Source organism: Phytohabitans sp. LJ34 (assembly GCF_052068095.1).
Taxonomy (GTDB): Bacteria; Actinomycetota; Actinomycetes; order Mycobacteriales; family Micromonosporaceae; genus Phytohabitans.
Window position 1 is genome coordinate 1 of the sequence record NZ_JBQHDG010000006.1, and the last position, 114,043, is coordinate 114,043.

Below are 114,043 nucleotides of genomic sequence, written 5' to 3' on the forward strand. Positions count from 1 at the left end.
GCGGGCGCAGAAGTTCACCTGGAACGCGGACGGCACGCCCAACTTCGGCACCCCGGTCAACAGCGGCGTGGCCATCCAGGCCCCGTCCGGCGAACCCGCTTCCTGATCCGACACTCAAGTGCCGTGGCGCGCGACCCAGCGCGCGCCACGGCGTCGGGACGGCCTACGGCTCGGTGGGCGTGCCGAGGTCGGTCATCGTGCCGCGGTACCAGAAGAACGCGTGGCTGGACGCGTTGCCCGGAAGGCTCGCGGAGCCCACGACGGCGCCGCGGTCGTTGACCCCGTACGCCGTGGAGTAGGGCCCGCCGAGGGTGCCGAGATCGGTCATGGCGCCGTCGGCCCAGAGGTAGGCGTGGCTTTCGACGCCGCCGGTCAGGCCGCTGGAGCCGACGGCCTCGCCGCGCTCGTTGACGTCCCACACATCCGTGACCGCGCCGCCGAGGGTGCCCAGGTCGTGCTCCTCGTACCCGCCGTCCGAGGGTGTCCACAGTGTACCCTTCGACCACGCGGTCGAGCCCGGCTGGGTGGCGACGATCTCGCCCGCGTCGTTGAGGTCGCCGAGGCGGTCGGCCCCGGTGAAGGGCTGGCTCCCCAGCAGGGTGCCCTGGCGGCAGGCGTCCGCGCCGTGCCCCACGCGCAGGTAGCCGAAGCTGTTCACACAGGTGGCCAGCACGTCGCCGCGGTCGTTGACGGCGTGGGCCTCGCCGTCCCCGAGGTCGAGTACCCGCCCACGCGACCACAGGACCGCACGGTGGTGGTAGCCGGGCGGGGTGTTGCAGTATCCCACCGCCTCGCCCCGGTCGTTGACGTCCACCGCGACGCACTCGGTCGTGCCCGGCAGCACGCCCAGGTCGGTCATGCCGCCATCGCCGGACCACCGGAACGCGTGCCGCGAGCCGTCCGGTGTGTCGCTGACGCCGACGACCTCGCCGAGATCGTTGACGCCGAGCGCCGCGCTGTGTTTGCCGCCGAGGGTCCCCAGGTCGCGCGCGTAGTGCTCGCGGTCCCAGAAGACCGCGTGCCGCTGGCCGGAGCTCGTCGTCGACTCGCCCGCCACCTCACCCCGGTTGTTCACCGCCCAGGCGACGCTCCGCGCGGCGGCGGTGACGGCCGCGCCGGCGCTTCGCGGGTGAGCCACCACCGTGCCGGCCGCGGCGACCAGCATCACGAGGAATATCCGTTGTAGACGCACGACGGCGAAGGTGCCACACGCCGGTTTCAAAAAGCCTTCACGGCGCTGACACCGACGGGATCAGGCCTGCGGGCGCGGGCCGGTAGAGTCGCGGACCACGAGCCGGCACGGCTGCCGCACCACCCCGGAGGCGGGCTCGCCGTCGAGCGCCGCGAACAGGTGCTTGACGGCCGTCTCGCCGAGCTGCTGAAGGTTGAGGTCCACAGTGGTCAGCGGCGGCTGGCAGTCGGACGCGAACTCGTGCCAGTTGTCGTAGCCCACGATGGAGATGTCGTCGGGTACGCGGCGGCCGAGCTCGCGGACCGCGCCGGCGACCCCGGCGGCGATCTGGTCGTTGCCGCAGAAGATGGCGTCGATCTCGGGGTTGGCCGACAGCAGGATCCGGGCGGCGTTTCGGCCCCAGCGCTGCGACCACTCGCCGTAGAGCGGGTCGCCGCCGGCCAGGGCGAGGCCGGCGCTGGCGAGCACCTTGCGCACGCTGGTCACGCGGTCGCGGGCGGCGCGGTAGCTCTCCGGGCCGGTGATGTGCGCGATGGTGCGGCGGCCCAGCGACACGAGGTGCTCGGTGGCGAGGCGGGCGCCGTGCTCGTCGTCGGCGAGGACGGACAGGTCGTGGGGATTGTCCGATTCGCCGTACACGTAGACGACCGGGACCGGGATCTGGCGGGTGAGCGACGGGCGCAGGTCGTTGGAGTCGCCGAGTACGACGAAGCCGTCGACCTGGCGGGCGATCAGCGTGCGGATGTAGTGCTGGCGCCGGATCGCGTCGCCGCGGGCGTCGCAGAGCAGCACGGACATCTGGCCGTTGGCCAGGGCGTTTTCCACGCCGAGCAGGATCGGGATGGAAAACCGGTGGGCGAGCTCGTCGGTGAGCAGCCCGATCGTGCGCGTGTTGCCGGTCAGCAGGCCGCGGGCCAGGACGTTGGGCTGGAACGACAGCTCCTCGGCCGCCTCCAGCACCCGCCGCCGGGTCTCCGGGGCGACCTCGTCGCGCGCGTTGAGCGCCTTCGACGCCGTGGCCACCGACACGCCGGCGAGACGCGCGACATCGGTCAACGTGACCGTCCGGGATCGCTGCCTGCCCACCGAAATCCTTTCGAAAAAGCTTTCGGGGCGAAAGCCTACATCATCGAAATAGGCAAACTCCTCTCTTGACGTGTGCGTAATATCGCCGCTACATTGCCGAAAAGGTTTTCGGCCACCGGGCGGCCAGCGGTCCCGAAGGGGTGACCATGATCGGACCGGTGCGTCCATCGGCGGGTGCGCTGCGCCCGCTAGGCCTCGACGCCGTGCGTATCACCGGCGGCTTCTGGGGTGAGCGGCAGGAGCGCAACGCCAAGGCTTCCATCCCGCACGCCCATCACTGGTTGGAGGAGACCGGCTGGTTGGGCAACTTCCGCTTGGCGGCGACGGATGACCTGGTGCCGCATCGTCGGCGAGGTCGGGAGTTTTCCGATTCTGAGGTGTTCAAGCTGGCGGAGGCGATGGCGTGGGAGTGTGCGCGTGGTGGTGACGTGTCGGTGGGTGAGTTGTCCACTGTGGTCGCGGCGGCGCAGGAGCCGGGTGGCTATCTGAATACGATGTTCGGTCGGCCGGGTCAGCAGCCGCGTTACTCCGATCTGACCTGGGGTCACGAGCTGTACTGCTACGGGCATCTGATCCAGGCCGGTGTGGCCCGGCTGCGCGGCGGCGTCAAGGACGCCCTAGCCACGACCGCGATCCGGGCCGCCGACCACGTGTGTGTCGAGTTCGGTCCGACCGGGCGGCAGGCGTTGTGCGGTCATCCGGGGATCGAGATGGCTTTGGTGGAGTTGTTTCGGGCTACCGGGACGGCCCGTTATCTGGATCAGGCGCGGTTGTTCGTGGATCGGCGTGGTCAGGCGTCGTTGCCGGATGTCGAGTTGGGTCGGGCGTATTTCCAGGACGATGTTCCGGTCCGGGAGCGGGTGGTGTTCGCGGGGCATGCCGTGCGTGCGTTGTATCTGGCGTGCGGTGCGGTGGATGTGGCGGTGGAGACCGGTGACGACAAGTTGTTGGCGGCGGTGGTGCGCCAGTGGGAGCGGACGGTCGCGGCTCGTACGTATGTGACTGGTGGGATGGGTTCGCGGCACGAGGGGGAGGCGTTCGGAGAGGATTTCGAGTTGCCGGCTGATCGTGCGTATGTGGAGACGTGCGCGGCGGTGGCGTCGGTGATGTTGTGTTGGCGGTTGTTGCTGGCTACGGGTGAGGCGCGGTTCGCGGATTTGGCGGAGCGGACCTTGTTCAACGTGGTGGCGGCGTCGACGTCGTTGGATGGGCGGGCGTTTTTCTACACCAATCCGTTGCGGCAGCGGGTGGCGGGTGAGGTGTTGGATCGGTCGCGGCCGTGGCCGCGTGCGTCGTCGGGCGAGCGGGCGCCGTGGCGGGATGTGTCGTGTTGCCCGACGAATGTCGCTCGTACGCTGGCGTCGTTGGGTGGGTATGTGGCTACGGTCGACGACGGTGGCGTGCAGGTTCACCAGTACGCGGCCGGCACGGTGGCCAGCGGTGACATCGCGCTCACCGTGGCGACCGGCTACCCGTGGGACGGCGGTGTGGAGGTGCGGGTCGACCGCACGAGCCAGCGGCCGTGGCGGCTGTCGCTGCGCGTGCCCGCCTGGGCCGGCGAGGCCACGCTCGTTACCCCCGAAGGCACCCAACGGGTCACGCCGGGATACGCGGTCGTGTCCCGCACCTGGCGATCCGGCGACACCGTGCGGCTCGAACTGCCACTTACTCCACGGTGGACCGCACCCGACCCGCGCATCGACGCGGTACGCGGCTGCGTCGCCGTCGAACGCGGCCCGCTCGTCTACTGCGCCGAGTCGGTCGACCACGACCCGGCCACGGCGCTGGACGCGGTCAACGTCGACCGCTCCGCACCGCTCACCGAGCGGCCGCTGCCGGCGCTCGGCCGGGACGTCGTCGCGCTGGCGGTCCCGGCCTCGGCGACGTCCGATCCGAGGAGCGAAGCGACGAGGACGGACGAAGCCGACGACCGGGACCCGAGCGAGCCAGCAGGCGGAGTCCCGGCACGCACCACCCCCGCTGCCGGCGACGGCTGGCCGTACGGATCGATCAGCACCGCGGAAGCAGAGCCGGGCAACCTCACCCTCGTTCCGTACCACCTGTGGGCCAACCGCGGTCCGGCGACCATGCGGGTCTGGCTCCCGGTGGCCTCGTCCACACAGGACAGGAGGTAACCCGTGTCCCTCTCCCGCCGCACCGTGCTGCGCGCCTCCGCCGCCGGGGCCGTCGCGGCCGCCGGTGTCACCGCATCGCGCACGACGCCCGCCGTCGCCGCCCGCCCGGACACCGGGGTTTCCGTCTACCCCTTCCCGCTCTCCGCCGTCTCCCTGCTCGCCGGGCCGTTCCAGGCCAATACCGGACGCACTCACAGCTACCTCGGCTTCCTCGACGCCGACCGGCTTTTGCACATGTTCCGGGTCAACGTCGGGCTGCCCTCGTCGGCCACGGCGATGGGCGGCTGGGAGTCGCCCACGACCGAGCTGCGCGGCCACTCCATGGGGCACGTGCTCACCGCGCTCGCCCAGGGCTACGCGAACGGCGGCCCGGCCGCGTTCAAGACCAAGGGCGACTACCTCGTCGCCGAGCTCGCCAAATGCCAGGACAGGGCCACGACCGCCGGGTTCAACACCGGCTACCTCTCCGCCTACCCGGAAAGTTTCATCGACCGGGTCGAGGCGCGGCAGTCGGTGTGGGCGCCGTACTACACGCTCCACAAGATCATGGCCGGGCTGCTCGACACGCACCTGCTCGCCGGCAACGCACAGGCGCTAACCGTGCTGACCCGGATGGCGGGCTGGACGAAGTTTCGCAACGACCGGCTCACGCTCACCCAGCGGCAGAACATGCTGGACACCGAGTTCGGCGGGATGAACGAGACGCTCACCAACCTCTACCAGCTCACCGCCGACCCCAACCACCTGACCACGGCGCAGTACTTCGACCACGCCGAGATCTTCGACCCGCTCGCGTCCAACGTGGACAACCTGAACAACTACCACGCCAACACGCAGATCCCGAAGGTGCTGGGCGCGATCCGCGAATACCACGCCACCGGCACCACGCGGTACCGCGACATCGCCGTCAACTTCTGGGACATCGTGACCAGCCGCCACTCGTACGCGATCGGCGGCAACTCCAACGGCGAGTACTTCAAGGCGCCCAACCGGATCGCCGGCGAGCTGTCCGACACCACGGCCGAGTGCTGCAACACGTACAACATGCTCAAGCTGAGCCGGCAGCTGTTCTTCACCAACCCGGCCCGCGCCGACTACATGGACTACTACGAGAAGGCGCTCTACAACCACATCCTCGGCGCGCAGAACCCCAGCTCCAGCCACGGCTTCCACTGCTACTACGTGCCGCTGCGGCCCGGCGGCATCAAGACGTACAGCAACGACTACAACGACTGGACGTGCTGCCACGGCACCGGCATGGAGAGCAACACCAAGTACGTCGACAGCATCTACTTCCACGACGGCGGCGACACCCTGTACGTCAACCTCTTCATCGCCTCGGTGCTCAGCTGGCCCGGCCGGGGCATCACCGTACGGCAGGAGACCACCTACCCGGAGACGCCCTCGACCCGGCTCACCGTCACCGGCTCCGGCACTTTCACTCTCCGGTTGCGTATCCCGTCGTGGACCAGCGGAGCGCAGATCCTCGTCAACGGCACCGCCGCGGGCGTGACGGTCACCCCCGGCACCTACGCGACGATCACCCGCGCGTGGACGTCGGGCGACGTCGTCGACGTGACCCTGCCGATGGCGCTGACCCGCGAGTCCACACCGGACAACGCTGCGGTGCAGGCGGTGAAGTACGGGCCGATCGTGCTGGCCGGCGCCTACGGCACGAACAACCTCTCCACCATGCCGGCGCTCAACGCGTCGACGCTCGCCCCGACGTCGACGCCGCTCCAGTTCACCGCGACGGCCAGCACCGGGGCGGTGACGCTGCTGCCGTTCTACAAGATGCACGGCCAGCGGTACACCGTCTACTGGAACGTCGACAACACGCCGCCGCCGGCCCCGTTCGTCGCGCACTACCGCTTCGACGAGACCTCCGGCACGAGCGCGGCGGACGCCACCGGAAACGGCCGCACCGCCACCCTGGCCGGCGGCGCCGGCTGGACCGCCGGCCGCACCGGGGGAGCGGTCAACCTCAGCGGCACCAACGCGTACGTCGCGCTGCCGCCGGGGATCCTGGCCGGCGCCACCGCCTGCACGGTCGCCACCTGGGTCCGCCTCGACACCATCGCCAACTGGACCCGGCTGTTCGACTTCGGCTCGGGCTCCTCGACCAGCATGTTCCTGACGCCGCGCGGCAGCGGCGGCACCGCCCGCTTCGCCATCACGACCTCCGGATCCGGCGGCGAGCAACGCATCAACGCCCCGGCCGCGCTGCCGACCGGCGTGTGGACGCACGTCGCGGTCACGCTCTCCGGCGCGGTCGGCGTCCTGTACGTCGACGGCGCCGAGGTCGCCCGCAACGCGGCACTGACCCGCCGCCCGGCCGACCTCGGCAACACCACACAGAACTGGATCGGCCGCTCCCAGTACGGCGCCGACCCGTACCTGGACGGTGCCGTGGACGGTTTCCGCCTCTACAGCCGCGTGCTCACCGCGGCCGAGGTGGCCGACCTCCACGCCACCGGCCAGTAACCCACAGACCCCGGCTGGGGGTCCGACCTGCGCCCGGCTCGTCGGACCGCCAGCCGGCCATCCGTAGCCCCCACGGCCCCCCGCCCTGTCCCCCAAGAGGGCAGCCCTGTCACTGTCTGGGCGGGTATACGGGAGCCCTGTTGGGACTTCACGCCCAAGAGGGCTGCCCTCTTGGGGGACAGGGCTTGGGGCGCGGAGCTGGCAGCGGGGGCCGGGGGTTTCGGCGAGCCCTGGCGAGCCGCCGGGTCCCGCGGTCTCCGGCGGGAGCGGCGGTCCGCCGCTGACGCGGACCCGGGTAATGCAACAAAGGAGCTAAAGGGGGAACCCTCCCAGCATCTCGTCCGGGACCTCTTCGAAGACGAGTTGGGTTTGGGTGTTGCGGACGCCGGGGATCGACTGGATCTCGTCGAGGACGAGCGCGCGCAAATGCGCCTGGTCGGGCACGCGGACCAGCGCGATGATGTCGAACGCGCCGCCGGTCAGCGCGAAGTGCTGGATCGCGGGCAGGCGGATGAGGCGCTCGCGGACGTCGCGCCAGGCGTTCTGCTCGATCCGCATCGTGACGTAGACGGCGGTGGTGAGGCCGACCTGGGCCGGGTCGAGGCGTACCGAGAAGCCGCGGATCACGCGGTCGCGGACCAGCCGGGCGAGCCGGCTGTAGGCGTTGGCGCGGGAGATGTGCAGCCGCTCGGCCAGGGTGCGCACCGCGATCCGGCCGTCCTTGACGAGCTCGGCGACCATCCGCCGGTCGACGTCGTCGAGGGTTGCCGCCGGTTGTCTCGCCGGCGGCGCGGGTGTCCCTGATGGCGTGCCCGTTTGTCTTTCCACCGTGCCCCCCGGTGCGCATCTGTCTTGAAGATGTCCCAGTATATGGACAGATCTTCGAGGGCGGCCGCATGGTACGGAGATGGACCTGCTTCCCACGGCCGAGCCGGTGCGGCTGATCGAGGCGGACGGCACGCCGGTGGCCGGGCGCGCGCTGCCCGGCGGCACGGCGCTGCGGGCGGCGTACCGGGCGCTGGTGGTCGGGCGGCGCTTCGAGCAGCAGGCGACCGCCCTGGTCAAGCAAGGGCAGCTCGCGGTCTACCCGTCGGCGCGCGGCCAGGAGGCGGCCGAGGTCGGCGCGGTCCTCGCCCTGCGGCCCACCGACTGGATCTTCCCGACGTACCGGGACAGCGTCGCGCTGCTCACCCGCGGCGTCGACCCGGTCGAGATCCTCACGTTGCTGCGCGGGGAGTGGCACTGCGGCTACGACCCGTACGCGCACGGCGCGGCGCCGCAGTGCACGCCCCTGGCCACCCAGGCGCCGCACGCGGTCGGGCTCGCCTTCGCCGCGCAGGCCCGGGGTGAGGACACGGTGGCGCTCGCGTTCGTCGGTGACGGCGCGACTTCCGAAGGAGACTTTCACGAGGCGCTCAACTTCGCCGCGGTCTTCCACCTGCCGGTCGTATTTTTCGTGCAGAACAACCAGTACGCCATCTCCGTGCCGGTGAGCCGGCAGACGAGCGCGCCGTCGCTGGCGCACAAGGCCGTCGGCTACGGCATGCCGGGTGTGCTCGTCGACGGCAACGACGTCGCGGCCGTGCTGACGGTGGTGGGCGAGGCGGCGCGGCGGGCCCGCGAGGGCGAGGGGCCGACGCTGGTCGAGGCGATGACGTACCGGGTCGACGCGCACACCAACGCCGACGACGCCACCCGCTACCGGCCCGACGAGGAGGTCGCCGGGTGGCTGGCCCGCGACCCGCTGGACCGGCTGTCCGCGTACCTGACCAACTCCGGCCAGCTGAACGTCGACGTCGAGGCGGCCGTCGCGGCCGAGGCCGAGGAGCTCGCCGCCGACCTGCGCGCCCGCCTCGTCGCCGAGGTGCCGCCGGCGCCGGAGGAGCTTTTCGCGCACGTGTACCACCGACCCACGCAGCGGCTGCGCGCCCAGGCCGCGCTGCTGCGGGCCGAATCCGCCCCGTCGCGGGCCGAGTCCGACGGGAGCTGAGCGGCGTGGCGGTCTCGATGGCACAGGCGATCAACCAGGCGCTCGCCGACTGCCTGGCGGAGGACGAGCGGGTGTTCGTGTTCGGCGAGGACGTCGGCACGCTCGGCGGCGTCTTCCGGATCACCGACGGCCTGGCCGCCAAGTACGGCGAGCGGCGCTGCTTCGACACCCCGCTGGCCGAGTCGGGCATCGTCGGCATGGCGGTCGGCATGGCGATGCACGGCATGCGCCCGGTGGTGGAGATGCAGTTCGACGCGTTCGCCTACCCCGCGTTCGAGCAGATCGTCAGCCACGTCGCGAAGATGCGCAACCGCACCCGCGGGAAGGTGAGCCTGCCGATGGTGATCCGCGCGCCGTACGGCGGCGGCATCGGCGGGGTGGAGCACCACAGCGACTCCTCCGAGGCGTACTACGCGCACACGCCGGGGCTGACCGTCGTCGCGCCGGCGACGGTCGCGGACGCGTACAGCCTGCTGCGCGCGGCGGTCGCCTGGCCCGACCCGGTCGTCTTCCTGGAACCCAAGCGGCTCTACTGGAGCAAGGACGAGGTCACGCTGCCGGTCCAGGGCGAGCCGATCGGGCGCGCCGCGGTCCGGCGGTCGGGTGCCGACGCCACGCTCGTCGCGTACGGGCCCAGCGTGCCGGTCGCCCTCGCCGCCGCCGACGCGGCCCGCGACGAGGGCTGGGACCTCGAGGTGGTCGACGTGCGGAGCATCGTTCCGCTCGACGAGGAGACGCTCGTCGCCAGCGTCCGCAAGACCGGCCGCGCGGTCGTCGTCGCCGAGGCGGCCGGGTTCGCCAGCGTGGCCGCCGAGATCGCGGCCCTGCTCTCCGAACGCTGCTTCCACGCCCTCGAAGCTCCGGTGCGGCGGGTCACCGGCTTCGACATTCCCTACCCTTCACCGAAACTCGAACACCACCACCTGCCCGACGTGGAACGGATTCTGGACGCCGTCGCCACCTTGCAGTGGGAGGACGCGTGACCGCCCAGCAGTTTCGCCTGCCCGACCTCGGCGAAGGGCTGACCGAGGCGGAGGTGCTGCGCTGGCTCGTGAAGGTCGGCGACACCGTGGCCGTCGATCAGCCTGTGGTCGAGGTGGAGACCGCGAAGGCGAGCGTCGAGGTGCCGACGCCGTTCGGCGGTGTGGTGGCAGAGCTGCACGCGGCCGAGGGTGCGACGGTCTCGGTGGGTGCCCCGCTCATCTCGGTCGCCTCGGCCGAGGGCTCGGGCAACGTGCTCGTGGGCTACGGCACCACGCAGTCGCGGCGGGCCCGGCGCCGCCGGCCGGCCGCCGGCCCGCGACCCCTCGTCATCTCGCCGATTGTGCGCAAGCTGGCCCGCGACCACGACGTGGACCTGTCGGCGCTGACCGGCACCGCTCCCGGTGGCGTGATCGCCCGCCGCGACGTGGAGGGTGCGATAGCCGCGTCGGCGTCGCCGGCGCGTGGGCCGGTGGCTCCCGTCGATCCGCTGCCCGTGCGCGAACGGGTGCCGCTGACCGGCGTGCGGCGGTCGATGGCCGAGCGGCTCACCCGCAGCCGCCGGGAGATCCCGGACGCCACCACGTGGGTCGACGTCGACGTGACCGCGCTCGTCGAGACCCGCCGCCAGATGCTGGCCCGCGATCCCGGCAACCCGGTGGGCTTCCTGGCGTTCGTCGCCAGGTTCGTGGTCGCCGGGCTGGCCCGCTATCCCGACCTGAACAGCCGCGTCGACCTCGACGCCGGCGACATCGTGCACCTCGACGGCGTCAACCTCGGCATCGCCGCGCAGGGCGAGCGGGGGCTGCTCGTGCCTGTCGTCCACGACGCACACCGGCGCAACGTGCGCGAGCTGCACGCCGAGATCGCCCGCCTGGCCTCGGCCGCCCGCGCCGGCGAGCTCGGTGTCGGCGACCTGACCGGCGGCACGTTCACGCTCAACAACTACGGCGTGTTCAATGTGGACGGTGCGACGCCGATCGTCAACCACCCGGAGGCCGCGCTCCTCGGCGTGGGCCGGATCCTCGACCGGCCGTGGGTCGTCGACGGCGCGGTGGTGCCGCGCAAGATAGCCCAGTTCTCGCTGACGTTCGACCACCGGGTCTGCGACGGGGGCACGGCGGCCGGCTTCCTCCGCTTCGTCGTCGACTGTGTCGAGCACCCGGCCGAGGCGCTCGCCCGGATCTGACTCTCCGGGTGATGTCGGGGTTGCCCCGGATGGCTTCTCGCCGCCGCGGCGATCGACGATGGACGTCGTGACCTTTCGTGGTATCGCCGCCGCTGTCGCCCTCGTCCTCACCGGGACACTCGTCGCCGCCGCGCCGGCGCGGGCGTCCCGGCCGACCCTGGCGTGGGGCACGTGCGCGGACGACCTGCCCGGCGTGCCGATGGATCCCGTGGTGGGATGCGCGACGCTGCGGCTGCCGGTCGACTGGGCCGAGCCGCGCGGCGCCACGTTCGCGCTGTCGGTGGCCCGGCGCCCGGCGCGCGAGCCCGGGCGGCGGGTGGGCACGCTCGTCTTCGGCCCCGGCGGGCCGGGCGACTCCGGCGTCGAGCGGATCCGCAAGGGCGACCGCTTCAGCGACGAGCTGCTCGACCGCTTCGACATCGTCAGCTTCGACCCGCGCGGCGTCGCCCGTAGCGCCGCACCCCGCTGCGCGCCCGACCCGACCCTCCCCAAACCGCCGGTGCCGCTGGCCGGCCAGGCCGACCTCGACGCCATGGCCGCGTACAACCGTGAGCTGTGGGCGCGCTGCCGGCCGACCAGCCCGGTCTTCGACCACGCCGACACCCTGAGCCAGGTGTACGACCTGGAAGCGCTGCGCCGGGCGCTCGGTGAGCCGCGCCTGACGTTCCACGGCAGCTCCTACGGCACGCTGCTCGGCCAGCAGTACGCCGAACGGTTTCCCGGCCGGGTCCGGGCGATCGTCCTGGAAGGAGTCTTCGACCACAGTCTCGACCCGCGCGCGTTCGTCCGCACCCAGGCGGCGACGCTCCAGGACTCGTTCGACGAGTTCGTGTCCTGGTGCGACCGCTCGACCGAGTGCGTGCTGCACGGCACGGACGTGCGCGCCACCTGGACGTCGGTGCTCGCCCGCGCCGACCGGGGCGAGTACGCGCCGAGTACCGCTTTCGACGTCGCCGCGCTGCCGCTCGGCATGCTCAACGGTCCGAACTGGACAGGCTTCGCCCGGACCGTCGAAGGGCTGGCCGCGGGCGTGGCACCGCCGCCCCGCGCGCTTCCGCTCACGACGGCGGTCTTCTGCGCGGACTTCCCGGTGCCGCTCCGAAGCTACGCCGAGTACGCCGCGCTCGTGCGGGTGGCCGCGGCCGCCGCGCCCGACGTGCGGTACGGCGGCGGGCTGATGGCGCTGCACGCCTGCCTCGGCTGGCCGAACCCGGTGCGCAACCCTCCACATCGGACGAAGGTGACCGGCGACGCGCGGCTCCTGCTCGTCAACGGGCTGCACGACCCGCGCACCGGCTACGAGTGGGCCACGAGCGTCGCGGCGCAGCTGGGCCGGCACGGCCGGCTGCTCACCTACGAGGGCTGGGGGCACGGCGCGTACGAGCGCACGCCGTGCACGGTCGACGCGGTCGACCGCTACCTGGTCGACCGCGTCCTTCCCGCGCCCGGCGCGCGGTGCGCCGCGCCCTAGCCCTCGGCTGTCAGGCCACGGTGAACGTGTACGACCCGGACGGCAGCGCGTAGCCGGCGGCGCCGGCGGCGTAGCCCTGCGGCACCGCCTCCGGTGGCGCGGTGACCGCCGCCGCGGAGGGCGCCGGCACCTGGACGGTGGCGGTGGTGTTCGGTGGCACCACCACCCGCAGGGTCAGCCCGGTGCCGTTCCGCGTCCACTCGGTGCGCGCCGGCCCGTACCGCGTCACCAGTGAGGTGGCCGCGGCTGTGAGCGAGCCGCCGGGCTTCGGCGCGACCAGCAGGCGCTGGTATCCGGGCGCGGCCGGGCCGAGGCCGCCGACTGTCCGGTAGAGCCAGTCGCCGACCGAGCCGAGGCCGTAGTGGTTGAAGGAGTTCATGCCGGCGTCCTGGAGTGAGCCGTCGGTGCGGATGCCGTCCCAGCGCTCCCAGATCGTGGTGGCGCCGCGCGCGTTCATGTAGCCCCAGCCGGGGTAGTCGGGCTGCTGGAGGATACGGTAGGCGGTGTCGAGGTGCCCGTGCTCGGCCAGTACGGGCAGGAGATTCTCCACGCCCATGAAGCCGACCGACAGGTGTCCGTTTCGGGACGCCACCTTCGCGGCCAGCCGGTCCGCGACCGCCTGTGTCCGCTGTGGAGGGACGAGGCCGAACGCCAGCGCGAGCACGTAGCCGGTCTGGCTGCCGTTGCCGACGGTGCCGTCCGCGGCGACGAACCGGTTGGCGAACGCGGCCGCGATCTGGTCGGCGAGCGTACTGTAGGCGGCCGCCCGGTCCGGACGCCCCGTGGCCGCGGCCATCCGCGCGACGAGCCGCGCCGACCACCCGAAGAACGCGGTGCTGGTGAGGTCGTTGGCGGTGGGATCGTCCACGTTGAGCCAGTCGCCGTAGGTGTCCTGGTCGCGGACGAGGTCCGCACCCGAGGTGGCGCGCAGGTAGTCGACCCACCGCGCCATCGCGTCGAAGTGCCGGTCGGCCGCGGACAGGTCGCCGTAGCGCTGCCACAGCACGTACGGGACGATGACGCCCGCGTCGCCCCAGCCGGCCTTGCCGGCCCAGCCGAGCACGTCCGGTGCCACGTCGGTGAACGCCCCGTCGGCGCGCTGGGCGTCCACCAGGTCGTCGGCGTACTTGGCGAGCAGCCCGTGCGTGTCGAAGTTGAACGCGGACGTCGCGCCGAAGGCCGCGATGTCGCCGGTCCAGCCCAGCCGCTCGTCCCGCTGTGGACAGTCGGTCGGGATGGAGAGCAGGTTGGAGCGGGCACCCCACAGGATGTTGTGCTGGAGCTGGTTGACCAGCGGGTCGGAGGTGGTGAAGGTGCCGGTCTCCGCGCCCGCCGTCCACGCCGCCAGCCCGGTCAGGCTGTCCACTGTGGGCGTACCAGGAAAGCCGGTCAGCTCCACGTACCGGTAGCCGTGCACGGTGAACGACGGTTCGAAGGTCTCCACGCCCTGCCCGGCGAGCGTGTACGTGTCGGTCGCCTGCGCGGCGCGGAGGTTGGCGGTGTAGAGCGTGCCGTCCGCGTTCAGGATCTCGCCGTGCCGCATCGTCACGGTCGTGCCGGCCGGGCCGCTGACCCGCAGCCGGTTCCACCCGGCGAAGTTCTGGCCGAGGTCGGCTATCCACACGCCGGGCCTGGGCTGGGTGAGGCGCACCGGCCGCAGCTCCCGCTGCACGGTCACGCCGGGGTCGACCTGCGCGACGAGGCGCGGCTTCGGTCCGGTGTGGACGGTCACCGGCTGGGCCGGTCCGCCCGCCACCCGGGCGTCCCGGTCCTCGCCGTGGTAGAGGTCGTCGGAGACGATCGGGCTGCTCGTCCACGTCCACGACCCGTCGGTGCGCACGTCCGCCCGCGTCCCGTCGGTGTACTCGACGACCAGCTGCGCCGAGTACCAGGGGGACGTGCCGTAGTAGCGGCTGCCGGCGAAGCCGACGCTCCCGGAGTACCACCCGTTGCCGAGCAGCGCGGAGAGTGTGTTGCCGCCCTGCCGGAGCGTGGCCGTCACGTCGTACGCGCGGTACTGGAGCCGCGTGGTGTAGTCCGTCCAGCCGGGCGCGAGGCGTTCCGGGGTGACCTTCTCGCCGTTGAGGTACGTCTCGTGCAGGCCGAGCGCGGTCGCGAAGAGCCGGGCTCGGGCCACCGGCTTGCCGATGGTGAAGGTCTTGCCGAGCCGGGGCGCCGGGCTCGGCACCGTGACCTGGTTGCCCCACGGGCCACTCTGGTACGCCGCGGCCACCCGGGCCGCCGGCCAGCCACTGTCGTCATAGGACGGTTGCTCCCAGCCGGCCGGCCCGCTCTGGGACGCCTTCCAGGCGGCGTCGGTCGGGACGGTGACCGCGCCATGCAGCTTGGCGATGGCGGCGGCCGGGCCGGGTGAGGTGTTCTGCGCGGCGACCGCGACGGTGTTGCGGCCGGTGCGCAGGTGCGCGGTCACGTCGATCGTCGTGGCGCGCTTCCACGAGTCGGTCACCCGTCTCGACGCCGCCACCTTGACCCCGTTGACCCACGCGTCGGCGGTGTCGTCGCCGGTCACCACGAGCGTCGTGCGGCCCGGCGTCGCCACGTCGAAGGCGCGGCGGAAGTAGCGCGTCGCGACCGGGGCGTCCACTGTGGGATCCCCTTCCGGATACCAGATCCACGAGGCGCCGGCGAGGTCGGCCGTGCCGGGCGCGCCGATGAAGTCCGCCGTCCAGCTCGCCAGTGCGGTGTCGAAGCGGGCGGGCGCGCTCCAGCCGCTCGCCCGGCCCTGCGCGTCCCAGACCCGCACCCGCCAGTGGTACGTGCGGTTGGCGGCGAGGGCCGGCCCGCCGTACGGGACGTCGACGGACTGCCGAGACGCGACCTGCCCGCTGTCCCAGACGTCCGCCGCACCCGGGCCGGTGCCGACCGTGACCTGGTACCTGCCCTGGAGTTGGCCGGTCGCTGCGGTGGCGAGCTGCCAGCCGAAGCGGGGCCGCGGCGCGTCGACACCGACCGGGTTGGCGCGCCGCTCGGTGGTGAGGCCGGTGACCGAGACGGGCGAGGACCCGCCGGGGACCGGGACCTGGACGTCCGACCGCCACGGGCCGGTGCCGTACGCGCCCAGGTCCTGCGCGGCCACCCAGGCCTGCGGCACCGCGTTCGCGGCCTGCCAGGCCCCGTCGGTGGCGAGGCTGACGGTGCCGCCGGTCGCGGCGACGGTGAGCTGGCCGGCGACCCCGGCCGGGCCCTGGCTGGTGTTGCGGGCGGCGACCAGGAGGGTGTTGGCGCCGGGTCTGAGCGCGGCCGTGAGGTCCACGTAGACGCCCTGGCGCCACGAGTCGGCGACCCGCGGCGAGGCGGCGAGCCAGGTGTCGTTGAGCCAGACGTCGACGGTGTCGTCGCCGGTGACGACGAGGTGCGCGTCGGTGTACGGCCCGGACGGCGCCGTGAACGTCCGCCTCAGGTAGCGGGTCGCGGCGGGTGCCGCAACGGCGGGATCACCCTCGGGAAACCAGATCCAGTGTGCGTTCGTCAACGTTTCAACACGCTTGTGCCTCGGGGCGGCGGTGGCCGTGGACGCGGGCATCATGGTCGCGACGGCCAGGACGGAGGCCATGGCGAACCGGAGTGTTGCGGACATGCGGGCTCTCCTCGGTGGGCGGAGAAGGCACGGTAGCCAATCAACGATTTAAACGGTTCAATGCCATGGCCTCATGAGGATAGGCCGATACCGGTGCTTTATTCAAGAGTCTTAATTGAACGGGGCGGCGGACCCCGGCATGCGGCTGGTTGGATACCCGCCATGCAGCAGATGGTGGAGCGGCCGTGGGGTGTGTCGGCGTACGGGGCGGCCAGCGTGAAGGCGATGCCCGACCTGGTGCGGATCCGGTTCCAGGTGGTGCGGTCGGAGCAGGTGCCGGCGGAGTCGTTCGCCGGGGCCAACGAGGCCGTGCGGGCGGTCCGGCAGGCGCTGCGCGAGCACGGCGTGGCGGACAGCGGGGTGGAGCGCTCGCGGCTCGACCTGAGGTCCCGGTGGGACTACGGCAACAAGCGCACGTTCCTCGGCTACGAGTGCAAGGCGTCGTTCACCGTCGACTCGACCGACCTGGACGGCGTGGAGCGGCTGTTGGTCGACCTGGTGGCGGCGGGTGCCAACGAGATCGAGGACGTCGAGTTCGACGTGCGGGCCAAGCCCGACCTGCGGGCCGAGGCGCGCCGCGAGGCGGTGGCCGCCGCCCGGCGCAAGGCCGCGCTGTACGCCGAGGCGGCCGGGGTGCGGCTGGGCGCGGTCCTGCACATCGAGGACGTCGACCCGGAACGCGTCGGCGCGGAGCGCTACCGCGGTCACGGCTCGGCCGGCGCGGCGTCTCCGCAGGACCTGGCACCCGGCCACGTGGTGGTATCCGCCGCGGTGATCCTCGGCTTCGCCGTCGCGGCGGGTTGAGCTTTGTGGTCGGCTTCTCGCGGTGGGATCGAGCTTTAGGGCTTCGCGGTGGGGTGAGTCGCGGTGGTGGGGTTGAGCTTCAGGGGGTGAGCTTTCGCGGTGGGGCTGAGCTTCTGGGGTGAGCTTTCGCGGTGGGGTGCTGGGGCGCCAGGTCAGGATGGGAGGTCGACGATCGTGCCGGTGGTGCGGGCCCGCTCGGCGGCCCAGACGACGCGGTGGCTGAGCAGGCTCGACGCGGCGTCGGAGGGGAGCAGCGACGGGTCGCCCTCGGCGACGGCGGCCAGGAACGCGTCGGTGATCGCCGCGTCGCCGCCGTGGTGACCGTCGGCGGCGGTGTGCCCGCCGGGCGGGCCGGTGTCGATCGTCTGCCGCTCGCCGGTGCGAAAGTCGGTGTGGTGCAGCAGCGTGCCGTCGCCGTCGAGGTAGCCGTGCGTGCCGAACAGCCGCGTCTTGCGGTCTTCCATCGGGGTGAACGCGGTCAGCGTGAACGCACACGTCGCACCGTCCGCGAAGGACATCGAGACGACCTGGTGGTCGACCACGTCGTTGGCGCTCGCGTAGACGCACCGCCCGTACGGCCCGGTGCGCAGCGCCGCCTCGACACCCTCGGGCGTGTGGTCGGCGGTGACGGCGGAGAGCGGCCAGAACTCGCGGTCCGGGTCGCCGACGCAGGGGAGGTAGAGCTTGGGCGCCGAGTAAGGGCAGGTCGGCTCGACCGGGCAGGTGAGGCAGGTGTCGGTGGCGCCTTCCGGCCGCTGGTCGGGCCGAAAGTGGCTGAGCCCGCCGAAGGAGCTGACCCGGGTGGGCGCGGCGCCGAACAGGTACAGCAGCCAGTCGATGTCGTGGCAGGACTTGGTGAGCAGCAGCGGGGCGGACGTGTCGCTGCTGTTCCAGTTTCCGCGGACGAAGGAGTGGGCGTAGTGCCACCACCCGATCGGCTCGAGGTGCTGCACGCTGACGAGCCGCCCGATCGCCCCGCCGTCGAGCAGCCGCTTGAGCGCGTTCGTATACGGCGTGTACCGCATGACGTGGCAGACACCGAAGATGACGCCGGCCTTCTCGACGGCGGCGGCGATGCGCAGCGCGTCGTCCTCGGTGGTGGCCATCGGCTTTTCCAGGAGGATGTGGTAACCCAGCTCGGCAAAGGCCACCGTGGGGTCGGCGTGCATCTGGTCCTGGGTGGCGACCACGATCGCGTCGCCGACGCGGCCGGCGGCGGCCAGGTCGCGCCAGTCCGCGAACACCAGGTCGGCCGGGACGCCGAACTCGGCGGCGAACCGCGCCCGGCGCACCGGATCCGGCTCGGCGACCGCGACCACCCGGGCGCGCCCGGAAGCGGTGGCGCGGCGGGCGTAGCCGAGCCCGCGCAGCCCCGCGCCCGCCACGACCAGCCGCACCCCACCTAAAGTCATTTCACGTGCCTTCCGCCGGAGCTACTTTTTAAACTATCCATCATTAGTGGGCGGGCAAGACCCGGACGTCAAGGGGTGCGCACGTGACCGGACAGTTCGCCGGCGGAGACCTCTCCCGGCTGCGACAGCTCAACACGCTCGCGGTCGTGCACGCCCTGCGCCGCCAGCCGCCGCGGACGCTGACCGAGGTCGCCCGCGCCGCCGGCCTGTCCCGCCCCGCCACCGAAGACGTCGTGCGCGAGCTCGAAACGCAGGGCTGGGTCGAGCAGGTCGACCCGGCGGCCGGCACGATGGGGCGGCCGGCGCGGCGCTACAGGTTCCGCGCCGACGCGGGCTGGGTGCTCGGCGTCGACATCGGCGGCCACACGGTGCGGGCGATCATCACCGACCTCGACGGCAGCACCCAGTTCGGCACGCGCCAGCCGGTCTCGCCCGAGGCCGGGCGGGTCGACCGGCTCGCGGTCGTCGACAAGGTGGTGGCCGAGTGCCTGGCCGGCGCCGGCCGCAAGGGCTCGGAGATGTGGGCCACCACGGTCGCCACCAGCGGACTCGTCGACGCCGCCGGCCGGGTGGCGCTGTCCGTCGCGCTGCCCGAGTGGACCGGCCTGCACCTGGCCGACCACCTGCGCCGGCAGGTGTCCGGGCCGGTGCTGGTGGAAAACGACAGCCGGCTCGCCGCGCTGGCCGAGACCTGGCGCGGCGTCGCCCGCTACGCGCGCGACGTCGTCTACGTGCTCGCCGGCCTGCGCACCGGCGCCGGCCTGATCATCGACGGGCGGCCACACCGCGGGTTCGGCGGCGCGGCCGGCGAGATCGGTGTGCTGCCGGAGATGGGCTGGATCCGCGCGCAGGACCACCTGCGCGACTGGTCCGGCGCGCCGGACGGCACCGACCCCGACGACATGGCGGGCTTCGTCTTCGCGGCCGCGCGCGAAGGCGACCGCCAGGCGCTCGCGATCGTCCGGCGGTACGTGAAGGACCTGGCCCTCGGCACGTCGGCGCTGGTGCTCGCGCTCGACCCGCAGCTTGTGGTCGTCGGCGGGGGCTTCTCCCGGTCGGCCGACGTGCTCCTCGAGCCGTTTCGCCGCGAGCTCGACAAGCGGTGCGTCCGCACGCCCGAGGTGCTCCAGTCGGCGCTCGGCGAGGACGCGGTGGCGCTCGGCGCGGTGAAGCACGCCCTCGACCACCTGGAGCGCCACATCTTCGACCCCGGCAGCGGCCTCGCGGCCCCGGAGGCGCCGGCACGCTGAGGGTTCCGCCGTCGATCAGAGACCCGGCGGAGCGGCGCGCCCCGCGACTCACCCACGAAACCCTGACCGCCAGCGGGCGCGCGCCGCGACGGCTGCGCGCCGACCGCGCCGCGGGACGGCTGCGCACGCCACGGGCCGACCGCGCCGCGGGACGGCTCCGCGCGTCGCGGGCCGACACGCCGCGCGACGGCTGCGCACGCCGCGGGCCGACCACGCCGCGGGCCGAGGGCGCACGCCGCGCGGCGCGACGGCGGCTGCCGCGTCGAGCGAGTCGCGCGACGGGCGGTGTGGCGGGCAGCGGCGGCCGTGCTGAGCGAGTCGCGTGACCGCTGGCGGCGAATCGCGCAACCCACGGTCTGGGAGCCGGCCACCGGCTTCAACACCTGCTGCACACGGTGACCGTCGGCTGACTCTATCCACAACAGACCTTCGGAAATCAGCAAATCTCCGGTCGGCCGCAACGTTTCCCCCATCCGCGTCCTCTTTATAGATGGCGGCGCGCCTTTCGTCTCTGGCGAGGAGTGGTGCGGGCGTGGCCGTCATGGTCTCTGGTGGGTCCTCGCTGCCCGGATTCGACGCGCGTTCGCGCCGCCGCGTCGACCGGGCCGCGTGGGCCGCCACCGTTTGTGTCCTGCTGGGCGGGGCTTTCCGGCTGGTGCTGGTCCTGACCGGCATGCCGCCGACCAGCAGCGACGAGGCGACGATGGCGCTGGCCGCCCTGCACATCGCGGAGGGCCGGCACTTCCCGGCGTACTTCTACGGGCAGCACTACATGGGCACGCTCGAGGCCTTCCTGGCGGCGCCGGTCTTCGCCGTGGCCGGGCCCTCCCTCGTAGCGCTGCGGCTGCCGCTCGTGCCGATGTACCTGCTGTTCGGCTGGCTCATGTACCAGCTGACCCGCCGCCTCTACACGCGGTGGTTCGCGGTCGCGGTGGTGGCCCTGCTCGCGCTCGGCTCGCACAGCGTCGTGCAGGGGCAGGTGTTCGCCGGCGGCGGCTACCCGGAGATCCGGCCGCTCGGCGCCGGCGTCCTGCTGCTCGCCCTCCTGCTCGCCTCCGGGTGCCGGTGGCGGCTCGCCGCGTTCGCCGGGTTCGGGCTCCTCGCCGGCCTGGCGGTGTGGGACGACTGGCTGATCCTGCCGTACGTCGCGGCGGCCGGCCTGCTGCTCGCCGCCGGCTGCGGCCGCGAGCTGCTCGGCCGGTCCGGTGCCGTGCTGCTCGCCGGTGTGCTGGTCGGCGCCGCGCCGGCCGTCGTGCACCACGTGGCCCTGGGCGTGACCGGCACCAGCCTCTCGGCGATGCTGCACCTCGCGGAGGGCGAGCCGGCGCCGCTCGCCGACCGCCTGTACGGCGCGGTGCTGCTCGGCGTCCCGCTGGGCGGCGGGCTCTGCGCTCCCGGCTCGTGCGAGGGCTGGCCGCTGCTGCTCGGCGCGCTCTACCCGTTCGCGCTGCTGGCCGCCGGTGGGGGCGCGGCGGTGGCGCTGCGGCGGGCGGCCGCGCGTCCGGAGAGGATCCGCCAGATGGGCCGCCTGGCGCTCGCCGTCGCGGCCGCGGTGACCCTCGTGGCGTACGCCCGCAGCGGCGCCGCCGGCCACACCCCGGGCGCCAGCGTGCGCTACCTGACCCCGCTGCTCATCTCGCTGCCGGCCGTGCTCTGGCCACTGTGGACCGCGGCAGCCCGGCTGCGGCGGCAATCCCTCGGTCTATTGTGGATAGTACCGGGACGGGCGGTGGCCGCCACCCTGCTGCTCGTCACGATCGTGGCCGGGATGCTCCTCCCGACCGTCGCGCTCGCCCGCGACCTGCCGCGCGGCGCCGCCGAGGCGGCCCGCGAGCGCGCCCTCGTCACCTCCCTGGAGCGCTCCGGCGTCACCCACCTCTACACCGTGTACTGGACCTGCAACCGGCTCGCCTTCGCCAGCCGCGAGCGGCTCGTCTGCGCCGTGCTCGAGAACGACCTGCGCCCCGGCCTGGACCGCTACCGGCCGTACCGGGACGCGGTCGCCGTCCACCCCAACCCGGCGTACGTGTTCCCGATCGGCTCGCCGGCCGACCGGGCCTTCGCGGCGCGGTTGGCGGCCACCGGCGTCCCCGCCCGGATCGAGGAGGTGGGCGGCTACCGCGTCTACCATCCCGCGTGGCGGCCGATGTAGCCGGCGCCGTTACGCGTGCGGGGGCTCGCGCGTTGAGCGTGCGGGTGGACCTGGAGGTGAACGGTGGGGGGATGCCGTGCGCAAGGGCCGCTGGCCGTAGACGTCGTGGCGGCGTTGGCGGCGGCGGAGGCACCACTCAGCCCGGCCGAGGTGCAGGCGGCACTCGGGTCGGGGCTGGCGTACGACACGGTGCGGACGAGCCTGGTCCGGCTGTGGGAGAAGGGGGTGGTGGCGCGCCGGCTGGCTGGGCGCGACCACGTGTACTGGCCGTTGCGGGCGGCCGCCGCGGACGCCGCCGGGCGGATGCGGGCGGCGCGCCTCGGACGGCACCGCCGGCCGGCGGTACGTCGCCGCGCTGATTGAGGGTGCCGGCGCGGTCTTCACGGCCACGCCGGCACAACCCTCAAACAGCACTTCAATGAAACACTTGAAGCATGCGTGCCAGTGAGATGAGGCGGTACATCAGCGCGGAGTTCGACGGGGTCCGCGTCGCCGAGGCTTCGGGCGACAGCTTCTTCCTCTACGACCCCGACGGCGACCTACCGCCCGCGCGGCAGATGCCGTTCGCGACGATCGTGACCGGCGACCACTACGACGACGTGTCCAAACTGGACGGACGCGACGCATACCGGCTCAACATCGGCCTGACCAAGGCCACGTACACGGCGTCGTTCGGCGACCCGCCCACCGACTACGCGGCCGAGGACACCCTCATGCCGCACCCGACCTACGCGTCGCAGTACTGGGTGTGCGTGGTGAACCCAGGCGAGGCGACGCTGCCCACGGTGCGCGCGCTGCTCGCCGAGGCGCACGGCTACGCGGCCCGCAAGTACGCCAACTATCGCCGCCGGGCGGCCGCGGACGGGTGAGCCCACTTCTTCGATAGATCATCTCAACCTGCGCTCGCACCGCCTGTGCGACCGTTCCGGTGCGAGTCGGTCCACGATGGAGGTAGGGCCGGTCCACTCGATTCCGACGGCCCGACGACGACCGGCGGCACGGGCGAAATATCACATACGACACCCTCGCCCGGCTTCGCCGAGATCCAGCAGCGGGGGGCGGGATGGCCGTTCAGGAGGAAGAGCCGGCGGATCCGGACGGCGAGGACGCGGCGGGGTTCGACTTTCCGTTCGTCCTCGGGCCGCCCAACCGCGGCCGCCACCGTGACCCCACTCCGATCGCGCACGGCTTCGGGCGGCGGGGGACCAGCGCCGCGCGGCACGGACGCCGCCCGAACAACGACCGCGCCTGACGCCTCCCGGCGCGCCTCGCGCCACCTCGTCCCTGGAAACGCGCGGGTGGCGGCCCGGTGAGGTGGATCATGCGGGCTAGCCAAAACCGGCGGGCATAGTTAGCCTAACCTAACCCTGAGCACCAACGTCCCCCGAGAACGGAAGATCCTCCATGCGCGCATGGCGTCCGATATTGGCCCTGGTGGCGCTCAGCGCCCTGCTCGCGGGCTGCGGCGACGACTCCACCACCGGCGGCGAGGCCGCCGCCGCCCCGGCCGGACCCTGGCAGTTCACCGACGGCTCGGGTCAGGTCGTGAAGGCCGACAAGACCCCGACGCGGATCATCGCGCACGCCGGTGAGGCGGCCGCGCTGATGTCGTTCGGCATCAAGCCCGTCGGCATCTACGCCGACGAGTCGGTGAAGACCGACCCCAACCTGAAGAACCTCGACCTCACCGGCATCGAGATCCTCGGTCAGGAGTGGGGCAAGATCGACGTGGAGAAGGCGGCCGCCCTGCGGCCCGACCTCATCGTCGGCGACTGGTGGCCGGCCGAGAAAGCGCACAGCGGCATGGAGGAAGGCGTCGACGAGAAAAGCAAGAAGCTTGCCGAACTCGCGCCCGTCGTCGGCGTGTCGCAGGGCAAGTCGATCGTGGCGCTGGCCGACGGGTACGAGAGCCTCGCCAAGAGCCTCGGCGCCGACGTGAGCAAGCCGGAGATCGCCGCCAACAAGCAGCGCTTCGAGCAGGCGGTCGCCGCGTTCAAGGAGGCGGTCGCGGCCAAGCCGGGCCTCACGGTCGCGGCGATGTCCCCCGCCGACGACAAGGTGTACGTGGCCAACCCGCCCTACGCGCCGGAGCTGCTCGACCTGAAGAGCTGGGGCCTGGACGTGCTCACCCCGGCCAGCCCCGACCCCGGCTTCCCGTACTGGGAGAACCTCAGCTGGGAGAACGCCGACAAGTACCAGCCCGACCTGATCCTGTGGGACGGCCGCTCCTTCACCGCCACCGCCAACGCGGAGTGGGGCAAGAAGCAGCCCACCTGGTTCAAGATCAAGGCGGCGAAGGCCGGCGCGACGGTCTCCTGGCCGGCGTTCTGGCTGCACACCTACGGCGACTTCGCCACCGAGCTGGACAAGCTGACCGCGGCGGTCAAGGCCGCCGACCCGAATGTCGGCGACTAGCGCCTACGCGACGCGCACCGCGCCTCGCAAAGCACGGCGGGCTGTGGCTCTCGGGCCAGGGCTCGCCGTGCTCTGTGCGGTCCTCGTGCTCGTGGCGTTCCTCAGCGTGACGATGGGGTCGCGGTCGCTCGGGCTGTGGGACGTGCTGCGCGCCCTCGTCAGCCTCGACGACGACGGGTCGATCACCAGCACGGTCACCCTGGAGATGCGGGTGCCGCGCACCCTGCTCGGCATCCTGGTCGGCGCGGCGCTCGGCGTCGCCGGGGCGGTGCTCCAGGGCGTCACCCGCAACCCGCTCGCCGACGCCGGCATCATGGGCATCAACTCCGGTGCGGCCGCCTGCGTCGTCTTCGCCATCACCGTGCTCGGCGTGCGCGGCGTCGGCGTCTACATCTGGTTCGCGTTCGCCGGCGCGATCGGGGCGCTCGTGCTCGTGTACGCGATCGCCTCGATGGGCCGCGAGGGCGCCACCCCGGTCAAGCTGGCGCTGGCCGGCGTGGCCGTGACCGCCGGCCTCGCCTCGGTCACCAGCGGCATCGTGATGACCAATGTGGACGCCCTCAACGAGCTGCGCTTCTGGCAGGTCGGCTCGCTCGCCGGCCGGTACACGCCGATCCTCACCGGCGTCGCGCCGTTCATCCTGGTCGGCCTCGCCGTCTCGATGTTCTTCGGCCGCGCGCTCAACGGGCTGGCGCTCGGCGAGGACATGGCCCGCGGCCTGGGCCAGCACGTCACCCGGACGAGGGCCGCCGCGTTCGCGGTGGTGGCCGTGCTCGCCGGCGCGGCGACCGCGGCGTGCGGGCCGATCGTCTTCGTCGGACTCGTCGTGCCGCACCTCGCGCGCTTCATCTGCGGGCCCGACTACCGGTGGATCCTGCCGTACTCGATGCTGCTGGCACCGATCGTGCTGCTGCTCGCCGACGTGCTCGGCCGCGTCGCCCTGGCACCGGACGAGCTCCAGGTCGGTGTCGTGCTCGGCGTGCTCGGCGCGCCCACGTTCGTCGCCATCGTCCGCTACGCCCGCCTGTCGGAGGTGTGACCGTGACCGCCACGATGGCCGCACCGACCGCACTGCGCCTGACCCGCCGGCGCCGCGCCACCCGCTCGGTCGCCGTGACCGGTGCGCTCGCCGTCGTCGTCGCCGCCCTCTTCGTGTTCACGATGATGGTCGGCAGCTTCCGGCTCAGCGCGACCGAGGTGATCGCCTCGGTCCTGCACCTGCGCGACGACCCCAGCGTCGACTTCGTCGTGCGCGGCCTGCGGCTGCCGACCGCCGCCTCCGCGCTGACCGTCGGGCTCGCGCTCGGCGCCTCCGGCACGATTTTCCAACAACTCCTGCGAAACCCCCTCGCCTCACCCGACCTCGTCGGCATCGCCAACGGAGCCGGGCTCGCGGCGGTCGTCGGCATCGTGGTCCTGGAGGTCGGCGGGCTCTTGGTCAGCGGGCTGGCCCTCGGCGGGGCGATCGTCGCCGGGCTGCTGATGTACTTGCTCGCTTGGCGCGGCGGCGTCACCGGCTACCGCTTCATCCTCATCGGTATCGGGATGGCGGCCTTCTTCGACGGCGTCGTCGGATACGTGCTGGCCAAGGCCAAGCTGTTCGAGGCCCGGCAGGCCATGCACTGGCTGACCGGCTCGGTCGGGCAGGCCAGCACCGACGAGCTGTGGCTGCTCACCGGCGCCCTGGTCGTGCTGCTGCCCACCGCGCTGCTGCTCCAGCGTCCACTTCGGGCACTCGAGCTCGGCGACGACGCCGCCCGCGCGCTGGGCACCCGTACCGAGCTCGGCCGCGCCGGCCTGCTCGCCACCGCGGTCGTGCTCGTCGCGCTCGCCGTCGCGGTGGCCGGGCCGATCGCGTTCGTCGCGCTCGTCGCCGGGCCGATCGCCAACCGGCTGCTCGGCCCGGCCACCGGCGGGATCCTCGCCGCCGCGTTCGTCGGCGCCGCGCTGCTGCTCAGCGCCGACCTCGTCGCCGTACACGTGCTGCCCACCCCGCTGCCCACGGGCGTGGTGACCGGCGCGGTCGGCGCACCTTATCTGTTGTGGCTGCTGGCCACCACGAACCGGCAAGGAGCGGGTGGATGAGTGAGCGTGGAGGGCGGCGGCCGACCACGACGACGCTGAGCGAGCGATCAGAGGTGGCACCGTGACCCGGTTGCGCGCGGAGGGGCTGACCCTCGGGTACGACGGCCGGACCGTCGTACCCAACCTCGACGTCACGGTGCTCGACCGCAAGATGACCGCGATCGTCGGTGCCAACGCCTGCGGCAAGTCCACTTTGCTGCGTGGACTGGCCCGGCTGCTGCCGCCCAAGGACGGCGCGGTCTACCTCGACGGCAGGTCGCTGGCCGACCTGAGCACGCTCGACGTCGCCAAGGTGCTCGGGCTGCTCCCGCAGACCCCGGTCGCGCCGGACGGCATCACCGTCGCCGACCTCGTGTCTCGCGGGCGGTACCCGCACCAGGGCTGGTTTCGCCGGTGGACCGCGGGCGACCACGACGCGGTCGCCCGCGCGCTGGAGGCCACCGGCACCGCGGACCTCGTCGACCGCCCGATCCGCGAGCTGTCCGGCGGGCAGCGGCAGCGGGTGTGGGTCGCCATGGCGCTGGCCCAGGACACCGACCTGCTGCTGCTCGACGAACCCACGACGTTCCTGGACATCAACCACCAGGTCGAGCTGCTGCGGCTGCTGCGCGCGCTCAACGCCGAGTCCGGCAAGACCATCGTCGCGGTGCTCCACGACCTCAACCTCGCCTGCCGCTTCTGCGACCACATCATCGCGATGGCGGACGGCGCGATCGTGGCCGAGGGACCGCCCGCCGAGGTGGTCACCGCGGCGCTCGTGGAGAAGGTCTTCGGCATGGCCTGCCTGATCGTGCCGGATCCGGTCGCCGGCACGCCGATGGTCGTGCCAGCCTGAGCCGTCGGTCGGAAACCCGACCGCGCGTGCCGGCCGGGAGCACTAGCGTGAGCCGATGGCGGACAGCTTCCTACCGTCGCGGCACGGCTTCGCGTTCGACAACTCCTGGCCGTCCCAGCCGGCCGTGGTCCTGCCGACCCTGTTCGGCGACATCCGGGTCGGCGACGCCGCCGACGGCCTCTGCGGCGGCATGACCTTCGCCGCGCTCGACTACTGGCGCTCCGGCGCCGCGCCGCCCGACGACCGGCCGGCGGCGGGCCAGCCGCTCTACCGGTACATCGTGGACAGACTGATCGCGTCGTGGCACGTGCCGGCCGGCGTCGCCCAGTACTACCAATGGATGAACCTCCCCGACGGCGACGCCACCTTCCGCGTCTTCGGCCGCCGGGTCCTCACCGAGCGGGGACTCAGCTGGCGCACGATCCGGATCCAGTGGCCCCAGGTCCGAAAGGACCTCGACCGTGGCTTGCCGGTGCCCATCGGGGTGGTGACGGTCAGCTCCAAACGCCCGCAGGACCTCGGCCTCAACCATCAGGTGCTGGCGTACGGCTACAGCGGCACCGGCAGCCGGGTGACCCTGCGCGTCTACGACCCCAACCGCGGCCGCCGCGACGACGTCTACATCGGATTCGACACGGCGGCACCGGCGAAGCCCACCCCCTTCGCGCATAACCTCGGCCTCGGCCAGCGCCGCGTCCGCGGTTTCTTCCGCGCCGCCTACTCACCCGGCGACACCCCGGCTGAACTTCTTTCGCCCACGTCCGCGTCACCTGCGGACCGCATGCTCCCGCGGGCACCGCTCCGGCCGGCGGCGAGCTGACGCTCGCCGAGATCCCCGGCCTCCACTGCCAGGTCCGCGGGCCAAGCCCACCGTTCACCTCCGGGTCGTGCTCCGGGAGGCTTGCGGTGCTCGCCGCCTCGTTCGTCGGGATGATGCTGCCGCGCGGTGCGGGCATGCGCGCCAGGTCGACCCGCACGCGCAGACGGGGCAGCTCGACAGCAGGCCGTAGGGCGCCGCCTATCGACGTGAAGACGCCGGGGGAGGAAGCGGTCCGAGGCCATGCGGGCGATAGGCGGCGGCTCCGATCCGCGGCCGCGCATCACCTCGCGGCCACGCCGACCAACACCAATCGGAAACAGGGGGCGGACCGCGCGTTCGGGCTACCGCCGCACGTTTGGTCGGACGCCGTCTTCGCGAGACCATTGGATAATGGCTCGCTATTCTCGGCGCGATTTCAATCGCAAAGTTGGTCGGCCGGTGGTCCGGCCGCGGTGGACGCGGTGTGGAACGCGGTCCAGGTCGGAGGGCAGCGCCAGTCCGGCTGGGAACGGGCGATGACGGGTGCACCGGTGATCTCTCTGGCGGACGTTTTGCCGGCGCGGGTGTAGGCGGATGAGACGGCTCCGTGTGGTCGCGGCTGTTGCCCGGCCGAGCGGGCTGACCTTTCCTGGCCAGGTGTTTCGGGTGTCGCTGCTGCTCAAGCCGCGTAGGCGCCGAGGGCACGGGTCGAGTCGGGTCTGGTGGGCGAGTCTCGCGCGGGCCCGCCGCTGGAGTGGCACGCGCGCTCTTGCGCAGGCGGCGCATGCGCTCGCCATGGCGCTGGACCAGACCCCAGGCGCGATGGCGCTCGTGCGCGCGACGAAACTCCTCGCGCGCGGGAGAATAGTTGCGCGACTTGGTGCGGTCACGCATTTCGGCGAGTGCGGCCGACGTGAATAATTGAAGTTGCCGCATGCGCCAATTATCCTATGATCGCCCGGAAATTGGTGCCCCGAACGGTGATCGATCATCCCCAATTTGTGGATGGGTCGCAGGGCTTACGACATGCCAATACTTCGAATACGCCGATGATGTGAATTCGAGCCAGCAAAAGGCAACCTTGGAGCCGTGCGGGGCGGCGAGCGGGGCGATGGGTGCCGAGGTGCTGCGCAGATCCAGCCAGAGAGTGACTATCATCGATCTGTGAAGCGAGCGGTGGTCGTCCTGGTGGCGTTGGTGGGGTCGCTCTTCGTGGTGCCGGGGGCGGCCGGTGCCCATGACCGCCCGCCCGCGACAGGGACCGTGGTCGCCGTGCGGCCGCTCCCCGCCGAGTTGCGGCTCGCCGGCACCGGCGCGGCGTGGCGGGTCTGGTACGTCTCCACGTCGTGGAACGGGCGGCGGACGGTGGTCAGCGGCACGGTCACCGTGCCGGCCGGTCGGGCGCCCACCGGCGGTTGGCGGGTGGTCGGCTTCGGGCCGGGCTTCAACGGCACGCCCGACGCGTGCGCGGCGTCGCGGGCCGGCACGCCGCCGTTCGTGCGGCCCCTCGGCGAGGCGCTGCTGGCCGCCGGGTACGCGGTGGCGGTCACCGACTACGAGGGGATAGGCACGCCGGGCGAGGGTTCCGGGGTGAACGGGCGGGCCGAGGCGGCGGCGCTGATCGACGCGGTGCGGGCGGCGCGGCGGATCGCGCCGGTGTCGCGCGCGTGGGCGGCGGTCGGCTACTCGCTGGGCGGGCACGCGGCGCTGTGGGCCGGCGCGGTGGCCGCGTCGTACGCGCCGGAGCTGCGGCACCTCGGCACGGTGGCGGTGGCGCCGACCACGCAGTGGGGGCTCCAGTCGGCCGCCGCCGGTGTGCCCGCCGCGCCGCTCAACCCGGCCGTGCCCTACCTGGGGCGGACGCTGCCGGTGACCGACCGGGGCGCGTTCCGGGCCGAGGACGTGTTCACGCCGCGCGGGCTGGAGCTCGTCGCGGCCGCCGGTCGGCTGTGCGTGGCCGACCTGGCCGCCACCGCGGCGGGCGTCACCAACGGAGACGCGTTCCTCGACCCGCCGGCCGCGGGCGCGGTGTTCGCGTCGCTGCTCGCCGACGACGAGGTGCCGGTGGCGCGGTACGACCGGCCGGTGCGGCTGGCACACGGCACGGCCGACGCCCTGCCGGCCGCGCTGACCGAGCTGACCGCCGGCCAGCTCGCGGCCGCCGGCACCGACGTCGGGTACGTGCCGGTCGCCGGCGCCGACCACTTCACCGTGCTGGCGGCGGTGGCGCCGCGGGTGGTGGGGTGGCTGTGCGAGATGTTCAGCTCGTGAAGAGCTTCGCGGCGGTGATGACGGTCTGCGTCACGCCGTAGCCGAGCAGCGCCGCGACCAGCAGCCACGACACCCACAGCCGGGTCGTCTGGTTCATCGGGTGGGACTCCCTTCCGCCGCGACGGTCTCGGTCGGCGGCGGCCCGGCGGCGGGCTCGTGGTGGTGGTCGGGGACCGGCCGGATCAGCAGGTTCGCGACGAAGCCGACGGCCAGCACACCGACCATCGTGAACAGTGCCGGCCGGTACGCCGCGGCGGTCAGCGTGCCGGGCTTGCCCTGCGCGTCGAGGAAGCCGTTGACGATGAGTGGCCCGGCGATGCCGGCGGCTGACCAGGCGGTCAGCAGGCGGCCGTGGATCGCGCCGACCTGGAAAGTGCCGAACAGGTCGCGCAGGTACGCCGGAACCGTCGCGAAGCCGCCCCCGTAGAACGACAGGATGACGCCGGCGAGCAGCACGAACAGCCCGGTCGCGGCGTGCCCCACGGCGGCGAGCAGCGCGTACAGCACCATGCCCACGCCGAGGTACACCATGTAGATGGGCTTGCGGCCGATCAGGTCCGATGTGGACGACCAGGCGAACCGGCCGGCCATGTTGAACAGCGACAGCAGCCCGACGAAGCCGCCCGCCGCCGCCACGGTCACGCTCGACGTGCCGCCGTCCCGGAAGAAGTCCTGGATCATCGGGCTGGCCTGCTCCAGGATGCCGATGCCGGCGGTCACGTTGCAGAAGAGCACCACCCACAGCAGCCAGAAGGAGCGGGTGCGGATCGCGTTCGAGGCGGAGACGTTCGCGGTGGTGACCAGCGGTTTGGCGGCGACGGTCGCCGGGTCGAAGCCGGCCGGCCGCCAACCCGGTGGCGGGACGCGGACGTTGACCACGCCGAACATCATGATCACGAAGTATCCGGCGCCCAGTGTCAGGAACAGCCCGACCAGCGCGCCGCTGGAGGCCACCGAGCCGGCGACACCCGAGTCGTAGCCGGAGTCGTAGAGCTCCAGCAGCTGGCGGGAGAGCGGGCTGGCGACCAGCGCGCCGCCGCCGAAGCCCATGATGGCCAGCCCGGTGGCCAGGCCCGGCCGGTCGGGAAACCACTTGATGAGCGTGGAGACGGGGGAGATGTAGCCGATCCCGAGCCCGATACCGCCGAGGAACCCGTATCCCAGGTACACGAGCCACAGCTGCTTCGTGGCGATACCCAGGGCTCCTACGACAAAGCCGCTGGCCCAGAACGAGGCGGAGACGAACATCGCCTTGCGCGGCCCGTTCGCCTCCACCCAGGTGCCGCCGACCGCCGCCGACAGGCCGAGCATCACGATGGCGATGCTGAAGATGACGCCGATCGCGGTCTGGCTCGCGTCGAAGTGCGCGATGAGCGAGTTCTTGTAGACGCTGGTCGCGTACGCCTGCCCGATGCACAGGTGCACCGACAGTGCCGCGGGCGGGATCAGCCAGCGGCTGTATCCCGCCGGGGCGACGGTGTGCTGGTGGTCCAGCGCTGACAGCAGACGCACGGTGCCTCCCGCCCTCCGCGAACGAAGCTCCTCTATCGCTCGGAACCTAATGCGCAAGTCGGGCGATGCGCGCCCAGTGGTCTATTCCACGCGCCCGGTGGCACCCGAAATGAGCCGAATGGTCAGCGTGGCCCACTCGCCGTGGCGGGCGCGGCCGTCCACTGTGAGCAGTGCGGTGGCCAGGGCCTAGCGGGCCACACACCGGCCCGGCGCCAGGCCGGCCTGGTTGCCGAACTCGACGTGCTGCCCGGCGCCACCGCTGCCGGCTCCGGCCCGGGCGGGGGCGGTGAAAGGCGGCGGCGGACAGCACCAGGATCACGGCGAGAGTCTTCCCCAGGCCCGTAACGTGCACCCGCGTCTCATGGACGAGGACCGATGTGTCGCGCACCTGACGGCTTCCCGGCCACGGCGTACACGACGTTGGTCTCCACCTCGCGGATCGCCCGTGCCTCGACGCGCGCGACGGTCGCCGCCCGCACCCGTGCCACCGCCTCGGGGTCGAGCCGCGCGACGGTCGCCCGGTAGCCGGTGCCGAGCACGACCGTCCACCAGTCGCCGGGGTCAGCCAGCGGGTGCGTGCCCGCCTCGGCCACCACGGCCGGCGCCGCCGCGCCCGCCCGCGTGAAGAGGTCGGCGAGGGCGGCCGGCTCGGTCACCCGCGTCCACGGGTGGAAGCCGCCCACCAGGTCGGGACGCTCCGCACCGACCGCGGCCCAGAACTCCCCGGTCGCCGGCTCGAACAGCCGCGGCCCCCAGACCGTGACCGCCAGCCGCCCGCCGGGGCGGACCAGCCGCCACAGCCGGCGGACGCCGGCGACCATGTCGGGCAGGAAGAAGACGCCGAACACGCACACCACCGCGTCGAAGTGCTCTGGCGCGAGGTCGACCCGCTCGACGTCGGCGACGCGGAACTCCACGTTGGACAGACCGCGCTCGCGCGCCTTGGCACGGGCCAGCGCCAGCGCCGGCTCGCTGAGGTCGACGCCGAGGACGGTGCCGTGCGGGCCGACCCGCCGAGCGGCCGGCAGCGCGGAGGCGCCGGTGCCGCAGCAGGCGTCGAGCACCCGCTCGCCGGGCCGCAGGCCGAGCCGGTCGACCGTCCGCCGGCCGAACCGCTCCCAGAACGGCAGCGCGTCGAAGTGGTCGGCCGCCGCCGCGTACGCCGCGGCCGCGGCGGCCTTGATGTCCTCCGCCACGCCCCTCAGTATCGCCCCGCCATCGCCCGGCGATAGGAACGTTCCGGTATAGCCGATTGGATTGAAAGATGTCCCTAAATGGATAGCGTGTGGGCGGGGTCACCCCCCACGACGTCCAGGAGGTCATCAATGGTCCTAAGAAGACTGTCGGTCGCGGCGCTCGGCGCCGTGATGGTCGCGGCGCTGAATGTCGCCGGCGCGGCACCGGCCGGCGCGGCGCCACAGTTCTACGGAAGCGCCGCCGCCACCGATCCCGGCGGCACCGTCACGCCGATGATCGTCGGCGGCCGGCCGGCCTCGGAGAACTACTCGTTCCTCGTGTACACGTCCGGCTGCACCGGCTCGCTCATCAAGGCGAACTGGGTCGTCACCGCACGGCACTGCCCGACGCCGTCGTCGGTTCGGGTCGGCAGCATCAACCGCACCAGCGGCGGGACCGTGGTCGCCGTCAACGGCGCGGTCAGCCACTCGCGGGCCGACGTCAAGCTGCTGCGGCTGGCCAGCTCGGTGACGCAGGCGCCGGCGCCGATCCCGACCACCTCGGGCGCGGTCGGCACCGCCACCCGGATCATCGGGTGGGGCCTGACCTGCCCGACCCGCGGCTGCGGCTCCACGCCGACGATCGCCAACGAGCTCGACACCTCGATCGTCGCGGACAGCCGCTGCCTCGGCATCGACGGCCCGGTCGAGATCTGCACCAACAACACCAACGGCAACTCGGGCGCCTGCTACGGCGACTCGGGCGGCCCGGAGGTGCGCCTGGTGAACGGCCGCTGGAACCTCATCGGCGCGACCAGCCGGTCCGGCAACGGCAGCGCGGTCTGCGCGACCGGCCCGTCCATCTACGGTGACCTCCCGGCGATCCGGGCGTGGATCAACACCCAGGTGGGCGGCCTGCCCAGCTGAGCGCGCACCATCCGGCGGCGGGGCGGCGAACGGCCACCCCGCCGCTCTCAGCTCGAGCGGCGGCGCGCGCCGGTGTCGGCCATCGCCGCGATCAGGTCGTCGCGGGCCCGGGCCACCCGGGAGCGGATCGTGCCGACCGGGCAGTCGCAGACCTGGGCCGCCTCCGCGTACGAGAGCCCGAGCACCTGCGTGGCGACCAGCGCGTCCCGCCGCTCGGGCGCCAGCCCGTCGAGCAGCCGCCGCAGCACGACGCCGTCCTCGACCGGAAACACCCGCGTTTCGGCCACGGCCGGAAAGTCGTCCAGCGCGGCGGTCCGGGGCCGGGCCGCGGCGGTGCGCCGGTGGTCGACGACGACCCGGCGCGCGATCACGAAAAGCCAGGTGAGCGCCGACGAGCGGGCGGCGAACCCGGGCAGGCTGCGCAGCGCCCGCGCGTAGGTCTCCTGGGTCAGGTCGTCCGCCTCGCCCGGCCCGGCCAGGTGGGCGACGAACCGCCACACCCGTTGCTGGGTCGCCCGGACGAACGCGGCCGCCGCGACCCGGTCACCCTGCCCGGCGGCGAGCGCCAGCTCCGTCTCGTCGTCCACGCACGGATAGTCGGCGGGCGCGGCGCTCTGGTTCCCCGCGGTGCGGTGAAATTCATGATGTTTTATTTGGGCTGCCGCGATGTCCGTCGTGGTCGCCCTCCGTCGCTCCCGCGGCCTCACCCGTCCGCCGCTGGTCGCGGTCACCCCACGGGGGCCTGCGGCCCGGGCGCGCCCCGGACCGTCGGGATGGCACCGGCGGGTGGCGTCTGATCCCTTGATCGACGGGCGACCTTGTAGATCGTGGTCATCCGAACCCCCTCCAGGGGGCCTGAACGACCACGATCACCAGGCTGCCGCCCACTCTCGTCGCCGATCAAGGCCCGCGGCAACACGCCGGCCACCAAACCGTATGCTCCCGCGGGCACCGTTCCCGGCCGGCGGCTCGCGGGGCGAGCCGAGTTCCCCGGCCGTCCACTGCCGGGTCCGCGGGACAAGCCCCGGGTTCGTTCGCTGGGCGGCCGCGGCCCTCTCTACCTGCCGCATCCTGACGTAGCGTCAGCAGCGTCGGGGGTCGGGCTTTGAGATCTAGGAGACTTAGGGTTGATATGGCGCCCTAACTCTCCAAGATCTGGCATTGGATGCCGTCACGCCCGCTACGGCGGTTACTCCTGGTGACGGTGCCTCTGTCCGGGTCTGTTGCGGTCGCCTCGGTAAGGGGCATTGTGGACAAACGAGCCGTGCGCGGTGCGCCCCGCCCCCGCATCGTCACGCCGACGCGGGTCGAGGTCCTGGCGCGGTGCCCGGCCGGCCGCGGGGTGGGCGTGACCCGCGGCGGACGGGTGAGGCCGCGGGAGCGACGGTCTGGACCACGACGGGCGTCGCGGTAGCTCAAATCTTCGAGATCGGGGTCTCGGTTCGCCGGCGTGGCGTTGAGAACGGTCACAAGGCGCGGGCGGGGGTGCGGAGGCCGGCCGGGCACGGTGGGTGGTCGTGGGTGCCGTTATCGCTTTGTTATGCGGAGGGTGACGGGGCCGACCTGCCAAGATCAGAACAATACGGTCACGCGGGGATCGGGCCGCTGGTGGTGCGGCTGATCGATACGTCGGGTGATCTCGTTACGCGACCGTGACTGGTGGATGTCCTGGGCACACCTTGACGGCGCGAATGTGAGCGCTAACAATGTGGCTCAACCTGATCTTCGGGCCTGCATGACACGTGATCCCGGAGGGGAGAGATTTGTGAACAGGAAACTTCTGGCCGCTCTGGGCGGCGCGGTGCTGGCGTTCAGCCTCGCGGCCTGTGGTGGAGAGGGTGCCGGTGGGGATACCGATACCGCGGCTCAGGACCCTAAGGACCTGACGATCGGCGTCTCGATGCCGACGCAGACCTCGGAGCGGTGGATCGCCGACGGCAACTCGGTCAAGGAAAAGCTGGAGGCCAAGGGCTACAAGGTCGACCTCCAGTACGCGAACGACGACATCCCGACGCAGTCGCAGCAGGTCGACCAGATGATCACGCAGGGTGCCGACGTCCTGGTGATCGCGGCGATCGACGGCACGGCGCTCAGCGGCCAGCTCCAGGCCGCCGCGGACAAGAAGATCCCGGTGATCGCCTACGACCGGCTGATCCGCGACAGCAAGAACGTCGACTTCTACGTCAGCTTCGACAACTACAAGGTCGGCGTCGCGCAGGCCAACGCGCTGCTGGTCGGGCTCGGGCTCCAGACGAAGGAGGGCGCGAAGGGCACCAAGACCGGGCCGTTCAACGTCGAGCTGTTCGCCGGGTCGCTGGACGACAACAACGCCCACTTCTTCTTCGACGGCGCGATGGACACGCTCAAGCCGTTCGTCGACAGCAAGGCGCTGGTGGTCAAGTCGGGCCAGACCGCCATCGAGAAGGTGGCGATCCTGCGGTGGCAGCAGGAGACCGCGCAGAAGCGCATGGAGGACCTGCTGACCTCCTCGTACAACGACGGCTCGAAGGTCAACGGTGTGCTGTCCCCCTACGACGGCCTGTCCCGCGGCATCATCACCGCCCTCCAGAACGCCGGCTACGGCAAGGGCGCCAACCCGATGCCGGTCGTGACCGGTCAGGACGCGGAGATCGCCTCGGTCAAGCTCATCAACGACGGCGTGCAGAGCTCGACGATCTTCAAGGACACCCGGCTCCTGGCCGAGCAGGCCGTCATCGGCGCCGAGGCGTTCCTCCAGAAGAAGACGCCGACCGCCAACGACACCAAGACGTACGACAATGGCGTGAAGGTCGTGCCCTCGTACCTGCTGCCGGTGGTGACCGTCTACAAGGACGACATCAAGAAGGAGCTCATCGACTCCGGCTACTTCACGGCGGAGGAAGTCGCCGCCGGCCAGGCCAAGTAGACGCGCGGTCGGGCTCGGCGGTGGCGGCCGCCGAGCCCGACCCCGTGGCCGGCGTGCGGACGATGAACGGAGGATGCGGGATGGGCGACGACGTACTACTCGAGATGCGCGGCATCACCAAACGGTTTCCCGGTGTGACGGCGCTCGCCGACGTGTCGCTCGCCGTCCGGCGCGGGGAGATCCACGCGATCTGCGGGGAGAACGGCGCCGGCAAGTCCACCCTCATGAAGGTGCTGTCCGGCGTGTACCCGACCGGCAGCTACGACGGCGAGATCATGTTCGACGGCCAGCCGGTGCACTTCGGCGGCATCCGCGACAGCGAGGCCGTCGGCATCGTGATCATCCACCAGGAGCTCGCGCTGGTGCCGTACCTGTCGATCGCGGAGAACATCTTCCTCGGCAACGAGCGCCGTGGCCGCGGCGGCTTCATCGACTGGAACCGCACGAACGCCGACGCGGCCGCGCTGCTGGCCTCGGTGGGGCTGGACGAAAACCCGGTCAACGCGGTCATCCAGCTCGGCGTCGGCAAGCAGCAGCTGGTCGAGATCGCCAAGGCACTGTCCAAAGAGGTGCGTCTGCTGATCCTCGACGAGCCGACCGCCGCGCTCAACGACATCGACTCCGCGCACCTGCTCGACCTGCTGCGGCGGCTGCGCGACCAGGGCATCACCTGCATCATGATCTCGCACAAGCTCAACGAGATCACCGCCATCGCCGACTCCACCACCGTGATCCGCGACGGGCGCACGGTCGAGACGCTCGACATGCGGTCCGGCGACGTGACCCAGGAGCGCATCATCCGCGGCATGGTGGGGCGCGACCTCGACAGCTTCTACCCCGACCGGGTCTCCGCGCCGGGGGAGGAGGTGCTCCGGATCGAAGACTGGACCGTGTGGCATCCGGTCCAGCCGCGCAAGGTGGTCGACGGGGCCAGCCTCAACGTGCGAGCCGGCGAGGTCGTCGGCATCGCCGGGCTGATGGGCGCCGGCCGCACCGAGTTGGCGATGAGCGTGTTCGGCCGCTCGTACGGGCGGGACATCACCGGCCGGCTCTTCATGCACGGCAAGCAGGTGCGCGCGCGCACCGTGGCCGAGGCGATCGACAACGGCATCGCGTACGCGACCGAGGACCGCAAGCGCTACGGCCTCAACCTCATCGCCGACGTGCGGGCCAACGTCTCCGCCGCGGCGCTCGGCAAGCTCGCCCGCGGCGGCTGGGTCAACGGCAACGAGGAGATCAAGGTCGCCGAGGAGAGCCGCCGCGACCTGAACATCCGGACCCGCACCGTGATGGACCAGGTGGGCACCCTCTCCGGCGGCAACCAGCAGAAGGTCGTGCTGTCGAAGTGGCTCTTCACCGACCCGGACGTGCTGATCCTGGACGAGCCGACGCGGGGCATCGACGTCGGCGCGAAGACCGAGATATACGCGATCATCAACAAACTCGTGGCGCGGGGGAAGGCCGTCATCGTGATCTCGTCGGAGCTGCCCGAGCTGCTGGGGATGTGCGACCGGATCTACACGCTCTCGGCCGGGCGGATCACCGGTGAGATGCCGGTCGCCCAGGCCACCCAGGAAAACCTCATGGCGCTCATGACGAAGGAGAAGGAGCTCGCCGGATGACCAGCACCAAGCCCACTGAGAAGGCGGAGCTCGCCCCGTCCGGGAGCGCCCCGTCCGTGGCGCTGCACGCCGGCACCAGCGACCCGCGCACGCTCATCATGCGCAACCTCCAGCAGAGCGGCATCTACGTCGCGTTCGTCGCCCTCGTGCTGCTGTTCGCGTTCCTGACCGACGGCGTCCTGCTCAGCCCGGACAACATCACCAACATCGTGCTCCAGTACTCGCACATCCTGGTGCTCGCGATCGGCATGGTGATCCTGATCGTCGCCGGCCACATCGACCTGTCGGTGGGGTCGGTGGTCGCGCTCACCGGGGCGGTCTCGGCCGTCGTCGTGATCCAGCAGGACTACCCGTGGTGGCTGGGCGTCGTCGCGGCCATCGCCGTCGGCGTCGCGACCGGCGCCTGGCACGGCTTCTGGGTGGCGTACGTCGGCATGCCCGCGTTCATCGTCACGCTGGCCGGCATGCTGCTGTTCCGCGGCCTGACGCTCCAGGTGCTCGACAACATCTCGCTCTCCCCGTTCCCGAGCCAGTACAACGACATCGCCATCGGCTTCCTCAACGGCCTGCTCGGCGGGCAGGGCTACGACGCGTTCACCCTCCTGATCGCCGCGATCGCCGTCGTCGGGTACGCGGTGAGCGTGTTCCGCACCCGGCTCGCGCGGATCCGCTACCAGCAGTCCGTGGAGTCGTTCCCGCTGTTCGTGGCGCGGGTGCTGCTGGTCGGCGCGGTGGTCATGTACTTCGCCTGGCAGCTCGCGCACTCGCGCGGCCTGCCGATCGTCCTGCTCATCCTGGCCGTCCTGGTGATCGCCTACGGCCTGATGACCCAGAACACCGTCTTCGGCCGCCAGGTCTACGCGATCGGCGGCAACCTGTCCGCCGCGACGCTCTCCGGCGTGAAGGTCCGCAAGGTCAACTTCTGGATCTTCGTGAACATGGGGCTGCTGGCCGGCATCGCCGGTGTCATCTACTCCGCCCGCACCAGCGGGGCGCAGCCGGGCGCCGGCAACATGTTCGAGCTCGACGCGATCGCCGCGGCGTTCATCGGCGGAGCGGCCGTCGCCGGCGGCGTCGGCAAGGTCACCGGCGCGATCGTCGGCGGCCTGTTCATGGCGGTCATGAGTAACGGCATGCAGCTCGAGGGCATCGACCAGTCCACGCAGTCGGTGGTCAAGGGTCTGGTCCTGCTGCTGGCCGTCGCGTTCGACATCTACAACAAGCGGCGGGCCGGGGCAACCCGCTGACACCCCGCACCGCGCGTGCACGAACAGAAGGGAAGGCCGTGACCGAGGACTCCTACCCGGGCAAAGAAGTCTGGTTCCTGACCGGGAGCCAGGGACTGTACGGCGAGGAGACGCTGCGCCAGGTCGCCGAGCAGTCCCAGCGCGTGGCCGCCGCCCTGGAGGCGGCCGCCGGCGTGCCGGTCCGGGTCTCCTGGCAGCCGGTGCTGACCAGCGGCGACGCCATCCGCCAGGTGATGGGCCGGGCCAACGAGTCCCCGGCCTGCATCGGCGTGATCGCGTGGATGCACACGTTCTCCCCGGCCAAGATGTGGATCTCGGGCCTGGACACGCTCCGCAAGCCGCTGCTGCACCTGCACACCCAGGCCGACGCCGCCCTGCCCTGGGCGACGATCGACATGGACTTCATGAACCTCAACCAGGCCGCGCACGGCGACCGCGAGTTCGGGTTCGCGCTGACCCGGCTGCGGGTCGCCCGCACCACGGTCGCCGGGCACGTGAGCGACCCGGCGGTGGCCGCGCGGATCGGCTCGTGGACCCGCGCGGCGGCCGGCGTGGCGGAGGCGCGGTCGCTGCGGCTGGCCCGCTTCGGCGACAACATGCGCGACGTCGCGGTCACCGAGGGAGACAAGGTCGAGGCGGAGCTGCGGGTCGGCGTCTCGGTCAACACCTGGGGCGTCAACGACCTCGTCCGGATCGTCGACGGGGTCAAGGACACCGCCGTCGACGCGCTGATCGAGGAGTACCTGGAGACCTACGAGCTGGACGCCGACGTACGCCCCGGCGGCGCGCGGCACGACAGCGTCCGCTACCAGGCCCGCGTGGAGGCGGCGCTGCGGCAGTTCCTGGAGGAGGGCGGGTTCCGGGCGTTCACCACCAACTTCGAGGACCTCGGCGGCCTGCGACAGCTGCCCGGCCTCGCGGTGCAGCGGCTGATGGCGGCCGGCTACGGCTTCGGCGGCGAGGGCGACTGGAAGACCGCGGCGCTGACCCGCGTCCTCAAGGTGGTCGGCGGCGACCGGCCGGGCGGCACCTCGTTCATGGAGGACTACACGTACCACCTGGCGCCCGGCACCCCGAAGGTGCTCGGCGCGCACATGCTGGAGGTCTGCCCGACGATCGCCGGGGAGCGCCCGCGCATCGAGGTACACCCGCTCTCCATCGGCGGCCGGGAGGACCCGGCCCGCCTGGTGTTCACGGCGGCGAGCGGCCCGGGCGTCGTGGTCGGCTGGGCCGACCTCGGGGACCGCTTCCGCTGGGTGGCCAACGACATCGACGTCGTACCGCCGGACGAGCCGCTGCCCCACCTGCCGGTCGCCCGCGCGGTGTGGGAGCCGCGCCCCGACTTCTCCACCGCCACCGAGGGCTGGCTCACCGCCGGCGGGCCGCACCACACGGTGCTGTCGACCGCGGTCGAGGCGGACGAGGTGCACATCGTGGCGGAGCACCTGGGCATCGAGCTGGTGCACATCGACGCCGGCACCACCCGCCGCGGCCTCGCCAAGGAGCTGCGCTGGAGCGCCGCCTACCACCGGCTCGCCCAGGGCCTGTAATCCGCGCGCCTTCTCGTGGTCAGAGCTCATCTCCGCTTTGAGAGGAGCTCTGACCGCGTCCGGGCGATCGCGAACGCCGCCGGCCGCACGCCCGGCGTGGCCCGTGGTGGCGTTTCCGCGGGCCCACTGTAGTGCGGTGGCCCGGGTATCGCGGAGCTTTGGGAAGCGGGCGGGTCGCGTGACCGGACTGACGTCGCGCGTTGAATCGGCGTGATGTCGATCGCAAATTCGGTTGGGCGGTGAATGGGCCGTAGTCGGCGCGTGACGCACCGCGGTTTGGTCGTGTGGAAAAGGGCGGTCCTACCCGATGTGGGCGATGGTCAATCTCGCCGGCGCGGGCTTGTCCAGTTTGGACACCGGCCCGGAGACGGCTCGGCGTGGCCGCGACTGTCGTCCGGCCAGGGTGTGCGCGCCGACCTTGACCGGCCGGTCACGCATTTGGGCGAGCGCGGCCGAGGTGAACAATTGAAGCTGCCGCATGCCTAATTGTCTCGCGGTCGCCGGGAAATCGCCGCCCCTGACCGATGGTCGATCATCCCAGGTATTTGTATACGCACGATAGTGGCTGTTGGTGCCAGGCCCGCGCAGGGCCAAATGGCAAATTCACCACGTGCGCGGGCGGGGGCAATGGCTCAGGAGGAGGCGGCCAGCTCGGCGTGGACGGCGAAGTGGTCGGAGGGCCAGACGCCGTCCACCGGGCGGTCGGCGGCGCGGCGTGCCGAGCGGACGTGGCCGAGGCCGCCGGGGCCGGGCCGGCCGACGTGGATGTAGTCGATGCGGGCGGGCGGCTCGTGGGTCGGGGCGACGTAGGGGTTGGCCGGGTCGAAGGTGGTGGCGGGCGCGGCCGGGTCGGCGTACGCCCAGGCGTCGATCAGCACCTGGCCGGGGACGGCGGGGGCGGTCTTGTAGCCGCCCAGTAGGCGGATCTCGTCCGAGTCGGGCAGCGCGTTGAGGTCGCCGGTCACGACGGCGGGGTGGGACGAGTCGGGCTGGCGGTCGGCGACGAACCGGGCCAGCGCGGTGACCTGGGCGCAGCGCACCGCGGAGTCGTGCCCCGCCGAGTTGAGGTGGGTGGTGAAGAACGGGATCGGGTGGCCGGGGGCGTCCACCAGGGCGTAGAGCGCCTGGTGTCCGTCGTCGCGGCCGCCCGCGGTGGGGAGCCGCAGCGTGGCGCGGTCGAGGATCGGCCAGCGGCTGAGGACGGCGACGCCGACGTCGGCCGTCGCGTCGCCGGCGCGCTCGTGCCACCGGCCGGGCTGGTCCGAGGCGGCCCAGGTCCAGTGCATGCCGAGCTCGTCGGCGAGTCTCCCGGCCAGGTGGTCGCGGCCGTCGGCCCAGACCTCCTGGAGGCCGACGAGGTCGCAGTCGAGGTCACGCAGGGTGGCCGTGATCGCGTCGCGGCGGGCCTGCCAGGGACCGAAGCGCCACCAGAGGTTCCAGGTCAGCACGCGGGTCACGGAGTGGTCCATCGTGCCGCATCCTACGGCCGCGGGCGATGTCCGGACGGCTGGGTCTCAGTATGAAAACGAATGAGTGCAATCGTATGCGCACGCGAGTATGGTCCGGTCAGGCCGGGCGAACCCAGATGTGAGGGGGCGAGGGATGAGGACGCGTCTCAGGTGGCCCGCCCTGGCGGCCGCGGCGATGTTGCTCGCCGGGGGGTGCGGCTCGGGCGGCGACGAGTCCAGCGACGAGCAGAACGCGCCGGCGGCCACCACCGGGTGTGCCAGCAAGGGCGAGTTGACGATGTGGGAGCGCTCGGGCGGCAACAAGGCGATGGTCGACATGCTCGTCGAGGCATGGAACGCCAAGAACCCCGACTGCCGGATCAAGCTCACGTACATCCCGCACACGGAGATGGTTGGCAAGATCGCTCAAGGGATCGCGTCCGGTGAGGTGCCCGACCTGATGGGCATGGACCTCATCTACGCGCCGCAGTTCGAGAAGGCACAGCAGCTCGTCGACCTCACCGACCGGATCAAGGACTGGCCGGAGCTGAAGACCGCGAGCAAAGGGCACATGGCGGTCGCGACTTACGAAGAGAAGTTGTACGGGGTGCCGCTCTACGCCGACGTGTCGGCGCTCTTCTACAACAAGGATCTTTTCGAACGCGCGGGCCTCGACCCGGAGAAGCCGCCGACCAGCCTGCCGGAGCTGCGCCAGTACGCCGACAAGATCACCGCGCTGGGCGGCGACGTCAAGGGGTACTACCTGCCCGGCAACTGCGCCGGCTGCAACATCTTCACGGTCGGGCCGCTGATGTGGGCCTCGGGCGCGACGATCGAGGCGAAGGACAAGGGCGACGAGCCGCTGGTCGGCGACGGCGTCAAGCAGGTGCTCCAGTTCACCCGCGACATGGTCCAGGCGGGCAACGTCCACGAGGGCGACCGCACGGAGAACGGGGAGACGTTCCACCTCCAGTTCGGGTCCGGCAAGGTCGGCATGATGGGCACCGGCAACTTCAACATCACCCTCGCCCGCGAGCAGAACCCGAAGATGAAGTTCGGCGTCGCGCTGCTGCCCGGGATGACGCCCGGCTCGTCGGCCTCGTTCATCGGCGGCGACCTCGTCGTCGTGCCGCGCGGCAGCGAGCGGGTGGCCGACGCGGTCAACGTGATGAAGTTCCTGCTCTCCGACGAGGTGCAGGTCGAGGTGTACGCGAAGGCGCTCAACCTCACCACCCGCGGCGACATGGTCGACAACAAGTACTTCCAGGCCGAGCCGCTCGTACAGGACGTGGCGAAGGCGCTCGAGGTGGGGCGGACGCCGTACACCCTGACGTTCTTCGAGCAGATCAACTCGCCGCAGGGGCCGTGGCTGAAGATGCTCCAGCGGGCGTACTACTCCGACGACCCCATCGACACGATCATCGCGGACGCCAAGAAGGCGATGAAGGACATCGCCGGCCAGTCCTGAAGCACGTGGCCGCGCCCACCGGATCCCCGCCCCGGTGGGCGCGGTCGCCAAGCCCGCGGAGGATCGCCGTGTACCGCAGCAGACGCGCCGGGCTGGTCGGGTTGGCCTACCTGGCGCCCGCCCTCGCCTTCGTCCTCGTCTTCACCGTCTACCCGCTCGGCCGCATGATGTGGATGTCCCTGCACAACTGGTCGCTGCTCACGCCGCCGGTGTTCGTCGGGTTCGACAACTACGAGCGGCTGTTCGGCGACCGCCAGTTCTGGGTGTCGTTCCTGTTCACGCTGAAGTACACGGCGCTGATCACACCCGTGCTGATCATTGGCGGATACCTGCTCGCCATGCTGACCGCGCAGAACACCCCACTGCGCAAGGTCACCCGCACCGTCGTGTTCGTCCCGGTGGTCATCGGGCTCGGCGTGTCGAGCCTGCTCTGGTACTGGCTCTTCAGCGCCGACTTCGGCCTGGTCAACCGGGCGCTCATGGACCTCGGCGTGGTCTCCGGGCCGGTGCTGTGGCTGGGCGTCGACGCCGACACCTCCAACGTCGCGATCAGCGCCTCCGTGGTCTGGAAGGTGATCGGCTTCGGGATGATCCTCTTCGTCGGCGCGATCCAGGCGGTGCCGACCGAGATCAACGAGGCGACGCTCGTCGACGGCGCCGGCTACTGGCAGCGGGTCACCCGGGTGATCCTGCCGCTGACCCTGCGCACGGTGCTGCTCGTGACGCTGCTGAGCGTCATCGGCTCGCTGCTCGCCTTCGACCAGTTCTACATCATGACCGCCGGCCAGCCGCAGAACGAGACGGCCACGTCGGTCTTCTACGTGTACCTGAACTCGTTCCCGTACCTGAAGCTGGGCTACGGCGCCGCGCTGTCGATGGTGCTCGCCGTGACCATCCTGGCGTTCACGGTCGTGCAGCTCCTCCTCGCCCGCCGGAGCGAGGTGTGAGGGGCCGCCGCGGCTACCTGGTCGGCGCGGTCTGCCTCGCCATCTGCACGGTCGTGCTGATGCCGCTGGTCATGTCGGTGCTCGCCTCGGTGAAACCCACCGCCGAGGCGGCCGCGTCACCGCCGACCTACCTGCCGCACGACGTGAGCCTCGACAGCTACCAGCGGCTCTGGTCGTACCAGCAGGGCCTGCCGACCTACCTGTGGAACAGCCTCGGCACCGCGCTGCTGACGATCGCCCTCACGCTGCTGCTCACCGTGCCCGCCGCGTACGCGCTGGCCCGCTTTCCCGTCCCCGGCAAGGAAGTCATCTTCGTCGTGCTGCTGCTCGCGCTGATCGTTCCCTACCAGGCGATGCTGACGCCGATGTTCCTGATGTTCGCCGACCTCGGGCTGACCAACTCGCTCTTCGGCCTGGCCATCCTGCACACCGCGATCCAGCTTCCGTTCAGCCTGTACATCCTGCGCAACAGCTTCGGCGCGGTGCCGCGCGAGCTGGCCGAGGCGGCCATTGTGGACGGTGCCTCGTCCGGGCAGGCGCTGATGCGGATCTTCCTGCCGTCGACGGTGCCGGCGATCGTGACGGTCGCGCTCTTCGCGTTCATCATGTCCTGGAACGAGTTTCTCGGCGCCCTGGTGATGATGAGCAAGGGCTCGAAGTTCACCCTGCCGCTGATCCTGGCCGCGGCCCGCACCGAGACCAGCCTGGGCGGCACCGACTGGGGCATGCTCCAGGCCGGCATCACCATCTCGATCGTCCCGTGCGTGCTCGTCTACCTGCTGCTACAGCGGTACTACGTCTCGGGCCTCATGAGCGGAGCGACGAAATGAAGGTACGGATCACGGACGGCTTCTGGGCGGACCGGCAGCGGCTCAACCGGATCCGCACCATCCCGCACGGGTTCGAGCAGCTGCACCGCTCCGGCGTCCTCGACAACCTGCGGATGGCGGCCGGCGCGGAGGGGTGCTACCAGGCGTACTCCGACAGCGCCGGCACCGGCCTGCGGTTTCTGGACTCCGATGTGTACAAGTGGCTGGAGGCGGTCGGGTGGGAGCTCGGCCGCGCGCCCGACCCGGGCCTGGCGGCGGCCGCCGACGAGGCGATCGGCGTGGTGGCCGCGGCGCAGCGCGACGACGGCTACGTCAACAGCTACGTGCAGGTGCTCGACGGCGGCAAGCCGCACCAGAACCTGGCCTGGGGTCACGAGTTCTACTGCGTCGGCCACCTGATCCAGGCCGGGATCGCCTGGCACCGCGCGCTCGGCGACGACCGTCTACTGTCGATCGCCCGGCGGGCCGCCGACCGGGTCCACGTCGAGTTCGGGCCGGGCGGCCGGGACGGCGTCGACGGGCATCCGGGCATCGAGATGGCCCTCGTCGAGCTGACCCGGGAGACCGGTGAGCGGCGCTACCTCGACCTCGCCGCCCGGCTGCTCGACCTGCGCGGGCGCGGGCTACTCGGCGCGGAACGCTTCGGCGCCGCGTACTGGCAGGACCACGAGCCGGTGCGCCAGGCCGCGACCGTCGCCGGCCACGCGGTGCGCCAGCTCTACCTCGACTGCGGCGCCGTGGACGTGGCGGTGGAGCTCGGCGACGCCACGCTGCTGGCCGCCGTCCGCCGCCGGTGGGACGACCTGATCCGCACCCGCACCTACCTCACCGGCGGGATGGGCAGCCGGCACCGCGACGAGGCGTTCGGCGACCCGTTCGAGCTGCCGCCGGACCGCGCGTACGCGGAGACCTGCGCGGCGATCGCGAGCGTCATGCTGGCCTGGCGGCTGCTGCGGGCGACCGGCGAAGCGTCCTATGGGGACGCCATCGAGCGGGCCATGTTCAACGGCGTGCTCTCCGGGCTGTCGCTGGCCGGCACCGCCTTCCACTACACCAACCCGTTGCAGCGCCGCACCTCCCGGACCTACGAGCCGCCCGGGTACGGGGAACGCGCGTCGTGGTACCCGTGCGCCTGCTGCCCGCCCAACCTGATGCGGCTGCTGAGCTCGTGGGAGCAGTACCAGGCGACGAGCGACGGGGCGGGGGTGCGCATCCACCAGTACGCGACGTCGGACATCGAGACCGGCGACATCGGACTGTCGGTGCGCACCGACTACCCGTGGCGCGGCCGCGTCACCGTCCACATCGGCCGGACGCACGACGAACCGTGGACCCTCGCCCTGCGCGTGCCGGTGTGGTGCCGCTCGGCGACGGTCACCGACCCGGACGGCACGCGGGTGGTCGACCCCGGCGCGGTCGCGTTGACCCGGCGCTGGCGGCCGGGCGACACGGTCGTGCTCGACCTGGACATGCCGGTGCGCATCACCGAGCCGGCCCCGCGCGTCGACGCGGTACGCGGCTGCGTCGCCGTCGAGCGCGGCCCCATCGTCTACTGTGTAGAGTCGGACGACCTGCCGCTGGCGACCGAGCTGGAGGAGCTGAGCTGGGACTCGGGACGCCAGGCGGTCGCGGTGCCCCGCCCCGACGTCGGCGCCGACATCGTCGGCGTGCGGGTGCCGATGACCGCCCCCGGCCACGGCGACCACCTGACGGCGGGCGCCATCCCGTACTACGCCTGGGGAAACCGTGGCGTCTCCGGCATGCGCGTGTGGATCCCGCGCTGATCCCGCGAGACGCAACGTCATGGCCCGGGCGTGAGGGTCCGCCCGCACCGTGACCAAAAGCGAAGGGTGAGGCCGCGGGAGCAACGGTCGAGACCACGACGGACGTCGCGGTAGCCCAATCAAGGAATGGCGGGCCAGGGTGGGGCGGTGGAGTCGCGGACGACCAGGGCAGGGTCGAAGACGTCGAGGTGCGGTGTGCGGGCGGCTTCGGGGTCGCGGGCCAGCGTGACCGCCTGGCGCACCGCGTGCGCGACGACCTCGGCGATGGGCATCCGCAGCGTGGTGAGGGCGGGCACCGTGTGGCTCACGATCAGGATGTCGTCGAAGCCGACGACCGACAGGCGCTCGGGGACGGTGGCGCCGAGGCTGTGCGCGGCGTGCAGCACGCCGATGGCGACAAGGTCGGTCGAGGTGGCGACCGCGGTCGGTGGCTCGGGCAGGGCCAGCAGGCGGCGGAGGGCGGAGTCGCCGCCGGCGAGGGTGTTGGGGCAGCGCTCCAGGTAGCCGGCCGGGACGGTGCCGAACCGCTCGCGCATGAAGTCGAGGTAGGCGTGCTCGCGGACCCGGTAGTCGTTGGGGAGCTCGGCGTTGACGAACGCGATGCGCCGGTGGCCCAGCGACGTCAAATGGGCGAGGCCGGTCTGGATGCCGGCGCGGTCGTTGGCGTCGACCGTCGGAAATTCCAGCGGGCTGGTGCCCTGCCACAGCGCGACGACGGGCACGCGGGAGGCGCGGAGGTCGGCGAGCAGCTGGGGCTGGGCGCCCATGTCGCCGAGCAGGATGATCGCGTCGGTGTGGCGGGTCTCGAGCACGGAGGTCAGGGAGGCGGCCGCGTCGAGGTGGTCGTGCACGTGGCCGATCACCACGTTGTAGCCGTGGGCCATCGCCTCTTTCACGAGTGCCTCGACGGCGCCGGCGTAGAAGGGGTCGCTGAAGTCGCGCACCACCGCGCCGATCAGGTTGGTGGAGGCGCCGCGCAGGCCTCGGGCCAAGGGGTTTGGCCGGTAGCCGAGCCGCCGCGAGGCCTGGATCACGCGCTCGCGGGTCTCTTCGCCGATGCGGACCTTGGTGGGCACGCCGCTGAGCACCCGGGAGACCGTGCTCTGCGAGACGGCGGCCGCGGCCGCGATGTCGCGCATCGTGACGGCGGCACGGGGACCCGCGGACGGCGCTGGCGGCTGACCCGCCTCGGGCGCCTCGTCCGGGGTCGACCGTGGACCGTTCGCGAGGTGCGACATCGCGGCCAGGTTACCACGAATACGATTGCACTCAGGGATTCTGCCTCCGAGGCAGATGTCACCGGCACCGCACCGGCTCAGAAGACCGTGCCGGCGTCGTTCGCCACGATGTGGGCCATGCAGCGTTCGGCGAGCGCGGCCACGGTGAGCGCGGGGTTGCAGGCGCCGGTCGAGCCGGGGATCAGCGCGCTGTCGACGACGTACAGGCCGCGGTAGCCGCCGAGCCGGCCGTAGCCGTCGCAGGCCTGGCCGAGGACGGCGCCGCCGAGCGGGTGGAACGTGTACGCCTCCAGCCCGTTCATGTCCAGCAGCCCGTACGGCGCCGCGGCGGCGAGGGCGAGGAGCGGGTCGGACGGCAGCGGCACCGGCGGCACCTGGGGCCAGCCCGTCGCGGTGACGAGCTGACGCAGCGTGGCCAGGATCGCCTCGCGCGCGGCCCGGTCGCCGTCGGCGGACCAGACGAGCTCCACGTCGCCGGTCGCCGGGCGGTACTCGAAGCGGCCGACCGGCGTGCAGAGGCCGATGCCGGGCAGCGGCATCGCGTGGGTCTCGACCGGGAACGGGGCCGGGCCGAACTCGACGGTGACCGGGTCGGGGCCGTCCCACCGCATGATGGCGACGCTGGTCGGGCCGCCCTGCTGGGCGCCGGTCGGCTCGGGTACGAGGGCGCGCAGGTAGAGGCGCAGGCCGTTGTTTCCCCAGTGGCGGCCGACCTGCGCGTCGAGCAGTGGCAGGGCACCGGTGTCGCGGGCGTGCACGAGCATCCGGCTGGTGCCCATCGAGCCGGCGGCGAAGAACACGGCGTCGGCGGTGAGCGCCACGCGTTCCAGCACGGCGCCGTCGGTGTCGATGTGGTCGGCGCGCACGACGTAGCCGCCGCGCGGGTCGGTGGTCACGCCGGTGACGACGTGCAGCGGCCGCACGCGGGTCAGGCCGGTCGCCTCGGCGCGGGCCAGGTAGTTGCGGTCGACGGAGGTGCGGGCGCCGCTGTTGACGCCGGTCAGGTACTCGCCGATCGAGGCGGACGGCACCGCGGCGCCGGCCAGCTCGGCGCGGACGACGTCCCAGTCGCAGGCCTCGTCGAGACGTTTCCGGCCGGACGGTGCGACCGGACGAACGCGACCCGAAGCGGCGGTGAACTCAGGCCGCCGCGACGGGGGTGGGGCGCAGGCGGGCGCGCACGTCGTCGGCGCTCGGATGGCCCAGGTCGTCGAGGATCTCCAGCGCCCGGCGCCAGGTCTCGCGGGCGCCGTCCGGCTGGCCGGCCTCGCCCTGCGTGTCGCCGAGGCGGGTGAGGGTGCGCGCCTCGTTGAGGCGGTCGGCGACCTCGTGGAACATGTCGACCGCGCGCCGGTACGCGTCCGCCGCCCGCGCGTGGTCGCCGCGGTGCTGGTGGACGTAGCCGACGCTGTCCCAGGTGACCGCCTCGCCGAACCGGTCGCCCAGCGACTGGAGCAGCGCGAGTGCCTGCTCGCAGTGCGCGAGGGCCGCGTCGTGGTCGCCGAGCAGGGCGTGCTGCCAGCCGACGGTGTTGAGCGCGTTGGCCTGCATGGCCTTGTCGCCGGCGGCCCGGTAGAGGTCGAGCGCGCGCCCCGCGTGGGTCAGCGCGTCGGCGTACCGGCCACGCTGCTCCAGTACCCAGGACAGGTTGCCGTGTGCGTGTGCCTGGCCGACAGTGTCGCCGCACGCGCGGTAGCGGTCGAGTGCCCGTTCCAGATGGACCTGGGCCTCGTCGAAGCGGGCCAGCCGGCCGAACGCGCGGCCGAGGTTGCGGTGGGTGTGTGCCTGTCCCCGGGTGTCGCCGAGGCGGCGGGTGGCGTCGAGCGCGACGCGGTGCGCGGCCACGTAGTCCTGCCAGTGGCCCTGCCGGTCGAAGAACGTGGCGAGGGTCCACGCGAGCTGCCAGGTGTGCGTGTCCTGCCCGGCCGGCACCCGCTGGATCAGCGCGGCGAGGTTGCGGTGCTCGGCCTGGAACCAGGCGAGCGCGCGTCGCTGGTCGGGCAGCTCCTCGGGCGTGACGCCGGGGTGCGCGGGGGCGAGCTCGATCGGGTCGCGTTGCGGGATGAGCAGCCGGTCGGCCGCCCACGCGGTGTGCAGGTAGTGGTCGAGGGTGCGGCGCAGCGCCGCCTGGCGTTCGGCCGCGGGCTCGTCGCGCTCGGCCAGCTCGGCCGCGTAGCCGCGGAGCAGGTCGTGGCTGGTGTACCGGCCGGGGCTCGGCTCGGCGAGCAGGTGGGCGCGGGTCAGCTCGGCGACGGCCCGGCGGGCGGCGCGCACCGGGATCCCGGCGACGCTGGCGACCGTGGCGGCGGACACGTCCGGGCCGGGGTGCAGGCCGAGCAGCCGGAACACGCGCGCGGTGTCCGGGCCGAGCATGCGGTACGAGGACGCGAACACCGTGCGTACGCCGTCGAAGTCGTCGAGCTCGCGCAGTTCGCCGGCGATCGCGGCGAGCGGGAACGTGGGGTGGGTGGCGGCGCGGGCGGCGACGATGGCCAGCGCGAGCGGCAGCCGGGCGGAGGCGGCGACGATCTCGTCGACCGCGCCGGGCTCGGCGGCCACCCGGTCGGCGCCGAGCCGGCGGGCCAGCATCTCGCGGGCCTCGCCGTCGCTGAGCAGCTCCAGCCGCAGCGGCGCCGCGCCTTCGGCGACGAGGCCGGTGAGGTCGGCGCGGCTGGTCACCAGCGCGAGGCAGCCGCCCGTGCCGGGCAGCAGCGGCCGGACCTGGTCGCAGTCGCGGGCGTTGTCTAGCACCACCAGCATCCGCCGGTCGGCGAGCAGGCTGCGGTACAGCCCGGCCCGTTCTTCGAGCCCGGTGGGGATTCGTTCGGCCGGCACGGCGAGGGCGTCCAGCAGCCCGCGTACGGCGTCGGCCGGGTCGACCGCGGTACCGGCGGGCTCGAAGCCGCGCAGGTTGACGTAGAGCTGGCCGTCCGGAAACTCGGCGCGGGCCCGGTGCGCCCACCGCACGGCCAGGGAGGTCTTGCCCACGCCGGCCGTGCCGACGATCGCGGCGACGCGCGCGCCCGGTCCGCGCAGACCGTCCAGGTCGGACAGCTCGGCGGCGCGGCCGACGAACGTGGCCAGGTCGGCCGGGAGCTGCCGGGGGACGTCCGGCCCGGCGGGTGGCTCGTCGCCGCGCAGGATGCGGCCCTGCGCCTCGCGCAGCAGCCGGCCGGGCTCGACGCCGAGCTCGGCGATGAGGCGGTCGTGCGCGCTCGCGTACATCTCCAGGGCTTCCGCCGTGCGCCCGCACCGGTGCAGGGCGAGCATCGACTGGGCGTGCAGCCGCTCGCGAAACGGGTGCTCGCGCGCGGCTTCGAGCAGCTCGCCGAGGATCCCGGCGTGGTGGCCGGCGTCCAGCTCCGCCTCGAACAGCTCCTCCAGCACGACCAGCCGCCGCTCCCGCAGCGCCGGGCCCTCGTGCGCGAGCAGCGGCTCGGTCACGCCGCCGAGGACCGGGCCGGTCCACAGCGCCAGCGCCGCCCGCAGGCCCGGCGCCGCGTCCCGCGCCCGGCCCCGCGCCGCGTCGGCCCGGGCCCGTGCGAGGGCGTCGTCCGCCGCGTCGAGGTCCAGCTCCCCGGGTTGTACCGCGATGAGGTAACCGGGCGGGCGGCGGGCGATGACGTCCGCGCCGAGGAGCTTGCGCAATGTGGACACGTGGGTGTGTAGCTGGCCGCGCACGGACGGCGGTGGGTCGTCGCCCCACACCATCGCGACGAGGCGCCGCTCGGACACCACCCGTCCGGCGTTGAGCAGCAGCGCGGCCAACACGGTACGCGGCTTCGGGCCGCCGAGTGGCACGCCGCCTCCGTCGCGGTGCACGCCGACGGGGCCCAGGACGTGGTATCGCACCGGGTTCCTCCCCAGACATCGGTGCCGATCATGCCAGGGGCGGCCGCGGAGCGGGAGGCCTAGGCCCAGGGGCGGTCGAAGCCGGCGGCGGTGTAGATCGCGTCGATGAGCGCCATGTTGGCGATCGGGTCGTCGCCCTCGGTGGGCATCGGCTCGCCGGTGCGCAGGGCGTCCAGCACGGCCTCCAGCTGGTGGTCGTACGTCGTCCGGCCGGCCACTGTGGACACGCGTGGGACGCCGTCGAGCTCCAGGTGGATGCTGTGGCCGGAGGAGGGGAAGACGATGTTTTCCACCAGGAGGCGGCCGCGCTCGGCCTCCAGCGCCAGCGCGGACCGCACCGGGACGCCCTCGACCATGTCGGCCCGGACGGTCGCCGTCACGCCGCCCTCGAAAGCGAGCTCGGCCTCCATGCGCAGGTCGGCGCCGGCCGGGTTGACGGCCGTGGCCTCGGCGCGGACGACCGCCGGCGGGCCCGGAAACAGCGAGCGGAGCCAGTGCACCGGGTAGCAGCCCAGGTCCATGAGCGCGCCGCCGCCCAGCGCCGGCTCGTGGCGCAGCGTGCCGGGGGCGAACGGGTTGGACCCGGTGAACACCGCTTCGGCGCGGTGGATCCGGCCGAGCGCGCCGGACTCCACAGTGGAGCGGATCCACGCGCTCAGCGGGTGGTAGTGGTCGTGGAACGCTTCGACGACCCGCCGGCCCGTCTCGGCGGCCGCCGCCACCACGCGGGTCGCCTCGGCGGCGCTCATCGTGAACGGCTTTTCGCACAGCACGTGCTTGCCGGCGCGCAGCGCGGCGATCGTCCACTCGGCGTGCATCGACGGCGGGAGTGCGTTGTAGACCAGGTCGACGCCGGGGTCGGCGAGCAGCGCCTCGTAGGTGTCGTAGGCGCGCTCGATGCCGTGCCGCCCGGCGAACTCCGTCGCCGCCGTCCGGGAGGCGACGGCTCCGATGTGGACGTCGTCGCGGCGGCGGACGGGCCAGACGACCGCGTTGGTCGCGATGGCGGCCGCGCCGAGCAGGCCGATCATCACCATGGAGGTGACGATACCCGGCGCCCTACTCTGGTCACCGTGACCAGTCAGGTGAACATGGGCCACCGCATCGGCAGAGCCACCCTCACCCTGCGTGGGCCCGACGGGCGGCCGCTCGCCGACCGCGCGGTCACCGTCGCCCAGCGGCGGCACGCCTTCGCGTTCGGCAACATCGGCTTCGATTTCGTGCCGCTCGTCGGTGGGCCCGAACCGGCGCCGGAGGGCGAGCTCGACCGCCTGGGCGGTCTGTGGCTCAACCTCTTCAACACCGTGACGCTGCCGTTCTACTGGGGCGGCTACGAGCCGCGGCGCGGTGCCACCGACGTGGCGCGGCTGACGGCGACGGCGCGATGGTTCGCCGAGCGGGGCGTCACGGTCAAGGGCCACCCGCTGGTGTGGCACACCGTGCAGCCGGAGTGGCTGCTCGCCCTCGACCTCGACGAGGTGGAGCGGCTCCAGCGGGCCCGCGTCCGCGACCTGGTCGGCGGGTTCGCCGGCACCATCGACCTGTGGGACGCCATCAACGAGGCGGTCATCATGCCCGTCTTCGAAAACGGCGACAACGCCATCACCCGGCTCGCGCACGCCCGGGGCCGCATCCACATGGTGCGGATGGCGTTCGAGGAGGCCCGCGCGGCCAACCCCGCCGCGACGCTGGTGCTCAACGACTTCGACCTCACCTCCGCCTACGAGTGCCTCGTCGAGGGCGTGCTCGAAGCCGGCGTCCGGATCGACGCGATCGGGCTACAGACCCACATGCACCAGGGGTACCGCGGGGAGGAGTACATGCGGCGGACGCTCGACCGGTTCGCGCGGTACGGACTTCCGCTGCACCTGACCGAAACCACGCTCGTGTCCGGGCACCTCATGCCGCCGCATATCGAAGACCTCAACGATTACCAGATCCCGGAGTGGCCGAGCACCCCCGAGGGCGAGGCGCGGCAAGCCGACGACATCGTGCGGCACTACCGTTCGCTGCTCGCGCACCCGGCCGTCCAGTCGGTCAACTACTGGGGCCTCACCGACGCGGGCGCGTGGCTCGGCGCCCCGGCCGGCCTGGTCCGCGCGGACGGCAGCCGCAAGCCGGCCTACGACGCGCTCGAAGCCCTCGTCAAGGGCGAGTGGTGGCTGCCGCCGACCCCCATGCGCACCGGCGCCGACGGCACGCTCACGGTCGAGGGCTTCTTCGGCGACTACACCGTCACGGCGGCCGACACCGCCGCGTTCACCATCGCCCCCACCGACACCACGGCCACCATCGACGTCGCCATCTAGAGACCTTTCGAAGTCGGGCTTTTGAATTCCTTTAGGACGGAGATGTGGGCTACCGCGATGTCCGTCGTGGTCCGGACCGCTGCTCCCGCGGCCTCACCCGTCCGCCGCTGGTCACGCCCACCCGCCCCGGCCCGCCCCGGCCCCAAGAGGGCAGCCCTCTTGGGGATGAATTCTGAGAAGGGCTCCCGTATATCCGTCCAGACGGTGACAGGGCTGCCCTCTTGAGGATCGGTGGGCCGCGGCGGGGTTGGGCTTGGCGCGCGGAGCCGGCAGCGGAGGCCGGGGTTTCGGCGAGCGCGGCGCGGCCCCGGGTGACCGTGACCAACGGCGGAGGGTCAGGGCAGGAGCAGGGCGCCGGCGTCCTTGACGCGGCGGATGACCGGGGCGGTCTCGGCGCGGGAGACGCCGCCGAGTGAGCCGATGCCGGTGGCGATGTAGTCGTACAGGTCGTCGAGGTCGCGGCAGACCAGCGACGCGGCGATGGTGGCCGGGCCGGTGATGGCGGCGGCGAAGGCGACCTGCGGGTGGGTGGCGAGCGCCTCGCCGACGGCGGCCAGGGCGGACGGCTCGACGGTGAGCCACAGCGCGGCCTCGGCGGTGTGGCCGAAGAGGGCGGGCTCGATCTCCACGTCGAAGTAGAGCACCTCGGTGCCGCGCAGGTGCTCGATGCGGCGCCGGACGGTGGTCTCCGACCAGCCGGTGGCGGCGGCCAGGGCGGGGATGCCGGCGCGGCCGTCCTTGGCGAGCGTGGCGAGCAGCTGGTTGTCGGCCGGGGTGAGCGGGGCCGGTGCGGGGGCGGGCCGGGAGGGCGGGCGCAGGGCGGCGATCTGGTCGGGGCTGAGCGCGGCGGTGCGGACCGGCCAGCCGCCGGTGCCGGCCACCGCGCGCAGGACGCAGTGTGCGGTCACCGCGGTGACGCGCGCCGTGCGGGGGAGCTTCTGGAGCAGCAGGTCGCCCTCGGCGGTCTGGGCCCGGGTGCGGGTGATGCAGTTGATCTCGGTGCCGCCGGAGAGGAGGCGGACCCACGAGGTGTCGGCGCGGCGGGCCAGGGCTGAGGCGACCGGCATCGCGGCGTCCGGGGTGCAGCGCATGCGCACCATCCAGTCGACGTGGCCGAGCGCGGCAGCGTGCGGCAGCCCGACCACGCGCAGCGCGCCGGCCGAGCGGAGCCGCTGGTAGCGCCGGGCGACCGTGCGGTCGGACGTGTCGAGCACGGCCGCGATCTGGCTGAACGGGGCCCGGCCGTCGACCTGAAGCGCGTGGGCGAGCTGCCGGTCGAGGTCGTCGAGGGTGAGTGGATCCACCACCAGAACGTAGCAGCGTGTCGGAATACGCCACTTTGACGCACCTGTTCGCCGTGCGGGCGCGAGCCGGCGGAGGCTCCGGGCATGCGCAAATGGTTGCCTCTGCTCGCGGTATCGCTGAGCACGTTCATGCTGCTGGTCGACCTGACCATCGTCAGCATCGCCGCACCGGCCCTCGCCGAGGAGCTGCACTCGTCGTTCTCGGCGTTGCAGTGGACCGTCGACGTGTACGTGCTGGTGCTCGCGGCCCTGCTCATGGCGGCGGGGTCGCTGTCCGACCGGCTCGGCCACCGGCGGGTCTTCGTCGCCGGGCTGGTCGTCTTCGCGCTCGCCTCGCTGGCCTGCGGGCTGGCGCCGGACACCGGCGCGCTCATCGCCGCCCGGGGCGTGCAGGGCCTCGGCGCCGCCGCCATGTACGCCACCAACGCGGCCCTGCTCGCCGCCACCTACACGGGCCGGGACCGTTCGGTGGCGTTCGGCCTGTGGGGTGCCGCCAACGGCGCGGCCGCCGCGGCCGGGCCGGTCCTCGGCGGCGTGCTGACCGAGCACGTGGGATGGCGGTCGATCTTCTTCGTCAACCTGCCCGTCGCCGTCGTGGCCGTGGTACTCGCCCGGGTGGGCATCCGCGGCGGTGGCGGATCGGCCGCCGGGCGGATGGACCTGCCCGGCGTGGCCAGCTTCACGGTCGCCGCGACGCTCGCCGTCTACGGCCTCATCCGCGCCGGCGACGCGGGCTGGAGCGACCCGGTGACCGCCGGCGTGCTCGCCGGCGCGGCCGCGGCGACGCTCGTCTTCCTGCTCGTGGAACGGCACCGGGCCGACCCGATGCTCGACCTGGGGCTGTTCCGGCGGCCGGCGTTCGCGGTGCTCATGTTCGGCGCGGCGGCGCTGACCGCGTCCGCGTTCGCCAACCTCGTGTTCGTGTCGCTGTGGGCGCAGTCGGTGCTCGGCCTCGGCGCGATGACCGCCGGGCTGGTGCTGGCGCCCCTGGCGGTGGTGGCGTTCGTGGTCGCCGGCGCCGGCGGCCGCCTGCTGCACGCCGTGCCGCCGCGCCACACGATCGGCTGGGGACTGCTGCTCGTCGCCGCCGGCACCGCGTTGTGCACGCTGGTCGGCCCCGACTCCGGCTGGCCGGTGCTGGTACCCGGCCTGTGCGTCACCGGCGTCGGCGTGGGGCTGTGCACGCCGGTGCTGGCATCCGCGGCGCTGGCCGTGGTGCCGCCCCAGCGCGCCGGCATGGCCAACGGCGCGTCGAACACCTTCCGCCAGCTCGGCTACGCCCTCGCCCTGCCGGTCCTGGCCACCGTGGTGACCGGGCAGGCGCGGCACGTGCTGGGTGGTGGCGGCGGCGCCGGCGCGGCCGAGCGGCTCACCGGCGGCGGGTACCGCGAGCTGCTGGGGGAGGCGCCGGCCGCGGTCCTGCGCGCCGCGTACGTGGCCGGCCTCGACCGGATCTTCCTGCTCAGCGCCGCGCTGGCCGCGGTCGCCGGCGTCACGGTGCTGCTGCTCCTGCGCCCGGCGGCACCCGCGGCGCCGGCGCCGGCGCGGGAACCGGTCGCCGCGGGGGCCGCCCGCGACTGAACGGGGGACCACATCGGACGGCCCGCCCGGTTACGATCCGCTCCGGTTCACCGGGGGAGTGGAGCGGATCGTGACCGAGCAGCGGGCCGCTCTTCGGCCACGGGTGAGGCTCTTCGCGGTCTCGGCGGGCGCCGTCTTCGCGCTGCTGCTCCTGCGCAACCCGGCCGTCTTCGACCGGGTCGTGTACGAGCGCGGCGACTCCGCGGCCAACTCGATCCTCGCCTCCGACGCCAAGCACTTCGAGCTGCTGGTCGGCAACTACTCACGGTTCCGGTTCCACCATCCCGGGCCGGCGTTCCTGTACGTGCAGGGGTTCGGCGAGTGGCTCTTCCACGACCTGCTCGGCGCCGTGCCCACCCCGTGGAACGGGCAGTGGCTCGCCCTGCTCGCCCTCAACTCGGTGCTCCTCGGGCTGTGCCTGGCGATCGTGCACAGCTGGACCTCGTGGCGGGCGACGGTCCTGTGCGGCGCGGCGGGCCTGCTCTACTTCGCGATGAAGCCGGCGATGCTGGCCTCCGCGTGGATGCCCGACCTGTACGTGGCGCCGTTCGTACTGCTGCTGCTCGCCGCCGCCTCGGTCGCCGCCGGCCGGGTGGCGCACCTGCCCGCGCTGGCGCTCGCCGTGGGCCTCCTCGTGCACGGACACGTGAGCTTCCTGATGTTCGGCCCGGTCGTCGCGGGCGCGGCCGTCGCCGTCTCGCTGCGCACGGCCCGCGCGGAGTGGCGCGCCGCCCGGGGCGCGGTGGCCGGTGCCGGCGCGGTGCTCGCGCTCTTCGCGCTGCCGATGGCGCTGCACCTGATCCTGCACTGGCCCGGCGAGTTCGGCCGCTACCTGCGGTACGGCGGGGCCGGCGGGATCCCGCACCCGGCCGACGTCGCCCGCTACGTGCTCGGCTACTACGCCACCGGCACCGTGCTCGGCGCGGTCGCGTTCGTCGGGTACTTCGGCGGCGCTGCCCTGCTCGTGCGCCGGCTGGCGCCCGGACCACCGCGCCGGTTTCTCGCCGCCGGCGTGTGCGCCGCCGCCCTGGCCACGATCCTGTTCCTCGGGTACGTGGTCCGCGGCGTCGACGACCTGAGGCTCACCTACGTCGGGCAGTTCACCCGGGCGGTCCCGCTGGTGCTGCTGCTCGTGATCGTGGCGGCCGCCGCCTCCGCACCCGCCGCGCGCCGGGCGCACCCGTGGCTGGTGGCCGCCGTGCTGATCGGCGCGCTCGGCGTCGGGAGCGGGGCGCCCGCACTGGGCAAGCTGCCCGAGCACGCGCCGGGCATGCCCGTAGTGATGGCCGAGCTGGGTCGCTACACCGGCGGCCGGCCGGCGGTGATCGAGGTGGGACACGAGGCGTGGCCGGCGCTGACCGCACTTGTCGTGCAGGGCGAGCGGCTGGGCCCGCGGGTGTGCGCCCGCGACCCGCGGTGGGAGTTCATGCTCACCGCGCGGTACATCTGCACGCCCGACGACCTCGCCCACGGCCGCCGCGCCCACCTGACGGCGGCCCCGCCCGCGGGCGCCACGGTGATCGCCCCGGTCGACGACTCGGTGCTCGTCGCTTCATGATCGTTAGCCCAACAGCCGGAGTCTCTCCGGCGTGTCGTCCGGTTTCCGGGCTTACGATCACCACGCATTCCAAATCCTGCCCCGATTGTCCCGCCACGTGGGAGCTGCGGCGCCGCGGCGGCCGCATCGCATGATCGTTCGCCCGATACCCGCACTCTTCCCGGCGTGTCGTGTCGTTTTCGGGCGAACGATCATGGCGCCGCCCACATGCTGAGCTACATCCCAATCGGAACGGGTGGTCCGACGATCCGCCGGTCGTTCACGATCCTTGCTGGCACCCCGATCCCCACGGGTCCATGGTGGACGTCCGGAAAGGCTTGTCCGGCGGAGCTGGCAGCGGAGGTCGGGGATTTCGGCGAGCCCTGGCGAGCCGCCGACCGGAGCGGTGCCCGCGGGAGCATACGGTCCGCGGCTGACGCGGACGGGGGCAAATCTGCGTGGAAGCGTCGCCGCGTGACCTCGACTCCGGAAGCTTCCTGGGCCAAGGCGCGGCAGTGACATCGGGCGGTCACAAGAGGAAGATGCGTCGCGGGTTGCCGCACCGCGAGTGAGAAGGAGCGCACTGTCGTGCAGCTGTGGCTTACCACGTCGCCCGGGGGATCCACGACGCGGCGGCTGGTCCGCCTCGCGAAGGCCGCCGAGCACTACGGCTTCGCCGGCCTGCTCGTGCCGGCGCCGGCGACCCGGCGCGGCACCGTCCACATCGGTCGGGACGGTGAGGAGGTGTGGTCGACGATGGCGGCGATCGCGCGTGGCACCCGGCGCCTGCGGATCGGCGTGTTGCTGGAGCCCGCCCATCTCGCCTCGCCGATCGAGGTGGCGCTGGCCGCGGCGGCCGTCGACCGGCGCAGCGGCGGGCGGCTGGAGCTCGGCCTGTCCGCGGTCCGCGCCGGCGGTGGCCGGTCGCGCAGCCTGCTGCCGCCGATGCCGGAGGGGTTCACCCGGCTGGACGAGACTCTCGCGGTGCTCACCGGGCTGTGGTGGACGCCGGGCGACGAGCGGTTCACGTTCACCGGCCGCTACCACACGGTGCTCAACCATCCGGCCGTCGCGACCGCCCAGCGGCCGGGTCCGCCGCTGATCGTGTCCGGGCCGGGCCGGCGTACCACCAGCTATCTGGCCGCCCGCTGGGCCAACGAGGTCAACGTCCCGTTCCGCGGGCTCGACCGCACGGTGCGCATGTTCTGGGACGCCGACGACGCGCGGGCGCACACCGAGCGCCGCAACCCCGGGCGGTCGCCGCTGCGGCACTCCGCCGCGCTCAACGCCTGCCGGCGGCCCGGTGGCGGCCGCCGCGTCGCCGCGCTGCTGGAGCTGCTCGCCACCCTCGGGCAGTACCAGTCGATCGGCACCGCCCGGGTCTACCTGCGGCTGCCGGACAGCGGCGGGCAGGGCTTGGACGTGCTGGCGCGGCAGATCCTGCCGGTCTTCGCCGGCCTCCGCGCCCCGGCCGCCACCCAGCCGCACGCCTGCTGACCCTCAGCAGGCGTCGGTGCCGGGGCAGAGGCGGGCCGCGGCGGTACGCCCGAGGCCTTGCAGCTCCGGCCGGCTCAGGTTGGGCTTCACGAAGAACTCGGCCAGTAGGTCGCCCTGGCGCACCAGCACGTGGTAGGTCCGGAAGCCGCCGCCGTGGTCGACGGCGACGAGCAGCGCCTCCTGGCCGGCGAAGTCGCGGGCGGCGATCGAGATTTCCCGGCCGGCGCCCGGCGCGCAGCCCTCGACCCGCGCCCGCACCTCGGCCAGGTACCGGCTCGCGTCGCCGGGGCGGAACCGGGAGACGGCCTCCGACACCCGGTCGTCGGCCTGCGGCGTGCCCCGGATCAGTGCCCGCTCCGCCGACTCCAGCGGCCGCACCGGCCGGGCCGCCTGACCACAGGCGAACACCGAGGCGCTGAACTCGAACGTCCAGTCGCCCGAGCCGGCGCCGCCGCCCAGGCGGTACCCCGGTCCCAGGTCGGCCGGCCGGAGGAAGAGCGCGTCGCCCAGCGGCACGCTGGCCGGCGGCGTCGTGGGCGCGGGCGGTGTCGTGGGGGCGGGCCGCGGCGACGCCGACCGGGACGGGGCCGGCGGGCTGACCGTGGGGGAGACGCCGGGTGCCGGCGCCGCGCGGTCCCGCTGGGCCACCGCGATGCCGGCGGACGCGGCGAGCACCGCCGCCGCGGCCGCGGCGGCCACCGCGACCCGGGTGCGCCGCTCCCGCCGGCGGGCGCGGTCGCGCAGGTCGGACGCCGGCTGCCAGCGGGTCTCCGCGGTGTCGTCGAACAGCTTCTGGAACAGCGGGTCAGGCATGGCTGTACTCCCCGGGCAGGTCCCTGTCGAGCAGCGAGGCGAGCGTCCGGCGACCGCGTACCAGCCGCGACTTGACGGTGTTGACGGGCACGCCGGTCTGCGCCGCGACCTCCGCCACCGGCAGGTCGAGCAGGTGGTGCAGGGCGATGGCGAGGCGTTCCGGCTCGGGCAGCCGCCGCAACGCCTCGACCAGCGCGACGGTGTCCTCATTGGGCGGTCGCGCGGGTTCGGCGGGGCCGTGCCGGCGGTACGCGACCATCCGGTTGCGGGCCTTGCGCCACCGGTTGACGCACAGCCGGTACCCGACCGTGCGCACCCAGGCCTCCGGGTCGTCGTACCCGGACACCGTCGACCACCGCTGCCAGGCCCGCAGGTACGCCTCCTGCGCCGCGTCCTGCGCCTCGGCGCGGTCACCGCCCATGGCGTACAGGAACGTCACCACCCGGTGCCGCGAACCCAGGTAGAAGTCCTCGAAGGCGTCGTCTCCGGCCACCGCGCGCTCCCCTCCCCGTTCCCCTTCCATGGCTACACCCGCGGCGCGCGTGCCAGGTTGACGCGTTCACAGCAGTGTCGGTTGCCCGATTGATTGTCGACGTCGTCTCCCTAGCCTTCTCGGTATGCGCTGGAGGAGCCTGATCGCCGCGGTGTGCGCCGGACTCGTCGTGCTGCTGAGTGCCGCGCCCGGGGCCGCCGGGGGCGGGTTCCGGCCGGGTGCGCCGGGCCTGGGCGATCCGTACTTCCCGACGTACGGCAACGGCGGATACGACGTCCTGCGCTACGACCTCGACATCCGCTACCAGCCGGACACCGACCTGCTCACCGGCCGGGCGGTGATCCGGGCGCGGGCCACGCAGCACCTGTCGAGCTTCAACCTCGACCTCGTCGGGCTGACGGTCGACGGGCTGCGGGTCGACGGGCGGGCCGCGGCCCACGCGCGGGCCGGGCAGGAGCTGACCGTCCAGCGGAGGGTGCGCGCGGGTTCGGTGTTCACGGTGGACGTGCGCTACCACGGCGTGCCCGAGCCGTTTCCGAAGCAGTTCCCGCGCCGGATCTGGCCGTCCGGCTTCCTGCACACCGACGACGGCGCGGTCGTGGCCGGTTTCCCCGAGGTGGCCGCGAGCTGGTACCCGGTCAACGACCATCCGCTGGACAAGGCGAGCTACTCGTTCGCGGTGACGGTGCCGGCCGGTCTGGAGGCGATCGCCAACGGCGTGCCGCGGGGGCGGGACACGCGGGGCGGCTGGGCGACCTGGCGCTGGGAGCAGCGCACGCCGATGATCAGCTATCTGGCGACGGTGGCGATCGGCGAGTTCGACGTGCGGACCACGTGGCGGGACGGGCGGCCGACCGTCATCGCCGTCGACCCCGACGTGCCACCGGGCCTCGCCGACGACGTCGCCCGCACCGACGAGATCACCGACGTGCTGGCCGGCCATTTCGGCCCGTACCCCTTCGAGGCCAACGGCGCGATCGTCGACGACACCCGCGACCTCGCGTTCTCGCTGGAGCTACAGACCCGGCCGATCTACGACCTGTACAGCCTCGAGCTGGGCGACAACACATACCTGGTGGCGCACGAGGTCGCCCACCAATGGTTCGGCGACAGCGTCGGCATGCGGCACTTCGACGACATCTGGCTCAACGAGGGCTTCGCCACCTACGCGGAGTGGCTGTGGGGCGAGCACCTCGGCCAGTTCACGCCGCGGGACGCCTTCGACTACTACTACAGCCAGCCGCTGGACGCCGCGTACTGGGCGCCGCCGCCCGGCGACCCCGGCCCGGCCGACCTCGACCTGCTCGACGACTCGGTGTACCTCCGGGGCGCGATGACCCTGCACGCGCTGCGGATGACCGTGGGCGACGGCGCGTTCTGGCGGATCGTGCGCGGCTGGTACGCGGCGAAGCGGGACGGCAACGGCTCCACCGCGGAGTTCGTGGCGCTGGCCGAGCGGGTCTCGGGGCAGCGGCTCGGCCCGCTCTTCCAGGCGTGGCTCTTCACGGACACCAAGCCGCCCTACCCCGGCGGCGCCGCTCCGGCCGCCGGCCGCGCCCCGGCGGGGTTGCGCCGGTAACCGTTTCTATCGATGCTGGTCACTGTTTTGAGCCGGTGCGGCACCGCCCCGCCCCGCTAGGCGCTCTAGGCTGGCGGCGTGGCGGACGTGGCAGCGCTGCTCGACCAGGTGTGGCGGGACGAGGCGGGCAGCATGCTGGGGGTGCTGAGCCGGCGCCTCGGTGACCTCGACCTCGCCGAAGACGCGCTCCAGGAGGCGGTCGGCGAGGCGTTGCGGCGCTGGCCCGACGACGGCGTGCCGGGCAGTGCCACCGGCTGGCTGGTGACCACCGCGTGGCGTAAGGCGATCGACCGGCTGCGGCGGGAGCGGGCCGGCCGGGAGAAGCTCGCGCTCGTCGCCGGCGAGCCGCCCGCCGCGCCGACCGGGGACGACCGGCTCGCGCTCGTCTTCGCCTGCTGCCATCCGTCGCTGAGCGAGCCGCTCCAGGTGGCGCTGACCCTGCACGCGGCCAGCGGGTTGCCGGCGGAGGCCATCGGGGCGGCGTTCCTCGTGCCGACCGCGACGATGGCGCAGCGGCTGGTGCGGGCCAAGCGGCAGCTGCGGGCGGGGGGAGTGCGGTTCGAGCTGCCGCCGCCGGAGGAGTACGGGTCTCGGCTCCCGGCGGTGCTCGCCGTCGTCTACCTGGTCTTCAACGAGGGATACCTGGCCAGCGCGCGCGACACACCCCGGCGGCGCGACCTGACGCGGGAGGCGCTCGACCTGGCCCGCCAGCTCGCCACGCTCATGCCGGGAGAGCCGGAGGCGGCGGGGCTGGCCGCGTTGCTGGAGCTGCACGAGGCGCGTGCCGCCACCCGCTTCGACGGTGACGGGCGGCTGGTGCTGCTGGAGGACCAGGACCGTACCCGGTGGGACCGGTCCTTGATCGAGGCGGCGGCCGCGCGGTTGCGGGTGGCGGTGACCCGCGACCGGCCCGGTCCCTATCTTCTCCAGGCGGCGATCGCGGCCCAGCACGCGCTCGCACCCACCTACGCCCGCACCGACTGGGCGACCATCCGCGGGCTGTATGACACGCTCTACGCCGTCCAGCCGACGCCGGTGGTGCGGTTGGGGCGGGCGGTGGCGACGCGGCACACGCACGGGGCGGCCGCCGCGCTCGCCGAGGTGGAGGAGCTGGGGGAGCGGCTGGACGGCTACCGGCTATGGCACTCGACCCGCGCGGAGCTGCTGGCCGACCTCGGCCGGGACGAGGAGGCGACGGAGGCGACCCGGCGGGCGCTCGCGCTGGCCGCCAACCCGGCCGAGCGGGAGCTGCTGGCTCGGCGGCTCAGCCTGCGCGCGCGATGACGGGCCCGCGCCGCGCCGTAGCCGCCTCGGCGTCCGGCGGCGGTGTAGTTTTCTCGCCGTGGAGGAGATCGATCGCGCCATCGTCGCGGCGCTGACCGCGGACGGCCGCCTGTCGTACACCGACCTGGCGGAACGGGTGGGGCTGTCGGTGTCCGCCGTGCACCAGCGGGTGCGGCGGCTGGAGCAGCGCGGCGTCATCAAGGGGTACGGCGCGCGCGTGTCGTACGAGGCGTTGGAGCTGCCGCTGAGCGCGTTCATCGCGATCCGCCCGCTCGACCCGTCCCAGCCCGACGACGCGCCCGACCGGCTTGCCCACCTGCCCGAGATCGACTCGTGCTACTCGGTGGCGGGGGAGGACTTCTACCTGCTGCTGGTGCGCGTGGCCAGCCCGGCCGAGCTGGAGCGGCTGCTCCAGCAGATCCGCACGGCCGCCAACGTCACCACCCGTACGACGGTGGTGCTGTCGACGCCCTACGAGGGGCGGCCGCCGCGGATCACGAGTTCCAGTGGTGGATGACCGGCCGGCGGTGCTCGTACCCCAGGACGGAGATCGTGGCGGTGTCCAGCCGCAGCTTGCCGCCGCCGCTCGGGGGTAGCTCCACCCACCGCGCGCCGGCCACCCGCAGCGCGTGCCCGTGCCCGACGAGCGCCACGTCGCCCCGCTCGGCGGCCACGCGCGCCTTGGCGAGCACCCGGTCGAGGCGGGCGCCCACCCGCTCCGGGGACTCGCCGCCGGGGCAGCCGTCGGTCCACAGGTTCCACTGTGGATCGCGGGTGGCGTGGATCTCGTCGGTGGTGATCCCCTCGTACTCGCCGTAGTCCCACTCGGCCAGGTCCGCGTCGATCTCGCTGACCGCGAGGCCGGCCAGCTCCGCGGTGCGCAGGGCCCGCTTGCGCGGGCTGGAGAACACCGCCACGAACGGCCGGCCGGCGAGGCGGCGCCCGGTGGCACGGGCCTGCTCCTCGCCGTCGGGCGTCAGGTCGATGTCGGTGTACGACGTGTGCCGGTGCGCGGCGCTCCACTCGGTCTGGCCGTGGCGCACGAGAACGACTTCCCCCACGGCGCCAGTCAACCAGAGACGCCACACACCTAGCCTCCTAGGATGCCGTAGAGGGTGTGACCCGCGGGCGCCACATGGCCCCGGATCCGATACCTAGCTTCCTAGGACGCCTTACGGGATGTGCCATGCCGCACAAGGGGAGAGGTTTTCGCCAACGAAGGAGCGGGCACCTCGAAGCGGAGAGACGAGCGCTACTCAGGAGGAGTGACGATGAGCCTCGCAGATAAGGCACGCAACAAGGCCGAGGAGCTCAAGGGCACCGTGAAGGAGCGCGTCGGCGACGCCACCGACAACGAGAGCATGCAGGCCGAGGGCGCCAGCGAGCGCGCCGCCGCCAAGGCGAAGCAGGCCGGCGAGCACGTGAAGGACGCCGGGCGCGAGGCGCGGGACGCGTTCCGCGGCTGACTTTTGATCCATCTGCCATGACCGGGGTGTCCCTTGTGGACACCCCGGTCGCGTGCTATTCGCTCATTTCCTGTTTGCGCCACCACTTCTGGCCGGACTCGGGCAGGGTGTCGATCGGGTCGTAGTACGGGTAGCGGCGGGCCAGGGCCTCGTCGTCCTCCTGCTCGATGGAGGTGCGGTAGTTCTTGGTCCAGTACGAGATGCCGTGCTCGCGGTCGTACTCGGTGACCATGTGTACCCAGCGCTTGCCGACCAGCGGCACGTCGCACACGATGCGGGGCGTGGCGTAGCCGGGCAGGTAGCCCATGATGTCGTGCTGGAGCTCTTGGGCCTGCCACACCGGCACGCGCCAGTGCTCGGCGTTGGGGATCATGTCGCACATGTAGAAGTAGTACGGCAGGATGCCGGCCTCGCCCTGGAGCGCGAAGCACAGGTCGAGCAGCTCGGGCGTGGTGGCGTTGACGCCGCGCATGAGGACGCCCTGGTTGCGTACGTCGCGGACGCCGACTTCGAGCGCGGTCTGCGCGGCGCGCGCGACCAGCGGGGTGAGCGAGTTGGCGTGGTTGACGTGGGTGTGGATGGCGAGGTTGACGCCGCGGCGGGCGGCGGTGCGGGCGACCCGTTCGAGGCCTTCGACGACGTCGGGCTGGAGCCAGTGCTGGGGTAGGCCCATGAGCGCCTTGGTGGCGAGCCGGATGTCGCGGATGGTCTCGATGTCGAGCAGGCGCATGAGGTACGACTCGAGGTGGCGCCAGGGCACGTTGGCCACGTCGCCGCCGGACACGACGACGTCGCGAACGCCGGGGTGGGCGCGCAGGTAGGCGACGTGGGCGTCGTACCGGTCGGTGGGTTTGAGGGTGAGCTTGAGCTTGTCGACGGCGGGTGTGGAGTTGCCGACGAGGTCCATGCGGGTGCAGTGGCCGCAGTACTGCGGGCAGGTGGAGAGCAGCTCGGCGAGCACCTTGGTGGGGTAGCGGTGGGTGAGTCCTTCGGCGACCCACATGTCGTGCTCGTGGAGGGAGTCGCGGGCGGCGTGCGGGTGTGACGGCCAGTCGGTGCGGCGGTCGGAGGCGACGGGGATCATGTACCGCCGGACGGGGTCGCCGTAGAAGTCGTCGGTCGACATCGTGTTGAGCATCTGGGGCGGGACGAGCATCGACATGGTGGCGCGCTCGCGCTGGTCGGCGACGAGGTCGTCGTAGAAGGCGTCGGGGACGAGGTCGCCGAGGACGGCGCGGAGCTGCTTGACGTTCTTGACGCAGTGGACGCGCTGCCACTGCGCGGACTCCCACTGCTCGCGGGTGACGTCGCGCCAGCCGGGGAAGCGGGCCCAGTCGGGCTCCACGAGCTCACGCCGGCGGTACTCGTACGGCTGCCCCACGTCGCCCCCAAACTAGAAATCATCCGGTGATCTAGATAATCTACCGTAAGATTTCCCGTGGGAAGAGGGCAAGGCCAATGACTTCACCGGTGGGGCTGCATCGCGTGCTGGCGCCGAAGGGTGTGTTGCCGCAGGCGGCGGAGCGCCTCGACGCACGGCCGGAGATCGGCGCGGACGAGGTGCGGATCGCGGTCGAGCGGCTCAACCTCGACGCGGCGAGCTTCCGGCAGCTGTCGGAGAAGCACGGCGGCGACGGTGCGGCGGTGCGCGCCGAGGTCCTGGAGATCGTCGGGCGCCGGGGCAAGATGCACAATCCGGTCACCGGTTCGGGCGGGATGCTGATCGGGACGGTCGACGAGGTGGGCCCGGAGTCGCCGCTGGGCCTCGAGCCCGGCGACCGGGTGGCCACGCTCGTGTCGCTCACGTTGACGCCGCTGCACATCGCGGATACGACGTGGGACGGCCGGAGCGAGCAGGTGCCGTGCACGGGTCACGCGATCCTGTTCGCCCGCTCGGTCGCCGCGGTCCTCCCGGACGACCTCGACCCGCGCCTCGCCCTCGCGGTGCTCGACGTGTGTGGCGCGCCGGCGCTGACGGCGCGGGTGGTGCGGCCCGGCGGAGCCGTGGCGGTGCTGGGAGGGGCCGGGAAGAGCGGCTCGTTGTCACTGGCTGCCGCCCGGGCCGCGGGGGCCGCTCGTACCACGGCTGTGGTTTTGGATGACGCGGAGGCGGCGCTGCTGCGCGGAGCTGGCCTGGCCGACCGGGTGGTGGTGGCGGACGCGCGCGATCCGGTCGCGGTCGCGGCGGCCATCGGTGCACCGGTCGACGTGACGGTCGTCTGCGTGGACGTGCCGGGGTGCGAGCACGGGGCGATCCTGGCGACCGCGGCCGGCGGCACGGTGGTCTTCTTCTCGATGGCGACGAGCTTCGCGGCGGCGGCGCTGGGCGCGGAGGGGCTGGCGGCCGACGTGACGATGCTGGTCGGCAACGGGTACGTGCCCGGCCACGCCGACTACGCCCTCGACCTGCTGCGCGAAGTTCCCGCCGTCCGGAAACTATTCGAGGGCAGACTGAGCGCATGACTGCCTCGACCCTGTACCGGAATGGGACCGTCTACAGCCCCGCGGACCCTACGGCGACCGCCCTGCTGGTGCGCGACGGCGCGATCGCGTGGGTCGGCGCGTCCGCCGACGCGCCCTCCGCCGACATCGCCGTGGACCTCGACGGGGCGCTGGTGACGCCGGCGTTCGTCGACGCGCACGTGCACTGCACCGACACCGGGCTGACGCTGTCCGGCCTCGATCTGAGCGGCGCCCGTTCGGCGGGTTCGTTGTTGGACGCGGTGGCGGCGTTCGCGGAGGGGTTGCCGGGCGACGCGATCGTGCTGGGGCACGGGTGGGACGAGACCACCTGGGCGGACCAGGCCAAGCCGGACGCGGCGGCGCTGGAGCGGGCCGCCGGCGGGCGCCGGGCGTATCTGTCGCAGGCTTCCATGCATTCCGCGCTGTGCACGCCCTCGCTGCTGGCGGCGGCGCGGGGCACGCCGGGCTACGGCGAGTCCGGATGGGTTCGCCGGGACGCGCACCACGTGGTGCGGGAGCTGGCCCTCGGCTCGATCCCGGCCGCGCAGCGGACCGGGGCGCAGCGGGCGACGTTGCGGCGGGCGGCGCAGCTGGGCATCGCGGCGGTGCACGAGTGTGGTGGGCCGGGCACGTCGAGCGAGGCGGACTTCACCGGCCTGCTGGCCTTGTCGGGGCAGGGGCATGCCGAGGTGTACGGGTACTGGGGTGAGCTGCTCGCCGCGGCGAAGGCGCGGGACCTGGGCGCGGTGGGGGCGGGCGGCGACCTGTTCGCGGACGGGGCGCTGGGTTCGCAGACCGCCCACCTGTCGGAGTCCTACGTGGACGCCGAGGGGTGCGGCCACGGGTACCTGACCGCCGAGCAGGTCCGCGACCATCTGCTGGACTGCGCGGCGCACGGTGTGCAGGGCGGGTTCCACGCGATCGGGGACGCGGCGATCACGACGGTGCTGGCGGGTTTCGCCGAGGCGGCCCGCAAGCTGGGCGTGGAGCGGCTGCGGGACGCCCGCCACCGGGTCGAGCACGCCGAGATCATGAACAAGCGGCTGATCGCGGGTTTCGTGGAGTACGGGATCGTGGCGAGCATGCAGCCGGCGTTCGACCGGCTGTGGGGTGGCGAGTCGCAGATGTACGCGCAGCGGCTGGGCGTGGCCCGGTCGTTGGAGTCGAACCCGATGGGCGCGATGCACGGGGTGGGTGTGGCGCTGGCGTTCGGTTCGGATTCGCCGGTGACGCCGCTAGACCCGTGGGGCAGCGTGCGGGCGGCGGTGCGGCATTTCAACCCGGTGCAGCGGATGAGCGTGCGGGCGGCGTTCGCGGCGCACACGCGCGGCGGGTGGCGGGCCGTGCACCGCGACAACGAGGGGGTGCTGTCGCCCGGGGCACCGGCGACGTTCGCGGTGTGGTCTTTCGCAGGAGTCCTAGAGAAGGGGCTGCCGGTGCTCGACGAGCTTCCGGTGTGCCGGCGCACGGTGCTGCGCGGCGATGTGATCTACGAGGAGTGAGGCCGATGGGAAAGCTCGACCTGGACCCGGCGGTCGTCGCGCGGGCGCGGGCGCTGGCCGCCGAGGTGGGGCGGCCGGTCGTCGACCTGGCGCGTGGCCACACCACCGTCTCGGTCGAGCGGGCGGTGCTGCGGCTGGCGGGGGTGAGCGGCGCCGACCCGGACGGCATCCCGTGGGTCAACCGGCTCGTCGACGCGGTCACCGCCGACGTGGGGTTGGGGCACGGTGTGGCGGTGCCGGTGTTCGACGCGCTGCTGCGCGAGGGCCTCGACGACGTCACGCTGCTGGCCCAGAAGGCGGCGGCCGGTTCGGTGCGGTTCGCGGTGCCCGCCAGGTCCGCGGCCGCCCGGCGGCTGGCGCGTAGGCATGTCGCGGCGGGGCTGCGGCGGATCGACCGGCGCCGCGCCGAACGCGACCGGCTCGTCAAGCGGCACGGCGACGCGCCGCGCCGCCCGTGGATCTACCTGATCGTGGCGACCGGCGACATCTTCGAGGACATCCCCCAGGCGCGGGCGGCCGCCCGCGCCGGCGCGGACGTGATCGCGGTGATCCGCTCGACCGGGCAGTCCCTTCTGGACTACGTGCCGGAGGGTGCGACCCGGGAGGGGTTCGCCGGCACGTACGCGACGCAGGAGAACTTCCGCCTCATGCGGGCGGCGCTGGACGAGTCGTCGCGCGAGCTGGGCCGCTACGTGCGGTTGACGAACTACGCGTCCGGGCTGTGCATGCCGGAGATGGCGGTGCTGGCCGGCCTGGAGCGGCTGGACATGATGCTGAACGACTCGATGTACGGGATCCTGTTCCGCGACATCAACCCGATCCGCACGTTCGTCGACCAGCGCTTCTCCCGGCAGGTGCACGCCCGCGCGGGGATCGTCATCAACACCGGCGAGGACAACTACCTCACCACCGCCGACGCGGTCGAGGCGGCGCACACGGTCACCGTCAGCCAGCTGTTGAACGAGTACTTCGCGCACGAGGCGGGCCTGGCCGACCGGCAGCTGGGCCTGGGGCACGCCTTCGAGATCAACCCGGACCTGCCCGACTCGTTCCGGTTGGAGCTGGCGCACGCGCTGCTGGCCCGCGAGCTGTTTCCGGACGCGCCGCTGAAGTGGATGCCGCCGACCCGCCACATGACCGGGGACGTGTTCCGGGGCAACCTGCTGGACGGGTTCTTCAACCTGGTGGGCGCGATGACCGGGCAGGGCATCCTGCTGGTCGGCATGATGACCGAGGCGGTGGTCACCCCGTGGCTGTCCGACCGGGACATCGCCCTCCAGAACGTGCGGTACGTGCTCGACGCGGCCGGCGGCCTGCACGAGGACTTCGTGCCCGCGCCGGGCGGGCTGATCCAGCGGCGCGCACACCAGGTGCTGGCCGAGGCCGTCGGCCTGCTGGAGCGGATCCGCGACGACACGCTGCTGGCCGCGATCGGCGACGGCACGTTCGGCATCATGAAACGCCCCGCGGACCGCGGCAAGGGCCTGGACGGCGTGGCCGCCCACGAGCCCGACTACCACAACCCGGCGACCGAGCTCCTGGAGGCGGCGTCATGAGCGGGCAGATCGTGCGGCCGTACGGGGACACGACCGGGGACGGGATGGTGCAGGTGTCGTTCACGTTGCCGGTGCCGCACGACAAGCGGGCCGAGGGTGCCGCCCTCCAGTTGGCCGGGAAGATGGGGCTCGACCCGGCGATGCTGGTGCACGCCAAGCAGATCGGCGACGGCTACACGTTCTTCGTCGTGTACGGGCGGGTGCGCCACCTCGTGGACATGTCCGCGGTGAAGGCCGCCGAGCGGGACTACCCGCTGATGACGGCCAAGGACGTCAACACCGCCGTGAAGCGGCGGCTGCGGCGCAAGCTGTCGGTGGTGGGCGCGTGCATCGGCACCGACGCGCACACGGTCGGCATCGACGCGATCCTCAACGTCAAGGGGATCGCCGGCGAGAAGGGCCTGGAGTACTACCGGGAGCTGAAGGTGCGCAACCTCGGCGCCCAGGTGACCGTGCCGGAGCTGGTCGAGGCGGCCCGCGTGGAGAAAGCCGACGCGGTGCTGGTCTCGCAGGTGGTCACCCAGCGGGACGCGCACCTGCACAACGTGCGGGAGATGGCCGCCGCGTTCCGGGAGGCGTTTCCGGCCGGGCGGCGGCCGCTGCTGGTGGCGGGTGGGCCGCGCTTCGACGAGATGATGGCCGGCGAGCTCGGCGTCGACCGCATCTTCGGGCGGGGCACCACACCGCGCGAGGTGGCCAGCTACCTGGTGCACGCGCTCACGACGGCGAAGGCGGCGGCGGCATGAGTGCGGGTCTGACGGTCACCCACCGGCGGTACGTTCCCTACTCCCACGCCCACTACGCCGGCGACCTGGTCGACGGGGCGTACGCGCTGGGGCTGTTCGGCGACGTCGCCACCGAGGTGTGCATCCGGATGGACGGCGACGAGGGGCTGTTCGCGTCCTATTCGGACGTACAGTTCCGGGCGCCGGTGCGGGCCGGTGACGTGGTCGAGGCGACCGCGACGGTGACCCGGGTGGGCACGCGCAGCCGCACGCTGGAGTTCTCCTGCGTGGTGGTGTGCCGGGGCACCGGCGGGTCGGGGGCGCGGGTGCTGGACCCGCCGGTGGTGGCGGTCACCGCGGTGGGCACCGTCGTCGTGCCGTGAAGGCCGCCGTCTGCGCGGACGTCGGCTCCACCTACACCAAGGCCGCCGTCGTCGACCTCGACGCCGGCCGCCTGGTCGCGACGGCCGCGCACCCCACCACCGCCGACCCGATGACCGGGCTGGCCGCCGCGGTCCGGGCCACCGCCGTCCCGCTCGAGGCCGCGTCGATCCCTTGGTACGTGTCATCCTCAGCCGGTGGCGGACTGCGACTCGCCGTCGCGGGCTACGAGCGGCTGGTCACGGCCGAGGCCGGGCACCGGGTGGGCCTGTCCGCGGGTGCCCGGGTGGTGCACGTGGCGGCCGGGCCGCTGGACCCGGCCGGGGTGCGGGAGCTGCGCGCCGCCCGCCCCGACGTGGTGCTGCTGGTCGGCGGCACCGACGGCGGCGACGCCGACGTGCTGCTGCACAACGCGCGGCGGCTGGCCGGGTGGCGGGTGCCGATCGTGGTGGCCGGCAACGCCGACGCCCGCGACGAGGTCGCCGGTGTCCTTCGTGGAGCCACCATTGTGGACAACGTGCTGCCCCGCATCGGCGTGCTGCGGCCCGGTCCGGCGCGGGCGGCGATCCGGGAGGTGTTCCTGCGGCACGTGATCGGCGGGAAGTTCGGGCGGCGGTTCGCGCGGCTGGTGCGGGCGGCCACCCCGGACGCGGTCCTGGCCGCCGTGGAGTTGCTCGCCGACCGCACCGGGCGCGGGCTGCTCGTGGTCGACGTGGGCGGCGCCACCACCGACGTCTACTCGGCCCTCCCAGAAGGCGCCGACGGCGGCGCGGAGGCGGCCGGGTCGCTGCCGCGGGCCCGCACCGTGGAGGGCGACCTGGGCGTGCGGTGGAGCGCTCCCGGCGTGGTGGCGGCCGCCGCCCTGGAGAAGCTCCCGCACGACGAGGCGCTCGCCGAGGCCGCCCGGCTCCGCGCCGAAGACCCGACCCTGCCCAGCGACGCCCTCGAGAGGGCAGCCCTCTTGGGCGTGAATTCTGAGCAGGGCTCCCGTATACCCGTCCAGGCGGTGACCGGGCTGCCCTCTTGGGGAGCGGGCGGCTCAGGCGGCTCGGCGGACTTGCGGCTGGCCACGCTGGCGGCGGTCGTGGCGGTGCGGCGGCACGCGCGTGGGGAGGCGGGCGGGTTCGGGCGGCGGGACCTGCGCGACGTGTCGCTCGTGATCGGCTCGGGCGGGGTGCTGCGCTTTTCCTCGCGGCGGGACTCCCAGCGGGTACTCGATGCGGTTTTGTCCGATCACGGCGGCGGGTGGCCGCTGCCGCGGGCGGCGACCACAGTGGTCGATCGGGAGTATGTGCTGGCCGCGGGCGGCCTGCTGGCCGCCGACCACCCGGCGGCGGCGTTCGCGCTGCTGCGTGATCACCTGCTGGTCGGATGATCGACGAAACACGCCGGGCTTCGACACGCCGGAGTGGTTGACAGCCCACGGGGGGCGGCACGTACCGTCTTTAGGTCCTACAACGGGGAGCGGCTGTTGTTCGCTTCGTCCCTTCGCCAGCTGGCCAAGCAAGCCGACACCAGGTCCAGCGGGCGGGGGTCGGCGGGGCGGCGCGGACCGGCCGAGGAGCTGAGTCGGTGCTCAGGCAGGGGGGTGACCGCGACCAGTAGACAACGGCGGCGCGTGGGCAGCCAGCGTTCGTCCCGTCGGTCCGAAGGTCGTGGAGATCAACTGTCGCACCGGCCCCGGGTAGGGCCTGGGAGCATCGGGGTGCCGCCACGGCGGCGCCCCGATTTTCCGTTCTACGCCGTTACGCGCGTACCCTTCGGCAGGTGACCATGGTGGAGCCCGCCGAGACCCCGGCCGCCGAGGCCGACTCTCCCGAATCGCAGGTGCGGGAGGCCCCGCACCCCCTGCCGCTGGCCGCCGGCGCGGCGATGGCGGTGGCGGCCGGGGTGGCGCTGCTGCTGTCGTTCCCCACCTATGGGTTGTGGTGGCTGGCCCCGGTCGGTGTCGCGCTGCTGGCCGCGTCCGTGCACCGCCGCCGCTTCCGGGCCGGGCTGGGGTTGGGCGCGCTGGCCGGGCTGGCGCTGTTCCTGCCGCTGCTGAGCTGGACCAACCTGCACACCGGGCTGGCGCCGTGGCTGCTGCTGTCGGGGCTCCAGGCCGGGTTCGTCGCGCTGCTGGGCGGGGCCACCGCCTACGTCAGCCCGCTCGTCGACCGGTTCCGGTGGGCGTGGCCGCCGGCGACCGCGCTGCTGTGGGTGGCGCAGGAGGCGATCCGTGACCGCGGCCCGTACGGCGGGTTCCCGTGGGGGCGGCTCGCGTTCAGCCAGGAGGACTCGCCGCTGGTGCGGCTGGCCGCGGTCGGTGGCGCGCCGCTGGTCACGTTCGGGGTGGCGCTCGCCGGCGGGCTGCTGGTGACCGCCGCGTGGCGGCCGTGGAACCTGTGGCCGGCCCGCCTGGCCCGCGGCCGCCTGGTGCTGTCCGCGGCCGGGCTCGCGGTCGGCGCGGTCGCGGTGACCGCCGCCGGGCTGCTGGTGCCGACCGCGCCGCGCGAGGGCGAGCCGGTGACCGTCGCGATCGTCCAGGGCAACGTGCCGCGGATGGGTCTTGACTTCAACGCCCAGCGCCGCGCCGTGCTGGAAAACCACGTCACCGCCACGATCGCGCTCGCCGGGCGGGTCGCCGCCGGCCAGGAGCCGCAGCCGGATCTGGTGGTGTGGCCGGAAAACGCCAGCGACGTCGACCCGCTGCGCGACGCGACCGCCTCCAGCCGCATCTACGCCGCGGCCGCCGCGATCCGGGCGCCGATCCTGGTCGGCGGCATCCTGCGCGGCCCCGCCCCGGGCGAGGTGCGCAACGTGGGCCTGCTGTGGCGGGCGGACACCGGCCCCGACGTCGCGCAGACGTACGTGAAGCGGCATCCGGTGCCGTTCGCCGAGTACATGCCGCTGCGCGACGTCGCCCGCCTGGTGAGCAAGGAGGTCGACCGGGTCGCCGACATGGTCGCCGGGCAGCGGCCGGGCGTCATCCAGACCGGGCCGGTGGCGGTCGGCGACGTGATCTGCTTCGAGGTCGCCTACGACGGCATCGTGCGCGACACCGTCACCAACGGCGCCGGCATCCTGGCGGTGCAGACCAACAACGCGACCTTCAACGTCGCCGAGGCACGCCAGCAGATGGCGATGGTACGGCTGCGGGCGGTCGAGCACGGCCGCGAGTCGCTGATGGCCTCGACGGTCGGGGTGTCCGGGTTCGTGACCGCGGACGGCGAGACGCACGAGACGACCGGCTTCAACACCCAGGAGGTGGTGGTGCGGGAGATGCGGATCTCCGGCTACCGCACCCTCGCCACCCGTGCCGGTGTGTGGCCGGAGATGTTCCTGGTGGGCCTGGGGCTGGTGCTGCTGGCCGGTGCCGTGGTGGTCCGCCGCCGTGGATGACTACCTGGCGCGGATCGGCGTCGACCGGCCGCCGTCCGGGCTCGACGGCCTGCGCGTGTTGCAGCGGGCGCACCTGGGCACGGTGCCGTTCGAAAACCTCTCCGTCCACCTCGGCGAGCCGATCGACCTGACCGCCCTGCCCGACAAGATCGTGACGCGGCGGCGGGGCGGCTTCTGTTACGAGCTCAACGGCGCCTTCGCCGCCCTGCTCACCGCCCTCGGGTACACCGTGTCGTTGCACCAGGCCCGGGTCTGGGGCGGCAAGCGGTGGGGGCCCCCGTTCGACCACCTGGCCCTGCGGGTGGCGGTGGACGGCGAGCCGTGGCTTGTCGACGTGGGCTTCGGCCGCTTCGCCCACCATCCGCTGTCGCTGGCCTCACGCGCGCCGCAGCCGGACCCGGGCGGGTCGTTCGTGGTCGTCGACCGCGACCTCGGCGACCTCGAGATCGTGATGGACGGTGAGCCGCAGTACCGGATCGACCCCCGCCCGTACGATCTGGCCGACTTCGCCCCCACCTGCTGGTGGCAGTCCACGTCGCCGGACTCGCACTTCACCCGCTCGTTGACCTGCTCGATGCTGGCCCCGGACGGCGGCCGGGTCACGCTCAGCGGCGACCGCCTCATCCGCACCGACCCGGCCGGCGCCCGCACCGAAACCGTGCTGGACGGCGACGACGCGGTGCTGGCCGCCTACCGGGAACACTTCGGGCTGGTGCTGGACCGGGTGCCGCGGGTGGCGGTCTAGTGCGGGGCCACAAACGTTGGCCGGCTTCGCCGGCCTGGGTGAGCGGCGGCCTTCGGTCGCCGCTCACCCAGTGAAGGCCCCGGCGCTATATGGATTTCCCGCCCGCGGGATGGGTCGACCTCGCCGGCCACCGTCTGTGACGCAGCGTCAGCAGGCTCAGCCGAGAACGTCGAGATCTAGGACAGTTAGGGTTGATATGGCGCCCTAACTCTCCAAGATCTCGAATCTTGGGCCGGCGGCGTTTTTGTTGCCTCAGAAGGCGCGCGAGGCAACAAAACAGGGATTTTGTCGGGATCTTGGCCGGCGCGGGCGGGAGCGAGCCTTCCGGCGAGGTGGCGCTCACCGATGCGTCCGGCCGCGTGGCATTCTTGACGGATGGGACGGGCAATCGCGTTGGGCGTGCCGCTCGTAGCGGCCGCGGAGATCGCCGTCTTCATCCTGGTCGGCGGCTGGATCGGATACGGCTGGGCGCTGCTGGCGGTGCTCGCGGCCTCGTTCGTCGGGATGATGCTGCTGCGCCGTGAGGGTGTGCGCGCCTGGCGGGGCTTCGTCGCCGCCGCCAACGCCGGCCAGCACCCCGGCGAGCGGGTCATCGACGGCATCGTCGGCCTGGGCGCCGGCGCGCTGCTGAGCGTGCCCGGCTTCGTGACCACCCTCGCCGGCCTGGTGCTGCTGCTGCCGCCGGCCCGCGCGGTGGCGCGGCGCGGGGTGCAGCGCTGGACCGAGCGCCGGGTCTCCACGGCGGTCGCCGGCGACCTGTTCGGCCCGCGCAAGGTGAAGGTGCACCGGGGCGCCCCGGAGTCCGACGGCGCGATCGAGGGCGAGATCGTCTGAGCGCCCGCAGCGCCGGGGGTCTGAGCCGCCCGCTCAGCGGCGCGGGCGCGCGTTGAGCCGGGCGGCCTGGCGGGTGAGGTGCTCGCGTTCGGGCAGGTTGGGCGCCGACCGGGCGGCCTCGGCGTAGAGCCGGGCCGCGGTGACCGGGTCGCCGTCCCGCTCGTGCAGGTACGCCGCGGCGGCGGTGTAGCGGGGCAGGGTCGGGTCGAGCCCGGCCAGGGCGGCCAGGCCGGCCCGCGGGCCGTCCGCTTCACCGACCGCGACGGCCCGGTTGAGGCGGGCCACCGGATTGCCGGTGAGCCGCACCAGCTCGTCGTACCACTCGACGATCTGCACCCAGTCGGTCTCCTCGGCCGTGCGGGCGTCGGCGTGCAGCGCGGCGACGGCCGCCTGGGCCTGGAACTCGCCCAGCCGGTCGCGGGCCAGGGCCGCCTGGAGCACGCCGACCCCCTCGGCGATCATGCGGGTGTCCCACCGGCGGCGGTCCTGCTCGGCCAGCGGCACCAGGCTGCCGTCCGGGCGGGTCCGGGCCGGGCGCCGCGCGTGGTGCAGCAGCATCAGCGCGAGCAGCCCGGCGACCTCCTCGTGCGTGGTCATGGCCGCCAGCTGGCGGGTGAGCCGGATCGCCTCGGCGGCCAGGTCGACGTCGCCGGAGTAGCCCTCGTTGAAGACCAGGTAGAGCACCCGCAGCACGGTGGCGACGTCACCGGGCTGGTCGAACCGGACGCCCGCGACGGTCCGCTTGGCCCGGCTGATCCGCTGGGCCATCGTCGCCTCCGGCACCAGGTAGGCCTGGGCGATCTGCCGCGTGGTCAGGCCGCCGACCGCGCGCAGCGTCAACGCGACGGCCGAGGCCGGGCTCAGCGACGGGTGCGCGCACAGGAAGTACAGCCAGAGGGTGTCGTCCACCGCCTCGCCGGGGCCGCGCGCGGGCTCGGCCTCGACGAGCTGCTCGCGGTGCCGCCGGGAGGAGTCGGCGCGGGCCGCGTCGAGGAACTTGCGCCAGGCGACGGTGACCAGCCAGCCCTTCGGATCCCGGGGCGTGCCGTCCGGCCACAGGCGCACCGCCTCGACCAGGGCCTCCTGCACGGCGTCCTCGGCCGCCGCGAAGTCGGCTCCGCGACGGACGAGGACCCCGGTCACGGTGGGGGTGAGGGTCCGCAGCAGGGCCTCGTCCACCCGCGCCCTCACTCGGTGATGGTCGGCGGCGCGGCCAGGAACGGGCGCACCTCGAGCCACTCGTGGATCGGCTTGCCACCCACACCGGGCGCCGCGGACAGCTCGCCGGCCAGCTCGATCGCCCGCTCGTAGGTGTCGACGTCGATCACCATCCAGCCGGCGATCAGGTCCTTGGTCTCCGCGAACGGCCCGTCGGTGACCGGCGGCCGCCCCTCGCCGTCGTAGCGGACGAACGTGCCCTCCGGGGACAGCGCCTGGGCGTCGACGAACTCGCCGGTGCCTTCGAGCCGGGCGGCGAAGTCGTCCATGTACCGCATGTGGGCGGAGATCTCCTCCGGGGTCCACTGGTCCATCGGCGCCTCGTTGACCGCCGTCGGGGCGCCGCGGTAGTGCTTGAGCAGCAGGTACTTGGCCATCGTGTTCTCCTCGTCGAGGTACGGCCCATTGTGGCCGTGTCCGCCCCGGGGACGGAGCCGCCCTCGGGTTCTCGACATCCGGCACACGAAAAAGCCCCCGCCATTTTCCGGCGAGGGCCTTTTCGTTCGTGCGTGGTGTCAGGCGGAGCGGCCGCGGCGAGCGCGGACCTCCTCGAGGCGCTCGGCCAGGATGTCCTCGAGCTCGGCGATCGAACGCCGCTCCAGCAGCATGTCCCAGTGGGTGCGCGGGGGCTTGGCCTTCTTCTGCTCCGGCTCGCTGCCGTCCACCAGGCGTGCCACGCTGCCGTCGAACTTGCACTCCCAGGTCATCGGGACCTCGGCGTCAACGGCGAAGGGCACCTCGAACTGGTGGCCCTTGGCGCAGAGGTACTCGCGGGTCTGTCGCGGGGCCAGCTCGGTGTTGCGGTCGGACTCGTAGCTGACTGCTCCCAGACGGCTCCCGCGCAGCATGCGCTCGCCCATGATCGGCTTTCCCCTCGGTCGTGGTGCTGGTCTTCACTTTTGTAACGACAGGGGTCGGTCGGACGATTCCCGACCGGCCCCCAGGTGTTTCGGCTCGGTGAACGCTATCGAGGGTAGCGGGTGGATCTTCGTGGTGAGCGACACCGGCGTGACGCGCGAACGACTACGACCTATTGGTCCAAATTCTCCGTTCTACGGCGGGTGTCAGTTAGCCGACGGTGCCGGCGCCGGGCTCAGGTTGGCCAGCGCCGACGCAAGATCGGTGACCTGGCCGGAGAGCTGCGCCACCCGAGCCAGCGCGGCGTCCCGGTCGGCGAGCGCGGCGGTCAGCCGCACCCCCTGGTCGGCGAGGCGGGCCTCGGCCGACGCGGCGGTCTCCCGCGCCACCCGCAGCTCCGCGGAGAGCCGGTCCCGCTCCGCCTCGGCCTCGGCGGCGCGGGCGCGGGACTGCTCCGCGGTGGCGTTGGCCGCCTCAGCCTCGGCCCGGAACCCCTCCGCCGCCGCCCGCGCCGTCTGCGCCTCGGTGTGCGCCCGCGACGCCGCCGCGGCCGCCGCCTCGCTCTCGGCCCGGAACGCGTCCGCCTGCTCCAGCGACTCGGCCGCGGCCCGCGCCGCGTGCTCGGCCTCGGCGCGCACGGCGTCCCGCTCCCGGATGGTCTCGGCGAGCTGGCGGCGGTCGGCGTCGCGCTCCTGCCGGGTCGCCGTCGCCTCGGCACGTGCGGCGTCGCGGTCACGCTCGGCCTGGAACCGCAGCGCGTCCGCGGCGCTGGCCGCCCGCTGGGCCTCGTCCCGCGCGGCGTCGGCCGCCGCGGCCCGCTCACCCGCCGTCGCGGCCACCCGCGCCGCGTGCGCCGCCTCGGCGAGGGCACGCTCCTTTTCGTGTACCGCGGCGGCCTGCTCCTGCCGCGCCCGCAGCAGCTCCTCGGCGGCGCTGTCGGCGGCCCGGCGGGCGTCGTCGCGCTCGGCCTGCGCGGCGGCGATCTCCGCGGTCGCCTCCGCCCGCACCTCGGCGACCTGCCGCTCGACCCCGGCCGGGGACAGGTCGGCGTGCAACGCCTCGGTCAGCGTCTCCACCGCCTGGTCGAGCCGGTCGACCACCTCCCACGCGCGGGACACCTGCCCGGCCAGGCCCGGGGAGTTGCGGTGGCGCATGCGCACGTTGCGGGAGGCCTTCTGGCAGGCGCCGTCGTTGTCGCGGCAGTACCGGAACGGCCGGCCGGCGGCGGCCCGCTGCGGCACCGGCTTGCCGCAGTGCGTACAGGGGCGGGTCTCGGCTGGAGCGTCCATCGTGGCCCGCAGTCTAGTGCCGTACGGCCACCGGATAGCGCAGGCGCGCGTGGCCGGCGGACGCTACCGTGGCACCGTGATCGGGCGGGGGGCGGCGGGCGTGTGGGCGCTGTTCGGCGCGGCCGCGGTGGGGTCATCGGCGCTGGTGCTGGCCCGACCGGCCGCCGAGCGCCTCTCCGACCTGCACATCTACTACGGCGCCGCCGAGCACGTCGGGGCCGGCCAGCCGCTCTACGAGTACGTGGCGGCCAACGGTGGGCCGTTCACCTACCCGCCGTTCGCGATGGTGCTGCTGCGGCCGCTGACCGCGCTGCCCGAGGGCGCGCTCCAGGTGCTGTGGCTGGTGCTGTCCTGCGCGGCGGTGGCGGCGATCGCCGCGTCGGTGAAGGGCGCGTTCGGCGGGCGGCCGGTCGTGGTCGCGGCGGTCGCGTGCGCGGTGCTGGTGTCCGCGCCGGCGCAGAGCAACCTGCGGTTCGGGCAGGTCAGCTTCTTCGTGGTGCTGCTCGCCCTGGTCGACGCGGTGGGGCTGACCCCGGCCCGCTACCGGGGCGTGCTGGTCGGCGTCGCCGCCGCGGTCAAGCTGACCCCGCTGCTGTTCGTCGGGTACTTCCTGCTGGCCGGCCGCCCCCGCGACGCGGCCCGGGCGGCGGCCGCGTTCGCCGCGTGCGCGGTGGTCGGCGCGGTCGCGCTGCCGGCGGACAGCTGGGCGTACTGGACCGGCACCGTGACGCAGACCTCCCGGGTCGGCAACCTGGCCTGGATGGGCAACCAGTCGCTGCACGGCATGCTGCTGCGCGCCGGCGTCGACCCCGGCACGCTGCCGTTCGTCTGGGCGACGCTGGTCGCGTTGGTCGCCGGCACCGCCATGTGGCGGGCCCGGGCGCTGTGGCGCGGCGGCGAGCCGGTACGCGCGGCGGTGCTCGTCGGCTGCGCCACCGTGGTCGCCTCGCCGGTGTCGTGGACCCACCACCAGGTGTGGACGGTCCTCGCCGCGATGCTGCTCGTGGCCACCCACGGCGTCGCGCAGCGGGTCGCCGGCGCCGTGCTGCTGGTGGTGATGACGGTGTCGCTGGGCGCGGTGCTCGGCGACGTCTCCACGTACCCCGGTGTGCAGTTCCTGTTCGAGAACGCCCGCGCGTTCGGCGTGGCCGCGGTCTGCCTGGCCGGCTGCGGCGGCGTGGTGGCCGCCGCGGCGCGGATCCGGTCCCGGCGGCGGGCGGGTCTGCGGGTCGCGGTGGTGGGCGCGGCGGTGCTGGCCGGCTTCGCGGTGCTGCCGCTGCCGGCCGGCGCCGACCCCACCTTCAAGGCGTACACAATGGACGACGCCGCCAACCCCCGCTACTTCTTCGCCAGCCGCGCCTGGGCCGGCGGTCTGGTGGTCCGCCCCGAGGTCCCGGTGCGCTTCGACGTCGCCCGGGAAAAGACCAAGATGCGGGTGAACGGCGTGGTCGGCGACGCGGTCGCCCGGCTGGAGTACCGGTCCGCGCCCGGCGGCTCGGCCCGCGCCATCCCGCTGCTGGCGGTGGTGGCGCCGGGGCCGCGCGAGTTCTCGTTCCGCGGCGCCAACCTCACCCACGGGCGGCTGACCGCCTACGCCGCGGACGGGCGGGAGCTCGCCGCGTTCACCGAACTGACCGAACGGAGCGACCCGTGACCCCCGACACCGAAACCCTCCTGCGCCGCGCCATCGCCCTCGCCGCCGAGGCACGGCGGGCCGGCAACCCGCCGTTCGGGTCGCTGCTGGCCGGCCCGGACGGCGCCGTGCTCGCCGAGGAACGCAACACCTCCCTCACCGACGACGACATCACCGCCCACCCGGAGCTCAAGCTCGCCCGCTGGGCCGCCAAGCACCTCGACCCGGGTACGGCGGCGGCGACCACCATGTACACCAGCTGCGAGCCGTGCGGCATGTGCACCGGCGCGATCGCCCGGTCCGGGCTGGGGCGGGTGGTGTTCGCGCTGTCGACCGCGCAGCTCGACGCCCTCAAGCCCGGCGGCGGCTGGCCGGTGGTACCGCAGGACGGCCCGGCCCTGCACGACGAGGCCAGCGCGGTCGTCGCCGGCTACTACTGAAGCCCCGCCAGGGCCATCGCCCGCGCCAGCTCCTCGGCCGGGTACGGCGTCGCGCGGCTCTGCCCGAACAGGCGCCGGTAGAAGGCGTTCATCACGTCGGCGACCGGCGCGTAACGGCGCACGATGGGGCCGCCGGCGCCGTTGCGTTCCAGGCGGTTGACCAGCTGGGTCAGCGTATGGCACAGGTCGTGGTGGCGATGCCGCGCGACGAACTCTCCCTCGGCCGCAGACAGCGCGAAGCGCGGTGACGTGGCCAGCCCCAGGTCACCCAGGTAGAGCCGCTCACCGTCGGTGCGGACGTTGCCGAAGTGGGCGTCGAAGTGCAGCAGGCCGGCGCCGTTCATGAACGCCACGTCGGCGCGCAGCCGCCGCTCCACCATCGCGTACGCCTCCTCCGGCTGGCCGCTGAGCCAGTCGTGCAGGTCGTGCGGCAGGTACTCCAGGAACAGCACCAGGCTCGCCGACGCCGCGGCCAGCGCGTGCAGCCGCTCCCGCACGGCCGGCGACCCCTCCCAGTAGGCGACGGCCCGCTCCACGTCCGCCGCCTCCGCCGGCGGCGCGGGGGCGCCGGGCAGGACCCGCCAGTGGTACATGAGCGGGAACGCGGCGGTGCGTCCGTCGAGCACCCAGCCGGTCGCCCACCGGTTGGCGGTCAGCTCCCGCCAGGCGCCGAAGCCGGTGCTGCCGACGCCGTACTGGTAGAACGGCGGCAGCCCGAACAGGTTCGCGGTCGACATGACGTTTTCCGGGCGGCGCTCCAGGTCGGTCAGCGGGATCCGCTTCACGAACACCGGGAAGCCGTCCACGTCCAGGACGGCCGAGGCACCCCCGATCCCGGTGGCGACATCCCGCCCCTCGGCGACCAGCTCGGCCAGCCGCCCGTCAGCGAGCGCCTCCAGCCGCGCGGAGACCTCACGATGCCACGCCAACCGCCGGGACGGCACGGTCATGTCGGCGGTCATAAACGGACACTATCCGCTGGCCGCAACCTCAGGACAGAGCCGCCTACCGATTACCGTATTGCCATTATCGGTAATCCAATAATCCGAAAAAGAGGGTGGGAGCCGCGCATCATAATGACGGTTATTGTTCGTGATGACTCAAGCTGTTGTCGCCATGCCTACGCCACCGTGACCAGCGCCGTCGCGGCGCCGGTCACGTCGAACTGGAGATCCGAGCCCGTGTACCGCAAGTGGGTGACCGTGGTGTCCGCCGGGATCTGGTACGCGACGGCGCTGTCGGCGCTTTTCGCCGAGTGCGTAGGTGCGCTCGTTGTCCGGCGTCTCGGTGTCGGCGGGCGTCGCCTCGGCGTCGACCGGCGCCGGCCGGGGCCGGCGGGCTAGGGTGCGGCGGCCGGTCGGTCCCAGCGGGCTCTCGACTCGGCAAGGCCTGCGGGGGTCATGGAGGCGGCGCGTTCGGCGGCCTGGCGTGCACGCCACCGCTGCTGGGCCTCGGCGTTGCAGGCGCGGCACTGCCGCCGTAGCCGGCCGGTGGCCGGGTCGATCTCCCGCGTGTGGCCGTTGCGGCAGGTGGCCGCCTGGGCGCGGGAGCGGCAGTTTTCGGCGTGGCTGATCTGGCGTAGGTGGGTGGGCTCGATGCAGTCCTTGACGCCGCAGGTGTGGTCGATCTCCAGGTCGGGATCGATCGGGCCGACGAATACCGCGTATGCCACGATATGGGCCCACGCGCGGCCGGCGATTTTCTGGTAGATGCCGCGCTGGGTGCCGTAGCCCTGGACGATGAGGCAGCCGTCCGGGCGGCGGGTCGATCGGGCCAGCAGCAGCGTGCGCAGCGACTCCGGTGTGTGGCGCTTGGACAGTCCCCCGACGTTTTCCAGCACGAACTCCAGCATGGGGCATCGCCGGGAGATGCGTTGACCGCGCCACGGCGGCCGGGAGGCTACCGACCGATCCGGTGCAGCTGGACGTCGCCGATGGCACCGGACGCCACCGTCGCGGTCAGGTAGGTCGCGTACGGCTGGCGGCGCCGGTCCGTCGGCGAGCCGGGGTTGAGCAGGCGCAGCCCGCCCGGCGCCACCGTGTCCCACGGGATGTGCGAGTGGCCGAAGACCAGCACGTCCACGTCGGGGAAGCGGGCGGCGCAGCGGCGCTCCCGGCCGGTGGCGGGGCCGGTCTCGTGCACCACCGCCATCCGCAGCCCGTCGAGCTCCACCCTGGCCACCTCGGGCAGGCGGGCGCGTAGCGCGGGGCCGTCGTTGTTGCCGTACACGCCGACCAGCCGGGCGGCGCGGGCCTCCAGGGCGTCCAGCGCCGCCACCGATACCCAGTCGCCGGCATGGACCACGACGTCGGCCGCGTCGACCGCGGCCCACAGCTGGGCGGGCAGGTCGCGGGCCCGCGCGGGCAGGTGGGTGTCGGAGGTGACGACCAGGCGCATGGGCCTAAGTGTGCGCCTGGACGCGTTCGCGGAACGAGCGCCGGCCAAGCGCGGACAGCACCGCGGTGAGCAGGTCGGCCAGGGGCATCGGCAGCTCGGCGTCCAGCTCGCGCATCGCCGCGGCGGTGGCCGCCCACTCGGCCTCGATGGTCGGCAGCAGCGACTTCGCCAGCGGGGTGAGGGCGACGATGCGCTGCCGGGCGTCGGCGCCGGGCGACAGGGTCACCAGGCCCGCGCGGGTCATCTGGGCGACCGTCTGGCTGGCCGCCGAATGGGTCACGCCGACCGCCGCCGCCAGGTCGCGGATCGACATCGGGCCGGCGGCGACCAGCGCCCGGATCGGCGGGGAGAACCTCGGCCGGTAGTCGGGCAGGCCGGCGTCGCGGTAGACGGTGGCGACGTCGCCGTCGAGCAGCTCCAGCACGTGCCGCATCAGCGTGCCGACGGCGTCACGATCGGGAACCGGAGGGGTCACCGCACCAATGTAACAGCGCTGTTAGATTGGGGGAGTGACCTACCCACACATCGAGCCGTACGCGAACGGCATGCTCGAGGTCGGCGACGGCCACCGCGTGTACTGGGAGACCTGCGGCAACCCCGACGGGCGGCCGGCGCTCGTGCTGCACGGCGGGCCCGGGTCGGGCTGCACGCCGTTCTGGCGGCGGTTCTTCGACCCGGCGGCCTACCGGGTGGTCCTGTTCGACCAGCGCGGCTGCGGCCGCAGCACCCCGTGGGCCGGCGACGCGGACGCCGACCTGTCCACCAACACGACCCACCACCTGCTGGCCGACATCGAGCGGCTGCGCACCCACCTCGGCGTCGACCGGTGGCTGGTGTTCGGCGGCTCGTGGGGTTCCACGCTCGGCGCGGCGTACGCGCAGCGGCATCCCGAGCGGGTGTCGGCGCTGGTGCTGTTCAGCGTGGCGGTGCGGACCCACCGCAACGTGGAGTGGATCACCGAGTCGATGGGGCGGCTCTTCCCCGCCCAATGGGCCGCGTTCAAGGCCGGCGCCGTCGGCGGTGGCCCGAGCGGGGGTCGCCTCGTCGACGCGTACGCGCGGCTGCTGGCCGACCCCGACCCGGCGGTGCGGGACAAGGCGGCCCGCGACTGGTGCGCCTGGGAGGACAGCCACGTCGCGGTGACCGCCGGCCACAAGCCGTCGGCCCGGTACCAGGATCCGCGGTTCCGGCTGATGTTCGCGCGGCTGGTGACCCACTACTGGCGGCACGGGGCGTGGCTCGACGACGACGAGATCATGCGCGGAGCCGCACGGCTCGCCGGCATCCCCGGCGCGCTGGTCCACGGCCGCCTCGACGTGAGCAGCCCGCTCGACGACGCCTGGGAGCTGGCCCGGCGCTGGCCGGACGCCGAGCTGGTCGTGGTCGACGACGCCGGCCACGGCGCCGGCTACCCCGGGATGGCGCGGGCGTGCCTCGCCGCGCTGGACCGGTTCGCCAAGGCGCCCTGACCGGCGCCGCTCAGACCCCCGACCCGGCGCACCTTGCCCTCGGCCAGGCCCGCCTCGCGGCTCAGACCCCCTGACCGGCCACCCGGCGCACGTTGCCCTCGGCCAGGCCGTAGGACAGGCCCACCACGCCGACGCGGCCGTCGGCCAGCCGGTCGGCGATCACCTGGGAGCGCCGGACCAGCAGATCCACCGTGTACCGGATGTGCTCCTCGACGGCCGCGTCCAGGTCGGGCAGCGCCTGGGAGCGGACCGCGAGGACGCTCAGCATGACCCGCTCCACCACGTCGCGGACGAAGCCGTCCGGTGTCGTGCCGTGCCGCACCGCGTCGAACGCCGCCGCGATCGCCCCGCACGAGTCGTGCCCGAGCACGGCGATCAGCGGGGTGTGCAGGGCGGCCACGGCGTACTCGATGCTGCCCAGCACCTCCGGCCCGACCACGTGCCCGGCGGTGCGGACGACGAACAGGTCGCCCAGGCCGCGGTCGAAGATGATCTCGGCGGCGAGCCGGGAGTCGCTGCACCCGAACAGCACCGCGAACGGCCGCTGCGCCGGCGCCAGCGCGGCCCGCCGGTCGGCGTCCTGGTGCGGGTGCAGCCGCTCGCCGGCCACGAACCGCTTGTTGCCCTCGACCAGAAGCTGCAACGCCGAGGCCGGCGACGCCGGAAAGTCCCTGTCGATGCCGTCATCCATCCCGCAACACACTCCCGCCGCCAGTCGGGTCCCGTACACCAAGAGTGTGCCGGTAAACCCTTGACCCTGGACCAAACTCCAAGGTTTACCTTTGCCACATGAGCACGACTACAGCCACGCTGGCGCGTGGACTGCGGGTCGGTGAGCTGGCCAAGCAGGCGGGTGTGGCGACCGACACAGTGCGGTACTACGAGCGGGCCGGCCTGCTGCCCCCGCCGCGGCGCACCGCGGGCGGCTACCGCGCGTACGACGGGGGCGCGCTGGACCGGCTGAAGTTCATCCAGGGCTGCCAGCGGCTCGGGCTGCGCCTGCGCGACATCGCCGACCTGCTGGCCATCCGCGACACCGGCACCTGCCCGTGCGAGCCGGCCGAGGAGCTGCTGCGCCGCCGGCTGGCCGAGGTCGACGCCGAGATGGCCCGGCTGTCCGCGCTGCGGGCCGAGATGGCGCGCATGGTCGACGCGCTGCCGTCGCAGCAGTGCCCGCCGCCGGCGCCGGGGTCCTGGTGCCCGTCCGAGGAAGGGAGGTGAGCGAGATGACCTGTGGTTGTGGTTGTGGCTGCTGCGGCTGCTAGCCAGTAGTGTGCGGACCGCCGAGCGCGCCGGCGGCCCGCGACGCGCGCGCCCCCAACTCGGCCAGCCGGGCGATCAGCTCGGGCGGCTCGTGCACCTCGAAGTCACAGCCGAGCGTCATCAGCCGCCACGCGATGAAGTCGAGCGTGTCGGTGTGGCCGCGCAGCAGGCAGGTGTGCGCGTCGATCGGCTCCACATCGCCGAAGAAGACGCCGGCCATCCGCTCGACCGGCGCGTGCAGCGTCGCCACCGCCTCGTACACCGGGGCCCGCTCGGTCAGCTTGCGGGTCACGAACGCGGCCGCGTCGCCGCCGTCCGGCAGCTCCCGCGCCACCGCCCGGTAGCCGATCACCGCCGGCGCCGCGATCCGGTCCACCCGGAAGATCCGCCAGTCGTCCCGGTCGGTGTCCCAGCCGACCAGGTACCAGCGGCGGCCGGCCGACACGAGGCGGTGCGGCTCGACCCGCCGCTCGGACTCGGCGCCCTCGTGCGTGCGGTATCCGAACCGCACCCGCTCCCGGTTGGTCACCGCGCCGGCCAGCAGGGTGAGCAGCTCCGGGTCGACGGTCGGCCGTTCCCAGGTCAGCAGCGGCTGGGTCGCCGCGCCCAGCGCGCCGACCCGGTGGCGCAGGCGTTTGGGCAGCACCTGTTCGAGCTTGGCCAGCGCGCGGACCGCCGCCTCCTCGATGCCCTCGACCGCGTGGCCGGCCGCGGTGCGCAGGCCCACCGCGATCGCCACCGCCTCGTCGTCCTCCAGCAGGAGCGGCGGCATCGTGGCACCGGCGGCCATCCGGTAGCCGCCGGCCGCGCCCATCGTCGCCTCCACCGGGTATCCGAGGTCGCGCAGCCGCTCCACGTCGCGCCGCACCGTGCGGAGGCTGACGCCGAGGCGGCTGGCCAGCTCGCCGCCCGGCCACTCACGCGGCGTCTGGAGCAGCGACAGCAAACTCAACAGCCGGGTCACCCGCCAACTGTGCCAGATCCTGACCTAATTGGCTTCTAGCGTGGTCCGCATGACACCTTTCCGGATCGACATCCCCGCCGCCGACCTCGACGACCTGCGCGAACGCCTCGCCCGCACCCGGTGGGCCGGCCAGCTGCCCGGCGACGGATGGAGCCGCGGCGTGCCGGTCGACCACCTGCGCGAGCTGGCCGAGTACTGGCGCACCGGCTTCGACTGGCGGGCCCGGGAGGCGGAGCTGAACGCGTTCCCGCAGTTCACCACCGCGATCGACGGGCTGGACGTGCACTTCGCGCACGTCCGCTCGGCCCGCCCGGACGCGCTGCCGCTGCTGCTCACCCACGGCTGGCCGGCCTCGATGGTGGAGTTCGTCCGTACCATCCCGCTGCTGACCGAGTCGTTCCACGTCGTGGTGCCGCACGTGCCCGGGTTCGGCTGGTCGCAGGCGCCGGCGTCGGCCGGGTTCTCCGTGGGCCGGGTGGCCCGCATGTGGGCGCGGCTGATGGCCCGGCTCGGCTACGACCGGTACGGCACGCAGGGCGGCGACCTGGGCGCCTACATAGCGCCGGAGGTCGCGATCGTCGATCCTGAGCACGTGGTGGGTGTACACGTCGACGGCGGGCTGGGCTTTCCCACCCCGGCCGACGTCGCGGAGATGAACGAGGCGGACCGCGCCGAGTACGAGCAGATCATGTCGTGGGCCGGCGCCGGCGTCGACCACCACGGGCTGCTGCGAGCCGCGCCGCAGACCTTCGCGTACGGGTGGCAGGACTCGCCGGTGGCCGCGCTGGCCTGGCTGGCGCAGAAGTTCCGCGACTTCGGCGACGAGGTCGAACGCGACGTGTTCCTCACCAACGCCAGCGTGTACTGGTTCACCGGCACGTTCGGCACCTCGTCGTGGCCGATGTACGACACGCGCGAGTCGACCTGGCCGGTCGGGCAGAAGCAGGTGCCCGGCGGCGTGTACGCGGGCGGCCCGGCGCTGTTCCGCCGGCTGGCCGAGCGGCACAACACGATCGTGCACTGGCCGGAAGGCAACCCAGGCGGGCACTTCGTGGCGATGGAGGAGCCGGCGGCGCACGCGGCCGACATCACCGCGTTCTTCGCGAAGGTGACCGCGTGAAGTGGGAGCAGGTGGTGGCGCGGCGGCTGGAACGGCACGGGCTGGCCGCGCCCACCACCGACCTGGCCGCCACCGTCAGCGCGATGTGCGGGGCGCACGCCCAGGTGATGTCCGCCGCCGAGGCCTCGATCGGGGTGCGGGTCGCCGGCGTCACCCGGGTCGACGTGCGGGAGGCGGTCTGGACCGACCGCACCGTGGTCAAGACCCGCGGGCCGCGCGGCACCGTGCACCTGCTCGCCGCCGCCGACCTGCCGATGTGGGTGGGCGCGCTCGGTGCGCTGCCCTCGCCGCCGTACGCGACCGGCGCCAACGCGCTCATGACCCCCGACCAGGTCGACCAGGTCGTCGCCGCCATCGCCGCCGCGCTGAAGGACGCCGAGCTCACCACCGAGGAGCTGACCGCCGAGGTGGTCGCCCGCACCGGGCCGTGGGCCGGCGACCGGGTGATGGACGCGTTCCAGGACAAGTGGCCGCGGTGGACGCAGGCCATGGAGGTCGCCTCCCGGCGGGGCGCGATGTGCTTCGGCCCCAACCGGGGCCGGCAGACCACCTACACCAGCCCGGCCCGCTGGCTGCCCGGCTTCACCCCGCTGCCGGCGGACGCCGCGCTGCCCGAGCTGGTCCGCCGCTACCTGCACGCGTACGGGCCGGCAACGCCCGCGCACTTCGCGAAGTGGCTGGCGATCGGGCAGCGGTGGGCCAAGGAGCTGTTCGAACGGGCCGACCTGGAGCGGGTCGACGTCGACGGCGAGCCGGCGTGGGTGGCCGCCGGCGACACCGGCGTGCCCGCGGGACCGCCGCGCGGGGTGCGGCTGCTGCCGTACTTCGACGCGTACGGGATCGGCTGCCACCCGCGGGAGAAGGTCTTCCCCGGCCGGGCCGGCGAGCGCGCGCTCAACCGGGGCCAGGCCGGCAACTTCGCGGTGCTGCTGGTCGACGGCACGGTCGCCGGGATCTGGCACCAGAAGCGGTCCGGCAAACGGATCGCGGTGACGGTGGAGGCGTTCGGCACGCTCAGCCCGGCCCGGCTCAAGCAGCTGGGGGAGCAGGTCGAACGCCTGGGCGAGATCCTGGAGGCCACGCCCACCCTCACGCTGGGCGAGGTCACCGTCGGCGGCCACGCCTAGGAGATCTTCCGTCAGTGTCGATGGGTACGGCACCGCCACATGACTACTCGATACCCGCTCGCTCCGAGTCCGACTTGATCGAATCACCCGGCGTGGCTTGTCGGCGGTCGCATAGGCTTCGTTGAACGCGAACCGGCTGCCCGGAGCGGCGGCCGAGCCGTCGTTCGCCGGTCAGGAACGCGGCGACGGTCAACAGATCGTGGTACCGAACCGCCCCTCCAGGGGCAGGAAAGTACCAAGATCTGTTAGCGCGACGACCTTACCCACGTCGATCAAGGAACTCTGCCGCCACGCGGATCGTCTAGGTGTTGTCGAGGTGCTTTTCCAGGCGGTCGAAGCTGTCGGACCACAGCCGCCGGTAGGGGGCCAGCCAGGTGTCGATCTCGGCGAGCGGCTCGGGGCGCAGCTCGTACCAGCGGCGCTGGGCGTCCTGCCGGACCCGCACCAGGCCGGCCTCGCGCAGCACCCGCAGGTGTTTGGAGGTGCCGGGCTGGGTCAGGCCGAGCCGCTCGACCAGCTCGCCGACCGGCCGGGGCCGCTCCAGCAGCAGGTCGAGGATGCGGCGCCGGGTCGGCTCGGCCAGGACGTCAAAGGTCGACAACACCTTCCAAATATAACCGGCCGGGCATATATGCCGCTAGGTCACGACCAGCACCTTCGAGGAGACGAGCGCCGCCGACCGCGAGCGGTTCGCGGGCTACCTGCGGCAACTGGTCCGCGAAAACCCGGCCGGGGTGGACCTGCGCGGCCGGCCCGGGCCCGGCTAGCGTCACCTACCGTGACCGAGTCTCCGACGCAGATCCTCGACCGGGCGGGCGTGCCCTACGAGCTGTTCTCGCACCCGGGCGCCGTGACGTTCGAGGAGGTGCTGCGGGAGATGGGCTTCCCGCCCGACCAGATGATCAAGACGGTGGCGTTCCGGACCGGGCCGGACACGCTGCTGCTGGCCTCGCTGCCGTCGCCGCGCCGGCTGTCGTACGGTGCGCTGGCCCGCGCGGCCGGTGTCTCCCGCGGGCGGATGCGGCCGGCGGACGGCGACGACCTGCGCCTGCTCGGCATGCAGGTGGGCGGGGTCAGCCCGCTGACCCGGCTCGCCGGCGTCACCACCGTCTTCGACGCGGCGATGGTCGACGCGCCGCACGCCTACCTGGGCAGCGGCCGGGCCGGCGAGTCGCTCATGGTGGAGACCAAAGCCCTGGTCGACGTCGTGCGCCCGGCGACCGCGGCGATCACCTAGTGCGGTGGCCCGGAAACGTGGGCTGGCTTCGCCGGCCGGGCTGAGCCGCGGCCTTCGGCCACCGCGCCGATCACCTCGCCGACGTCGTGCGGCGGGCGCGGGCCGCCCAGATCGCGTAGGCCGGGTCGCGGTCCAAGTTGTGCCGGTCGCGGTCGTACCGGCGGGTCGTGCGCGGGTCGGCGTGCCCCATCGCGTCCTGCACGTCTTCGAGCGGCACGCCCTCGGCCCGCGCCGTGGTCGCGAACGCGTGCCGCAGCGAGTGCGGCGACAGCTTCGCCCACGCCGGGATGCCGGCCTGCCGGGCCAGCCGCCGCACGATCCGGAACACCGCGTGCCGGTCCAGCCGCGCCCCGCTGGCGGTCAGGAACACCGCGCCCTGCGCCGGGCCGGGACGGATCGCCAGGTAGGCGTCGAGCGCGTCGGAGGTACCCGGAGTCAACGCCCGCCGGCGCGGACGGCCGCCCTTGCCGACGAACCGCACGCTGCGGTGACCCCGCTCGTACCCGATGTCGTCGAGGTCGAGGCTGACCAGCTCGCCGACCCGCAGCCCCAGGTCGGCCAGGAGCGCGACGGCGGCCCGGTTGCGCGCCGCGTGCGGCCCGGTGTCGGTGTCGGCGGCCGTAAGCAGCGCGTCGACCTCCTCCGCGGTGAGCCCGACGGTGCTGGAGTGGTCGCGGGCGACCTTGGGGCGGTCGGCGCCGGCGACCGGGTTGGCCTCGACCGCGCGCAGCTTGGTCAGGAAGTCGAACCAGCTCGACAGCGCGGACAGCTTGCGCGCCACGGTGGCCGCGCTGAGCGGGCGGCCGCTGCGCGGGTCGACGGTCGCCTCCAGGTCGCGGCCGTACGCGTTGACGTCCAGGAACGAGGCGCGCAGCGGCTCCAGCTCGCGGGCCGCGCACCAGGCCAGCCAGCCGGCGACGTCCCGGCGGTACGCGGCGCGGGTGTGCTCGGAGAGCCGCCTGTTGCGCAGCCACGCCTCGGTGAAGTCGTCCCCACCAGCGGCGACCGGGAGCGCGCTGGGCAGCACAGCCGGGTACATGGGCACGATCATCCCAGCGGCGGGGCGCCGAGCGGGTACCTGACACGCGCTGTCAGGGACCTCGGCTAGTTTCTTCAAGTGTGCGAGCCAGCCGCCTGCTCTCCCTGCTTCTGCTCCTCCAGACGCGGGGGCGGATGACCGCCCAGGAGCTCTCCGACGAGCTCGAGGTGTCGATCCGCACCATCTACCGCGACGTCGAGTCGCTGTCCGGCGCCGGCGTCCCGGTGTACGCGGACCGCGGCCCGGCCGGCGGCTACCAGCTGCTCGACGGCTACCGCACCCGGTTGACCGGCCTGACCGTCGACGAGGCGGAGACGCTGTTCCTGTCCGGGGTGCCCGGCCCGGTCGCCGAGCTGGGCCTCGGTGCGGTCCTGACCGCCGCCGAGCTCAAGCTGCGCGCCTCGCTGCCACCGGAGCTGGGCGCCCGCGCCGGTCGGATCCGCGAGCGTTTCCACCTGGACGCGCCCGGCTGGTTCCGCCGCGACGAGCAGACCCCGCACCTGTCCGCGCTGGCCGGCGCGGTCTGGGACGAGCGCCTGGTCCAGGCCCGCTACCTGCGGTGGAAGGCACCCCGCGAGGTCACCCGCACGCTCGCCCCGCTCGGCGTGGTGCTCAAGGCCGGCCGCTGGTACCTGGTGGCCGCGCCCGCCGACGACCTTTCCCGGCCGTTGACCTACCGGGTCAGCAACGTGCTCGGCGTCGACGTGCTCGACCAGACGTTCGGCCGGCCGGAGGGCTTCGACCTGGCCGGGTTCTGGCAGGCCTGGGCCAAGCGCTACGAGGACAGCGTCTACGTCGACGAGGCCACGGTCCGGATGACCACCGAGGCGCTGGGCCTGATGCCGCACATCTTCCCGCCGGCGATGAGCCGCGCCGCGATCGCCAACGCCGGCCCACCCGGCGACGACGGCTGGCTGCACACCACCGTGCCGATCGAGTCGGTCAAGCACGGCCTGGTCGAGCTGCTCAAGCTCGGCGCCGACGTCGAGGTGCTCGGCCCGCCCGAGCTGCGCGAACGCTTCGCCGAAACCACCCGCGGCATGAGCCGCCTCTACCTGGGGGACCAGTCATGACCATGCCAAGCGACATGAAGGCGCACAACCGCGAGCTCGTCGAGCAGTTCCGGGCCAACGGCGGCACCGCGCCGGACAACCGGCCGCTGCTGCTGCTCACCACCACCGGCCGGCGCACCGGCCAGCGGCGCACGACCCCGATGATGTTCATCCCGGACGGCGACGACCTGCTGGTGATCGCCTCCAACGCGGGCGCGCCGAAGCATCCGGACTGGTTTCGCAACCTGGTCGCCGACCCGCACGTCCTGGTCGAGGTGAAGGGCGAGACCTTCGAGGCCACCGCGGTGGTCCCGGAGGGCGGCGAGCGCGACCGCATCTTCGCCGGCGTCGTCGAGCGGTACGCGTTCTTCGCCGACCACCAGGCCAAGGCCGGCCGCACCATCCCGGTCGTCATATTGCGGCGTGATCGTCCGTGACCTGAAGGACCACATATCCTCTGTTACCGGTGGTCCGGACCGCTGCTCCGGTGATTGCGGACAAGCCAGTTCGGTACCGTCACCCAGCACGGGTTCCCGTCGGTCGGAGGTGCCGCTTTGCACCCTGCTCACTCTCCAGCGCTCCGGCGATGGTTCTTCGCCTCCTTGACGCTCGCTGCGGTGGTCATCCTTCTTCTGCGCTTCCTGCGCTTTCAGGAGTCGGTCGACGCCGATGGGTGGGAACGCACTCTTGGCGAGATTCTCGATAGTCTTCTCGCCGCAACGATCACCGGCCTTGCGATTGGTCTGGCATACGCGCTACTGGTGCCGAAGCGCGAACTGGACAGCATAGAGGTGCTCCAACCCAGGGCGATAGCCAGGGTGATCGAGACGGATGCGAGAGGCTCTACGACGTGGGCGATCCGCGCCAGAACAGCCAGCTATTTCGCCCGCGCCATCCTTCCCGTCCTCAAGGAAAATGCTCTCCGAACGGGGCGAAGCATCAAGATCAGGGTCCAACTCCTAGATCCATCGAATGCTACGGCGCTCGACGCCTACGCGCGGTTCCGGAGCAACCATCCGGGTGCTTCGGCCAAGTGGAACGCGGCAAGGGTACGAACAGAAATTCTGTCCACGATTCTGGCAGCGGCAATCTGTAGGAACGAGGCGCCCAGGCTAGAAATCGAGATCGGATTTAGTCCGGACTTTTGGGTTCTCAGCCTCGATCTTTCGGATGACTCCGCGTTCATAACCGGTCAGAATAGGGGCGAGCCGGCCCTGTGTATCCGCAGGACATCCGAACTCTTCAGTGGATGGGTCGAAGAATTCGACGCCGGATTCTCGATATGTCGGGTGGTCCGGCCGTCGGTCGAGGGTTTGACCTCTCGCGATCTTCGACGACTCTCGCCAGCAACTCTCGGAAAGATGCGAACGCTTTTCGAATCCATCGGCTTTCATGGACTCCAAGATCCTGAGCTTCGGGAGATATCCAACTACATGAAGCGGGACCACAACTATGCATGATGCCGAAGTTGCAGAGTGGCTTGCCAACTGCACTCCTCAAGACGTGCGGTCAATGCTGGAATCCGTTGAGAGGTCATACCGGCATCCGTATGGGTTTTCGGTCCACCGATTGGCGATGCGCCATCTTTTGCCATGGAACCTGCGCGTCCACTTTTGGCCGCGACCGCTGGCCTTTTATGAGCGCCTGCGTCAACACCGAACCGAATCACAGCTTATTCATGCGCACGGATGGGATCTTATTTCGGTAGTTGTCGAAGGCGAGTTGGAGGAACGTGAGTACGATTTCGACGCCGAAGAGGGCGGCCAATTTACGCTTTACGCCACGAATGCCGTCCCCGGTCAAAGTGCCAGCGTTCTCAGGGCTGTGGGTCAGAGGCTGTCAATAGGTCGAATAAAGAAGCGCGAGCGTCGGCCCGAGACGGGTGCCTATCTAATTTCCGCCGGCGCCTATCATTCAACCCTTCCCGCCAAGCGGAGCGTATCCCTCGTGGCAGCCAAGCAGCTGCCCGGACAGAGTTCGCAGGTCGCGGTGTATCGAGGCGCCAAGAATGAGCTTGTGAACGGCGCACCGGAGTTGCCCTCCGCTGAATTCGATTCGCCCCGGGCGTCGACAGAGGACAACTGGTCGTCTTTTGTGTTCTTCCTTCGCGCGAATCAAGTTCTCCTGGTGCGCACAACCGATCGCCCGCATCAGTGGCACCCCATCGGCGGTCGACGCGACGATGGAGACTCCAGCCCCATGGACACTCTTATTCGGGAAGTCGACGAGGAGGTCGGAGCTGGTATCGATCCCAGCATGGCGGTTTGGATAGGATCTCGTGCGGCCGATGTGGGGTCCGGAACGGTGTGCTTTTGGGTAGTAAGGGACCACGATCTGGTCGACCCGTTGCCGTTGCCGAAAGAAGAAATAGTCGAAGCGCAATGGTGGGACGCTTCGCGTGCGACAAAATTGCCAATGTTCTCGGCTACCGCCGCCTCTCTTCGAGAGATACTCGATCCGGCTGCACGGCAATTCATCTAGGCGCTGAGCGTGGCGCGGCGGGTCAGGCCAGGGCGTCCAAATGGTGGTGGGCGTCCACGGCGATCTCCTCGCGGCGCAGCCAGCGGCGCGACCACAGCCGCGCGGCCATCTCGGCCTGCTCGTCGCCGGTGGTGGCGTGCTCGATCAGCAGGGCGGCGGCCAGGGCGTGGCCCATGCGCAGGGCCAGGCCGCGGGCGCCGGCCACCACACCCGCCGCGGTCGGGTCGGCCGTCACGTCGGCGAGGTCGGCGCGGATCGCGGTGGTGGCCTCGTGCAGCTGGTCGGCCAGGGCCGGTGAGATGCCGCGGGCGACGTCCTGTGCGGCGTCCAGGCGGGCGAGCAGTGGGACCGCCGCGTCGTCGCGGACGGTGGCGCGGAGCGTGTCCAGTGCCAGCACGTTGGTGGTGCCCTCCCAGATCGGCAGGACTTGGGCGTCGCGGAGCAGGCGGGGGACGCCGGTGTCCTCGACGTAGCCGGCGCCGCCGAAACTTTCCACGTACTCGCTGGCCGACGCGACCGCTAGCTTGCCGGTGACCAGCTTGGCCAGCGGGGCGACGATGCGCAGCTCGGCGGCGGCCGCCGGGTCGGCGCCCACCTCGACGCGGCCTAGCAACGCGAACGCGTGCGCTGCGAGGGCGAACGCCCCAGCCGCGTCGACCGCGAGGGTGCCGAGGGTGGCGCGGTGCAGCGGGGAGCCGGCGAGGGGGCCGCCGGCGACGGTGCGGCCGGCGGCGAACGCGAGCGCGTACTGGAGGCCGCGGCGCATGCCACCGGCGGCGGCGGCCGCGTTGTGCAGGCGGGTGACCACGACCAGCGTCATCGCGCGGGTGAGGCCGCCGGGGCCGGTCGGGTCGCCCAGCGGCAGCGCGAGCGCCGAGTCCAGGCCGATTTCGGCGGTGGGCAGGGCGCGGGTGCCGAGCTTGTCCTTGAGCCGGTGCACCCGGATGCCGGGCGCGGTCGAGGAGCCGTCGTCGGCGTAGCGGGGGATCAGGAACGGGGCGAGTACCCGGCTGCCCGGCCCGGCGCCCTCCGGTCGGGCCAGCGCGACCGCGACCGCGGAGTCGGCGGCCGAGCAGAACCATTTCTCACCCGTCACATGCCACCGTCCGGAGGCAAGAGACGCCACTGTGGACGATCGGGACAGGTCGGAGCCGCCCTGCGACTCGGTCATCCACTGTCCACTGGTGACCGCGTTGGCGGGGTCGGTGGAGACGAGGCGGGGCAGCCACGCGTCGCGTACCGCGGGGTCGACCTCGGGGCGGGACAGCAGCGCGGCGGCGCCGTCGGCCATGGCGACCGGGCAGGAGAAGGTGGCGGACTCGGGACCGTACAGGTGCAGCAGCGCGTGCTGCACCACCCGCGCCGCCGCGCCCCAGGTGGCCCTGGCCTCGGGCAGGTAGGGCAGTGCCACGACCGCGTGGTGTGCGGCGGCGGCGCGCTGCTGCTCCCACCCCGGGGCGGTCACGATCCGGTCGACCCTCCCGCCCCACGCGTCGTACCTGATGAGGGTTGGTGGGTGTGTCTCGGCGTCGGTGTGCGCCGCGCGGAGGGTGTCCACGACGGCGGCCGCGAGGTCTGTCAGGCGGTCTTTGGCCGCCGCGTGACCGGCGGGGCCGAGGACGCGGTCGAGCCAGGAGCGCAGGAGGGGGTCGCCGGCGTACGGGTCGGCGGGGGCGGGCACGGCCTGTACGAAACGGTCCATGCCCGACCCTAACTAAAGAACGCGCGGCGGCCGGTTGCCGGCGGCCAGGATCGCGCGGCGCAGCGGCACCAGCATCAGCAGCACGAAGCCGACCGCGAAGAACGCGACGAGCGCGACGATGCCGACCCGGTAGCTGTCGGTGATCTGGTAGACCAGGCCGAACGCGAGCGGGCCCAGCCAGCTGGTGCCCTTGTCGCTGATCTCGTAGAAGCCGTAGTACTCGCCTTCCTTGCCCTTCGGGATCAGCTGGCTGAACAGCGACCGGCTCAGCGCCTGGCTGCCGCCCAGCACGATGCCGATCGCGGCGCCGAGCGCGATGAACGGCAGCGGTGCCTCGCCGGGCAGCCAGTACGCGGCGATCACCACCGCGGTCCACAGCACGAGGCTGAGCAGCACGGTGTTGCGGGCGCCGATCCGGGCGGCGAGGCGGCCCAGCGCCAGCGCGCCGAAGAACGCGGTCAGCTGCACCACCAGGATCGTGATGATCAGCGTGTTGGTCGCAAGGCCCAGCTCCTCGGAGCCGAACTGGCTGGCCAGGTTGATCACCGTCTGGATGCCGTCGTTGTAGACCAGGAAGGCGAGCAGGAAGAACAGCGTCAGCGGGTAGGCCCGCATGCCCTTGATGGTGCGGCCGAGCTGGCGGAAGCCGTCGGTGACCACGTTGGCGCCGGTGCTGGCGTGCACCGCCGGGTACTCGCGCATGAACTTCAGCGGCACCAGCGTGAACACCGCCCACCACACGCCGGCCGACACGATCGACCAGCGGGCGATGTCGAGGGTGCGCTGGTCGTCGTCCTCGATGCCGAAGATCTGCACGGCCACCAGGTTGAGCGCGAGCAGGATGAACCCGCCCAGGTAGCCCAGCGCCCAGCCGCGGCTGGAGATGTCGTCGCGCTGGTCGGGGCCGGACAGCTGCGGCAGGTACGAGTGGTAGACGACGATGCTGGCGCCGAACGAGATGTTCGCGATCAGGAACAGCAGCCCGCCCAGCAGGTAGCGCTCGCCGGTGACGAACGCGAACCCGCAGGTGGCCGCGGCGCCGATGAACGCGGCGCCGGCCAGCAGCCGCTTCTTGTGCGCCGAACGGTCGGCGACCGCGCCCATGACCGGCAGCACGAACACGGTGAGCAGCACCGACAGCGACACCACGTACGGGTAGTAGGAGCCGGCCGCGACCGTGATGCCGAACGGGTGCACGTCGCGGTCGCACTCGTCGGCGCCGAGCGGGCAGCCGGCGGCGACCTCGGTGACGGCGGTGAGGAACGGGCCGAGGAAGACCGCGATGACCGTGGTCTGGAAGGCGGAGTTGGCCCAGTCGTAGAAGTACCAGCCGGTGCGCTCGCGGCGGGTCGCGTACTGGCTGGTGGTGTCGGTCGTCGTCACTCGGCCCCTTCGTGCCACACGCCGCGGCTCAGGTAGACGTCGCGCAGCACGTCGACGCGATCCGTCATGATGCCATCAACACCAAGATCAAGTAAGCCGTGCATTTCGGCGGGGTCGTCGATCGTCCACACGTGCACCTGGAGCCCGAGCTTGTGCGCGTAGCGCACGAACCGCCGGTCGACCACCGGCAGCCGCCCGTACCGGGTCGGCACCTGCGCGGCCACCACCGACGGCGGCAGGCTCAGCCGCTGCCCGGTCAGCGACGCCACCCGCAGCCGGGCCACCGCCCGCATCCCCAGCGACGTGGCCACCTTCGGCCCGGCCAGCATCCGCACCCGGGCCAGCCGCGCGTCGCTGAACGACGCCAGCAACACCCGCTCACCGGCGCCCGCGCGGGTCACCGTCTCGACCGTGGGTGCGACGCCGCTGTCCGCCTTCACGTCGATGTTGAACCGGACCTGCGGCCACGCGGCGAGGATCTCGTCCAGCCGGGGTACCGCCGCCGCGCCGCCCACCCGCACGGTGGACAGGTCGGCCCAGGACATGGTGTCGATCCGCCCCGGCCGCCCGGCGACCCGGTCGAGGGTCGCGTCGTGGAAGACCACGGCCACACCGTCGGTGGTGGCGTGCACGTCGGTCTCCACGTACCGGTAGCCGAGCGCGACGGCCCGCGCGAACGCCTCCGCCGTGTTCTCGTCGCCCTCGGCGGCGCCGCCGCGGTGCGCGAACGCGATCGGGACCGGGTGGTCGAGGTAGGTCACGGCGGTTGTCCTTCGTCGGCGGGCTGCCTCGCGGCGCTTGTCGTCGGCCGGCGGGCCGGGCTCACGGCGTGCAGTATGCACGGCGACGGCGACGGTAGGGTGACGGCCATGCGGGTGCTCGGCATCGACTTCGGCACGTCGAACACGGTCGCCATGGTCCGCGGCGCGGACGGGCGGGCGCGGCCGCTGCTGTTCGACGGCTCGCCGCTGCTGCCGTCCGCCGTCTACCTCAACCCCGACGGCAAGCTGCTGGTCGGCCGCGACGCCGAGCGGACCGCCCGGCTCGACCCGGCCCGCTTCGAACCCAACCCCAAGCGCCGCATCGACGACGGCGTGGTGCTGCTCGGCGAGCAGGAGCTGCCGGTGCCCCGGGTGATCGCCGCCGTGCTCGGCCGCCTCGCCACCGAGGCCGCCCGCCACCTCGGCGGCCCGATCGAGGAGGTGCGGGTCACCCACCCGGCCCGCTGGGGCGAACGCCGCCGCGCCGTCCTGGTCGAGTCGGTCCGCGCCGCCGGGCTGCCCACCCCCCGCCTGGTGGTCGAGCCGGTCGCGGCCGCCTCCTACTACACGGCCGTGCTCGGCAGCGCCATGCCGGTCGGCCGCGCGTTGGCCATCTACGACCTGGGCGGCGGCACCTTCGACGCCGCCGTGGTGCGCCGCACGCCCACCGGCTTCGAGGTGCTGGCCGAGGCGGGCCTGTCCGACCTGGGCGGCCTCGACTTCGACCAGGCCCTGGTCGAGCACCTCGGGCGCGGCTACTCCGAGACCCGCACCACCTTGTGGAACAGCCTCGTCGCCCCCGCCGACCCGGGCCAGCGGCGGCAGCGGGCCCTGCTCTACGACGACGTGCGCGGCGCCAAGGAGATGCTGTCCCGCACCACCAGCGCCGACGTGCACCTGCCCGCGCTGGACATCTCCGCGCACATCACCCGGGAGGAGTTCGACGGGCTGATCCGCCCGTACATGCTCCAGACCGTGCACTGCCTGGCCCAGACCATCACCGCGGCCCGGCTCGCCCCGCCCGACCTGGTCGGCATCTTCCTGGTCGGCGGCTCCAGCCGCATCCCCCTGGCCGCGCACCTGCTGCACACCGAGCTCGGCGTCGCACCCACCACCCTGGAGCAGCCGGAGACGGTGGTGGCCGAGGGCGCCCTGTTCTTCGGCGGCCCGGCCAGCGCGGCCGGCCCGGTCCACTCCGGCGTGCCGCGCCCGGTCGCCCCACCCCCGCGCATGCCCGCCCCGCCGGTGGCCCGCCCACCCGCGGCCCCGGTCTCCCGCCCGCCGGCACCCGTGTCCCGCCCGCCGGTGGCCCCCGTGTCCCGCCCGCCGGTGGCCCCGGTGTCCCGGCCGCCGGTGGCGCCGCCGCGCCCCCCGGTGATCGCCCGCCCGTCCGCGCCGCCGGTGAGCGCCACCCCGGTCTCGCCGCCCCGCACGCCACCGCGCCCGCCGGTACAGCACGTGCCGCCCCGCCCGGCCCCGGTCGCCCCACCCCGCCCACCGGTGGTGGCGGCGCCCCGGGCCCGGCGGCCGTGGTTCGAGGAGCCCGCTCTGGTGTGGACGGTCGCCCTGGGCGCCATGGTCCTGATCGCGGTCGTCGTCCTGATCCTCCTCGCCGCCTGACCCCGCCCTCAGCGACGCGGCGGGTCGACGGGGCTTCAGGCGTTACCGACCGCTGCCGTTGCTGTCGTCGACCAGCCGGCCCGGCATGCTTGCCATGCTCTTGGTGGGTGGTTGCGGTGGGAGCCGTGCTCGGGCTTCGCGCGCTGGCTGCGGCTTGGGGGTGGCCGGCCGATCGGCGGGCCCTACCTTCCCACTGGTTGGGGATGTGGCTCAGCATGTGGGCGGCGGCGGACGCCTACCACTGACACGGACCTGGGAAAATCTGTGGGTCAGGTGTCGGGGGACCACCAGCGGGCCAGGGAGCTTGTCGCGGGGTCTTCGGAGGCGGACAGGGCGGTCCACGGGTCGGCGCCGGCCGGCAGGTCCTCGCCGGCGTAGGCGGCCAGCTCGGTCGCCGCCGGGCCGCCCTGGTAGGCGGCGTCGGCGTCGGGCAGCGGGGCCGCGCCGAGCGTGGTGGGGTCGGTCCACGGGAAGCCGTCGACCGGTTCGGGGGCGTCCAGGTCGAGGGGCTCCGGGAACGACTGGTCGGTCCAGGTGTCGGCGTGCGCGTCGAGGTCCGGGTCGGCGCCGACCGGGGTCAGCTCGGGTCCGCTGTCCGCGGGCTCGTCACCGCCGTCGTCGCCGGGGTCGCCGTCCAAGCCGTCGCCGCCGCCGTCGAACGGGCCGTCACCACCACCACCGCCACCACCGTCGAACGGGCCGCCGCCGGTGTCCGGGTCTTGGGCGTCGAGGTCGCCGCCCTGGGCGTCGAACGCCGCGTGTTCCAGGCCGGCGCCACCGTCCACCGTGGAGTCACCGGCGGGATCCAGCGGTGGGTCCGGTGCCGGGTCGAGCTCGGGCGGGCCGTCGGCCAGCGGGTCGTGCGCGCCGCCGTGGTCGAAGCCGCCCAGGTCGGCGGTCTCGGCATCGCCGGGCTCGGGCCCGAGGTCGCCGCCCAGGCCCGCGGTGTAGTCCGAACCGAGGTCGGGGGTGGTGTCGGGGCCCAGGTCGCCGCCGCTGTCCGGGTCGAGGTCGTCGGGCCACTCGCCGCCGCCCCAGCCGTGGTCGCTCATGGCCGTCCTCGTTTCGCCGCGGGCGGGCACGAAGCTCCAAGCGCGCCCTGCCTCATGCTCCGCTCGCTCACTGCTGCTCCTCCGTGGGCCGTGCCGGGGCGAGGGAACGCGCCCTCGCCAGTACCTCGTCGACCTGTTTGACCCGGGCGCGGAGCCCGTCGCGTTCGGCTTGCAAGGCCGCCTTGCGGCGGGCCCGGCTGGCCTTGTCTTCAGCCAGCGCCTTGTCGATCTCGGCGATGTGCGCGTCGAGCTGCTGGAGGCGGCGTTCGATGGCGTCGTCGAGGGCGAGCGTCAGCGCGTACTGAAGGTCGGTGAACCGGTGCATAATCTCGTCGGCCAGGGCGGCGCGGGCCTCGCCGAGCACCTCGCGGAGCCAGATCTTGGCCTGCTGGCGGTCGTTCTGCACGCGCCGGCGGTACAGGATGAAGGCGCCCGCCGCGAGCCCCAGGCCGAGGCCGGCGACGGGCAGCAGCAGGCCGCCGCCGATGATGGCGCCGGCGCCGAGCGCGGAGGCGCCGGCCACCGCGCCGCGCCCGGCCATGAAGGCCATGCCGCCGGCGGACATCGCGATCATCACGTTGTCGGGGCCGCCACCGTCCCGGCGGGGTTTGGTGCTCAGCGCGTGGCGGAGGGTGGCGTTGAGGCGGCGGAGCACGAACTGGAGCTCGTGCGGCCCGAACACCTGGGTGAGCGTGCGTTCGGCGACCTTGCGGAACCGGAACTCCAGGTCGTGCGAGAGCCGGACGGACAGGGCGTGCAGGGCGCGGTCGACCTCCTGCGGCAGGCCCTTGATGTCGTCGCCCTTCGCCTTCTCGATCTTGTTGAGGAAGTCTTCCTGGAGCGCGGTCACGTAGTTGCGCAGCCGGCCGGTGGCCTCCACCCGGGCGCGCTGGGTCTCGGTGTTGAGGGCCAGGCTCCACTGCCGCGACTCGGTGCGCTTGCGGGCGGCGAGCGCGGCCCGGTCGGCCTTGGCCTTGGCCATGTCGCCGGGGTCCGGGTCGGTGGCCTTCATCTTGTCGCCGACCTGGAGGTCGAGGCGGATGTACTCGGAGCGGACCGCGCGCAGCACGTTGGCCTGGCCGAGCAGGTGGCCCTTGCCGGCCAGGTCGATGAGGGCGTGCTGGAGCTCGGCGATCCGCGACTCCTTGATCAGCTCGGGTGCGGCCTCGCGGGGCAGCGTCATGGCCAGCTCGGCCAGCCGCGCGGACACCGGGTACCAGGGCGCGGAGCCGAACCGGGGCGCGTGCGCCTGGAGCTGGGCGCGGTCGTCCTCCCAGATGGTGCGCCAGCCCGGGTAGGCGTCGACCTTGGTGAGGGCGAACACGACGAAGTTGACCCGCTTGCTGGCCTCGATGAGGAACTCCAGCTCCGGCTTGGCGAACGGGGCGGCCGCGTCGACGACGAACAGCAGCGCGGTCGCCTTCTCCACCGCGTCGAGCGCCACCTCGGCGTGGGCCGGGTCGAGGCCGCCGGTGCCGGGGGTGTCCACGAGGGACAGGTACTGGAGCAGCGGCGCGGAGTGGGTCACCTCGATCCGCCGCGGCGGCCGGGCGCCTTCGGGCAGCCGCCCGAACGGGGTGGCCCACTCGCGCAGGTCGGACTGGGCCAGCGGCACCGGGTCCTCCCGGCCGGGCAGCCAGGCCCGCGCGGCGTGGTCGGTGCCGTGGCTGAACTCCAGGTAGGCGGCGGTCGCCACGGCGGCGTCCACCGGGGACAGTCCGGGCACTCCGATGAGGGCGTTGACCAGCGAGCTCTTGCCGCGTTTGGTCTCGCCGACAACCACGATGGCGGGGCGGCCGAGGTCGCGGCGGCGGACCGCGTCGAGGTCGGAGGCGGCGTCCGGGTCGGTCTTGCGCAGGAACGCCAGCGACGTGTCGACCGCGCCGGCCAGCAGCTTCTGCAACGCCTCGGGCTTCTGCGGGGAGCTCACGGCCGTCCTCGCTTCGCTGCGGGCGGCCGCGAGCCACAAATGGCGCTGTGCCTGATGATTCGCTCGCTCCGCTCGCTCATGCGGTACCCCTGACGCGCTGGCTGAGCAGGTAGAAGCCGCGGTGTGCGACGAGGGCGACCCGGGACTGGCTGGGGCTGGCCCCGGCGACCGCGTACACCCGCCATCGGGTGGCGGCGTCGAGAGCGGCCTTGACCAGCTGCTCGGTGCCGGCGGTCGGCAGGTTGAGGATCCACTGTGGATCGTTGGACAGCGCCAGGCGGGTCAGCTCCTGCTCCATCGGCTCGGGCAGCTCGACCGACCCGGTGGAGACCATCTGCGCCACCTCCAGCAGCCGCAGCCGGTGGTAGTCGGGCTGCTGGAGGACCCGTTCGATGGCGTCGCGCAGCAGCTCGCGGTCGAGCGGGCGCTCGGTGTGGCTGGCGATCTTCTCCAGGGTGGACAGTGCCCAGCCGGCCTTGATCGCGTCGGTGCGCCACCGGAACGCCTGGTCGAGGGTGTGCCGCAGCCGCGGGAACCCGGAGGCCTGGAACAGCATCCGGACCAGGTCGCCGCTGGCCAGCTGGGGTCGGGCGGCGAGCTGGGCCATGGCGAACCCGATGCCGTACAGGTCGAGCAGGCGCAGCAGCCGCTCCCGCTGCTCGCGCGGCACCTTGCACTCGCGGGAGGTGAACAGGTCGACCGAGGCCATCAGCACCAGGCGTTCGGTCTCCGGCAGCTGGGCCAGCGACCGCAGGGCCTCGCAGTCGGCGGCGGTGAGCCGGCCCGCCTCGGTGGTCTCGGCCAGCAGCCCGACCACGGGCACGACGTCGGAGACGACCCGGCGCAGCACCTTGGTCTGGTCGGCCGCGAGGGGCCCGGCGACCGGCCACGGGTCGGCGACCCCGGCGACCAGCTTGTCGACCTTGTTGAACAGGCCGAGCGAGTTGATCGGGTTGCTGGCCAGCCGGGCCGAGATGGACCGGAACGCCTCCAGCGCCTGGAGGTCGTCGTCGCGCACCGACTGGGTGAACACGTAGATGATCGCCTCGGCGCCGGAGATCGCGCCGACCGAGTCGTCGTCGATGTCGTCGTCGATGGGTGCCTCGTTGAACAGGAAGCGCCGCGCTCCCGCGCTCACCGACGTGTTGGTGGACGACAGCCCGGGCGTGTCGACGACGGTCAGCTCGCGCAGGTGGTCGCTGGTGAGGGTCACGTCCACGTAGGAGATGTCGTGGCGGGGCACGCCGAGCCGCTGCGGGATCATGCCGGACTCGTCCAGCGGCAGGCTGGAGCGGGAGCCGTCGCGTTTGACGACGTCGACCCGGTCCGCGGTGCCGTACCGGAACTGGGTCACGATTCGCGTGCATTCTCCCACTTCGGTGGGGGCTACGCGGCGGCCGATGAGCGCGTTCACAAGTGTCGACTTTCCGGCTTTCAGGCGGCCGGCGATGGCCACACGCAGCGGCTCGTCGAGTCGCCTGCGCACGCCCAGCACCTGCGTCTGGGCCGCCGGACCGACCCGCGGGCCGACGTCGTCACAGAGCGATGCCACCCGGGCACTGAGCGGACCTGGTCCCATGACTCGTCAGCCGGCGGTACGGTCGGCGACAATGGCGTGGTTCCAGCGGTCGTGCTCGCTCATCGTGTAGGTGTCCCTCCTGCCGGATCCACACTATGAATATCCTGCCGGCGCAGGATCCCATGTTCGTGCCACGGTCTGTCGCGGGAGGCCCAGTTGCGTCACGCGCCCGCCGCCACGCGGCCCGGCGCCCTCGTCGAGGAGGCGACCGCGCTGCTGGCCGCTCCCGCGCTGGTCGTCGTCGCGGGCGGGCCGGGCAGCGGGCGCTCCACCGTGCTCGCCACGCTGGGCGCCGCCTTCCGCGGGCCGGTCTTCGCCGGTGGCGGGCTGGCGATGCTCCAGGCCGTGCCGGCGTTCGCCTTGACCCGCGCGGTGCGGGTGCGGCTGCCGGCCGCCGACCCGGCGCTGCTGGCCGAGGCGGTGCGCTCCCGGGTGCGGGGTGGGCTGCTGCTCCTCGACGACCTTCAGTGGGCCGACCCGGCCACCCTATCCGCCCTGCCGGCGATCGCCGCGCACTGCCGCGTGCTGGTCGCCCTGCGCACCCCGCACCGCCTCCCGCCGGGCGTGGTCGAGGCGTTGCGTGCGGCGGCCGCCGGCTGGCTGCCGGTGCCGCCGCTGCCGGTGCGGGAGGCCACCGACCTGGCCCGCCGGGTCGCGCCGGGCCTGGATCCGGCCGCGGTCACCGCCGTCGTGGCCCGGGCCGGCGGGGTGCCGCTGGCCGTCGAGACCCTCGCCCGGCACGCCGCCGCCCGGGGTACCGCCGACGTGGCGGAGGACGCCGCACAGGTGGAGTACGCGGTGGCGGCGGCCCTGGCCGACCTGACCCGCCCGGCGCGTACCGCGATGGCGGCGCTGGGCCTGCTCGGCCGCCCGGCCACGGCGGCGGTCCTCGGCGCCGGCGTGGAGGAGCTGCTGGAAGCCGGCCTGGTGACCGCGCCGCCGGCCGTCGGCGGCGACCGGCCGGCCGGGGAGGACGAGCTCGCGCCGGTCTCGCCCTACCTGGCCGAGGTCGCGGCCGGGCTGCTCGACCCGCCCGGCCGGCAGGCGTTGCACCGGCGGCTGGCCAGCCTGGTCCCGCCCCGGGAGGCGGCCCGCCACCTCGCGGCCGCCGGTGACGGGCCGGCCGCCTACCAGGTGGCGGTCGCCGCGGCCGGCCGGATGACCACCGCCGGCGAACGGGCCGAGCTGCTGCTGCTCGCCTGCGACCTGTCCGATGTGGACCCGGCGCCGGACGTGCGGGTGGCCGCCGCGTCCGCGGCCCTGGCGTGTGGACGCCCGCGCGCCGCCGTGCACGTGCTGACCGTCTCCGGCGGGCCGCCGCTCGGCGTCGACGCGGCCGTGCTGCGCGCCGAGGCGCTGCTCCAGGTCGGCGACGTGGCCGCGGCCCGCGAGGCGGCCGCGCCGGTGCCGGACGGCGCCGACCCGGACACGGTGGCCGCCCGCGACCGGGTGCTGCTGCTGGCCCGCCTGGCCGAAGACCCGGCCGAGGCGACCGCCGCGGCCGCCCGGATCGCCGGCCGGCACGGCGACCCACCGGCCCACGCCGGCCTGCGCGCCGCCCTCGCCGCGGTACGGGCGCACGCGCGGGCCGACGGCTGGGAGTACGGGCTGGCCTCGGCGACCACCGCCGCGGGCGCCGCCGGTGACCTGCTCGCCGCCCGGTGGAGCGCCTGGCTGCTGGTGGAGACCCTGGCCGCCGACGGGCGCCTGGCCGAGGCCGCGCAGGCCGCCGGCACCGCCGCCCAGGCGTCCGCCGCCGACCTGGCCTACAGCTGGCAGACCCGGTTCCTGGCCGCCGAGCTGTGGTGCACCGCGCTGCGCGGCGCGGCCACCGACGACGTGGTCCGCCGCGCCGGCGACCTGACCGACCGCACCCTGCCGGCCCTGGCCCGCGGCTACGCGACCGCCGCCGCGAGCCTGGTCGAGGCCGACGGCGGGCTGCTGGCCCCGGCCCGTTCCCGGCTGGCCGGCGTGGCCGCGCCCAGCGCGCTGCTGGACTGGGTGGGCCGCGAGGCCGCCTGGCTGGACGGGCAGCCCGACCTCGCCCTGCGCCCGGCCCACGCCGACCTGTCCCGGGCCGGCGCGCTGGTCGCCGGCCTGCACGAGATCACCGCCCGGTGGGCCTCGGCCGACCTGGGCCTGGCCCCGCCCGCCGGCAAGGCGGCCGTCGACCGGGCCACCGCGGTCGCCGCCACCCTGGAGGCGTGGACCGCCGCCGGCGGCTTCGACCGGGCCGCGGCCGCCTGGCACGACCTGGCCGTCCGCGAGGAGGTCCGCTGCCTGCTCGCCCAGGGCCTCCACGAGAGCGACCCGGCCCTGGCGGTCCCGCCGCTGCTGGCCGCCGAGGCGCTGGCGGAGCAGGCCGGCCTGGTGGTGCTGCTGGGCCGGGCCCGGCGGGCGCTGCGCCGCCACGCGGTACGCCGCGACCAGCGCGGCCCGCGCGCCGGCACCGACCTCACCGACCGGGAACGCGACGTGCTGCGCCTGGTCGCCGCCGGCGAACCGACCCGCCGCATCGCCGGGCAGCTGGGCATCTCCGGCGAGACCGTGGAGACCCACATCCGCTCGGGCATGCGCAAGCTCGGCGCGCGCACCCGCACCGAGGCGGCCGCACGGCTGGGCCAGCTGGCATGAGCTCCGCCGGCCCGAGCCAAGCCCCCCGGTACGTGGTGCCGACCTCCGCCGACGCGACGAGCGTGCTGCGCCGGCTGGCCCGCGGCGGCTGGCAGACCCGGGAAGGCTTCGCGCTGGCCGAGGCGGCGTGGGACATGGCCGAGGCGCGGCTGGTGCTGTTCGGCCGGGTCCCGGACGCGGAGACCGCGCACCTGGCCGTCCTGGCCGCCGCGCGCGGCACCGGGATCGTCGCGATCGCCGACCCGGCCGGTGAGCTGGGCCGCGCGCTGGTCGCCGACCTGGGGCGGCTCGGCCCGGTGTACGCGGACCCGGACGCCGAACCGGAGCCGGACGGCGACGACGTGGTCGGGCAGCTGATCCCGGAGCAGCGGGCCCTGCTGGAGCGGCTGGCCAACGGGGAGACGATCGCCGCGGCCGCGGCCGCGGAGTTCCTGTCGCTGCGCACCGCGAACAGGCGGATCGCCCAGGCCCGCGAGCTGCTCGGCGTCCGCACGACCCGCGAGGCGGTGCTGGCCTACCTGCGCCAGCGCGGCCAGCCCGGCTAGCGGCGAGGCCGGAGCCCGGCGCGACCACGCCGGCCCCGGCGGGCGTCGACGTCGCCGTAGGCCGTGGTCGCGGCGCCGGGCTCAGCGGGGGCGGGAGCGGGCCGTGGTCACCGGGCGGGTGGGGTCCAGGTGCCGGGGCAGGTCCGGCTCGCCGGCGCGCAGCGGGGCGAGCGTCGCGGCGATCGCCGCCATGATCTGCTCGGTGGCCTCCCGCGGCGTGCCCGTGACCCGCACCGGGGCGCCGAAGCGGACGTGCACCCGCGGGCGGCGCAGCACCGCGCGCAGCAGCCCCCGGACCGCCCCACGAGGGGCTGAGTAGGGCACCACCTCGTGCGTACCCCATTGTGCGACCGGGACCACGACGGCGCCGGTGGCCAGGGCGAGCCGCGCGGTGCCGGTCTTGCCCTTCTCCGGCCAGAGGCCGGGGTCGCGGCCGATGCGACCCTCCGGGTAGACCAGCACGACGGCGCCGGCCGCCACCGCGGCGGCCGCGTGCCCGAGGGTCGCGGCGACCGTGGCGGTGCCGCGGGCGACCGGGATGTGGCCGGCGCGCCGCATGATCCAGCCGATCGTGCGCATCCGGAACACGGCCGCGTCGGCCAGGAAAGTCGGCGCCACGCCGCGCCGGCCGCAGGCGGCCATCAGCACGGCCGGGTCGATCGGGCTGATGTGGTTGGCGGCCAGGATGAACGCGCCGGCCGGCAGGTCGCCGCTGACCCGCAGCCGCGCGAATGGGACGAGGACCACTCGCGCCACCCCCAGGAGGGCGGACCACAGCGCACTACGATCTACTACGGGACGTAGTAATGATGGAGGTCCCGTATGGACGCGCTCGACGTCGCCCGCTGGCAGTTCGGTGTCACCACCGTCTACCACTTCCTCTTCGTCCCCCTCACCATCGGCCTGTCCGTCCTGGTCGCCGTGCTCCAGAGCGTCTGGCTGCGCACCGGCGACGAACGCTACCTGCGCCTGACCAAGTTCTACGGCAAGCTCTTCCTGGTCAACTTCGCGATGGGCGTGGTGACCGGCATCGTGCAGGAGTTCCAGTTCGGGATGAACTGGAGCGACTACTCCCGCTTCGTCGGCGACGTGTTCGGCGTGCCCCTGGCCATCGAGGCGCTGTTCGCGTTCTTCCTGGAGTCCACCTTCCTCGGCCTGTGGATCTTCGGCTGGGAGCGGCTGCCCAAGCGCGTGCACCTGGCCTGCATCTGGATCGCCGCCGCCGGCTCCACCGCCAGCGCCTACTTCATCCTGGCCGCCAACTCGTGGATGCAGAACCCGGTCGGCTACACCGTCGACGCGCAGACCGGCCGGGCCCGGCTGACCGACTTCGGCGCGGTGCTCACCAACAAGGTCACGCTCGTCACGTTCCCGCACACGATCGCCGGCTGCTTCCTGGTCGCCGGCGCGCTGATGACCGCGGTCGCGCTGTGGCACCTGGTCAAGCACGGCACTGAGGAGTTCCGGCCGGCGCTGCGCCTGGGCGCCTGGGTCACCCTCGCCGCCGCGGCCGCCGTCGCCGTCACCGGCGACACCCAAGGCAAGATCATGACCGAGGTACAGCCGATGAAGATGGCCGCCGCCGAAGCCCTCTACTCCACCGAGCAGCCGGCCGCGTTCTCCGTGCTGACCGTCGGCACCCTCGACGGCGGGCGCGAGGTGTTCGCCATCAAGATCCCCTACCTGCTGTCCTGGCTCGGCACCGGCGACACCCACGGCCGCGTCGAGGGCATCGACGACCTCCAGGCCCAGTACGCCGCCCAGTACGGCCCCGGCTCCTACAACCCGGTCATCCCGGTCACCTACTGGAGCTTCCGCCTCATGATCGGGCTCGGCATGCTCGCCGCGTTCGTCGCGCTGGTGGCGCTGTGGGCGCAGCGCCGCGGCCGGGTGCCACGGTCGCGGTGGCTGGCCCGCGCCTGCCTGGTGCTGCCCCTGCTGCCGCTGGCCGCGAACATCTTCGGCTGGATCTTCACCGAGATGGGCCGCCAACCCTGGCTGGTCTTCGGCGAGATGCTCACCCGCGACGGCGTCTCCCGCGGCGTCTCCCCGGCCGAGGTGCTCACCTCGTTCACCGCCTTCACCCTGGTGTACGCGGCGCTCGCGTTCATCGAGGTGAAACTGCTCGTCCGCTACGCCGCTGCCGGCCTTACGGCGAGCGAGGCCGCCGCCACCGCGAGCCCGGCCAAGGAGGCCTAGGCATGGAGCTCACCACCGTCTGGTTCGTCCTGGTCGCCGCCCTGTTCACCGGCTACTTCGTCCTCGAGGGCTTCGACTTCGGCGTCGGCGCGCTGCTGCCCGCCCTCGGCCGCGACGACCGCGAACGCCGCACCCTGCTGGCCACCATCGGCCCGGTCTGGGACGGCAACGAGGTGTGGGTGATCACCGCCGGCGGCGCCATGTTCGCCGCGTTCCCGGTCTGGTACGCCACCGTCTTCTCCGCCCTCTACCTGCCGCTGCTGCTGATCCTGGTGGCGCTGATCCTGCGCGGTGTCGCGTTCGAGTACCGGGGCATGCGCGACGACCCCGCCTGGCGGGCCCGCTGGGACGCCGCCATCGTGTTCGGCTCGACCGCGCCGGCGTTCCTGTGGGGCGTCGCGTTCGCCAACATCGCCCGCGGCCTGCCGCTCACCCCGGACGGCGACCACGCCGGCGGCCCGCTCGACCTGCTGCACCCGTACGCGCTGCTCGGCGGCCTGGTCACGCTGAGCCTGTTCGTCACGCACGGCGCGGTGTTCCTGGCGTTGAAGACGGTGTCACCGATCCGGGAGCGGGCCGCACGCGTGGCCGGGCGGGCCGGCCCGGCGGCGCTGCTGACCCTCGGTGCCTTCGTCGCCTGGACGCTGACGATCCGCTCGTCGCCCGGCGCCGTGGTCGCCGCCGCCGTAGGGCTGGCCGCGCTGGTCGGCGCGCTGGCCGCCAACCGGGCCGGCCGCGAAGGCTGGGCCTTCCTGGGCACCGCCGCAAGCATCGGCCTGCTGGTGGTGTGCCTGTTCGCCGCCTTGTACCCGGCCGTCCTGCCGCCGCACCTGACCGTCGACAACGCCGCCTCGTCGCCCTACACGCTGCGCCTGATGACCTGGGTGGCCGCGATCTTCGCCCCGCTCGTGCTGCTCTACCAGGGCTGGACGTACTGGGTCTTCCGC

General features: G+C 73.1%; 98 protein-coding genes (1 of these 98 cut by a window edge). 60 read left to right on the forward strand and 38 right to left on the reverse strand.

Annotated features, from left to right (window positions below; genetic code table 11):
* Window positions 1–163: 163 nt before the first annotated feature.
* Window positions 164–1,192 (reverse strand): hypothetical protein, encoded by a 1,029-nt coding sequence (locus ACTMTJ_RS12245; RefSeq protein ID WP_441216340.1) that lies wholly within the window; start codon window positions 1,190–1,192, stop codon window positions 164–166.
* Between the two features lie 60 nt (window positions 1,193–1,252).
* On the reverse strand, window positions 1,253–2,278 hold the full coding sequence (locus ACTMTJ_RS12250; protein ID WP_441216342.1) for a LacI family DNA-binding transcriptional regulator: 1,026 nt from the start codon (window positions 2,276–2,278) through the stop codon (window positions 1,253–1,255).
* 146 nt (window positions 2,279–2,424) lie between these two features.
* On the opposite strand from ACTMTJ_RS12250, the gene ACTMTJ_RS12255 reads away from it, so the two are divergent.
* The gene (locus tag ACTMTJ_RS12255) at window positions 2,425–4,413 is read left to right on the forward strand and encodes a glycoside hydrolase family 127 protein (protein WP_441216343.1); all 1,989 of its coding nucleotides are present in this window, start codon (window positions 2,425–2,427) and stop codon (window positions 4,411–4,413) included.
* Between the two features lie 3 nt (window positions 4,414–4,416).
* On the forward strand, window positions 4,417–6,897 hold the full coding sequence (locus ACTMTJ_RS12260; protein WP_441216345.1) for a beta-L-arabinofuranosidase domain-containing protein: 2,481 nt from the start codon (window positions 4,417–4,419) through the stop codon (window positions 6,895–6,897).
* A 312-nt stretch (window positions 6,898–7,209) separates the two neighbouring features.
* On the opposite strand, the gene ACTMTJ_RS12265 is transcribed toward ACTMTJ_RS12260, so the two are convergent.
* Window positions 7,210–7,725, reverse strand: a complete 516-nt coding sequence (locus ACTMTJ_RS12265; RefSeq protein ID WP_441216346.1) for an Lrp/AsnC family transcriptional regulator — start codon at window positions 7,723–7,725, stop codon at window positions 7,210–7,212.
* Between the two features lie 79 nt (window positions 7,726–7,804).
* On the opposite strand from ACTMTJ_RS12265, the gene pdhA reads away from it, so the two are divergent.
* Genes pdhA through ACTMTJ_RS12285 form a run of 4 tightly spaced genes read left to right on the forward strand, consistent with a single transcriptional unit; the run spans window position 7,805 to window position 12,528 of the window.
* A complete protein-coding gene (gene pdhA, locus ACTMTJ_RS12270) occupies window positions 7,805–8,887 on the forward strand; it encodes a pyruvate dehydrogenase (acetyl-transferring) E1 component subunit alpha (RefSeq protein WP_441216347.1) in 1,083 nt (360 codons plus the stop codon).
* 17 nt (window positions 8,888–8,904) lie between these two features.
* Complete coding sequence (locus tag ACTMTJ_RS12275; RefSeq protein ID WP_441216839.1) at window positions 8,905–9,870, forward strand: alpha-ketoacid dehydrogenase subunit beta; 966 nt, start codon at window positions 8,905–8,907, stop codon at window positions 9,868–9,870.
* Complete coding sequence (locus ACTMTJ_RS12280; RefSeq protein ID WP_441216348.1) at window positions 9,867–11,057, forward strand: dihydrolipoamide acetyltransferase family protein; 1,191 nt, start codon at window positions 9,867–9,869, stop codon at window positions 11,055–11,057. The genes ACTMTJ_RS12275 and ACTMTJ_RS12280 overlap by 4 nt, the downstream gene beginning before the upstream one ends.
* A 58-nt stretch (window positions 11,058–11,115) precedes the next feature.
* Window positions 11,116–12,528, forward strand: a complete 1,413-nt coding sequence (locus tag ACTMTJ_RS12285; RefSeq protein ID WP_441216349.1) for an alpha/beta hydrolase — start codon at window positions 11,116–11,118, stop codon at window positions 12,526–12,528.
* A 10-nt stretch (window positions 12,529–12,538) separates the two neighbouring features.
* Here ACTMTJ_RS12285 and ACTMTJ_RS12290 read toward each other — a convergent pair whose 3' ends face one another.
* Window positions 12,539–16,126 (reverse strand): family 78 glycoside hydrolase catalytic domain, encoded by a 3,588-nt coding sequence (locus ACTMTJ_RS12290; protein WP_441216350.1) that lies wholly within the window; start codon window positions 16,124–16,126, stop codon window positions 12,539–12,541.
* Between the two features lie 162 nt (window positions 16,127–16,288).
* On the opposite strand from ACTMTJ_RS12290, the gene ACTMTJ_RS12295 reads away from it, so the two are divergent.
* Window positions 16,289–16,930 (forward strand): SIMPL domain-containing protein, encoded by a 642-nt coding sequence (locus ACTMTJ_RS12295; RefSeq protein WP_441216351.1) that lies wholly within the window; start codon window positions 16,289–16,291, stop codon window positions 16,928–16,930.
* Window positions 16,931–17,082: 152 nt separating this feature from the next.
* Here the strand turns inward: ACTMTJ_RS12295 and ACTMTJ_RS12300 are convergent, their stop codons facing one another.
* Window positions 17,083–18,342 (reverse strand): Gfo/Idh/MocA family protein, encoded by a 1,260-nt coding sequence (locus ACTMTJ_RS12300; RefSeq protein WP_441216352.1) that lies wholly within the window; start codon window positions 18,340–18,342, stop codon window positions 17,083–17,085.
* Between the two features lie 83 nt (window positions 18,343–18,425).
* Here ACTMTJ_RS12300 and ACTMTJ_RS12305 point away from each other — a divergent pair, with 83 nt between their 5' ends.
* The 11 genes from ACTMTJ_RS12305 to ACTMTJ_RS12355 all read left to right on the forward strand — a co-directional run bounded on the left by ACTMTJ_RS12305 (window position 18,426) and on the right by ACTMTJ_RS12355 (window position 30,149).
* Window positions 18,426–19,592 (forward strand): ROK family protein, encoded by a 1,167-nt coding sequence (locus tag ACTMTJ_RS12305; protein WP_441216353.1) that lies wholly within the window; start codon window positions 18,426–18,428, stop codon window positions 19,590–19,592.
* Between the two features lie 532 nt (window positions 19,593–20,124).
* Entirely contained in the window at window positions 20,125–21,744 is a 1,620-nt protein-coding gene (locus tag ACTMTJ_RS12310; protein WP_441216354.1) for a hypothetical protein, read from the forward strand.
* A gap of 63 nt (window positions 21,745–21,807) precedes the next feature.
* Entirely contained in the window at window positions 21,808–22,107 is a 300-nt protein-coding gene (locus tag ACTMTJ_RS12315; RefSeq protein WP_441216356.1) for a BlaI/MecI/CopY family transcriptional regulator, read from the forward strand.
* A 71-nt stretch (window positions 22,108–22,178) separates the two neighbouring features.
* Window positions 22,179–22,613, forward strand: coding sequence for a DUF6194 family protein (locus ACTMTJ_RS12320; protein ID WP_441216358.1), 435 nt, complete (start codon window positions 22,179–22,181; stop codon window positions 22,611–22,613).
* Between the two features lie 194 nt (window positions 22,614–22,807).
* Window positions 22,808–22,996, forward strand: coding sequence for a hypothetical protein (locus ACTMTJ_RS12325; RefSeq protein WP_441216359.1), 189 nt, complete (start codon window positions 22,808–22,810; stop codon window positions 22,994–22,996).
* 152 nt (window positions 22,997–23,148) lie between these two features.
* Window positions 23,149–24,159, forward strand: a complete 1,011-nt coding sequence (locus ACTMTJ_RS12330; RefSeq protein ID WP_441216361.1) for an ABC transporter substrate-binding protein — start codon at window positions 23,149–23,151, stop codon at window positions 24,157–24,159.
* 43 nt (window positions 24,160–24,202) lie between these two features.
* Window positions 24,203–25,198, forward strand: coding sequence for a FecCD family ABC transporter permease (locus tag ACTMTJ_RS12335; RefSeq protein WP_441216362.1), 996 nt, complete (start codon window positions 24,203–24,205; stop codon window positions 25,196–25,198).
* A 2-nt stretch (window positions 25,199–25,200) separates the two neighbouring features.
* A complete protein-coding gene (locus ACTMTJ_RS12340) occupies window positions 25,201–26,244 on the forward strand; it encodes a FecCD family ABC transporter permease (RefSeq protein WP_441216363.1) in 1,044 nt (347 codons plus the stop codon).
* A 61-nt stretch (window positions 26,245–26,305) separates the two neighbouring features.
* On the forward strand, window positions 26,306–27,079 hold the full coding sequence (locus ACTMTJ_RS12345) for an ABC transporter ATP-binding protein (protein ID WP_441216364.1): 774 nt from the start codon (window positions 26,306–26,308) through the stop codon (window positions 27,077–27,079).
* Between the two features lie 55 nt (window positions 27,080–27,134).
* Window positions 27,135–27,899 (forward strand): hypothetical protein, encoded by a 765-nt coding sequence (locus ACTMTJ_RS12350; protein WP_441216368.1) that lies wholly within the window; start codon window positions 27,135–27,137, stop codon window positions 27,897–27,899.
* 1,143 nt (window positions 27,900–29,042) lie between these two features.
* Window positions 29,043–30,149 carry a lipase family protein gene (locus ACTMTJ_RS12355; RefSeq protein WP_441216369.1) on the forward strand — a complete coding sequence of 369 codons (1,107 nt, stop codon included), beginning with the start codon at window positions 29,043–29,045 and terminating at the stop codon, window positions 30,147–30,149.
* On the opposite strand, the gene ACTMTJ_RS12360 is transcribed toward ACTMTJ_RS12355, so the two are convergent.
* From ACTMTJ_RS12360 to ACTMTJ_RS12370, 3 genes are all read right to left on the reverse strand, one after another.
* On the reverse strand, window positions 30,139–30,246 hold the full coding sequence (locus ACTMTJ_RS12360) for an MFS transporter small subunit (RefSeq protein ID WP_441216370.1): 108 nt from the start codon (window positions 30,244–30,246) through the stop codon (window positions 30,139–30,141). The genes ACTMTJ_RS12355 and ACTMTJ_RS12360 overlap by 11 nt on opposite strands.
* Window positions 30,243–31,655 carry an OFA family MFS transporter gene (locus ACTMTJ_RS12365; RefSeq protein ID WP_441216840.1) on the reverse strand — a complete coding sequence of 471 codons (1,413 nt, stop codon included), beginning with the start codon at window positions 31,653–31,655 and terminating at the stop codon, window positions 30,243–30,245. Before ACTMTJ_RS12365 ends, ACTMTJ_RS12360 begins: the two co-directional genes overlap by 4 nt.
* A gap of 365 nt (window positions 31,656–32,020) precedes the next feature.
* Window positions 32,021–32,857: a class I SAM-dependent methyltransferase gene (locus ACTMTJ_RS12370; protein WP_441216371.1), complete on the reverse strand. Its 837-nt coding sequence runs from the start codon at window positions 32,855–32,857 to the stop codon at window positions 32,021–32,023.
* A 129-nt stretch (window positions 32,858–32,986) separates the two neighbouring features.
* On the opposite strand from ACTMTJ_RS12370, the gene ACTMTJ_RS12375 reads away from it, so the two are divergent.
* A complete protein-coding gene (locus ACTMTJ_RS12375) occupies window positions 32,987–33,763 on the forward strand; it encodes a S1 family peptidase (RefSeq protein ID WP_441216372.1) in 777 nt (258 codons plus the stop codon).
* Window positions 33,764–33,810: 47 nt separating this feature from the next.
* On the opposite strand, the gene ACTMTJ_RS12380 is transcribed toward ACTMTJ_RS12375, so the two are convergent.
* Window positions 33,811–34,350 (reverse strand): sigma-70 family RNA polymerase sigma factor, encoded by a 540-nt coding sequence (locus tag ACTMTJ_RS12380; RefSeq protein WP_441216374.1) that lies wholly within the window; start codon window positions 34,348–34,350, stop codon window positions 33,811–33,813.
* A 1,178-nt stretch (window positions 34,351–35,528) separates the two neighbouring features.
* Here ACTMTJ_RS12380 and chvE point away from each other — a divergent pair.
* The 4 genes from chvE to araA all read left to right on the forward strand — a co-directional run bounded on the left by chvE (window position 35,529) and on the right by araA (window position 41,087).
* Complete coding sequence (gene chvE, locus ACTMTJ_RS12385) at window positions 35,529–36,668, forward strand: multiple monosaccharide ABC transporter substrate-binding protein (RefSeq protein WP_441216376.1); 1,140 nt, start codon at window positions 35,529–35,531, stop codon at window positions 36,666–36,668.
* A gap of 80 nt (window positions 36,669–36,748) precedes the next feature.
* A complete protein-coding gene (gene mmsA / locus ACTMTJ_RS12390) occupies window positions 36,749–38,290 on the forward strand; it encodes a multiple monosaccharide ABC transporter ATP-binding protein (protein ID WP_441216377.1) in 1,542 nt (513 codons plus the stop codon).
* Complete coding sequence (mmsB, locus tag ACTMTJ_RS12395; protein WP_441216379.1) at window positions 38,287–39,537, forward strand: multiple monosaccharide ABC transporter permease; 1,251 nt, start codon at window positions 38,287–38,289, stop codon at window positions 39,535–39,537. Before mmsA ends, mmsB begins: the two co-directional genes overlap by 4 nt.
* Window positions 39,538–39,575: 38 nt before the next feature.
* Window positions 39,576–41,087: an L-arabinose isomerase gene (gene araA / locus ACTMTJ_RS12400; RefSeq protein ID WP_441216380.1), complete on the forward strand. Its 1,512-nt coding sequence runs from the start codon at window positions 39,576–39,578 to the stop codon at window positions 41,085–41,087.
* A gap of 632 nt (window positions 41,088–41,719) precedes the next feature.
* Here araA and ACTMTJ_RS12405 read toward each other — a convergent pair.
* On the reverse strand, window positions 41,720–42,556 hold the full coding sequence (locus tag ACTMTJ_RS12405; RefSeq protein ID WP_441216381.1) for an endonuclease/exonuclease/phosphatase family protein: 837 nt from the start codon (window positions 42,554–42,556) through the stop codon (window positions 41,720–41,722).
* Window positions 42,557–42,689: 133 nt separating this feature from the next.
* Here ACTMTJ_RS12405 and ACTMTJ_RS12410 point away from each other — a divergent pair, with 133 nt between their 5' ends.
* From ACTMTJ_RS12410 to ACTMTJ_RS12425, 4 genes are all read left to right on the forward strand, one after another.
* On the forward strand, window positions 42,690–44,003 hold the full coding sequence (locus tag ACTMTJ_RS12410; RefSeq protein ID WP_441216383.1) for an ABC transporter substrate-binding protein: 1,314 nt from the start codon (window positions 42,690–42,692) through the stop codon (window positions 44,001–44,003).
* Between the two features lie 68 nt (window positions 44,004–44,071).
* Entirely contained in the window at window positions 44,072–44,950 is an 879-nt protein-coding gene (locus ACTMTJ_RS12415) for a carbohydrate ABC transporter permease (protein WP_441216384.1), read from the forward strand.
* Window positions 44,947–45,780: a carbohydrate ABC transporter permease gene (locus ACTMTJ_RS12420; protein ID WP_441216386.1), complete on the forward strand. Its 834-nt coding sequence runs from the start codon at window positions 44,947–44,949 to the stop codon at window positions 45,778–45,780. The genes ACTMTJ_RS12415 and ACTMTJ_RS12420 overlap by 4 nt, the downstream gene beginning before the upstream one ends.
* On the forward strand, window positions 45,777–47,564 hold the full coding sequence (locus ACTMTJ_RS12425; protein ID WP_441216387.1) for a glycoside hydrolase family 127 protein: 1,788 nt from the start codon (window positions 45,777–45,779) through the stop codon (window positions 47,562–47,564). Before ACTMTJ_RS12420 ends, ACTMTJ_RS12425 begins: the two co-directional genes overlap by 4 nt.
* 119 nt (window positions 47,565–47,683) lie before the next feature.
* On the opposite strand, the gene ACTMTJ_RS12430 is transcribed toward ACTMTJ_RS12425, so the two are convergent.
* From ACTMTJ_RS12430 to ACTMTJ_RS12445, 4 genes are all read right to left on the reverse strand, one after another.
* Window positions 47,684–48,802, reverse strand: coding sequence for a LacI family DNA-binding transcriptional regulator (locus tag ACTMTJ_RS12430; RefSeq protein ID WP_441216389.1), 1,119 nt, complete (start codon window positions 48,800–48,802; stop codon window positions 47,684–47,686).
* Between the two features lie 77 nt (window positions 48,803–48,879).
* A complete protein-coding gene (locus ACTMTJ_RS12435; protein ID WP_441216391.1) occupies window positions 48,880–49,833 on the reverse strand; it encodes a GMC oxidoreductase in 954 nt (317 codons plus the stop codon).
* A 109-nt stretch (window positions 49,834–49,942) separates the two neighbouring features.
* The gene (locus ACTMTJ_RS12440; protein WP_441216392.1) at window positions 49,943–52,654 is read right to left on the reverse strand and encodes a tetratricopeptide repeat protein; all 2,712 of its coding nucleotides are present in this window, start codon (window positions 52,652–52,654) and stop codon (window positions 49,943–49,945) included.
* Window positions 52,655–52,713: 59 nt separating this feature from the next.
* A complete protein-coding gene (locus ACTMTJ_RS12445; protein WP_441216394.1) occupies window positions 52,714–53,691 on the reverse strand; it encodes a Gfo/Idh/MocA family protein in 978 nt (325 codons plus the stop codon).
* A gap of 36 nt (window positions 53,692–53,727) precedes the next feature.
* On the opposite strand from ACTMTJ_RS12445, the gene ACTMTJ_RS12450 reads away from it, so the two are divergent.
* A complete protein-coding gene (locus tag ACTMTJ_RS12450; protein ID WP_441216395.1) occupies window positions 53,728–54,963 on the forward strand; it encodes an endo-1,4-beta-xylanase in 1,236 nt (411 codons plus the stop codon).
* A gap of 335 nt (window positions 54,964–55,298) precedes the next feature.
* On the opposite strand, the gene ACTMTJ_RS12455 is transcribed toward ACTMTJ_RS12450, so the two are convergent.
* Window positions 55,299–56,267: an Lrp/AsnC family transcriptional regulator gene (locus tag ACTMTJ_RS12455; protein WP_441216397.1), complete on the reverse strand. Its 969-nt coding sequence runs from the start codon at window positions 56,265–56,267 to the stop codon at window positions 55,299–55,301.
* Between the two features lie 84 nt (window positions 56,268–56,351).
* Here ACTMTJ_RS12455 and ACTMTJ_RS12460 point away from each other — a divergent pair, with 84 nt between their 5' ends.
* The 3 genes from ACTMTJ_RS12460 to ACTMTJ_RS12470 all read left to right on the forward strand — a co-directional run bounded on the left by ACTMTJ_RS12460 (window position 56,352) and on the right by ACTMTJ_RS12470 (window position 60,882).
* Window positions 56,352–57,848, forward strand: a complete 1,497-nt coding sequence (locus ACTMTJ_RS12460) for an MFS transporter (RefSeq protein ID WP_441216398.1) — start codon at window positions 56,352–56,354, stop codon at window positions 57,846–57,848.
* A gap of 70 nt (window positions 57,849–57,918) precedes the next feature.
* The gene (locus tag ACTMTJ_RS12465) at window positions 57,919–59,406 is read left to right on the forward strand and encodes a hypothetical protein (protein WP_441216399.1); all 1,488 of its coding nucleotides are present in this window, start codon (window positions 57,919–57,921) and stop codon (window positions 59,404–59,406) included.
* Window positions 59,407–59,973: 567 nt separating this feature from the next.
* Entirely contained in the window at window positions 59,974–60,882 is a 909-nt protein-coding gene (locus ACTMTJ_RS12470) for an LLM class flavin-dependent oxidoreductase (protein WP_441216400.1), read from the forward strand.
* A 3-nt stretch (window positions 60,883–60,885) separates the two neighbouring features.
* Here the strand turns inward: ACTMTJ_RS12470 and ACTMTJ_RS12475 are convergent, their stop codons facing one another.
* Together ACTMTJ_RS12475 and ACTMTJ_RS12480 are read right to left on the reverse strand one after the other, a co-directional pair.
* On the reverse strand, window positions 60,886–61,695 hold the full coding sequence (locus ACTMTJ_RS12475; RefSeq protein ID WP_441216401.1) for a hypothetical protein: 810 nt from the start codon (window positions 61,693–61,695) through the stop codon (window positions 60,886–60,888).
* Window positions 61,688–62,188, reverse strand: a complete 501-nt coding sequence (locus ACTMTJ_RS12480) for a sigma-70 family RNA polymerase sigma factor (RefSeq protein WP_441216403.1) — start codon at window positions 62,186–62,188, stop codon at window positions 61,688–61,690. Before ACTMTJ_RS12480 ends, ACTMTJ_RS12475 begins: the two co-directional genes overlap by 8 nt.
* Before the next feature lie 124 nt (window positions 62,189–62,312).
* Here ACTMTJ_RS12480 and ACTMTJ_RS12485 point away from each other — a divergent pair, with 124 nt between their 5' ends.
* The 3 genes from ACTMTJ_RS12485 to ACTMTJ_RS12495 all read left to right on the forward strand — a co-directional run bounded on the left by ACTMTJ_RS12485 (window position 62,313) and on the right by ACTMTJ_RS12495 (window position 65,568).
* Window positions 62,313–63,767, forward strand: a complete 1,455-nt coding sequence (locus ACTMTJ_RS12485) for a M1 family metallopeptidase (protein WP_441216405.1) — start codon at window positions 62,313–62,315, stop codon at window positions 63,765–63,767.
* A gap of 78 nt (window positions 63,768–63,845) precedes the next feature.
* Window positions 63,846–65,051: an RNA polymerase sigma factor gene (locus ACTMTJ_RS12490; RefSeq protein ID WP_441216406.1), complete on the forward strand. Its 1,206-nt coding sequence runs from the start codon at window positions 63,846–63,848 to the stop codon at window positions 65,049–65,051.
* A 58-nt stretch (window positions 65,052–65,109) separates the two neighbouring features.
* Window positions 65,110–65,568, forward strand: coding sequence for an Lrp/AsnC family transcriptional regulator (locus ACTMTJ_RS12495; RefSeq protein WP_441216408.1), 459 nt, complete (start codon window positions 65,110–65,112; stop codon window positions 65,566–65,568).
* Here the strand turns inward: ACTMTJ_RS12495 and ACTMTJ_RS12500 are convergent.
* Window positions 65,546–66,112, reverse strand: a complete 567-nt coding sequence (locus ACTMTJ_RS12500; RefSeq protein ID WP_441216409.1) for a histidine phosphatase family protein — start codon at window positions 66,110–66,112, stop codon at window positions 65,546–65,548. The genes ACTMTJ_RS12495 and ACTMTJ_RS12500 overlap by 23 nt on opposite strands.
* Window positions 66,113–66,322: 210 nt before the next feature.
* On the opposite strand from ACTMTJ_RS12500, the gene ACTMTJ_RS12505 reads away from it, so the two are divergent.
* Window positions 66,323–66,517 (forward strand): CsbD family protein, encoded by a 195-nt coding sequence (locus ACTMTJ_RS12505; protein WP_441216410.1) that lies wholly within the window; start codon window positions 66,323–66,325, stop codon window positions 66,515–66,517.
* Between the two features lie 55 nt (window positions 66,518–66,572).
* On the opposite strand, the gene ACTMTJ_RS12510 is transcribed toward ACTMTJ_RS12505, so the two are convergent.
* Window positions 66,573–67,898 carry a KamA family radical SAM protein gene (locus ACTMTJ_RS12510; protein ID WP_441216412.1) on the reverse strand — a complete coding sequence of 442 codons (1,326 nt, stop codon included), beginning with the start codon at window positions 67,896–67,898 and terminating at the stop codon, window positions 66,573–66,575.
* 77 nt (window positions 67,899–67,975) lie between these two features.
* Here ACTMTJ_RS12510 and ACTMTJ_RS12515 point away from each other — a divergent pair, with 77 nt between their 5' ends.
* From ACTMTJ_RS12515 to ACTMTJ_RS12555, 9 genes are all read left to right on the forward strand, one after another.
* Window positions 67,976–68,980 (forward strand): L-erythro-3,5-diaminohexanoate dehydrogenase, encoded by a 1,005-nt coding sequence (locus tag ACTMTJ_RS12515; RefSeq protein ID WP_441216413.1) that lies wholly within the window; start codon window positions 67,976–67,978, stop codon window positions 68,978–68,980.
* Window positions 68,977–70,482 carry an amidohydrolase gene (locus ACTMTJ_RS12520; RefSeq protein WP_441216415.1) on the forward strand — a complete coding sequence of 502 codons (1,506 nt, stop codon included), beginning with the start codon at window positions 68,977–68,979 and terminating at the stop codon, window positions 70,480–70,482. Before ACTMTJ_RS12515 ends, ACTMTJ_RS12520 begins: the two co-directional genes overlap by 4 nt.
* A 5-nt stretch (window positions 70,483–70,487) precedes the next feature.
* A complete protein-coding gene (locus ACTMTJ_RS12525; protein ID WP_441216417.1) occupies window positions 70,488–72,038 on the forward strand; it encodes a lysine 5,6-aminomutase subunit alpha in 1,551 nt (516 codons plus the stop codon).
* On the forward strand, window positions 72,035–72,784 hold the full coding sequence (locus ACTMTJ_RS12530; protein ID WP_441216419.1) for an OAM dimerization domain-containing protein: 750 nt from the start codon (window positions 72,035–72,037) through the stop codon (window positions 72,782–72,784). Before ACTMTJ_RS12525 ends, ACTMTJ_RS12530 begins: the two co-directional genes overlap by 4 nt.
* Entirely contained in the window at window positions 72,781–73,146 is a 366-nt protein-coding gene (locus ACTMTJ_RS12535; protein WP_441216421.1) for a hotdog domain-containing protein, read from the forward strand. The genes ACTMTJ_RS12530 and ACTMTJ_RS12535 overlap by 4 nt, the downstream gene beginning before the upstream one ends.
* Window positions 73,143–74,519, forward strand: coding sequence for a glutamate mutase L (locus tag ACTMTJ_RS12540; RefSeq protein WP_441216423.1), 1,377 nt, complete (start codon window positions 73,143–73,145; stop codon window positions 74,517–74,519). Before ACTMTJ_RS12535 ends, ACTMTJ_RS12540 begins: the two co-directional genes overlap by 4 nt.
* A 398-nt stretch (window positions 74,520–74,917) precedes the next feature.
* Window positions 74,918–76,525: an apolipoprotein N-acyltransferase gene (gene lnt, locus ACTMTJ_RS12545; protein ID WP_441216841.1), complete on the forward strand. Its 1,608-nt coding sequence runs from the start codon at window positions 74,918–74,920 to the stop codon at window positions 76,523–76,525.
* Complete coding sequence (locus ACTMTJ_RS12550; protein WP_441216424.1) at window positions 76,518–77,270, forward strand: arylamine N-acetyltransferase family protein; 753 nt, start codon at window positions 76,518–76,520, stop codon at window positions 77,268–77,270. Before lnt ends, ACTMTJ_RS12550 begins: the two co-directional genes overlap by 8 nt.
* Window positions 77,271–77,645: 375 nt before the next feature.
* On the forward strand, window positions 77,646–78,104 hold the full coding sequence (locus ACTMTJ_RS12555; protein ID WP_441216425.1) for an FxsA family protein: 459 nt from the start codon (window positions 77,646–77,648) through the stop codon (window positions 78,102–78,104).
* A gap of 33 nt (window positions 78,105–78,137) precedes the next feature.
* On the opposite strand, the gene ACTMTJ_RS12560 is transcribed toward ACTMTJ_RS12555, so the two are convergent.
* The 4 genes from ACTMTJ_RS12560 to ACTMTJ_RS12575 all read right to left on the reverse strand — a co-directional run bounded on the left by ACTMTJ_RS12560 (window position 78,138) and on the right by ACTMTJ_RS12575 (window position 81,469).
* On the reverse strand, window positions 78,138–79,283 hold the full coding sequence (locus tag ACTMTJ_RS12560; RefSeq protein WP_441216842.1) for an RNA polymerase sigma factor: 1,146 nt from the start codon (window positions 79,281–79,283) through the stop codon (window positions 78,138–78,140).
* A gap of 8 nt (window positions 79,284–79,291) precedes the next feature.
* Window positions 79,292–79,699, reverse strand: coding sequence for a YciI family protein (locus tag ACTMTJ_RS12565; RefSeq protein WP_441216843.1), 408 nt, complete (start codon window positions 79,697–79,699; stop codon window positions 79,292–79,294).
* Window positions 79,700–79,837: 138 nt separating this feature from the next.
* Window positions 79,838–80,182: an RNA polymerase-binding protein RbpA gene (locus ACTMTJ_RS12570; protein WP_173036160.1), complete on the reverse strand. Its 345-nt coding sequence runs from the start codon at window positions 80,180–80,182 to the stop codon at window positions 79,838–79,840.
* A gap of 204 nt (window positions 80,183–80,386) precedes the next feature.
* The gene (locus ACTMTJ_RS12575) at window positions 80,387–81,469 is read right to left on the reverse strand and encodes a hypothetical protein (RefSeq protein WP_441216427.1); all 1,083 of its coding nucleotides are present in this window, start codon (window positions 81,467–81,469) and stop codon (window positions 80,387–80,389) included.
* 76 nt (window positions 81,470–81,545) lie between these two features.
* Here ACTMTJ_RS12575 and ACTMTJ_RS12580 point away from each other — a divergent pair, with 76 nt between their 5' ends.
* Complete coding sequence (locus ACTMTJ_RS12580; RefSeq protein WP_441216429.1) at window positions 81,546–83,123, forward strand: glycosyltransferase 87 family protein; 1,578 nt, start codon at window positions 81,546–81,548, stop codon at window positions 83,121–83,123.
* Window positions 83,120–83,542 carry a nucleoside deaminase gene (locus tag ACTMTJ_RS12585; RefSeq protein WP_441216431.1) on the forward strand — a complete coding sequence of 141 codons (423 nt, stop codon included), beginning with the start codon at window positions 83,120–83,122 and terminating at the stop codon, window positions 83,540–83,542. The genes ACTMTJ_RS12580 and ACTMTJ_RS12585 overlap by 4 nt, the downstream gene beginning before the upstream one ends.
* Here the strand turns inward: ACTMTJ_RS12585 and ACTMTJ_RS12590 are convergent.
* From ACTMTJ_RS12590 to ACTMTJ_RS12605, 4 genes are all read right to left on the reverse strand, one after another.
* Window positions 83,536–84,504 (reverse strand): serine/threonine protein phosphatase, encoded by a 969-nt coding sequence (locus ACTMTJ_RS12590; protein WP_441216433.1) that lies wholly within the window; start codon window positions 84,502–84,504, stop codon window positions 83,536–83,538. The genes ACTMTJ_RS12585 and ACTMTJ_RS12590 overlap by 7 nt on opposite strands.
* A gap of 377 nt (window positions 84,505–84,881) precedes the next feature.
* Window positions 84,882–85,394, reverse strand: a complete 513-nt coding sequence (locus ACTMTJ_RS12595; protein WP_441216435.1) for an HNH endonuclease signature motif containing protein — start codon at window positions 85,392–85,394, stop codon at window positions 84,882–84,884.
* A 47-nt stretch (window positions 85,395–85,441) separates the two neighbouring features.
* The gene (locus tag ACTMTJ_RS12600; RefSeq protein WP_441216437.1) at window positions 85,442–85,939 is read right to left on the reverse strand and encodes a metallophosphoesterase family protein; all 498 of its coding nucleotides are present in this window, start codon (window positions 85,937–85,939) and stop codon (window positions 85,442–85,444) included.
* Window positions 85,940–85,943: 4 nt separating this feature from the next.
* Window positions 85,944–86,414 (reverse strand): MarR family winged helix-turn-helix transcriptional regulator, encoded by a 471-nt coding sequence (locus ACTMTJ_RS12605; protein WP_441216438.1) that lies wholly within the window; start codon window positions 86,412–86,414, stop codon window positions 85,944–85,946.
* A gap of 34 nt (window positions 86,415–86,448) precedes the next feature.
* Between ACTMTJ_RS12605 and pip the strand changes: the two genes are divergently transcribed.
* Window positions 86,449–87,408, forward strand: coding sequence for a prolyl aminopeptidase (gene pip / locus ACTMTJ_RS12610; protein ID WP_441216439.1), 960 nt, complete (start codon window positions 86,449–86,451; stop codon window positions 87,406–87,408).
* 61 nt (window positions 87,409–87,469) lie between these two features.
* Here the strand turns inward: pip and ACTMTJ_RS12615 are convergent, their stop codons facing one another.
* Window positions 87,470–88,099: a carbonic anhydrase gene (locus tag ACTMTJ_RS12615; RefSeq protein ID WP_441216441.1), complete on the reverse strand. Its 630-nt coding sequence runs from the start codon at window positions 88,097–88,099 to the stop codon at window positions 87,470–87,472.
* 98 nt (window positions 88,100–88,197) lie between these two features.
* Between ACTMTJ_RS12615 and ACTMTJ_RS12620 the strand changes: the two genes are divergently transcribed.
* On the forward strand, window positions 88,198–88,629 hold the full coding sequence (locus ACTMTJ_RS12620) for a heavy metal-responsive transcriptional regulator (protein ID WP_441216442.1): 432 nt from the start codon (window positions 88,198–88,200) through the stop codon (window positions 88,627–88,629).
* Window positions 88,630–88,669: 40 nt separating this feature from the next.
* Here the strand turns inward: ACTMTJ_RS12620 and ACTMTJ_RS12625 are convergent, their stop codons facing one another.
* On the reverse strand, window positions 88,670–89,635 hold the full coding sequence (locus tag ACTMTJ_RS12625; RefSeq protein WP_441216444.1) for a helix-turn-helix transcriptional regulator: 966 nt from the start codon (window positions 89,633–89,635) through the stop codon (window positions 88,670–88,672).
* 49 nt (window positions 89,636–89,684) lie between these two features.
* Between ACTMTJ_RS12625 and ACTMTJ_RS12630 the strand changes: the two genes are divergently transcribed.
* Both ACTMTJ_RS12630 and ACTMTJ_RS12635 read left to right on the forward strand, forming a co-directional pair.
* Complete coding sequence (locus ACTMTJ_RS12630) at window positions 89,685–90,755, forward strand: epoxide hydrolase family protein (protein WP_441216445.1); 1,071 nt, start codon at window positions 89,685–89,687, stop codon at window positions 90,753–90,755.
* On the forward strand, window positions 90,752–91,882 hold the full coding sequence (locus ACTMTJ_RS12635; RefSeq protein WP_441216446.1) for a winged helix DNA-binding domain-containing protein: 1,131 nt from the start codon (window positions 90,752–90,754) through the stop codon (window positions 91,880–91,882). Before ACTMTJ_RS12630 ends, ACTMTJ_RS12635 begins: the two co-directional genes overlap by 4 nt.
* Window positions 91,883–92,183: 301 nt before the next feature.
* On the opposite strand, the gene ACTMTJ_RS12640 is transcribed toward ACTMTJ_RS12635, so the two are convergent.
* Window positions 92,184–92,486, reverse strand: a complete 303-nt coding sequence (locus tag ACTMTJ_RS12640) for an ArsR/SmtB family transcription factor (protein WP_441216448.1) — start codon at window positions 92,484–92,486, stop codon at window positions 92,184–92,186.
* Between the two features lie 174 nt (window positions 92,487–92,660).
* Between ACTMTJ_RS12640 and ACTMTJ_RS12645 the strand changes: the two genes are divergently transcribed.
* The gene (locus ACTMTJ_RS12645) at window positions 92,661–93,119 is read left to right on the forward strand and encodes an aminoacyl-tRNA deacylase (RefSeq protein WP_441216449.1); all 459 of its coding nucleotides are present in this window, start codon (window positions 92,661–92,663) and stop codon (window positions 93,117–93,119) included.
* A gap of 70 nt (window positions 93,120–93,189) precedes the next feature.
* Here ACTMTJ_RS12645 and ACTMTJ_RS12650 read toward each other — a convergent pair whose 3' ends face one another.
* Complete coding sequence (locus tag ACTMTJ_RS12650; protein WP_441216451.1) at window positions 93,190–94,158, reverse strand: tyrosine-type recombinase/integrase; 969 nt, start codon at window positions 94,156–94,158, stop codon at window positions 93,190–93,192.
* An 80-nt stretch (window positions 94,159–94,238) separates the two neighbouring features.
* Between ACTMTJ_RS12650 and ACTMTJ_RS12655 the strand changes: the two genes are divergently transcribed.
* The 4 genes from ACTMTJ_RS12655 (at window position 94,239) to ACTMTJ_RS12670 (ending at window position 97,691) form a co-directional block, all read left to right on the forward strand.
* Window positions 94,239–95,231, forward strand: a complete 993-nt coding sequence (locus ACTMTJ_RS12655; protein ID WP_441216453.1) for a helix-turn-helix transcriptional regulator — start codon at window positions 94,239–94,241, stop codon at window positions 95,229–95,231.
* Window positions 95,228–95,647, forward strand: coding sequence for a nitroreductase family deazaflavin-dependent oxidoreductase (locus ACTMTJ_RS12660; RefSeq protein ID WP_441216455.1), 420 nt, complete (start codon window positions 95,228–95,230; stop codon window positions 95,645–95,647). Before ACTMTJ_RS12655 ends, ACTMTJ_RS12660 begins: the two co-directional genes overlap by 4 nt.
* 180 nt (window positions 95,648–95,827) lie before the next feature.
* Window positions 95,828–96,670, forward strand: coding sequence for a hypothetical protein (locus ACTMTJ_RS12665; RefSeq protein ID WP_441216456.1), 843 nt, complete (start codon window positions 95,828–95,830; stop codon window positions 96,668–96,670).
* Window positions 96,663–97,691: an NUDIX domain-containing protein gene (locus ACTMTJ_RS12670; protein ID WP_441216458.1), complete on the forward strand. Its 1,029-nt coding sequence runs from the start codon at window positions 96,663–96,665 to the stop codon at window positions 97,689–97,691. The genes ACTMTJ_RS12665 and ACTMTJ_RS12670 overlap by 8 nt, the downstream gene beginning before the upstream one ends.
* 22 nt (window positions 97,692–97,713) lie before the next feature.
* On the opposite strand, the gene ACTMTJ_RS12675 is transcribed toward ACTMTJ_RS12670, so the two are convergent.
* Genes ACTMTJ_RS12675 through ACTMTJ_RS12685 form a run of 3 tightly spaced genes read right to left on the reverse strand, consistent with a single transcriptional unit; the run spans window position 97,714 to window position 101,537 of the window.
* Window positions 97,714–99,393, reverse strand: a complete 1,680-nt coding sequence (locus ACTMTJ_RS12675) for an acyl-CoA dehydrogenase family protein (RefSeq protein WP_441216460.1) — start codon at window positions 99,391–99,393, stop codon at window positions 97,714–97,716.
* A 12-nt stretch (window positions 99,394–99,405) separates the two neighbouring features.
* Window positions 99,406–100,776 (reverse strand): MFS transporter, encoded by a 1,371-nt coding sequence (locus tag ACTMTJ_RS12680; protein ID WP_441216462.1) that lies wholly within the window; start codon window positions 100,774–100,776, stop codon window positions 99,406–99,408.
* Entirely contained in the window at window positions 100,773–101,537 is a 765-nt protein-coding gene (locus ACTMTJ_RS12685) for a glycerophosphodiester phosphodiesterase (RefSeq protein WP_441216463.1), read from the reverse strand. The genes ACTMTJ_RS12680 and ACTMTJ_RS12685 overlap by 4 nt, the downstream gene beginning before the upstream one ends.
* Before the next feature lie 108 nt (window positions 101,538–101,645).
* On the opposite strand from ACTMTJ_RS12685, the gene ACTMTJ_RS12690 reads away from it, so the two are divergent.
* On the forward strand, window positions 101,646–103,157 hold the full coding sequence (locus tag ACTMTJ_RS12690) for an Hsp70 family protein (protein ID WP_441216464.1): 1,512 nt from the start codon (window positions 101,646–101,648) through the stop codon (window positions 103,155–103,157).
* A gap of 269 nt (window positions 103,158–103,426) precedes the next feature.
* Here the strand turns inward: ACTMTJ_RS12690 and ACTMTJ_RS12695 are convergent, their stop codons facing one another.
* From ACTMTJ_RS12695 to ACTMTJ_RS12705, 3 genes are all read right to left on the reverse strand, one after another.
* Window positions 103,427–104,209 (reverse strand): hypothetical protein, encoded by a 783-nt coding sequence (locus ACTMTJ_RS12695; protein WP_441216465.1) that lies wholly within the window; start codon window positions 104,207–104,209, stop codon window positions 103,427–103,429.
* 67 nt (window positions 104,210–104,276) lie between these two features.
* Complete coding sequence (locus tag ACTMTJ_RS12700) at window positions 104,277–106,139, reverse strand: dynamin family protein (RefSeq protein WP_441216466.1); 1,863 nt, start codon at window positions 106,137–106,139, stop codon at window positions 104,277–104,279.
* A gap of 76 nt (window positions 106,140–106,215) precedes the next feature.
* Complete coding sequence (locus ACTMTJ_RS12705; protein WP_441216468.1) at window positions 106,216–107,691, reverse strand: dynamin family protein; 1,476 nt, start codon at window positions 107,689–107,691, stop codon at window positions 106,216–106,218.
* Window positions 107,692–107,874: 183 nt separating this feature from the next.
* Here ACTMTJ_RS12705 and ACTMTJ_RS12710 point away from each other — a divergent pair, with 183 nt between their 5' ends.
* Window positions 107,875–110,352 (forward strand): LuxR C-terminal-related transcriptional regulator, encoded by a 2,478-nt coding sequence (locus ACTMTJ_RS12710; RefSeq protein WP_441216469.1) that lies wholly within the window; start codon window positions 107,875–107,877, stop codon window positions 110,350–110,352.
* Window positions 110,349–110,897 (forward strand): LuxR family transcriptional regulator, encoded by a 549-nt coding sequence (locus ACTMTJ_RS12715; protein WP_441216471.1) that lies wholly within the window; start codon window positions 110,349–110,351, stop codon window positions 110,895–110,897. The genes ACTMTJ_RS12710 and ACTMTJ_RS12715 overlap by 4 nt, the downstream gene beginning before the upstream one ends.
* Before the next feature lie 81 nt (window positions 110,898–110,978).
* Here ACTMTJ_RS12715 and ACTMTJ_RS12720 read toward each other — a convergent pair whose 3' ends face one another.
* Window positions 110,979–111,749 (reverse strand): lysophospholipid acyltransferase family protein, encoded by a 771-nt coding sequence (locus tag ACTMTJ_RS12720; RefSeq protein WP_441216844.1) that lies wholly within the window; start codon window positions 111,747–111,749, stop codon window positions 110,979–110,981.
* Here ACTMTJ_RS12720 and ACTMTJ_RS12725 point away from each other — a divergent pair.
* Both ACTMTJ_RS12725 and cydB read left to right on the forward strand, forming a co-directional pair.
* Entirely contained in the window at window positions 111,720–113,096 is a 1,377-nt protein-coding gene (locus ACTMTJ_RS12725) for a cytochrome ubiquinol oxidase subunit I (RefSeq protein WP_441216473.1), read from the forward strand. The two genes, ACTMTJ_RS12720 and ACTMTJ_RS12725, sit on opposite strands and share 30 nt — an antisense overlap.
* A gap of 2 nt (window positions 113,097–113,098) precedes the next feature.
* Window positions 113,099–114,043: the 5' portion of a cytochrome d ubiquinol oxidase subunit II gene (gene cydB / locus ACTMTJ_RS12730; protein ID WP_441216475.1), read on the forward strand. The gene runs 36 nt beyond the window's last position; the window shows 945 of its 981 coding nt (coding positions 1–945); it begins with the start codon at window positions 113,099–113,101; the stop codon falls past the right edge of the window.

Excerpts from the sequence above, each read along its gene's own strand:
- ACTMTJ_RS12255 (WP_441216343.1), top strand. The coding sequence starts at position 2,425 with ATGATCGGACCGGTGCGTCCATCGGCGGGTGCGCTGCGCCCGCTAGGC.
- pdhA (WP_441216347.1), top strand. The coding sequence starts at position 7,805 with ATGGACCTGCTTCCCACGGCCGAGCCGGTGCGGCTGATCGAGGCGGAC.
- ACTMTJ_RS12275 (WP_441216839.1), top strand. The coding sequence starts at position 8,905 with ATGGCACAGGCGATCAACCAGGCGCTCGCCGACTGCCTGGCGGAGGAC.
- ACTMTJ_RS12285 (WP_441216349.1), top strand. The coding sequence starts at position 11,116 with ATGGACGTCGTGACCTTTCGTGGTATCGCCGCCGCTGTCGCCCTCGTC.
- ACTMTJ_RS12290 (WP_441216350.1), bottom strand. The coding sequence starts at position 16,126 with ATGTCCGCAACACTCCGGTTCGCCATGGCCTCCGTCCTGGCCGTCGCG.
- ACTMTJ_RS12295 (WP_441216351.1), top strand. The coding sequence starts at position 16,289 with ATGCAGCAGATGGTGGAGCGGCCGTGGGGTGTGTCGGCGTACGGGGCG.
- ACTMTJ_RS12300 (WP_441216352.1), bottom strand. The coding sequence starts at position 18,342 with ATGACTTTAGGTGGGGTGCGGCTGGTCGTGGCGGGCGCGGGGCTGCGC.
- ACTMTJ_RS12320 (WP_441216358.1), top strand. The coding sequence starts at position 22,179 with ATGCGTGCCAGTGAGATGAGGCGGTACATCAGCGCGGAGTTCGACGGG.
- ACTMTJ_RS12325 (WP_441216359.1), top strand. The coding sequence starts at position 22,808 with ATGGCCGTTCAGGAGGAAGAGCCGGCGGATCCGGACGGCGAGGACGCG.
- ACTMTJ_RS12330 (WP_441216361.1), top strand. The coding sequence starts at position 23,149 with ATGCGCGCATGGCGTCCGATATTGGCCCTGGTGGCGCTCAGCGCCCTG.
- ACTMTJ_RS12350 (WP_441216368.1), top strand. The coding sequence starts at position 27,135 with ATGGCGGACAGCTTCCTACCGTCGCGGCACGGCTTCGCGTTCGACAAC.
- ACTMTJ_RS12360 (WP_441216370.1), bottom strand. The coding sequence starts at position 30,246 with ATGAACCAGACGACCCGGCTGTGGGTGTCGTGGCTGCTGGTCGCGGCG.
- ACTMTJ_RS12375 (WP_441216372.1), top strand. The coding sequence starts at position 32,987 with ATGGTCCTAAGAAGACTGTCGGTCGCGGCGCTCGGCGCCGTGATGGTC.
- mmsA (WP_441216377.1), top strand. The coding sequence starts at position 36,749 with ATGGGCGACGACGTACTACTCGAGATGCGCGGCATCACCAAACGGTTT.
- mmsB (WP_441216379.1), top strand. The coding sequence starts at position 38,287 with ATGACCAGCACCAAGCCCACTGAGAAGGCGGAGCTCGCCCCGTCCGGG.
- ACTMTJ_RS12405 (WP_441216381.1), bottom strand. The coding sequence starts at position 42,556 with ATGGACCACTCCGTGACCCGCGTGCTGACCTGGAACCTCTGGTGGCGC.
- ACTMTJ_RS12410 (WP_441216383.1), top strand. The coding sequence starts at position 42,690 with ATGAGGACGCGTCTCAGGTGGCCCGCCCTGGCGGCCGCGGCGATGTTG.
- ACTMTJ_RS12425 (WP_441216387.1), top strand. The coding sequence starts at position 45,777 with ATGAAGGTACGGATCACGGACGGCTTCTGGGCGGACCGGCAGCGGCTC.
- ACTMTJ_RS12430 (WP_441216389.1), bottom strand. The coding sequence starts at position 48,802 with ATGTCGCACCTCGCGAACGGTCCACGGTCGACCCCGGACGAGGCGCCC.
- ACTMTJ_RS12445 (WP_441216394.1), bottom strand. The coding sequence starts at position 53,691 with ATGGTGATGATCGGCCTGCTCGGCGCGGCCGCCATCGCGACCAACGCG.
- ACTMTJ_RS12460 (WP_441216398.1), top strand. The coding sequence starts at position 56,352 with ATGCGCAAATGGTTGCCTCTGCTCGCGGTATCGCTGAGCACGTTCATG.
- ACTMTJ_RS12475 (WP_441216401.1), bottom strand. The coding sequence starts at position 61,695 with ATGCCTGACCCGCTGTTCCAGAAGCTGTTCGACGACACCGCGGAGACC.
- ACTMTJ_RS12485 (WP_441216405.1), top strand. The coding sequence starts at position 62,313 with ATGCGCTGGAGGAGCCTGATCGCCGCGGTGTGCGCCGGACTCGTCGTG.
- ACTMTJ_RS12505 (WP_441216410.1), top strand. The coding sequence starts at position 66,323 with ATGAGCCTCGCAGATAAGGCACGCAACAAGGCCGAGGAGCTCAAGGGC.
- ACTMTJ_RS12515 (WP_441216413.1), top strand. The coding sequence starts at position 67,976 with ATGACTTCACCGGTGGGGCTGCATCGCGTGCTGGCGCCGAAGGGTGTG.
- ACTMTJ_RS12520 (WP_441216415.1), top strand. The coding sequence starts at position 68,977 with ATGACTGCCTCGACCCTGTACCGGAATGGGACCGTCTACAGCCCCGCG.
- ACTMTJ_RS12525 (WP_441216417.1), top strand. The coding sequence starts at position 70,488 with ATGGGAAAGCTCGACCTGGACCCGGCGGTCGTCGCGCGGGCGCGGGCG.
- ACTMTJ_RS12530 (WP_441216419.1), top strand. The coding sequence starts at position 72,035 with ATGAGCGGGCAGATCGTGCGGCCGTACGGGGACACGACCGGGGACGGG.
- ACTMTJ_RS12535 (WP_441216421.1), top strand. The coding sequence starts at position 72,781 with ATGAGTGCGGGTCTGACGGTCACCCACCGGCGGTACGTTCCCTACTCC.
- lnt (WP_441216841.1), top strand. The coding sequence starts at position 74,918 with ATGGTGGAGCCCGCCGAGACCCCGGCCGCCGAGGCCGACTCTCCCGAA.
- ACTMTJ_RS12555 (WP_441216425.1), top strand. The coding sequence starts at position 77,646 with ATGGGACGGGCAATCGCGTTGGGCGTGCCGCTCGTAGCGGCCGCGGAG.
- ACTMTJ_RS12565 (WP_441216843.1), bottom strand. The coding sequence starts at position 79,699 with ATGGCCAAGTACCTGCTGCTCAAGCACTACCGCGGCGCCCCGACGGCG.
- ACTMTJ_RS12570 (WP_173036160.1), bottom strand. The coding sequence starts at position 80,182 with ATGGGCGAGCGCATGCTGCGCGGGAGCCGTCTGGGAGCAGTCAGCTAC.
- ACTMTJ_RS12575 (WP_441216427.1), bottom strand. The coding sequence starts at position 81,469 with ATGGACGCTCCAGCCGAGACCCGCCCCTGTACGCACTGCGGCAAGCCG.
- ACTMTJ_RS12590 (WP_441216433.1), bottom strand. The coding sequence starts at position 84,504 with ATGACCGCCGACATGACCGTGCCGTCCCGGCGGTTGGCGTGGCATCGT.
- ACTMTJ_RS12595 (WP_441216435.1), bottom strand. The coding sequence starts at position 85,394 with ATGCTGGAGTTCGTGCTGGAAAACGTCGGGGGACTGTCCAAGCGCCAC.
- ACTMTJ_RS12600 (WP_441216437.1), bottom strand. The coding sequence starts at position 85,939 with ATGCGCCTGGTCGTCACCTCCGACACCCACCTGCCCGCGCGGGCCCGC.
- ACTMTJ_RS12615 (WP_441216441.1), bottom strand. The coding sequence starts at position 88,099 with ATGGATGACGGCATCGACAGGGACTTTCCGGCGTCGCCGGCCTCGGCG.
- ACTMTJ_RS12620 (WP_441216442.1), top strand. The coding sequence starts at position 88,198 with ATGAGCACGACTACAGCCACGCTGGCGCGTGGACTGCGGGTCGGTGAG.
- ACTMTJ_RS12630 (WP_441216445.1), top strand. The coding sequence starts at position 89,685 with ATGACACCTTTCCGGATCGACATCCCCGCCGCCGACCTCGACGACCTG.
- ACTMTJ_RS12650 (WP_441216451.1), bottom strand. The coding sequence starts at position 94,158 with ATGTACCCGGCTGTGCTGCCCAGCGCGCTCCCGGTCGCCGCTGGTGGG.
- ACTMTJ_RS12660 (WP_441216455.1), top strand. The coding sequence starts at position 95,228 with ATGACCATGCCAAGCGACATGAAGGCGCACAACCGCGAGCTCGTCGAG.
- ACTMTJ_RS12670 (WP_441216458.1), top strand. The coding sequence starts at position 96,663 with ATGCATGATGCCGAAGTTGCAGAGTGGCTTGCCAACTGCACTCCTCAA.
- ACTMTJ_RS12675 (WP_441216460.1), bottom strand. The coding sequence starts at position 99,393 with ATGGACCGTTTCGTACAGGCCGTGCCCGCCCCCGCCGACCCGTACGCC.
- ACTMTJ_RS12690 (WP_441216464.1), top strand. The coding sequence starts at position 101,646 with ATGCGGGTGCTCGGCATCGACTTCGGCACGTCGAACACGGTCGCCATG.
- ACTMTJ_RS12695 (WP_441216465.1), bottom strand. The coding sequence starts at position 104,209 with ATGAGCGACCACGGCTGGGGCGGCGGCGAGTGGCCCGACGACCTCGAC.
- ACTMTJ_RS12715 (WP_441216471.1), top strand. The coding sequence starts at position 110,349 with ATGAGCTCCGCCGGCCCGAGCCAAGCCCCCCGGTACGTGGTGCCGACC.
- ACTMTJ_RS12725 (WP_441216473.1), top strand. The coding sequence starts at position 111,720 with ATGGACGCGCTCGACGTCGCCCGCTGGCAGTTCGGTGTCACCACCGTC.